Source organism: Streptomyces sp. NPDC047085, assembly GCF_040643735.1.
Taxonomy (GTDB): Bacteria; Actinomycetota; Actinomycetes; order Streptomycetales; family Streptomycetaceae; genus Streptomyces.
The window spans coordinates 228182-341473 of record NZ_JBEYUW010000004.1 but is presented as its reverse complement, the minus strand read 5'-3'; the positions used below and the strand labels follow the sequence as shown (position 1 = coordinate 341473).

The 113292-nt window shown below is 70.7% G+C and carries 102 protein-coding genes, 1 tRNA gene and 2 pseudogenes (2 of these 105 only partly in view); 54 read left to right on the top strand and 51 right to left on the bottom strand.

Features of this window, described 5'->3' with window-relative positions; translation table 11 throughout:
• On the top strand, positions 1-578 hold the end of the coding sequence (locus ABZ865_RS17070) for an AAA family ATPase (protein ID WP_361230573.1). 1546 nt of this gene lie to the left of the window's left edge; the window shows 578 of its 2124 coding nt (coding positions 1547-2124); its start codon lies beyond the left edge, outside the window; the stop codon is at positions 576-578.
• Positions 579-608: 30 nt separating this feature from the next.
• On the opposite strand, the pseudogene ABZ865_RS17065 reads toward ABZ865_RS17070, so the two are convergent.
• Positions 609-818 (bottom strand): annotated as a pseudogene (locus ABZ865_RS17065) (hypothetical protein); the annotation flags it as partial.
• Between the two features lie 54 nt (positions 819-872).
• The gene (locus tag ABZ865_RS17060; protein WP_361231197.1) at positions 873-2231 is read right to left on the bottom strand and encodes a hypothetical protein; all 1359 of its coding nucleotides are present in this window, start codon (positions 2229-2231) and stop codon (positions 873-875) included.
• Between the two features lie 152 nt (positions 2232-2383).
• On the opposite strand from ABZ865_RS17060, the gene ABZ865_RS17055 reads away from it, so the two are divergent.
• A complete protein-coding gene (locus ABZ865_RS17055) occupies positions 2384-3622 on the top strand; it encodes a molybdopterin-dependent oxidoreductase (protein WP_361230570.1) in 1239 nt (412 codons plus the stop codon).
• A gap of 391 nt (positions 3623-4013) precedes the next feature.
• Here the strand turns inward: ABZ865_RS17055 and ABZ865_RS17050 are convergent, their stop codons facing one another.
• The 3 genes from ABZ865_RS17050 to ABZ865_RS17040 are packed head-to-tail and all read right to left on the bottom strand — an operon-like array spanning position 4014 to position 6134.
• The gene (locus ABZ865_RS17050; protein ID WP_361230567.1) at positions 4014-4754 is read right to left on the bottom strand and encodes a methyltransferase domain-containing protein; all 741 of its coding nucleotides are present in this window, start codon (positions 4752-4754) and stop codon (positions 4014-4016) included.
• A complete protein-coding gene (locus ABZ865_RS17045) occupies positions 4751-5362 on the bottom strand; it encodes a TIGR04282 family arsenosugar biosynthesis glycosyltransferase (RefSeq protein WP_361230564.1) in 612 nt (203 codons plus the stop codon). Before ABZ865_RS17045 ends, ABZ865_RS17050 begins: the two co-directional genes overlap by 4 nt.
• 58 nt (positions 5363-5420) lie before the next feature.
• Positions 5421-6134: a glycosyltransferase family 2 protein gene (locus ABZ865_RS17040; protein ID WP_361230562.1), complete on the bottom strand. Its 714-nt coding sequence runs from the start codon at positions 6132-6134 to the stop codon at positions 5421-5423.
• Positions 6135-6248: 114 nt separating this feature from the next.
• Here ABZ865_RS17040 and ABZ865_RS17035 point away from each other — a divergent pair, with 114 nt between their 5' ends.
• On the top strand, positions 6249-7076 hold the full coding sequence (locus tag ABZ865_RS17035; protein WP_361230559.1) for a response regulator transcription factor: 828 nt from the start codon (positions 6249-6251) through the stop codon (positions 7074-7076).
• Between the two features lies 1 nt (position 7077).
• Positions 7078-8190: a HAMP domain-containing sensor histidine kinase gene (locus tag ABZ865_RS17030; RefSeq protein ID WP_361230557.1), complete on the top strand. Its 1113-nt coding sequence runs from the start codon at positions 7078-7080 to the stop codon at positions 8188-8190.
• A gap of 23 nt (positions 8191-8213) precedes the next feature.
• On the opposite strand, the gene ABZ865_RS17025 is transcribed toward ABZ865_RS17030, so the two are convergent.
• Positions 8214-9701 carry an FG-GAP-like repeat-containing protein gene (locus ABZ865_RS17025; protein ID WP_361230554.1) on the bottom strand — a complete coding sequence of 496 codons (1488 nt, stop codon included), beginning with the start codon at positions 9699-9701 and terminating at the stop codon, positions 8214-8216.
• A 216-nt stretch (positions 9702-9917) separates the two neighbouring features.
• Complete coding sequence (locus ABZ865_RS17020) at positions 9918-10907, bottom strand: NAD-dependent epimerase/dehydratase family protein (protein ID WP_361230551.1); 990 nt, start codon at positions 10905-10907, stop codon at positions 9918-9920.
• Between the two features lie 194 nt (positions 10908-11101).
• Here ABZ865_RS17020 and ABZ865_RS17015 point away from each other — a divergent pair, with 194 nt between their 5' ends.
• Positions 11102-11989, top strand: a complete 888-nt coding sequence (locus ABZ865_RS17015) for an NmrA/HSCARG family protein (RefSeq protein ID WP_361230548.1) — start codon at positions 11102-11104, stop codon at positions 11987-11989.
• Here the strand turns inward: ABZ865_RS17015 and ABZ865_RS17010 are convergent.
• Positions 11964-12476 carry a hypothetical protein gene (locus ABZ865_RS17010; RefSeq protein ID WP_361230546.1) on the bottom strand — a complete coding sequence of 171 codons (513 nt, stop codon included), beginning with the start codon at positions 12474-12476 and terminating at the stop codon, positions 11964-11966. The two genes, ABZ865_RS17015 and ABZ865_RS17010, sit on opposite strands and share 26 nt — an antisense overlap.
• A gap of 466 nt (positions 12477-12942) precedes the next feature.
• Between ABZ865_RS17010 and ABZ865_RS17005 the strand changes: the two genes are divergently transcribed.
• From ABZ865_RS17005 to ABZ865_RS16985, 5 genes are all read left to right on the top strand, one after another.
• Complete coding sequence (locus tag ABZ865_RS17005; RefSeq protein ID WP_361231195.1) at positions 12943-14088, top strand: MFS transporter; 1146 nt, start codon at positions 12943-12945, stop codon at positions 14086-14088.
• A 128-nt stretch (positions 14089-14216) separates the two neighbouring features.
• Positions 14217-14957, top strand: coding sequence for a DedA family protein (locus tag ABZ865_RS17000; protein ID WP_361230543.1), 741 nt, complete (start codon positions 14217-14219; stop codon positions 14955-14957).
• 325 nt (positions 14958-15282) lie between these two features.
• Positions 15283-16344 (top strand): sphingomyelin phosphodiesterase, encoded by a 1062-nt coding sequence (locus tag ABZ865_RS16995; protein ID WP_361230540.1) that lies wholly within the window; start codon positions 15283-15285, stop codon positions 16342-16344.
• A gap of 123 nt (positions 16345-16467) precedes the next feature.
• Positions 16468-17412 (top strand): RNA polymerase sigma factor SigJ, encoded by a 945-nt coding sequence (sigJ, locus tag ABZ865_RS16990; RefSeq protein WP_361230537.1) that lies wholly within the window; start codon positions 16468-16470, stop codon positions 17410-17412.
• A gap of 136 nt (positions 17413-17548) precedes the next feature.
• Positions 17549-18742, top strand: a complete 1194-nt coding sequence (locus ABZ865_RS16985; RefSeq protein WP_361230534.1) for an FAD-dependent oxidoreductase — start codon at positions 17549-17551, stop codon at positions 18740-18742.
• Between the two features lie 104 nt (positions 18743-18846).
• Here ABZ865_RS16985 and ABZ865_RS16980 read toward each other — a convergent pair.
• The 3 genes and pseudogenes from ABZ865_RS16980 to ABZ865_RS16970 form a co-directional block, all read right to left on the bottom strand.
• A pseudogene (locus ABZ865_RS16980) lies at positions 18847-18951 on the bottom strand (Ohr subfamily peroxiredoxin); the annotation flags it as partial.
• Positions 18952-19012: 61 nt separating this feature from the next.
• Entirely contained in the window at positions 19013-19855 is an 843-nt protein-coding gene (locus ABZ865_RS16975) for a hypothetical protein (protein WP_361230531.1), read from the bottom strand.
• 87 nt (positions 19856-19942) lie between these two features.
• Positions 19943-20575: an RNA polymerase sigma factor gene (locus ABZ865_RS16970; RefSeq protein ID WP_361230528.1), complete on the bottom strand. Its 633-nt coding sequence runs from the start codon at positions 20573-20575 to the stop codon at positions 19943-19945.
• 404 nt (positions 20576-20979) lie between these two features.
• On the opposite strand from ABZ865_RS16970, the gene ABZ865_RS16965 reads away from it, so the two are divergent.
• The 4 genes from ABZ865_RS16965 (at position 20980) to ABZ865_RS16950 (ending at position 25591) form a co-directional block, all read left to right on the top strand.
• Positions 20980-21474: a DUF1877 family protein gene (locus ABZ865_RS16965; RefSeq protein WP_361230526.1), complete on the top strand. Its 495-nt coding sequence runs from the start codon at positions 20980-20982 to the stop codon at positions 21472-21474.
• 126 nt (positions 21475-21600) lie between these two features.
• The gene (locus ABZ865_RS16960; protein ID WP_361230523.1) at positions 21601-22365 is read left to right on the top strand and encodes a hypothetical protein; all 765 of its coding nucleotides are present in this window, start codon (positions 21601-21603) and stop codon (positions 22363-22365) included.
• 20 nt (positions 22366-22385) lie between these two features.
• Positions 22386-24572 carry a bifunctional polysaccharide deacetylase/glycosyltransferase family 2 protein gene (locus ABZ865_RS16955; RefSeq protein WP_361230520.1) on the top strand — a complete coding sequence of 729 codons (2187 nt, stop codon included), beginning with the start codon at positions 22386-22388 and terminating at the stop codon, positions 24570-24572.
• Positions 24573-24751: 179 nt separating this feature from the next.
• Positions 24752-25591, top strand: coding sequence for an SDR family oxidoreductase (locus ABZ865_RS16950; protein ID WP_361230517.1), 840 nt, complete (start codon positions 24752-24754; stop codon positions 25589-25591).
• A 37-nt stretch (positions 25592-25628) separates the two neighbouring features.
• Here ABZ865_RS16950 and ABZ865_RS16945 read toward each other — a convergent pair whose 3' ends face one another.
• Positions 25629-27449, bottom strand: a complete 1821-nt coding sequence (locus ABZ865_RS16945) for a glycoside hydrolase family 15 protein (RefSeq protein ID WP_361231193.1) — start codon at positions 27447-27449, stop codon at positions 25629-25631.
• A 226-nt stretch (positions 27450-27675) separates the two neighbouring features.
• Between ABZ865_RS16945 and ABZ865_RS16940 the strand changes: the two genes are divergently transcribed.
• Both ABZ865_RS16940 and ABZ865_RS16935 read left to right on the top strand, forming a co-directional pair.
• The gene (locus ABZ865_RS16940; protein ID WP_361230515.1) at positions 27676-28350 is read left to right on the top strand and encodes an SGNH/GDSL hydrolase family protein; all 675 of its coding nucleotides are present in this window, start codon (positions 27676-27678) and stop codon (positions 28348-28350) included.
• Positions 28351-28450: 100 nt separating this feature from the next.
• The gene (locus ABZ865_RS16935; protein WP_361230512.1) at positions 28451-29092 is read left to right on the top strand and encodes a TetR/AcrR family transcriptional regulator; all 642 of its coding nucleotides are present in this window, start codon (positions 28451-28453) and stop codon (positions 29090-29092) included.
• A 108-nt stretch (positions 29093-29200) separates the two neighbouring features.
• Here the strand turns inward: ABZ865_RS16935 and ABZ865_RS16930 are convergent, their stop codons facing one another.
• Complete coding sequence (locus ABZ865_RS16930; protein WP_361230509.1) at positions 29201-30673, bottom strand: MFS transporter; 1473 nt, start codon at positions 30671-30673, stop codon at positions 29201-29203.
• 272 nt (positions 30674-30945) lie between these two features.
• Between ABZ865_RS16930 and ABZ865_RS16925 the strand changes: the two genes are divergently transcribed.
• Both ABZ865_RS16925 and ABZ865_RS16920 read left to right on the top strand, forming a co-directional pair.
• On the top strand, positions 30946-31530 hold the full coding sequence (locus ABZ865_RS16925) for a TerD family protein (protein ID WP_361230506.1): 585 nt from the start codon (positions 30946-30948) through the stop codon (positions 31528-31530).
• Between the two features lie 56 nt (positions 31531-31586).
• Positions 31587-32645, top strand: coding sequence for a hypothetical protein (locus ABZ865_RS16920; protein WP_361230504.1), 1059 nt, complete (start codon positions 31587-31589; stop codon positions 32643-32645).
• A gap of 115 nt (positions 32646-32760) precedes the next feature.
• Here ABZ865_RS16920 and ABZ865_RS16915 read toward each other — a convergent pair whose 3' ends face one another.
• The 6 genes from ABZ865_RS16915 to ABZ865_RS16890 all read right to left on the bottom strand — a co-directional run bounded on the left by ABZ865_RS16915 (position 32761) and on the right by ABZ865_RS16890 (position 36562).
• Entirely contained in the window at positions 32761-32988 is a 228-nt protein-coding gene (locus tag ABZ865_RS16915; protein ID WP_361230501.1) for a DUF4177 domain-containing protein, read from the bottom strand.
• Positions 32989-33119: 131 nt separating this feature from the next.
• Positions 33120-33407: an SCO5918 family protein gene (locus tag ABZ865_RS16910; RefSeq protein ID WP_361230499.1), complete on the bottom strand. Its 288-nt coding sequence runs from the start codon at positions 33405-33407 to the stop codon at positions 33120-33122.
• A 57-nt stretch (positions 33408-33464) separates the two neighbouring features.
• Positions 33465-33800: a CBS domain-containing protein gene (locus ABZ865_RS16905; protein WP_361231191.1), complete on the bottom strand. Its 336-nt coding sequence runs from the start codon at positions 33798-33800 to the stop codon at positions 33465-33467.
• Between the two features lie 171 nt (positions 33801-33971).
• Entirely contained in the window at positions 33972-35537 is a 1566-nt protein-coding gene (locus tag ABZ865_RS16900) for a DEAD/DEAH box helicase (protein WP_361230496.1), read from the bottom strand.
• A gap of 249 nt (positions 35538-35786) precedes the next feature.
• The gene (locus tag ABZ865_RS16895) at positions 35787-35993 is read right to left on the bottom strand and encodes a cold-shock protein (RefSeq protein ID WP_067116135.1); all 207 of its coding nucleotides are present in this window, start codon (positions 35991-35993) and stop codon (positions 35787-35789) included.
• Positions 35994-36223: 230 nt separating this feature from the next.
• A complete protein-coding gene (locus ABZ865_RS16890) occupies positions 36224-36562 on the bottom strand; it encodes a MerR family transcriptional regulator (RefSeq protein WP_361230492.1) in 339 nt (112 codons plus the stop codon).
• A gap of 601 nt (positions 36563-37163) precedes the next feature.
• On the opposite strand from ABZ865_RS16890, the gene ABZ865_RS16885 reads away from it, so the two are divergent.
• The 6 genes from ABZ865_RS16885 (at position 37164) to ABZ865_RS16860 (ending at position 43028) form a co-directional block, all read left to right on the top strand.
• On the top strand, positions 37164-37616 hold the full coding sequence (locus tag ABZ865_RS16885) for a hypothetical protein (protein WP_361230489.1): 453 nt from the start codon (positions 37164-37166) through the stop codon (positions 37614-37616).
• A complete protein-coding gene (locus tag ABZ865_RS16880; protein ID WP_361230486.1) occupies positions 37616-39682 on the top strand; it encodes a hypothetical protein in 2067 nt (688 codons plus the stop codon). Before ABZ865_RS16885 ends, ABZ865_RS16880 begins: the two co-directional genes overlap by 1 nt.
• A complete protein-coding gene (locus ABZ865_RS16875; RefSeq protein ID WP_361230483.1) occupies positions 39679-40257 on the top strand; it encodes a hypothetical protein in 579 nt (192 codons plus the stop codon). Before ABZ865_RS16880 ends, ABZ865_RS16875 begins: the two co-directional genes overlap by 4 nt.
• A 351-nt stretch (positions 40258-40608) precedes the next feature.
• Positions 40609-41577, top strand: coding sequence for an expansin EXLX1 family cellulose-binding protein (locus ABZ865_RS16870; protein ID WP_361230480.1), 969 nt, complete (start codon positions 40609-40611; stop codon positions 41575-41577).
• Between the two features lie 138 nt (positions 41578-41715).
• Positions 41716-42246: a SigE family RNA polymerase sigma factor gene (locus ABZ865_RS16865; RefSeq protein WP_361230477.1), complete on the top strand. Its 531-nt coding sequence runs from the start codon at positions 41716-41718 to the stop codon at positions 42244-42246.
• Entirely contained in the window at positions 42243-43028 is a 786-nt protein-coding gene (locus tag ABZ865_RS16860) for a hypothetical protein (RefSeq protein ID WP_361230474.1), read from the top strand. The genes ABZ865_RS16865 and ABZ865_RS16860 overlap by 4 nt, the downstream gene beginning before the upstream one ends.
• Here the strand turns inward: ABZ865_RS16860 and ABZ865_RS16855 are convergent.
• The gene (locus tag ABZ865_RS16855; RefSeq protein WP_361230471.1) at positions 42919-43158 is read right to left on the bottom strand and encodes a hypothetical protein; all 240 of its coding nucleotides are present in this window, start codon (positions 43156-43158) and stop codon (positions 42919-42921) included. The genes ABZ865_RS16860 and ABZ865_RS16855 overlap by 110 nt on opposite strands.
• Before the next feature lie 143 nt (positions 43159-43301).
• Here ABZ865_RS16855 and ABZ865_RS16850 point away from each other — a divergent pair, with 143 nt between their 5' ends.
• Positions 43302-45737, top strand: a complete 2436-nt coding sequence (locus ABZ865_RS16850; RefSeq protein WP_361230469.1) for a non-reducing end alpha-L-arabinofuranosidase family hydrolase — start codon at positions 43302-43304, stop codon at positions 45735-45737.
• A gap of 148 nt (positions 45738-45885) precedes the next feature.
• On the opposite strand, the gene ABZ865_RS16845 is transcribed toward ABZ865_RS16850, so the two are convergent.
• On the bottom strand, positions 45886-47511 hold the full coding sequence (locus ABZ865_RS16845) for an RICIN domain-containing protein (protein WP_361230466.1): 1626 nt from the start codon (positions 47509-47511) through the stop codon (positions 45886-45888).
• Between the two features lie 819 nt (positions 47512-48330).
• On the opposite strand from ABZ865_RS16845, the gene ABZ865_RS16840 reads away from it, so the two are divergent.
• From ABZ865_RS16840 to ABZ865_RS16820, 5 genes are all read left to right on the top strand, one after another.
• Positions 48331-50823 (top strand): phospholipase D-like domain-containing protein, encoded by a 2493-nt coding sequence (locus ABZ865_RS16840; RefSeq protein WP_361230463.1) that lies wholly within the window; start codon positions 48331-48333, stop codon positions 50821-50823.
• Between the two features lie 570 nt (positions 50824-51393).
• Positions 51394-51531: a hypothetical protein gene (locus ABZ865_RS16835; protein ID WP_361230460.1), complete on the top strand. Its 138-nt coding sequence runs from the start codon at positions 51394-51396 to the stop codon at positions 51529-51531.
• A complete protein-coding gene (locus tag ABZ865_RS16830) occupies positions 51528-51971 on the top strand; it encodes a PIN domain-containing protein (protein ID WP_361230456.1) in 444 nt (147 codons plus the stop codon). Before ABZ865_RS16835 ends, ABZ865_RS16830 begins: the two co-directional genes overlap by 4 nt.
• 560 nt (positions 51972-52531) lie before the next feature.
• Positions 52532-52813, top strand: a complete 282-nt coding sequence (locus ABZ865_RS16825; RefSeq protein ID WP_358733054.1) for a hypothetical protein — start codon at positions 52532-52534, stop codon at positions 52811-52813.
• Positions 52810-53208, top strand: a complete 399-nt coding sequence (locus ABZ865_RS16820) for a PIN domain-containing protein (RefSeq protein WP_361230452.1) — start codon at positions 52810-52812, stop codon at positions 53206-53208. Before ABZ865_RS16825 ends, ABZ865_RS16820 begins: the two co-directional genes overlap by 4 nt.
• A 601-nt stretch (positions 53209-53809) precedes the next feature.
• On the opposite strand, the gene ABZ865_RS16815 is transcribed toward ABZ865_RS16820, so the two are convergent.
• Both ABZ865_RS16815 and ABZ865_RS16810 read right to left on the bottom strand, forming a co-directional pair.
• The gene (locus tag ABZ865_RS16815; RefSeq protein WP_361230449.1) at positions 53810-55075 is read right to left on the bottom strand and encodes a DUF4365 domain-containing protein; all 1266 of its coding nucleotides are present in this window, start codon (positions 55073-55075) and stop codon (positions 53810-53812) included.
• A 225-nt stretch (positions 55076-55300) separates the two neighbouring features.
• Positions 55301-55374: transfer RNA gene (locus ABZ865_RS16810), tRNA-Gly, on the bottom strand.
• A gap of 283 nt (positions 55375-55657) precedes the next feature.
• Between ABZ865_RS16810 and ABZ865_RS16805 the strand changes: the two genes are divergently transcribed.
• The 3 genes from ABZ865_RS16805 (at position 55658) to ABZ865_RS16795 (ending at position 57031) form a co-directional block, all read left to right on the top strand.
• On the top strand, positions 55658-55816 hold the full coding sequence (locus ABZ865_RS16805) for a hypothetical protein (RefSeq protein ID WP_361230446.1): 159 nt from the start codon (positions 55658-55660) through the stop codon (positions 55814-55816).
• A gap of 116 nt (positions 55817-55932) precedes the next feature.
• Entirely contained in the window at positions 55933-56508 is a 576-nt protein-coding gene (gene dcd / locus ABZ865_RS16800; RefSeq protein ID WP_361230443.1) for a dCTP deaminase, read from the top strand.
• A gap of 25 nt (positions 56509-56533) precedes the next feature.
• Positions 56534-57031: a phosphoribosyltransferase gene (locus ABZ865_RS16795; RefSeq protein ID WP_361230441.1), complete on the top strand. Its 498-nt coding sequence runs from the start codon at positions 56534-56536 to the stop codon at positions 57029-57031.
• A gap of 92 nt (positions 57032-57123) precedes the next feature.
• Here ABZ865_RS16795 and ABZ865_RS16790 read toward each other — a convergent pair whose 3' ends face one another.
• The 4 genes from ABZ865_RS16790 to ABZ865_RS16775 all read right to left on the bottom strand — a co-directional run bounded on the left by ABZ865_RS16790 (position 57124) and on the right by ABZ865_RS16775 (position 62642).
• The gene (locus ABZ865_RS16790) at positions 57124-58137 is read right to left on the bottom strand and encodes a Yip1 family protein (RefSeq protein ID WP_361230438.1); all 1014 of its coding nucleotides are present in this window, start codon (positions 58135-58137) and stop codon (positions 57124-57126) included.
• Between the two features lie 71 nt (positions 58138-58208).
• Positions 58209-59636, bottom strand: coding sequence for a hypothetical protein (locus ABZ865_RS16785; protein WP_361230435.1), 1428 nt, complete (start codon positions 59634-59636; stop codon positions 58209-58211).
• A 35-nt stretch (positions 59637-59671) separates the two neighbouring features.
• Positions 59672-61084, bottom strand: a complete 1413-nt coding sequence (locus ABZ865_RS16780) for an FG-GAP-like repeat-containing protein (protein ID WP_361230432.1) — start codon at positions 61082-61084, stop codon at positions 59672-59674.
• A gap of 76 nt (positions 61085-61160) precedes the next feature.
• Positions 61161-62642: an FG-GAP and VCBS repeat-containing protein gene (locus ABZ865_RS16775; protein WP_361230429.1), complete on the bottom strand. Its 1482-nt coding sequence runs from the start codon at positions 62640-62642 to the stop codon at positions 61161-61163.
• Between the two features lie 263 nt (positions 62643-62905).
• Here ABZ865_RS16775 and ABZ865_RS16770 point away from each other — a divergent pair, with 263 nt between their 5' ends.
• Positions 62906-63235 carry an antibiotic biosynthesis monooxygenase gene (locus tag ABZ865_RS16770; RefSeq protein ID WP_361230427.1) on the top strand — a complete coding sequence of 110 codons (330 nt, stop codon included), beginning with the start codon at positions 62906-62908 and terminating at the stop codon, positions 63233-63235.
• Between the two features lie 157 nt (positions 63236-63392).
• On the opposite strand, the gene ABZ865_RS16765 is transcribed toward ABZ865_RS16770, so the two are convergent.
• Positions 63393-64850 carry a beta-propeller fold lactonase family protein gene (locus tag ABZ865_RS16765; protein WP_361230424.1) on the bottom strand — a complete coding sequence of 486 codons (1458 nt, stop codon included), beginning with the start codon at positions 64848-64850 and terminating at the stop codon, positions 63393-63395.
• A gap of 351 nt (positions 64851-65201) precedes the next feature.
• The gene (locus ABZ865_RS16760; RefSeq protein WP_361230421.1) at positions 65202-67484 is read right to left on the bottom strand and encodes a (Fe-S)-binding protein; all 2283 of its coding nucleotides are present in this window, start codon (positions 67482-67484) and stop codon (positions 65202-65204) included.
• A 203-nt stretch (positions 67485-67687) separates the two neighbouring features.
• On the opposite strand from ABZ865_RS16760, the gene ABZ865_RS16755 reads away from it, so the two are divergent.
• From ABZ865_RS16755 to ABZ865_RS16735, 5 genes are all read left to right on the top strand, one after another.
• Entirely contained in the window at positions 67688-68707 is a 1020-nt protein-coding gene (locus tag ABZ865_RS16755; protein ID WP_361230418.1) for an MraY family glycosyltransferase, read from the top strand.
• A 94-nt stretch (positions 68708-68801) separates the two neighbouring features.
• A complete protein-coding gene (gene dnaK, locus ABZ865_RS16750) occupies positions 68802-70646 on the top strand; it encodes a molecular chaperone DnaK (protein ID WP_361230415.1) in 1845 nt (614 codons plus the stop codon).
• Positions 70643-71302: a nucleotide exchange factor GrpE gene (gene grpE, locus ABZ865_RS16745; RefSeq protein ID WP_361230412.1), complete on the top strand. Its 660-nt coding sequence runs from the start codon at positions 70643-70645 to the stop codon at positions 71300-71302. The genes dnaK and grpE overlap by 4 nt, the downstream gene beginning before the upstream one ends.
• A gap of 42 nt (positions 71303-71344) precedes the next feature.
• Complete coding sequence (dnaJ, locus tag ABZ865_RS16740) at positions 71345-72523, top strand: molecular chaperone DnaJ (RefSeq protein WP_361230409.1); 1179 nt, start codon at positions 71345-71347, stop codon at positions 72521-72523.
• A gap of 7 nt (positions 72524-72530) precedes the next feature.
• Positions 72531-72986: a helix-turn-helix domain-containing protein gene (locus ABZ865_RS16735; RefSeq protein WP_361230406.1), complete on the top strand. Its 456-nt coding sequence runs from the start codon at positions 72531-72533 to the stop codon at positions 72984-72986.
• 80 nt (positions 72987-73066) lie between these two features.
• Here the strand turns inward: ABZ865_RS16735 and ABZ865_RS16730 are convergent, their stop codons facing one another.
• The 3 genes from ABZ865_RS16730 to ABZ865_RS16720 form a co-directional block, all read right to left on the bottom strand.
• The gene (locus ABZ865_RS16730) at positions 73067-74770 is read right to left on the bottom strand and encodes a PA14 domain-containing protein (RefSeq protein WP_361230402.1); all 1704 of its coding nucleotides are present in this window, start codon (positions 74768-74770) and stop codon (positions 73067-73069) included.
• Between the two features lie 164 nt (positions 74771-74934).
• Positions 74935-76293: a hypothetical protein gene (locus ABZ865_RS16725; protein ID WP_361230399.1), complete on the bottom strand. Its 1359-nt coding sequence runs from the start codon at positions 76291-76293 to the stop codon at positions 74935-74937.
• Positions 76242-76964 (bottom strand): hypothetical protein, encoded by a 723-nt coding sequence (locus ABZ865_RS16720; RefSeq protein WP_361230396.1) that lies wholly within the window; start codon positions 76962-76964, stop codon positions 76242-76244. The genes ABZ865_RS16725 and ABZ865_RS16720 overlap by 52 nt, the downstream gene beginning before the upstream one ends.
• A 100-nt stretch (positions 76965-77064) precedes the next feature.
• Between ABZ865_RS16720 and ABZ865_RS16715 the strand changes: the two genes are divergently transcribed.
• Positions 77065-77586 carry a hypothetical protein gene (locus ABZ865_RS16715; RefSeq protein WP_361230393.1) on the top strand — a complete coding sequence of 174 codons (522 nt, stop codon included), beginning with the start codon at positions 77065-77067 and terminating at the stop codon, positions 77584-77586.
• Between the two features lie 3 nt (positions 77587-77589).
• Here ABZ865_RS16715 and ABZ865_RS16710 read toward each other — a convergent pair whose 3' ends face one another.
• The 13 genes from ABZ865_RS16710 to ABZ865_RS16650 form a co-directional block, all read right to left on the bottom strand.
• Positions 77590-77844 carry a hypothetical protein gene (locus ABZ865_RS16710; RefSeq protein ID WP_361230390.1) on the bottom strand — a complete coding sequence of 85 codons (255 nt, stop codon included), beginning with the start codon at positions 77842-77844 and terminating at the stop codon, positions 77590-77592.
• 29 nt (positions 77845-77873) lie between these two features.
• On the bottom strand, positions 77874-79361 hold the full coding sequence (locus ABZ865_RS16705; RefSeq protein ID WP_361230387.1) for a WhiB family transcriptional regulator: 1488 nt from the start codon (positions 79359-79361) through the stop codon (positions 77874-77876).
• A gap of 127 nt (positions 79362-79488) precedes the next feature.
• Positions 79489-80094 (bottom strand): hypothetical protein, encoded by a 606-nt coding sequence (locus tag ABZ865_RS16700; protein WP_361230384.1) that lies wholly within the window; start codon positions 80092-80094, stop codon positions 79489-79491.
• A 7-nt stretch (positions 80095-80101) separates the two neighbouring features.
• Positions 80102-81286, bottom strand: coding sequence for a hypothetical protein (locus ABZ865_RS16695; protein WP_361230381.1), 1185 nt, complete (start codon positions 81284-81286; stop codon positions 80102-80104).
• Positions 81283-81894, bottom strand: coding sequence for a hypothetical protein (locus ABZ865_RS16690; protein WP_361230378.1), 612 nt, complete (start codon positions 81892-81894; stop codon positions 81283-81285). The genes ABZ865_RS16695 and ABZ865_RS16690 overlap by 4 nt, the downstream gene beginning before the upstream one ends.
• Before the next feature lie 28 nt (positions 81895-81922).
• Complete coding sequence (locus tag ABZ865_RS16685; protein ID WP_361230375.1) at positions 81923-82552, bottom strand: hypothetical protein; 630 nt, start codon at positions 82550-82552, stop codon at positions 81923-81925.
• Between the two features lie 45 nt (positions 82553-82597).
• Positions 82598-84904: a hypothetical protein gene (locus ABZ865_RS16680; protein ID WP_361230372.1), complete on the bottom strand. Its 2307-nt coding sequence runs from the start codon at positions 84902-84904 to the stop codon at positions 82598-82600.
• 52 nt (positions 84905-84956) lie between these two features.
• Positions 84957-85490: a hypothetical protein gene (locus tag ABZ865_RS16675; protein ID WP_361230369.1), complete on the bottom strand. Its 534-nt coding sequence runs from the start codon at positions 85488-85490 to the stop codon at positions 84957-84959.
• 45 nt (positions 85491-85535) lie between these two features.
• On the bottom strand, positions 85536-86162 hold the full coding sequence (locus ABZ865_RS16670; RefSeq protein ID WP_361230367.1) for a hypothetical protein: 627 nt from the start codon (positions 86160-86162) through the stop codon (positions 85536-85538).
• 29 nt (positions 86163-86191) lie between these two features.
• The gene (locus tag ABZ865_RS16665; RefSeq protein ID WP_361230363.1) at positions 86192-89161 is read right to left on the bottom strand and encodes an ATP-binding protein; all 2970 of its coding nucleotides are present in this window, start codon (positions 89159-89161) and stop codon (positions 86192-86194) included.
• A gap of 36 nt (positions 89162-89197) precedes the next feature.
• Positions 89198-89680 carry a hypothetical protein gene (locus ABZ865_RS16660; protein ID WP_361230360.1) on the bottom strand — a complete coding sequence of 161 codons (483 nt, stop codon included), beginning with the start codon at positions 89678-89680 and terminating at the stop codon, positions 89198-89200.
• A 92-nt stretch (positions 89681-89772) separates the two neighbouring features.
• Complete coding sequence (locus ABZ865_RS16655; RefSeq protein ID WP_361230357.1) at positions 89773-90048, bottom strand: hypothetical protein; 276 nt, start codon at positions 90046-90048, stop codon at positions 89773-89775.
• A gap of 56 nt (positions 90049-90104) precedes the next feature.
• The gene (locus ABZ865_RS16650) at positions 90105-91718 is read right to left on the bottom strand and encodes a conjugal transfer protein (protein ID WP_361230354.1); all 1614 of its coding nucleotides are present in this window, start codon (positions 91716-91718) and stop codon (positions 90105-90107) included.
• A gap of 455 nt (positions 91719-92173) precedes the next feature.
• Between ABZ865_RS16650 and ABZ865_RS16645 the strand changes: the two genes are divergently transcribed.
• From ABZ865_RS16645 to ABZ865_RS16595, 11 genes are all read left to right on the top strand, one after another.
• A complete protein-coding gene (locus tag ABZ865_RS16645; protein WP_361230351.1) occupies positions 92174-92689 on the top strand; it encodes a hypothetical protein in 516 nt (171 codons plus the stop codon).
• 40 nt (positions 92690-92729) lie between these two features.
• Positions 92730-93356 carry a hypothetical protein gene (locus ABZ865_RS16640; RefSeq protein ID WP_361230348.1) on the top strand — a complete coding sequence of 209 codons (627 nt, stop codon included), beginning with the start codon at positions 92730-92732 and terminating at the stop codon, positions 93354-93356.
• A complete protein-coding gene (locus tag ABZ865_RS16635) occupies positions 93353-94378 on the top strand; it encodes a hypothetical protein (RefSeq protein WP_361230345.1) in 1026 nt (341 codons plus the stop codon). Before ABZ865_RS16640 ends, ABZ865_RS16635 begins: the two co-directional genes overlap by 4 nt.
• Positions 94375-94737 carry a DUF4913 domain-containing protein gene (locus tag ABZ865_RS16630; protein ID WP_361230342.1) on the top strand — a complete coding sequence of 121 codons (363 nt, stop codon included), beginning with the start codon at positions 94375-94377 and terminating at the stop codon, positions 94735-94737. Before ABZ865_RS16635 ends, ABZ865_RS16630 begins: the two co-directional genes overlap by 4 nt.
• 63 nt (positions 94738-94800) lie before the next feature.
• The gene (locus tag ABZ865_RS16625; RefSeq protein WP_361230339.1) at positions 94801-95460 is read left to right on the top strand and encodes a hypothetical protein; all 660 of its coding nucleotides are present in this window, start codon (positions 94801-94803) and stop codon (positions 95458-95460) included.
• Positions 95461-95625: 165 nt separating this feature from the next.
• Positions 95626-96291, top strand: coding sequence for a hypothetical protein (locus ABZ865_RS16620; protein ID WP_361230336.1), 666 nt, complete (start codon positions 95626-95628; stop codon positions 96289-96291).
• Between the two features lie 7 nt (positions 96292-96298).
• Positions 96299-98389 (top strand): peptidoglycan DD-metalloendopeptidase family protein, encoded by a 2091-nt coding sequence (locus ABZ865_RS16615; protein ID WP_361230333.1) that lies wholly within the window; start codon positions 96299-96301, stop codon positions 98387-98389.
• Positions 98390-98397: 8 nt separating this feature from the next.
• Positions 98398-99816, top strand: a complete 1419-nt coding sequence (locus tag ABZ865_RS16610; protein WP_361230331.1) for a PQQ-binding-like beta-propeller repeat protein — start codon at positions 98398-98400, stop codon at positions 99814-99816.
• Positions 99813-101543 carry a TraM recognition domain-containing protein gene (locus tag ABZ865_RS16605; protein WP_361230328.1) on the top strand — a complete coding sequence of 577 codons (1731 nt, stop codon included), beginning with the start codon at positions 99813-99815 and terminating at the stop codon, positions 101541-101543. The genes ABZ865_RS16610 and ABZ865_RS16605 overlap by 4 nt, the downstream gene beginning before the upstream one ends.
• Before the next feature lie 213 nt (positions 101544-101756).
• A complete protein-coding gene (locus ABZ865_RS16600; RefSeq protein WP_361230325.1) occupies positions 101757-102863 on the top strand; it encodes a substrate-binding domain-containing protein in 1107 nt (368 codons plus the stop codon).
• A gap of 433 nt (positions 102864-103296) precedes the next feature.
• Entirely contained in the window at positions 103297-104343 is a 1047-nt protein-coding gene (locus ABZ865_RS16595) for a LuxR C-terminal-related transcriptional regulator (protein WP_361230322.1), read from the top strand.
• A 9-nt stretch (positions 104344-104352) separates the two neighbouring features.
• Here the strand turns inward: ABZ865_RS16595 and ABZ865_RS16590 are convergent, their stop codons facing one another.
• Positions 104353-105348, bottom strand: coding sequence for a helix-turn-helix transcriptional regulator (locus tag ABZ865_RS16590; RefSeq protein ID WP_361230319.1), 996 nt, complete (start codon positions 105346-105348; stop codon positions 104353-104355).
• A 21-nt stretch (positions 105349-105369) separates the two neighbouring features.
• Complete coding sequence (locus ABZ865_RS16585) at positions 105370-106305, bottom strand: helix-turn-helix transcriptional regulator (RefSeq protein WP_361230316.1); 936 nt, start codon at positions 106303-106305, stop codon at positions 105370-105372.
• 366 nt (positions 106306-106671) lie between these two features.
• Between ABZ865_RS16585 and ABZ865_RS16580 the strand changes: the two genes are divergently transcribed.
• The gene (locus ABZ865_RS16580) at positions 106672-107007 is read left to right on the top strand and encodes a hypothetical protein (protein ID WP_361230313.1); all 336 of its coding nucleotides are present in this window, start codon (positions 106672-106674) and stop codon (positions 107005-107007) included.
• 155 nt (positions 107008-107162) lie between these two features.
• Here the strand turns inward: ABZ865_RS16580 and ABZ865_RS16575 are convergent, their stop codons facing one another.
• A complete protein-coding gene (locus ABZ865_RS16575) occupies positions 107163-107576 on the bottom strand; it encodes a PPOX class F420-dependent oxidoreductase (protein WP_361230311.1) in 414 nt (137 codons plus the stop codon).
• A gap of 159 nt (positions 107577-107735) precedes the next feature.
• On the opposite strand from ABZ865_RS16575, the gene clpB reads away from it, so the two are divergent.
• The gene (clpB, locus tag ABZ865_RS16570) at positions 107736-110333 is read left to right on the top strand and encodes an ATP-dependent chaperone ClpB (RefSeq protein WP_361231189.1); all 2598 of its coding nucleotides are present in this window, start codon (positions 107736-107738) and stop codon (positions 110331-110333) included.
• Between the two features lie 232 nt (positions 110334-110565).
• Here the strand turns inward: clpB and ABZ865_RS16565 are convergent, their stop codons facing one another.
• Positions 110566-111060: a hypothetical protein gene (locus ABZ865_RS16565; protein WP_361230308.1), complete on the bottom strand. Its 495-nt coding sequence runs from the start codon at positions 111058-111060 to the stop codon at positions 110566-110568.
• 346 nt (positions 111061-111406) lie between these two features.
• Here ABZ865_RS16565 and ABZ865_RS16560 point away from each other — a divergent pair, with 346 nt between their 5' ends.
• On the top strand, positions 111407-111946 hold the full coding sequence (locus ABZ865_RS16560; protein WP_361230306.1) for a YbjN domain-containing protein: 540 nt from the start codon (positions 111407-111409) through the stop codon (positions 111944-111946).
• Between the two features lie 75 nt (positions 111947-112021).
• On the opposite strand, the gene ABZ865_RS16555 is transcribed toward ABZ865_RS16560, so the two are convergent.
• Together ABZ865_RS16555 and ABZ865_RS16550 are read right to left on the bottom strand one after the other, a co-directional pair.
• Positions 112022-113215 carry a pyridoxal phosphate-dependent aminotransferase gene (locus tag ABZ865_RS16555; protein WP_361230303.1) on the bottom strand — a complete coding sequence of 398 codons (1194 nt, stop codon included), beginning with the start codon at positions 113213-113215 and terminating at the stop codon, positions 112022-112024.
• Between the two features lie 46 nt (positions 113216-113261).
• A protein-coding gene (locus ABZ865_RS16550) for a cupin domain-containing protein (protein ID WP_361230300.1) crosses the window boundary here: on the bottom strand, positions 113262-113292 show its 3' end. It continues 416 nt past the right edge of the window; only the last 31 of its 447 coding nucleotides appear in the window; the start codon falls outside the window, past its right edge — the gene reads right to left on this strand; the stop codon is at positions 113262-113264.

Sequence of the window (113292 nt, the reverse complement as noted above, 5' to 3'; positions counted from 1 at the left end):
GCCAGGCCTGGCCGGCCGCGGTGATGGCCGGCGACGACGCGCTGATCGGCCGCGTCGCCCATGTGCAGGGCATGCTGGCCTGGGAGCAGGGCGACATCCGTACCGCCGCCGACTGCTTCCGGCAGGCCGCCGACACCGTCCCGGCGCACGCCCCCGGCGGCCCCGCCCCCGCCGTGAGCCTCGCCGCGCTGGCCGTCGTCCAGGCCCCGCTCACCCCGGGCGCCGCCCTGCGCAGCGCCCGCCGCGCGCTGGCCCACCCCGGTGTGCGCGAGGACGCCTGGGCCACGGCCGTCGCCCGCTACGCCCGCGCCTGCGCCGACCATCACCAGGGCCACAGCGGCCGCGCCTGGCACCGGGCCCGCCGGGCGCTGGCGGCCCTGGACACCGGGACCGTTCTGCCGGGCGTCCTGGGAGCACCCGAGGCACCGGACATGCCCCAGGTGCGCGCGGCCCTGCGCCGCCTGCTCGCCGAGATCGAGTCCGGCACGTCCGCCGGCCACCCGGTGCGGGCCACCGTTCCGTCGCCCCGCACCGGCACGGTCGTACCCGTGTGCGCGGCGAGCCCGGTCCTGGGGTGACGGGAGAGGCCCGGCAGGGGCCTTGCGGGGTCACCAGCCGGTGAGCAGCAGGTGGTTGAGGAGCAGGGCCAGGACGGCCTGGGCGGTGAGCCAGGGCCGGGGGCGGGGGAGGAGGGCGCACGCGGGCAGCAGCCACATGGCGAAGGGGAGCCAGATCCGCTCGGTCTCGGCCTTGCTCATCCCGGACAGGTCCGCGACCAGCAGGGCCAGCAGGGCGGCGGCGACCAGCAGGGCGAGCCGGGTGCGCGCGGGGTCGGTCCTGGTGACGGGAGGATCGGCAGGGGCCTTGCGGGGTCACCAGCCGGTGAGCAGCAGGTGGTTGAGGAGCAGGGCCAGGACGGCCTGGGCGGTGAGCCAGGGCCGGGGGCGGGGGAGGAGGGCGCACGCGGGCAGCAGCCACATGGCGAAGGGGAGCCAGATCCGCTCGGTCTCGGCCTTGCTCATCCCGGACAGGTCCGCGACCAGCAGGGCCAGCAGGGCGGCGGCGACCAGCAGGGCGAGCCGGGTGCGCGCGGGGTCGGTCCGGTGGGCGAGGGCGGAACCGGTGCGGCGCAGGCCCGCCGCCGTCGCCACGCCGGTGATCAGGACCGTGCAGGCCAGGTTGGCCCAGATCCAGTAGCCGTAGGGGCGGGTGCCGCCGACACCCTGGTAGTAGCGGGTCACCAACAGGTGGTACGCCGTCCACCAGTTGAAGCCGGCGAGGGTGAACGCCAGCGGGACGACGGCCAGTCCGGCGAGCAGCGCGAGCAGGAGCGCGGGACGGACGCCCGTGCGGCCCAGCAGCAGGACGGCCGCGCCGATCAGGGCGATGAGCGTGAGGCCGTACGACAGATAGCAGGTCAGGCCGAAGAGCAGGCCGGAGCCGGCCGCCCAGGCGGGGGAGCGCCGGGTGACCGCGAGGGCGAGCAGGGCGAGGGCCCAGGCGGCGACCGCCGCGAAGTAGGCGTCGGCGGACGCGCCGAGCCAGACGGCCGCCGGGGCGAGGATCAGGAAGGGGGCCGCGCGGCGCGCCAGGGTCTCGTCCGTGAGCGCGCGGAGCGCGACCAGTACGGCCGCGCACGCGGAGGCGCCCAGCACGATGCACCACATCCCGGCCCAGCCGCCGCCGCCCAGCCCGATCCGGTCCAGGAGCACGAAGGTGAGTGTGGCCCCCGGCGGGTGCCCGGCGACATGGGCCGGCCAGGGGTGGGGGCTGCCGGCCACGATGTGGTGGGTGAAGTCGCGCAGCGCGGCCGGGACGTCGTGGAAGCGGTCGATGACCCGGAGGTACTCGTTGCGGTTGGTGAGGCGGCTCGCGACGCCCTGGTCCCAGCCGTCGACCAGGGCGAGGGAGAGGATCCAGGCCGTCGACGCCGCCCAGGCCGCCGCGAGCAGGCCGCGCCACGGCAGACGGGCGGCCAGCGGCGGTCCGTAGGCCACGCCGGCCACCGCCAGGAGCAGGGCGGCCGGGGTGCCCGGGCCCACGTGCGGGTCCCACTCGGCCAGCACGGGCGGCCAGTGCACGAACAGGGTGTGGCGGGTGTCCTGGATGTGGCGGCCGACCAGCACGGCCACCGTCACGAGGAGGGCGGCGGCACCGGCCGCGTACAGGTCGCGGCGGGTGCCGGAGCGGGCCTCGGCCCGGGAGGCGCCGTCGGCGGCGGGGCGGGGCAGGGCCGGCCCGGGGGCGTCGGAACGGGGGCTGCGGATCACACCGGCACGTTAGGCCGCACGGCACCGCGCGAGCCGTCGTACGGGCCGGACGTCAGCGTTTCGTCATGGGTCGCGCACCCGATTCGGGGCCGGCCCGGGCCTACGGTCGGAACATGCGCGACCATCCACGGCTTCCCACCTCTCCCGGTTTCTGGCGCAGCCCCCTGCGCGGCACGTGGTTCACCTCGGTGTTCGGCCTCGTGCTGCTCGTCGGGGTCACCGTGCTGTTCGTGACCGGTCTGGTGTCGTACGCGGCCTACAACCCGGGCCTGTCCCCGGTGAACGACACGACCCCGGACAAGGGGATCCTCGGCTTCTACCTCTTCGCGTGGCCGGCCGGTCCGGTGTGGCTGTACCGGTTTACCCAGGGCCTGCACGTCACCCTGGGCATCACCCTGATCCCGGTGCTGCTGGCCAAGCTGTGGTCGGTGGTGCCGAAGCTGTTCACGCTGCCCCCGGCCCGCTCGCTCGCGCACGCGCTGGAGCGGATCTCGCTCCTGCTGCTGGTCGGCGGCGGCCTGTTCGAGTTCACCACCGGGGTGCTCAACGTCCAGCTGGACTACGTCTTCCCCGGCTCCTTCTACCCCCTGCACTTCTACGGCGCCTGGGTGTTCTTCGCCGTGTTCGTCGCCCACGCCGTGCTGAAGACACCGAAGGCGGTACGCGCGGTCCGGCACCGGCTGCGCCACGAGGACGACGATCTCGTCTCCCCGGATCCCGCCCCGCCCACCGTCTCCCGGCGCGGTGCGCTGTGGCTGGTCGGTGGCGGCTCGCTGCTGCTGTTCCTGACCACGGTGGGGCAGAGCCTGGGCGGCCCCTTCCGCCGTACGGCCCTGCTCGCGCCGCACGGCGGGCCGGACCCGGGCGGCGGGCCGAACGGCTTCCAGATCAACAAGACGGCCGCGTACGCCGGGATCGACACGCGGGAGACCGGCGCGGAGGCGTGGCGGCTGGTCGTCACCGGCCGCACCGGAACCGTCCGCCTCAGCCGCGCGCAACTGCTGGCGATGCCCCTGCACAGCTCGTCGCTGCCGATCGCCTGCGTCGAGGGCTGGTCGACGGCCGACCAGTGGTGGCGTGGGGTACGGCTGCGCGACCTCGCCGCGCTCGTCGGCTACGACGCCGGCGACCCGCAGGACGTGTTCGTGGAGTCCCTGCAACGGCACGGCGCCTTCCGCCGCGCGGCCCTGCGCGCCAACCAGGTGGCCGACGGGCGCTCCCTGCTCGCCCTGACCGTCAACGGCGAGGACCTCTCCCCCGACCACGGCTACCCGGCGCGCGTCATCGTGCCCGCCGCGCCCGGTGTGCTCAACACCAAGTGGGTGGCCCGGCTGACCTTTGGAGATCTGTGATGCGGCCCCGTATTCCGGCTCGTCCGGCTCGTCCGGCACTTCGGGTTCCTCCGGCCGGAAGTCCGTTCCAACTGCTGCTGCTCGCCTGCTCGTTCGCGCTCGCCGCGTACGCCGGGGTGCGGCTGTTGTCCGGGGACTGGCTGGGGGTGGCGCTGTGGATCGTGGGGGCCGCCCTGCTGCACGACCTGGTGCTGCTGCCGCTGTACTCCGCGCTGGACCGGGCGCTGGTGGGCCGGCCGGGCGCGGCCGGGCGGCGGGCGTGGGTGCCGTACGTGTCGTACGTGCGGGTGCCGGCCGTGCTGTCGGGGCTGCTGCTGCTCGTGTGGTTCCCGCTGATCCTCGGCCTGGTCGACCAGCGCTACCGCCTGGCGACCGGCCAGTCCGCGGACGTCTACCTCGGCCGCTGGCTGCTGATCACCGCCGTCCTCTTCGGCGGCTCCGCGCTGCTGCTGGTGTTGCGGGTGCTGGGGGTGCGCAGGGCGGCGAAGCGGCGCTCACCGGCCGCCCACTGAGCGACCGCCCGCCACCCGGCCCGCCCGGCGAGCCGGAGCAGGGCGGGCGTACCGATGCGCGCCCAGGGGAACGGCTCGCCCATGGGGGCCTGTCCGTGGGCGACGTCGACGACTTGGACGTGGGCGCGCTCGTCGATGTCCAGCGGGGCCGTCTCGGCGATCAACAGACCGCCCGGGGCGAGGAGTTGGCCCATCCGGCACAGCAGGGCCGCCGGATCGCCCCCGATCCCGATGTTCCCGTCCATCAGCAGCACGGTGCCCCAGCGGCCCTCGCCGGGCAGCGGCTCGAACACCGAGCGGCGCAGCGCCTGGCCGCCGAGGGTGTTGGTACGGGTGACGGCTGCCTCGCTGACGTCGACACCGAGGACGGTACGACCCCGGGCGGCCAGCTCCGCGACCAACCGCCCCGGACCGCAGCCGACGTCCAGGACGGCGCCTTCGCACCGGTCCAGGACGTCCCGGTCCACGTCGTCAGCGCCGGCACACCAGCGCTCCACCTCCAGGGGCAGCAGCCAGCCGTCGCCGCGGCGCAGGTAGAGCGGGCCGCGGCCGGTGCGCAGGGCGGTGGCGTAGGGGTCGGAGGCGGCCCAGGCGGGCGGGGCGTCGGTCGTGGCGCTCATCGGACGGAGGCGCAGTCGGCCAGCCGGGCGGCGAAGGCGCCGTGCGGGGCGAGGGCGGCGACGGCGTGGGCGTCGGCGGCGGTGTCGACGTCCCGCAGCCGGGGCAGGTCGCACACCCGCAGCCCGGCGGCGACCAGCCGCTCCCGCTGCACGGCACCGGTGTCCGGCGAGGACATGGGCACGCCCCGCAGCAGCGCGGGCTCCGGGCGGGCCAGGCCCAGCGCCCAGAAGCCGCCGTCCTCGGCCGGGCCGAAGTACGCGTCGCAGTCACCGAAGTCCACGGTGAGCAGCGCCGGTGTGACCTGCGGGGTGTCCATGCCGATCAGCAGGGCGGGACCGGTGCAGTGCGCGAAGGCGTCGGCGAGCCGGGCGTCCAGCCCGCCCCCGCACTGCGGTACGACCTCGAAGCCGGGCGGCAGCCAGGGGCCCGGCCGGCCGTCCAGCACGAGCACCCTCCGCGCGGCCGGGGCCTCCGCCACCGCCCGCAGCGTGTCGACGAGCGAGGCCTCGGCGAGAGCGGCGGCCTGCTCGGGCGTGAACGGCGGACACAACCGCGTCTTGACCCGCCCGGGTCTGGGCTCCTTGGCGATGACGAGCAGGGTGGTCATGTGGCCCTTCCTTGACGGGTGACCGGGGCTGGGGCGGGGTGGGGGGACCGGCGCGCCGCTAGGTGCGGACAACGGGCGGCTCGTTCAGGACGCGGCTCATGTCCCGTACCGCCTGCCACGTGCCGCGCCAGGTGCCGGTGACCTTGGAGGTGCCGGTGCGAGGGAGGTAGGGGACGTCGTGTTCGGTGATGTGCCAGCCGGCGTCGGCCGCGCGGACCACCATCTGCAGGGGGTAGCCGCTGCGGCGGTCCGTGAGGCCGAGGCCGAGGAGCGGCTCGCGGCGGGCCGCGCGCAGCGGGCCGAGGTCGTGCAGGCGGAGCCCGGTGCGGCGGCGGAGCAGCAGGGAGAGCGCGAGGTTGCCCGCGCGGGCGTGGGCCGGCCAGGCGCCCCGGGAGCGGGGGCGGCGCCGGCCCAGGACCAGGTCGGCCCCGCCGGAGCGGACCTCGTCGACGAACGGCACCAGCTGCCCGGGGTCGAGGGAGGCGTCGCAGTCGCAGAAGCAGACCACGTCGGCGGTGGCCGCGAGCAGCCCGGCGTGGCAGGCCGCGCCGAACCCGCGCCGCTCCTCGCGTACGACGTGCGCGCCCAGCGCGCGGGCGACGTCGGCGGAGCCGTCCGTGGAGCCGTTGTCGACGACGACGGCACGCCAGCCCGCCGGGATCCGCGCGAGCACCCAGGGCAGGGCGTCGGCCTCGTTCAGGCAGGGCAGCACGACGTCCACGTCGGGCGGCGGCGGGGAATCTCCGCCGGGCGGGGGTGGTGAGGTGGTCACGGCGTTCAATCTACGAACCTGAACCGTGACAAACAGGGCATCGGCTCCTTACGAAACGCGGACGTCGGCGCCATGGCCGAGCCCCGCCCCCGGCGCGGTGACAGGCTGGTAGGCATGCAGCAGCCGTACGCAGCCCCGCACGCCGGACCCGGCGCCGAACAGCCCCCGGACACCCGGGGCCGGATCCTCGTCGTGGACGACGACCCGACCGTCGCCGAGGTCGTCGCGGGCTACCTGGACCGCGCCGGATACGCCGTGGACCGCGCCGCCGACGGTCCGTCCGCCCTCGCGCGCGCCGCCGCGCGCCGGCCGGACCTGGTGGTGCTCGACCTGATGCTGCCCGGCATGGACGGTCTGGAGGTGTGCCGGCGGCTGCGCGAGCACGGTCCGGTGCCGGTCGTGATGCTCACCGCGCGCGGCGACGAGGACGACCGCATCCTCGGCCTGGAGGTCGGCGCCGACGACTACGTCACCAAGCCGTTCAGCCCCCGGGAGCTGGTCCTGCGGGTGGAGTCGGTGCTGCGCCGCGCCCGCCCCGCCGTACCGCGCGGCCCCCTCGGCGCCGCCGGTCTCACCGTCGACCCGGCCGCCCGCCGCGCCACCAAGAACGGCGCCGAACTCGCCCTCACCCTGCGGGAGTTCGACCTGCTCGCCTTCCTCCTCCGGCACCCCGGCCGCGCCTTCGGCCGGGAGGAGCTGATGCGGGAGGTGTGGGGCTGGGACTTCGGCGACCTGTCGACCGTCACCGTCCACGTCCGCCGCCTGCGCGGCAAGGTCGAGGACGACCCCGCCCGGCCCCGGCTCATCCAGACGGTGTGGGGCGTCGGCTACCGCTTCGACCCCACCGGCACCGGAACGGGCACGGGCACCGACACCGGAACGGGCACGGGCACGGGCACGGGCACAGGAACCGGAACGGGCATCGGAACGGAGGGCGACTGACATGCGCGACACCCTGCTCATCGCCCTCTACGCCTTCCTCGGCGCCGCCGCCACCGGCCTCGCCGGAGCGGGCGTGCTGCGCCTGATCCGCCGCCGCTCGCTGACCAGCTCCCTGGCCGTGGTGGCCGCCGTCGGCGTGGTCGCCATGCTCGCCGGGACCATGGCGGTGGCCCAGGCGATGTTCCTGTCCTCCCACGACCTGCGGGTCGTCACCACGGTCGTCGCCATGGCGGCCGTGGTCTCGCTGCTCACCGCGCTGCTCCTCGGCCGCTGGGTCGTCGCCCGCAGCCGCGAACTCGCCGACGCGGCCCGTCACTTCGGCGACGGCGGCGCCTTCGCCGCGCCCGCCGCCCCGGCCACCGCCGAACTCGACGCCCTCAGCAGGGAGTTGGCGGCCACCAGTGCCAAGCTGGCCGCCTCCCGAGAACGGGAGCGCGCCCTGGAGACGTCCCGGCGCGAACTCGTCGCCTGGATCTCCCACGACCTGCGCACCCCGCTCGCCGGGCTGCGCGCGATGTCGGAGGCGCTGGAGGACGGGGTGGCCGCCGACCCCGACCGCTATCTCAAGCAGATCCGCACCGAGGTGGAACGCCTCAACGACATGGTCGGCGACCTCTTCGAGCTCTCCCGCATCCACGCCGGAACCCTGCCGCTGAGCCCCGCCCGCATCTCCCTCTACGACCTGGTCGGGGACGCCCTCGCCGGGGTCGGCCCGCTCGCCCGCGAGCACGGCGTACGGCTGATCGGGGACGGGGTGCAGCCGCTGCCGGTCGAGGTCGACGGCAAGGAGATGAGCCGGGTCCTGGCCAACCTGCTGGTCAACGCCATCCGCCGCACCCCCGCCGACGGCACGGTCGCCGTCGCCGCCGAGCGGGCGGCCGACGGCGTGGTCCTCTCCGTCACCGACGGCTGCGGCGGCATCCCCGAGGAGGACCTGCCCCGCGTCTTCGACACCGGCTGGCGCGGCACGGACGCCCGGACCCCGCCGGCCGGGGCGGGGCTCGGGCTGGCGATCGTACGAGGGATCGTGGAGGCCCATCAGGGCCGGACGACCGTACGCAACATCCCGGGCGGCTGCCGCTTCGAGGTCACCCTGCCCCCGGCGAAGGCGTAGGCGCCCGGGGGTGCCCGTCGGCGCTAGCCGGCCAGGTCGGCGCCGAACGCGGTGTACTTGCCGGCCGGCAGGCCCACCTTCGTCGGGCCGAAGGTCGTCGACGCCGTCGTCGAGTAGAGCGTGGACGAGGCACCCGGCAGGAACCAGGCCGCGCCCTCGGGGTCGTTCTCCTGGTCGGCGATCGCCGTGAGATCGGCGTGTCCGTCGTGGTTCACGTCGGACGCGAGGAGCGTCTTGCCGAAGCTGTCGCCCGCCTCCGTGCCGCCCGGCACGCCGGGGCTGTCCTGCGTGAGGAACACGGCGCCGGTCGTGGTGAGGCCCGAGGCCGAGCCCCGGAACAGGGTGATCGCTCCCGCCGAGGCGCGGTAGTCGCTGTCGTCCCCGAAGGTCTCGCCCGGCGCGCCGACCGCGAGGTCCCCGTAGCCGTTCTTGTCGAAGTCGCCGATCGCCAGCGCCTCGCCGAAGCGGTCGCCGTACTCCGAGGAGTCCGGGACGCCCGCGCTGCTCTGCGTGTACGAGACCCTGCGGGTGGCGCTCGGGCCGGACGAGGTGCCGTAGATGATGTGGATCTTGCCGCCGGTGGAGGCGGACGGGTCGTCGGCCGGGTCCTCGGGGTTGCCGAGGACGATGTCGCCGAAGCCGTCCTTGTTCAGGTCGCCGATCGCGGCCGTCCCGGCGGTGCGCAGGCTCGCCGCCTTGCTGATGCCGTCGGGGGTGCCCTTGTAGTAGACGGCCGTGGCGAGGTGGTCGCCGTTCGGCTTCTGACCGGTGACGACCAGGTCGGCCTTGGTGTCGCCGCTGACCCGGCCGGCGGTGAGCACGGGCCTGTCGATGCCCGGGGAGTACGACGACACGCGGCCCGTCGAGCCCGACTTCGCGAACGGGCCCCGGATCAGCCGGATCCGCCAGCTGCTGGGGTTCTCGGTGTCGCTCTGCGCGGAGATCGCCAGGTCCGGCTTGCCGTCGCCGGTGAAGTCCGCCGCCGCGATGCTCAGCCCGAAGTAACTGCCGTACAGGGTCTGCGGGTTCTTCACGGTCGTACCGCCGGACAGGCCGGACTTCGAACCCCAGACGATGACGACCGTGCCCGCGTCCGCGGCGCTGCCCGCCTTCTCGCGCTGGGCGCCGACGACGAGGTCGCTGTAGCCGTCGCGGTTGAGGTCGGCGGTGGCGATCCGGTCGCCGAACTGGTCGTTCTTCTCGGCGGTGTCCGGGATGCCGGCGGTGTTCTGGTTGATCAACTGGTGCTTGGCGGGGTTCAGCCCGGTCGCCGTGCCGTAGACGACGGCGACCTGGCCGGCCCAGGACTGGCCGCTCACGGTGGCGGCGGGGGCCGCGATGGCCACGTCCCGGTAGCCGTCGCCGTTGAAGTCGCCCTGGAGGCCGGAAGGTGCGGCCGAGGCGGGCGTGGACAGGGCCACCGGGGTCAGGCCCGCGACGAGCAGGGCGGCGAGCGCGGTGCCGCCGCGCAGGGGGTGCTTCAGGGTCAGCGGAAAGGTGCGCTTGCGCAAGGTGTCTCCCACGGTCGGGGCGGATCCCGGGCGCCCGGTGGCGCGATGAGGAGACCGTCGGAGGAAGGCAAGGGTTGCACGGGAGTTGGGTGAACTCTTGGGGTTGCGGGGGCCGTTGATGAGGGGCCGCTGATTCATCTGCTGCCGACCGGCCGGCGACCCGGACCGCCCGTCCACAGGTTGTGGACGTCGACGTGACGCACCCCGGCCGGCCGCTCACCGGGCCCGCGCGAACTCCCGCATGCCTTCGGCGAAGCCGATCTCCGGTTTCCAGCCCAGTTCCGCGCGCAGGCGGGAGGAGTCCGCGGTGATGTGGCGGACGTCGCCCAGCCGGTACTCGCCGGTGATCACCGGCTCGGGGCCGCCGTGCGCGGCGGCGAGGGCGTGGGCCAGGTCGGCGACGGTGTGCGGGTCGCCGCTGCCGGTGTTGTAGGCGGTGAGGGTGCCCGGGCGCGGCTCGGCCTCCAGCGCGGTGACGTTGGCGGCGGCCACGTCCCGGACGTGCACGAAGTCCCGGCGCTGGCGGCCGTCCTCGAAGACACGCGGGGGCTCGCCGCGTTCGAGGGCCGAGCGGAAGAAGGAGGCGACACCCGCGTACGGGGTGTTCCGGGGCATCCGGGGGCCGTACACGTTGTGGTAGCGCAGGGAGACCGCCGTGCCGTTCGCGGCGCGGGCCCAGGCGGCGGAGAGGTGTTCCTGGGCGAGCTTGGTGGCGGCGTACACGTTGCGCGGATCGGTCGGGGCGTCCTCGGTGACCAGGCCGGGGGCCAGCTCCGCGCCGCAGCGCGGGCACGTCGGGTCGAAGCGGCCCGCCGCCAGGTCGGCCTCGGCGCGCGGGCCGGGGCGTACGACGCCGTGCGCGGGGCACTCGTAGCGCCCCTCGCCGTACACCACCATCGACCCGGCCAGCACCAGCCGCGGTACGCCCGCCTCGGCCATCGCGGAGAGCAGGACGGCGGTGCCGAGGTCGTTGCGGGAGACGTACTCGGCCGCGTCCGCGACGCCGTCGCCCAGGCCCACCAGGGCCGCCTGGTGGCATACGGCGTCCATGCCGGACAGGGCGCGGGCGACGGCCTCCGGGTCGCGGACGTCGGCCCGGGGGTCGTCCCGGACGTCGTACACCACCGCTTCGTGGCCGCGCGCCCGCAGCGCGTCGACGACATGGGACCCGATGAAGCCGGCACCGCCGGTGACCAGTACACGCATACCGCCACGCTAGGTCCGGGACGGGCCCGGGGCAGGGCGCGACGGGCGGTGCGTCACCGGTCCGTAAGGAGCGGGGGCGGATTCCTCCCCGGTGGGAATTCGCTGCGCGACGCAGCTTTCCCCGCTAAGCTGCTGTGCAACGCATCAACTGCGTCACGCAGCTATATGAGACTTTCGCTTTCCTGGAGGAATCCATGCTCACCATCGCCGTCACCGGAGCCACCGGAGCGCAGGGCGGGGCCACCGCCCGTGCCCTGCTCGCCGCCGGTCACCGGGTACGTGCCCTCACGCGGCGCCCCGGCTCACCGGCCGCCCACGCCCTGCGCGGCCTCGGGGCGGAGGTGTGCCGAGCCGATCTCGACGACCGCGCGTCCCTCGAAGCCGCCCTGGCCGGCGCGGACTCCCTGTTCGCGGTGACCACGCCGTTCGGCACCAGCACCGAGGCAGAGACCCGGCAGGGCATGACCCTGGTCGACTCGGCGGTGGCCGCCCGGATCGGGCACGTCGTGTTCACCTCCGCCGCGCACGCGGACCGCGACACCGGCATCCCGCACTACGAGAGCAAGCGCCTCGTCGAACGGCACCTGCGCGCGGCCGGCCTGCCCTGGACGGTGATCGCCCCGGCCGCGTTCATGGACAACTACGCGACCGGCTGGACGCTGGACGGGCTGCGCGAGGGCACGTTCGGCTGGCCGATGCCCGCCGCCCTGCCGCTCACGCTCATCCCCGCCGTCGACATCGGCGCCTTCGCCGCGCTGGCGCTCCAGCGCCGCGAGGCGTTCGCCGGGCAGCGCATCGACATCGCCTCCGACGAGCGCACCCCCGGGGAGATGGCGGAGATCCTCACGACGGCCCTCGGCCGCCCGGTCGCCCACCAGGAGGTGCCGCTCGCCCAGGTGCGGGCCTGGTCCACCGACCTGGCCGCCATGTTCGCCTACTTCACCACCCACGGCCTCGCCGTCGACGTCGCCGGCCTGCGCCGCGACCACCCCGAGGTCGGCTGGCACACCTTCGCCGACTGGGCCGCGGGCCAGGACTGGGACACGCTCCTGGGTGTCAGCAGCCGGTGCCCTGCGGGGTGAACTCCAGGCGGGCGTGGTCGTCGGCGCCGAGGGCCTCGGTGTAGGCCGGCTGGGCGACCCGGTACCAGACGTCGTCCTGGGAGGCGTGCCCGCCGACGTCGTCCAGCCGTACGCACCAGCGTTCCCGGCGGAGCACCTTCGTGTACGTCTCGGTCCCCTGGCGCACCTTCTTGCAGGTCCGGTACTGCTCGGTGGTGTACCAGACACGGGTGGTGCGCCGCTTGCCCGATCCGGTGCGCGAGGTGTGCCTGACCCGGCGGGACGCGGTCGTGCACTTCGACACCAGGTGGGGCCGGGTGGCCTTGGTGGTCCGGGCGGAGACGTGGCGGACGGTGTCCCGCAGCCCGAAGACGGTGTCCGGGGCCGGCGAGTTCTGCGCGGCATCCCCGCCGGCCGACCCCGCACCGGTCGCGGACCACTCGCCGCCGACGTCGTCGCCGCCCCCGCCGGAGCAGGCGCCGAGTCCGGCTATCAGTACCGCAGTCACCGCGGCCACTATCGCTCGCTTGCCGAACATCGCTTCCCTCCGGTCACCGGACGCGCAGCGTAATCGATGCCGATCACGTCCCCGCACGCGGTCGGGCGTAACGCGGCAGCACCCTCACCGCGTATAAGAGGTGACGTCCGACCATGAAGGGACACAAGGTGAGGGAAGCACCCGCGGACTACCTGGAGTTCGCAGTCGCCCGCAGCGGGCCGCTGTTCCGGACCGCTGCTTAACATCGCGCTCGACAAGCGGTTCCTCACGGGGAAGAACGCCTGACGGACTGTCGACCGTCGCCTGTCCTGCCTCGGCGTCCATCGGGACGTTCTCGAACAGATGTGACGGCTGCTACATTCCGCGCCGTGACGAGCGGTGAGCACCCCGGAGGGCGAGCAGTGAGCATCCCGGAGGGTGGGCAGTGAGCACGGGGGCGACCGCCCAGGGCGCTCCGGCCGCTCCCGCCCGGCAGATGTGGCCGTTGTACGCGGCCGGGTTCACCACCGCCTTCGGCGCGCACGGCATCGCCGCCAACCTCGGCGGGCATGCCACGGGCGCGGTCACCTCGCTGCTGGTGCTGGGCGGGCTGCTCGCCCTGTACGACGGCGCGGAGGTGCTCCTCAAGCCGCTCTTCGGCGCCCTCGCGGACCGTGTCGGCGCCCGCCCGGTGCTCCTCGGCGGGCTCGTCGCCTTCGCCGTGGCCTCGGGGCTGTACGTCGTAGCGGACAGCCCCGGCTGGCTGTGGGCCGCCCGCTTCGGTCAGGGCGCGGCCGCCTCCGCCTTCTCCCCGTCGGCGTCCGCGCTGGTGGCCCGGCTCAACCCGGCCGCCAAACACGGACGCGCGTACGGCAATTACGGCTTCTACAAGTCCATCGGCTACACCCTCGGCCCGCTGCTGGGCGGGGTGCTGGTGTGGGCCGGCGGCCTGCGGCTGCTGTTCGTCGTGCTCGCGGTGCTCGGCGCGGCGGTCGCCGTCTGGGCCGCGCTCGCCGTGCCCGTCGTACCGCCGCTGTCCAGGTCCCGGCAGACGGTGCTGGATCTGGCCCGCCGCCTGGCGGACCCGGCCTTCCTCGCCCCGACCGCCGCGCTGGCGGCGGCTACGGCGGCCCTGTCGGTCGGGGTGGGCTTCCTGCCGGTCTCGGGCCGGGCCGCAGGGCTGAGCCCGGTCGCCACCGGTGCCGCGGTGTCGGTGCTCGCCGCCTGCGCGGCCGTCGTACAGCCGAGGGCGGGGCGCGCCCTGGACGACGGGCGCCTCACCACCCGCGGCGGCATCGCGGCCGGTCTGCTGCTCGCCGCCGCGGGCCTGGGCTGCGCCATGCTGCCGGGGCTGACCGGTGTGCTCACAGGAGCCGCCCTGATCGGCGCCGGCACCGGACTGATCACCCCGCTGGGCTTCGCCGCCCTGGCCGCGAGCACTCCGGCCGAACGCCTGGGGCAGACCATGGGCGCCGCCGAACTCGGCCGCGAACTCGGCGACGCGGGCGGCCCGCTGCTGGTCGCCGTGGTCGCCTCCCTGACCACCCTCACGCACGGCTACGCCGTCCTCGCCCTCCTCCTCGCCCTGCCCCCGGCCCTCACCTTCGCCCGCCGCCGGTTCACGACGGGCGGCCGACCCTGACCTGACCGCTGTTCCCGAGGGGCGCGTGCCTCCTCGCATGCCTCCCGGAGGCGCATCGCACTCACGGGTCCGCCGCCGCGCCGCCCGCCCCGTGGTCCCGTAACCTCGGCTTCAGAGGCGATGCCGCGATGACCGCAACTCCCCCCTTGCCCGGCGTGTTCGCCGACCTCGCCCCGCTCCTCGACCACTGGGGCTACGCGGCGGTCGGCGGACTGCTCTTCCTGGAGGACTTCGGCGTGCCGGTCCCCGGGGAGACGGTGCTGATCGCGGCCTCCGTGTACGCGGGAGCGGGGCAGCTGAACGTCGTCGCGGTCGCCGTGATCGCCTTCGTGGCCGCCGTCTGCGGCGACAACCTCGGCTACGCCATCGGCCGTTACGGCGGCCGCCGCCTCGTGACGCGGTGCGGCCGTTACGTACTGCTCACCCCGGCGCGGGTCGCCAAGGCCGAGGCGTTCTTCACCCGCCAGGGCGGCAAGGTCGTCACCGTCGCCCGCTTCGTCGAGGGGCTGCGCCAGGCCAACGGCATCATCGCCGGGCTGAGCAGGATGCCCTGGCCGCGGTTCCTCGCCTTCAACGTGCTGGGCGCCGCGCTGTGGGTGGGCACCTGGGTCACCCTCGGCGACCTCGCCGGAGACCACATCGGCACCCTGTACCCGGTCGTGCAGCGGTACGAGCTGTACGTGCTCGCCGCGCTGGGCGTGGCCGTCGCCGCCCTGGTCGTACGCCACCTGCTCCACCGCCGCACCGAACGGGCAGCCCTGCCCGAGTCCCCGCCCGAGTCCTCGTCCGCGCCCCTGCCTGGGTCCCCGTCCCCGCCCTCTCCTGCAGCCTCTCCCGCCGCCGACGACCGGGACACCCGGGCCCCCTGATCCACGTCCCCAGCGACCTCGCCGCCGGCACCCTGCTCGGTGACCTCATCGGGGACTACGAACTGGCGATCAGCGCCCACTGACGGGCGAGGAGACCGCGCCCCAACGCTCTGGCGCTCTGTGCACAGGCGGCGGTCGGTCAAGTGCGTCGGCCCGGCTGGATTCGCTCCGGCCGGGCCGAACTTGTCCATACACCTTTTCTCCACAGACCGATCGTTCGGCGTTCTTGCGGCCGTACGGAAGCGCGCCTAGTGTCCGCCTGTCATGAACGCGCCCAGCCCGTCAGGCACGGGCCGGGAGGGCCCCACTTCCACCAGGAGAGCGCATGGTCTCGCGTCGTACCGCCGCCACCCTCACCTCCGCCACGGCGGCACTGCTCCTCGGCGTCGCCACCCACCCGGCACCCGCCGCGACCGCGGCCCCCGCGGTCCCCGCCGCGAGCGCGGCCTCCGCCGCCGACCTCTCGGTGTTCGCCTGGAACGTCGATCTCGGCACCCCGATCGTCGACAGCACCCAGAACGAGAGGGCCGCCCAGCGCACCCCGGTCATCGAGTCGATCGTCCGCAAGCACAGCGCGGACGTGGTGGTGCTGGACGAGGACTTCAACAACACCTCGACCGCCGACATCGTCAGCAAGCTCGCCGACCTCTACCCGTACCACACGCCCGTGGTCGGCCAGAGCTGCTCCGGCGGCGGCTGGACGGGCATCAGCGGTGACTGTTCCAACTCCTGGTTCGTCATCAACGGCGGCACGATGATCCTGTCCAAGTACCCGATCACCGCCCAGTACGCCCACATCTTCAGCAACTCCACCTACGGCACCTGGGACTACCACGCCAACAAGGGCGCGGCGCTGGCGCAGATCGACAAGGGCGGGGTGAAGACCTGGGTCGTCGGCACCCACCTGCAGGCCGACGAGTCCGGCACCTCCACCGACACCACGCAGTCCACCCGGCTCGCCCAGCTCCGGGAGATCCGTGGCTGGGTGGACGGCATCGCCGGTTCGAGCGGGCCGGTGCTGATCGGCGGCGACATGAACGTGGAGTACTACGGCGGCCAGTCGCGCGGCGACTACGCCAACGCCCAGGCCGCGGCGGGCGGCGTCCTCGGCACCCCCGCCACCGAACCCGGCCAGACCCTGCGGACCATGGACTGCGCGGTCGCCGCCTGGTGCCAGTACATGTCCGGCGTCGAGTCCTTCCCGAAGGACTACCGCGACGACCTCGACTACATCGGCTACCTGAACGCCCCGGGCCGTCCGGCCCCGGCCGCGGTCTCCCCGGTCAAGGTCGACTTCGACCCCCAGCCCGGCTGGACCCCCGGCCAGACCGACACCAACGCCCCCAGCGACCACTACCCGGTCGAGGCGACCTTCCAACTCGGCTGACCCGGGCCGACCCCGGCGGGGCACGGCCCCGGCATACGGTCGCTGAGACGGCCGCTGAGACGGACTCAGAGGCACCGGGACGCGCCGGCCCGCGTGCGCCGCGAGGCCACTAGGATCCCGCTCATGGCCCTGACCATGAACGACGTGGACCGGTTCGAGGCCTCCAGGCCCCGCCTGGAGGCCATCGCCTACCGCCTGCTCGGCTCCGCGACCGAGGCCGAGGACGCCGTGCAGGAGACGTTCCTGCGCTGGCAGGCCGCCGACGTCGACCGCGTCGAGGTCCCCGAGGCCTGGCTGACGAAGGTGCTCACCAACCTGTGCCTCAACCAGCTCACCTCGGCCCGCGCCCGCCGCGAGACGTACGTGGGCCAGTGGCTCCCCGAGCCGCTGCTCGCCGGGGACCCGATGCTGGGCCCCGCCGACACCGCCGAACAGCGCGAATCGGTGTCGTACGCGGTCCTCGTCCTGCTGGAGCGCCTCTCCCCGAACGAGCGGGCGGTGTACGTGCTGCGGGAGGCCTTCGCCTACGCGCACCGGGAGATCGCCGAGATCCTCGACATCACCGAGGCCGCCAGCCAGCAGATCTTCCACCGCGCCAAGAAGCACGTCGCGGACGGCACGGCCCGCACCGAGATCGACGAGGCCGCCGCCCGGCGGATCGTCGACGAGTTCCTCGCGGCCGCCACCAGCGGCCGGACCGAGCCGCTCGTCCGGCTGCTCACCCAGGACGCGATCGCCATCGGCGACGGCGGCGGGAAGATCCCGGCCCGCGCCAAGGCGTTCGAAGGCGCCCTCGCGGTCGCGAAGTTCATGCGGGGCCTGTTCAAGCCCAGCAAGGCCAAGCAGGCCTACGTCGGCGGCTCGCCCGAGATCTACGCCACGACCGCCAACGGCGGCCCCGCCGTGATTGCGGTCGTGGACGGCCGGGTCGTCGGCGTCATCTGCCTGGAGGTCACCGCCGACGGCATCGCCGCGTTCCGCAACCAGGTCAACCCCGACAAGCTCGAACGAGCGACCAGGCATTGGGCGGCCACCGATCACGGCGACCCCCTGCTCCAGGTCTTCTGACCGCCTGCCTTCCGCCCCCTCCTTCCCACTCCTCCCGACCGGTGACGAACTGTGACGTGCTTCACACCGCGCTGCTGTCAGGAATCGGTGGGCCGCCCGGTTCAAGGTGCGACCCGCTCGAGACAGGAGCATGGAAATGCAGCACCGGATCATCGTCCTCGGAGCCGGATACACCGGAGCCATCGCGGCCGGCCGCCTCGCCAGGCGGCTGCACCGTGACGACGTCGCCATCACCCTCGTCAACGCCGAGCCCGACTTCGTCGAGCGCGTCCGCATGCACCAGCTCGCGGTCGGCCAGGACCTCAAGCCCCGGCCCTTCAGCGAGATGTTCGCGGGCACCGGCGTCGAACTGAGGCTCGCGGAGGTCACCGGCGTGGACGCCGACCGCAAGACCGTCACCGTCACCGACGCGGACGGCACCGAGGAGCTGGCGTACGACACCCTCGTCTACGCCCTCGGCAGCGGCTGGAACGACCAGGGCGTCCCCGGCACCGCCGAACACGCCCACGAGATCGCCAGTCGTCCCGGAGCGCTCCGGCTGCGCGAGCGACTCGCCGGCCTGGCGGCCGGACAGCCCGTGGTCGTGGTCGGCGGCGGCCTCACCGGCGTGGAGGCCGCGACCGAGATCGCCGAGGCCCGCCCGGACCTCGACGTCGCCCTCGCCGCCCGCGGCGGCCTCGGCGACTGGCTCTCGCCCAAGGGCCGCCGGCATCTGCGCAAGGTCTTCGACAAGCTCGGCATCACCGTCCACGAACACGCGGCCGTGACGGGCGTGGACGCCGAACGCGTCACCACCGCCGAAGGCGGGACGATTCCCGCCGCGGTCACCGTGTGGACCACCGGCTTCGCCGTCCACCCGATCGCGAAGGCCACCACCCTGGAGGCCACCGACACCGGCCGGATCGTGGTCGACCGGACCATGCGCTCGGTCTCGCACCCGGACGTGTACGCCATCGGCGACGCGGCCATGGTGACGGGCCCGAACGACAAGCCGCTGCGCATGTCCTGCGCCTCGGGCGTGCCCACCGCCTGGCAGGCCGCCGACGCCGTCGCCGCCCGCCTGACCGGCGGCAAGCTCCCCAGCGTCCCGCTCCGCTACTTCAACCAGTGCGTCTCGCTCGGCCGCAAGGAAGGCCTGATCCAGTACGTCACCGCCGACGACCGCGCCGTCCGGGCGGCCCTGACCGGACGTCTCGCCGCCGTCTACAAGGAACTGGTCTGCAAGGGCGCGGCCTGGGGCGTCGCCAACCCCATCCTCCTGCCGACCCGCCCCCGCCGCGTCGTGAGCAGGTCGGTTCACGCGGGCTCGGCGGCCAGGGCGTCGGCCTGACTCCCGCGGGCGGAACGGGCGCTCTCAAGGCGAGGGCGCCCGCCGTCGGCAGGGATCAGTGAGACCGACGAGTCGATCTCCGCGTCGTCCGCCGTGAGCGCGCCCTGCCGGCCGACCAGGGCGAGCGTCGTACCGAAGCAGGCGGCGTACCCGATCGCGAAGTGCTGCTCGGGGTTCGCGCCCTCGCCGTCCCCGCCCAGCTCCTTGGGCTGCCGCTGAGGGGCCTGTTCGCACCCCCGTTCGTCGACGGTTCGGGTCACGGGGCGGGGGCTACGGGTGCTTCCCGCCGTCCTGCCCGCCCTGCCCGCCGCTGGTCCGGTCGTTCCCGGCTGTGCTGCCCGTGCCGCCGTGGTTGTCGCCGGACGCGCCGGTGCGGGACGTGCCGGTGCCGGAGCCGCCGGTGTTCCCCGCTGTGCCGTTTCCGGCGTCCGCGGCGCCCTGGCCGGGTTTGCCCGTGCCGTTCGGCCCGGTCGGCGTGGCCGTCGCCCGCGCCAGCTGCTCGGAGCAGTACGCGGCGACCTTGTCCGTTCCGCCGGCGGCCGCGACGAGCCGCTGCCAGGCCGTCGCGTCGAGTGCCTTGCCGTGCTTCTCGACCTGCTCGTAGGCGCGGCAGTGGGCCTCGGTGTCCTGGGCGGAGGAGGGTCGGTCCGTCGGTGCGGGGCCGCCGGAGGACGCCGACGAGGCCGTGGCGCCCGGCTGCTCCGGGGCGACCGCCGAGGGGTGTCCGGCGCCCCGGCCGGTGCCGGCATCTTCACTGGACGAACCCCCGGAACCGATGGCCGCGACCGCGACACCACCCAGGGTGAGGCTGGCGAACACCACGCCGAACGTCAGCCGCGCCCGGTGTCGGACCCGCCGTTCCTCGGGCAGCCGCCAGTCGTCCCGGCGCCGGGTACGCGGCCGGCGCGCGCCCACGCCGTGGCCCGCGGACCGGAAGGCGGCCAGAGCCCGCTGTTCGGCCTCGGGGTCGAGATGGTCCGCGCACAGGACGGCGGCCAGCGCCGTCTCCAGCACGGCGGAGTCCTGTGCGTCCCACGGGTCGGACCCGGTGTCGCCAGGGTGCGCATGCCGGTGACGGACTGGCACCCCGTCGCCGCTCAGCCGTTCACCCATGTCCGTTTCCGTTCCTGTCCGACCGTCTTGTTCTGTTCGAGGTGCCGTGCCTGGCGCCTTCCTGCCGTCCACTGGTGCCCTCGTCGTTCAATTCGACTGCCCCAGCGTTCGGGAAGCCTCATCCGTCACACCCCCGTCCGCCTGACCGCCGACGCCCAGCTGGCGGGCGAGGCGTTTCAGGCCCCGGTGGGCGGCCGTGCGGACCGCTCCCGGGCGCTTGCCGAGGACGCGTGCGGCGGCGGGACCGTCCAGGCCCACGACGACCCGCAGGAGCACGGCCTCGGCCTGGTCCCGGGGCAGCTCGCGGACCAGTGCCAGCGCCTGCTCGGTGGAGAGGGACTCCAGGGCCTGGTCATGGGTGTCGTGCGGTCCGGGCAGGTGCAGCAGGTCCTGTTCGGTCCCGCCGGCCTGGGGCCGTACGCGCCGGCGGCGCAGATGGTCCAGAGCCCGGTGCCGGGCGATGGTCGCGGTCCAGCCGCGGAACCCGGCGCCGTCCCCCCGGAAACGACCGAGGTCGCGGGCTATCTCCAGCCAGGCGTCTGACGCCACGTCCTCCGCGTCGTCGCCGACCAGGCCGTGCAGATAGCCGAGCAGACCCGGCTGCACGATCCGGTAGGCCACCGCGAAGGCGGCCTCGTCGCCCTCCTGGGCCCGCGCGACCGCAGCGCCCAGTTCCCCGTCGTACGCCTGTGCACGCCGGGGTTGCCGTACCTGGCCCAAGACTGTCCTCGTTCGCACCGGGGTTCACAGTGAGTTCGTGTCGTCCGCCGCGCTCCGGTCGCGTCGACGGCCCCATGGGGGACAGCGTCCGCGCGCACGGAAGTGTCACAACGCCTCAGTGGCGTCCTCGTCGCCGAAGGCGCGCCACCCGGGCGGGGTGACGTCTCGCGCCGGTCGTGCGCTGGCCGAGTGTCGGATCGGTACCGCGTGGGCGCGAGCGAGCGCCCACCGGACACCGGTACCGCCGGAACCCCCTCCGTGCCGCCGCCCACTCCCCCCGTGAGCGGCACGGAGCGGGGACGGGGCGGGGACGGGGCGGGACGGTGCGCCAGGAGCCCACCCCTGCGAGCAGCAGCCCGTTACCGCCGCGTGATGCTTCGGTGCCGCCGTGCGCTCCTCCTGGCATGAGTGCGTACCTCCGTATGCGCGCGGTGCCTGCCCCGGCGCTGCGCAACAGCGCGACCTGGCTGGAACGACAGTTCGAGGACGGTATGGAGGCTGCCCCGCGCCGGGGCCGCCGGCGCCGTGAGGAGGTGCTGGACGAGCGCTGTCTGGACCAGGAGCGCATCTACCTCGGCGCCCTCCCGGACGGTGCCGAGGACCGGCCCCAGGCCCAGGTCGTGCTCGGTGGCCGGCCGGTGTTCCGCCCCGACCGGCACAGGCCGCGTCTCCTGGTGCTGACGGCCGCCCAGGCCCGCCGGGTGGCCGGGTTCCTGGCCAAGGCCGACTTCGACGCGTTGTGGTTCTTCGCCCGCGACGAAGTGCTGCCGCGCTACGGCGGCGTGACCGCGGAGCCCGAGGCGTGGGGTGCGTTCGCCGCGGTGCACCAGGAGCTGAGGGCGTTCTACGCGCGGACGGCCGCGTGCGGCGACGCGGTGGTGAAGCGGCTGCCGGCCTGAGCCCATTTCATCCCATGCCTCCCATTTCGTCCGTCCCGTGAGGCCCAGGTGTAACACTTCCGGCCGAGTTCGCTCTTTCCATGCGGGTGACCGTGTCGGTCGGCCGGGACAAAGGGGACACGACTCGTGCAGTGGACGGACGAAACACGTCACGGAGCCGCGTACGGCGAGGATCCGTACGGCGGTGTCGGGTACACGTACGCCTACGGCCACGAGTACGGCCACGCGCACGGCTACGCCTACGGCCACGAGTACGGCCATGCCGCCAGCCATGGGTACGGCGGCGGCGCCGGCCATGGGTACGGCGAAGGCGTCGGCAGTGGGTACGGCGGAGGCACCATCACCGACACGGCCCCGCCGCCCTGGGGCTCCGCACACGGTGACGTCCTCACCGCGCAACTCCCGGTGATCGACACACCCGGTGGCTTCGTGCCGGACCCGGACGCACCCGAGGGCGAGTCCGTGCGGCCCGTCTTCGTCGATTCCTCGGGGCGACGCCAGCGTCACGTGCTCCGCGCCGCCCGGCTGCTGGTGATCCCCGCCGCGGGCTATGTCGGCGTGCTGATCAGCGCGCTGCTGGGCGGCCCCAGCATCAGCTCCCCGTTCGTCCCGCAGGCGGGCTCCACGCATCCGGCCACGCCCCGGGCGACCGCACCCGACTCCCCGTCCGGCACCGGGCACTCGGCAAGGAGCGCGACCTCCACCGCGCCGCACAAGAGCTCCGGAACCGCCGCAGGGAACACCTCCAGCAGTCCCACCGGCCGGTCGACGACCGACTCCACCGCTCCCGCCCCCACGGCCACGTCCCAGCCCACGGCCGCGCCCACCACGACCGCCGCCCCCGGCTCCAGGGGCCGTGCCGTCGGCTCGTCCCACAAGCCCGTGAAGTGATCTGATCCAAGGCCCCTGACGTGACCGATCGCCGACGCCGCAAAGCCGCTCCCGGCCGCCGCGGCCGTACCCGCCAGATCACCCCCCGCACCCACTGGCTTCTGCTGAGCGTGCTCACGGTGACCCTGGCGACCGCCCTCCTGCTGCAGGGCTACACCCACCACATGTTCGGCATCACCTCGGACGACGTGACCGGGGCCCGGGGCCGGAGCGACACGGTGCCCGGCCGGGTGGCGCACGGCGGCCCGGTGATCGCGAACGCGGCCACCTCCCCGCACACCGCCCACGTCAAGGCCCGCACCGTCGCCCTCACCTTCGACGACGGTCCCGACCCCGTCTGGACGCCGCGCGTCCTCGACGTGCTGCGCCGCAACCATGTGCACGCGACCTTCTTCGTCGTGGGGACCGAGGTCGTGGACCACCCCGAGCTGGTTCGCCGGATCGTGGCCGAGGGACACCAGATCGGCATCCACACCTTCACCCACCCCGACCTGGCCCGCCTCGCCCCCTGGCAGCGGTCCCTGGAGCTGCGCGAGACACAGCTGGCGGTGGCCGGTGCCACGGGCGTCACCACCGCGCTGCTGAGGCCGCCGTACTCCTCGGAGAACGACGCCCTGGACGACGCCGACTGGTCCGTCCTGAAGCAGGCGGACACGGCGGGCTATGTCACGGTGCTCTCCACCCAGGACGCCGAGGACTGGCAGCGGCCCGGGGCGGACCGCATCCTCGCGAACGCGACACCGCACGGTCACGCCGGGCAGATCGTGCTGATGCACGACGGCGGCGGTGACCGGTCCCAGACCGTGTCCGCGCTCGGCGCCCTGATCCCGCGGCTGAAGGCACGGGGCTTCCGGTTCGCGACGATCGGCGCCGCGGTCGGCATGGCCGGACCCGTCCAGCGCGCCGGTTTCGGCGACCACCTCCAGGGCCTGGCCCTCATCAATGTGCTGCGGGCCGGCGACTGGGTCGTGCGGCTGCTGGGCGTGCTGATGTACGCGGCCGGGGTGATCAGCGTGCTGCGCGCGGCGGTCGTGCTGGTCGCGGCCCGCCGGCACCGGCGGCTGCGGTCGAAGCGCCGGGGCGGGTCCTGGGGGCCGCCGGTGACCGAGCCGGTCAGTGTCATCGTCCCCGCGTACAACGAGAGCGCCGGGATCGAGGCGGCGGTGCGCTCCCTGCTCGCCTCGGACCACCCGGTGGAGATCATCGTGGTGGACGACGGTTCCACCGACGGCACCGCCGACCTCGTGGAGGCGCTGCGCCTGCCCTGGGTGCGGGTGATCCGGCAGCGGAACGCGGGCAAGCCCGCCGCGCTCAACACGGGACTCGCCGCGGCCACGTGTGAGCTGGTGGTCATGGTCGACGGCGACACCGTCTTCGAACCCGACACCGTCCGCACGATCGTGCAGCCCTTCGCGGACCCCCGCGTGGGCGCCGTCTCGGGCAACGCCAAGGTCGTCAACCGCGGTGGCCTGCTGGGCCGTTGGCAGCACATCGAGTACGTGGTCGGCTTCAACCTCGACCGCCGCCTGTTCGACCTCGCCGAATGCATGCCGACCGTGCCCGGAGCGGTCGGCGCGTTCCGCCGCGGGGCGCTGCTGGACCTCGGCGGCGTCAGCGACGTCACCCTCGCCGAGGACACCGACCTCACCATGGCGCTGTGCCGCGCCGGCTGGCGTGTCGTCTACGAGGAGGACGCGGTCGCCTGGACCGAGGCGCCCGCGTCGCTGGGCGCTCTGTGGCGGCAGCGGTACCGCTGGTGCTACGGCACCCTGCAGGCGATGTGGAAGCACCGCGGCGCACTGGCGCAGCGCGGTCCCGCCGGCAAACTGGGCCGCCGCGGCCTGGTCTACCTCCTCCTCTTCCAGGTGCTGCTGCCCCTGCTCGCCCCCGTCGTGGACGTCTTCGCCCTGTACGGGCTGCTCTTCCTCGACCCGGTCCGGATCGTCGGGCTGTGGCTGGCGTTCCTGCTGCTGCAATTCCTGATGGGTCTGTACGCGTTCCGTCTGGACGGGGAACGCCCGGGCCCGCTGTGGAGCCTGCCGCTGCAGCAGTTCGTCTACCGGCAGCTGATGTACCTGGTGGTGATCCAGTCCGTGTTCACCGCCGTGTCGGGCTCCCGGCTGCGCTGGCAGCGCATGGAGCGGTACGGCAGCCTCCGGGCCCCGTCCCCCGCCCCCACCCCACGCGAAACCACGCGGTCGTACTGAGCCGTCGGGTCACCCTGCCGTTCTGTCGTTCTGCCGATCGGCGCAATCTGCCCGCGCCCGGCGTGTGACCCGGGTCCCCGGATGGTTCGGTGTCGGCAGAGGCCGATGCCGACCGGACCCGCATGAGGCGGTCAGGGCATGAGGCGGTCAGCCGCAGTCACACGATGAGGAGAACCGGCGTGAGCGTGACTCAGGGAGCCCCTCAGGGCGTCATTCCCGCGCAACTCCTGAAGGGCCAGAAGGCGCTCGTCACCGGCGCGAACTCGGGCATCGGCAAGGCGACGGCCATCGGCCTGGGGCGCGCCGGAGCCGACGTGGTCGTGAACTATGTCGCCGGGCGCGAGGAGGCCGAGCAGGTGGTCGAGGAGATCGCCGGGTTCGGAGTGCGCGCGATGGCGTACGAGGCCGATGTGTCCCAGGAGGACCAGGTCACCGCGATGATCGAACAGATGGTGCGGGAGTTCGGGACCATCGACATCCTCGTGGCCAACGCCGGGCTGCAGCGCGACGCTTCCTGCACCGAGATGACGACGGCTCAGTGGCAGAAGGTGCTGGACGTCAACCTCACCGGCCAGTTCCTGTGCGCGCGGGAAGCGACGAAGGAGTTCTTGCGAAGGGGGATCGTCCCCGAGGTGTCGCGTTCCGCCGGGAAGATCATCTGCATGAGCTCGGTGCACCAGATCATCCCGTGGGCCGGTCACGTCAACTACGCGGCCTCCAAGGGCGGCGTGCAGATGATGATGGCGACGCTCGCCCAGGAACTCGCGCCCCACAGGATCAGGGTCAACGCGATCGCTCCGGGAGCCATCAGGACGCCCATCAACCGCGACGCCTGGGACACGGCCGAAGCCGAGAAGGACCTGCTGCAGTTGATTCCCTACGGCCGTGTCGGCGATCCGGAGGACATCGCCCACGCGGCCGTCGGGCTCGCCTCGGACCTCATGGACTACGTGGTGGGCACCACCCTCTACGTGGATGGCGGCATGACCCTCTTCCCCGGCTTCGCCACGGGCGGCTGAGCCGCTGCGTGACCTACGGCCAGCGGGACCGTGGCTCTCAGTCGCGCTGCCTGTCGAGGGCGTCGTCCAGGGTGGTGGCGGCCATGATCAGCGAGAGATGGGTGAAGGCCTGCGGGAAGTTGCCCAACTGCTCGCCGCTGGGGCCGATCTCCTCGGCGAACAGACCGACGTGGTTGGCGTAGGTCTGCATCTTCTCGAACGTGTAGCGCGCCGGACGAATCCGCCCGGCGCGGGCAAGGGCGTCCACATAGAGGAAGGTGCAGAGGCTGAAGGTGCCCTCGGAGCCCTGCAGGCCGTCCGGGGAGGCCGCGGGGTCGTAGCGGTAGACGAGGCTGTCCGACACCAGCGTGCGCTCCATCGCGTCCAAGGTCGACAGCCAGCTCTCCGTCCTGGGCGCCAGGAACCCGACGCGCGGAATGAGCAGCAGCGAAGCGTCGAGGACATCGCTTCCGTAGCGCTGGACGAGGGCTTGGTCCTTCTCGTTCCAGCCCCGCTCCATCACCTGTTCGAGGATCGCGTCGCGCGCCGCGGTCCACCGAGGAGCGTCGGCGGGACGGCTCTGCTCTCGCGCCAGGCGCAGCCCCCGGTCGAAGGCCACCCATGCCATCACCCGGCTGAAGGTGAAGTCCTGGCGCCCGCCACGGGTCTCCCAGACGCCCTCGTCGGGGCGGTCCCAGGAATCGGCCAGCCAGTCCAGCGTCCGCGCGACGTTCTTCCAGCCGTGATAGCTGCCTCCCATGGTGACCTCTTGCGCCTCGGACAAGCCGTAGAGCGCCTCCCCGTAGATGTCCAGCTGCAGCTGATCGGCCGCCGCGTTTCCCGCCCGCACCGGATAGGAACCCCGATAGCCCTCGAGGTGCGAGAGAACCTCTTCCGGCAGCTCGGGGTCCCCGTCGACGCGGTACATGATCTGCAGTGGCTCGCCGTCGACGCCCTCCCGGGCCTGGAGCCGTTCGCCCATCCAGCGCGTGAACTGCGCCGCCTCCTCGGCGAACCCGAGATCGAGCAGGGCGCGCACGGACAGGGAGCCGTCGCGGACCCAGGTGTAGCGGTAGTCCCAGTTGCGTTCACCCCCGATCTGCTCGGGCAGGCCCATGGTCGCGGCGGCGACGGGGGCACCCGTGGGCGCGTAGGTGAGCAGTTTCAGTGTGATGGCCGATCGATGCACCACCCCCGGCCACCGGCCGCGGTACCGGGAGTGGCGTATCCAGCGCTGCCAGAAGTCCACCACGTCCCAGAACTGCTCCATCGCCCAGTCCGCGGTGACCGGCGGCGGGGTGTCGCCATCGGGCCCGCTGACGGTGAACACCGCTGCGGCCACCTCACCCGGCCCCAGGGTCACCTCGGCCCGCATGTCCTTGCCGTCCTGCTGCAGCGGGAAGGTGCTCTGCAGGCAGGCGGTGGCGTCCGGTGCCCGGAACGTCGCGGTCGTACTGTCCCGCAGGTCGAGATGGTGGGCGGCCCGGCCGTAGTCGAAGCGCGGACGGCACTCCAGAGTGAACCGCACCGTGCCGCGCACCGCCCGCACGCCCCGTATCAGCACGTGCCTGTCCGTGGGGGTGCCGGTGCGGTCCGGTGGCATGCAGTCGAAGACCTCGCCGACCCCGTCCGGCGACATGAACCGCGTGACCAGGACCGCGGTGTCCGGGTAGTAGAGCTGCTTGCAGATGGTGTTCCGGGTTTCCGGCGCGAACAGGAAGTACCCGCCCCGGTCGTGGTCGAGCAGGGCGGCGAAGACACTGGGCGAGTCGAACCGGGGAGCCGCGAACCAGTCGACGACCCCCTGGGACGACACCAGAGCAGCGGTCTGCAGGTCTCCGACCAGGCCGTGGTCGGCGATGGGCGGATAACGATCCATGATCATCTCGCTTCCCTGATAGCCCTGAGAGTCGTGAGAGTCATGAGGGCCCTGGGTGCCCTGGGTGCCCTGAGCGCCCTGGTCCCACTGTCCGCCCTGGGCGACGGGGGCGCCATGGGATGCGGCGCGGCCGCGTGCTCAGAGATGGCCACGCGCCTGATGCCACGTCATCGCGGACCGGGCCGGTTGAGTTGACAGTACATACGGCCGACCGCATGCTTTAATCATGACCTCGACACCCTTCACCGAGGAGACCGACCCGTTCTGCCTGGCCACGGTCGACGCCGCGGCGATGCTGTTCGATGCCCCCTGGCAGCGCTACGCCGTGATCGGGGACAGCCTTTTCGCCGGGACGGGAGACAGGAGCGCCGGCTACGGGGACCAGGGCTGGTCCGACCGACTCGCGCACATCCTTCGGCAGGTGAGACCTGATCTGGCCTACCTGAACACGGCGGTGACGGGCGCCACGACGGTCGACACCCTCGACCACCAGATCCCCGAGATGCGGGACTTCGCCCCGGACCTGCTGCACATCCCGTGCGGCGCCAACGACCTCCTGCGCCGCTCACCGGACTTCGGGAAGATCGAGCAGGACATGCGCAGGATGTACGACCTGGCGGCTGAGACGCGCGCGCAGCTCACGGTGTTCACCCTGGGGCGTTCCTACGTCGTGCCGGTCTTCCCCGACTGGACGGAGCGCGTGCTCACCTTGAACGACCTCACGCGCGCCCTCGCCGACGAGTACGACGCCGTGGTCGTCGACATGTGGGATCACCCCGTCAACTCCCGGGAGAACCTGCTGAGTGCGGATCGCATCCACTTCTCCACGTCGGGGCAGGCCGTCATGGCGAGCGAGATGGTCAGAGCGCTGGCCGCCACCCTGGCCCGTCGCACCCCCTGAACGCCGGTACACCGCACCGCCCCACACCGCGTTCGTCGTCGGCGCCCAGCTCGGCGGAGCCCGCAGCCCGCGAAGTACCACAAGAGGTACGATCGACCGTATGGACACTGGGGCGCGAACCTTCGTCACGCGGGCGGACGCGGTGTCGATCACTGACAAGCGCCTGCTCAAAGGGGCGCGAGCGCGGGAGATCGTACTGCGGCGCGCCGTCGACATCGCCTCCCTCGACGGGCTGGACGACGTGAGCTTCGGCCGTCTCGCGACCGACACGGGCATGAGCAAGGCGGGCATCCAGACCCTCTTCAGGTCCAAGGAAGTGCTCCAGCTCGCGACCATCGACTACGCGCGCGACATGTTCATCGACGCGGTCGTCCGCCCGGCGCGGGAAGCGGCCCCCGGAGTCGACCGGCTGCGCTCCTTGATCGAGCACTGGTTCGACTACGCCAAGACCCCGCTGTTCGAAGGCGGTTGCTTCCGCGTCGCGAACATCGCCCGTTTCGACAGCAGGCCGGGACCTGTCCGCGACGCCCTGGTCCGCGACCAGCAGGAATGGCTCGACACCATCGGAAAGCAACTGCGGAACGCCGTCTCCTCCCACGAGATCGCGGAGCTCGACATCGACCTCGCGGTCTTTCAGATCGACTCCGTGCTCTGCGCGGCCAACACGGCTCTGCGCCTCGGAGACGAAGACGTCATCGCCAAGGTCCGCCGCACCGTGGAAGACCTCCTGAAGGCGGCCTGAACACTCCTTGCGCCGGGCCGTGCGGGGCGCACAAGGTGCCGGCGCCTCCCGGGGCTCGCTCCCCGGAGGCGCCGGCATCTGCCGTACATCGTCATCTGCCGTACGTCGTCACGCCTTTGTCGCAGGCGCCTTCGGCAGCAGGAACACCAGCAGGGCCGCGAGCGCCGCGATGGCGAAGGTCGTCAGGGACGTCAACGCGAAGGCGCGTCCCGCCGCGTGCACCTTGTCGCCCGAGGCGGCACCTGTCTGGAAGGAGTGGAAGAACACCGCTCCGACGACCGCCACGCCCAGTGCACCGCCGACCTGCTGGGCGGTGGACAGCGAGCCCGAGGCCATGCCCGCGGACCGCGGATCGATGCGCGCCAGGACCGTGTTGAGCAGCGGGGTGATCAGCAACCCGCCCCCCACGCTCTGCAGCATCAGGGTCGGGATGATGAGCAGGGGCGTCAGCCGCGGCCCGGACAGCAGCACCACGGCGGTCGTCAGATAGCCGGCCGCGAGGACGACCGCCCCGGCCTCCAGTACGCGGCGGCCGTACGTCGGGACGAGCCGTCCGGCGATCAGGCTGAAGACGAAGAAGGTCACCGCCGCCGGCGTATAGACCAGCCCCGATCCGAGGGCCGACATGCCCAGTCCGTCCTGCATCGAGACGGACAGCGCCAGGTAGTACGAGTACAGCAGCGCGTACACGGCGAGGACGAGCACGATGCCGAGCGAGAACGAACGCTGCGCGAAGAGCGACAGCTTGATCAGCGGCTCACCACCGCGCCGGTCGACCGTGCGCTCCAGTACGACGAACAGCGCGAACGCCACCGCGCTGCCCGCGAAGCACGCCCACGTCCACCAGGGCCATCCCGCGTCCCGCCCCTGGATGAGCGGGTAGGTGAGCAGCAATAGGGCCGCGCTGAGGACCAGAACGCCGGGCACGTCGAGCTTGCGGGTCCGCTCCGCCCGCGACTCCGGTACGTACCTGAGGGCCAGCAGGATCGTGACGATGCCGACGGGGACGTTCACCCAGAACACCGAACGCCAGTCGGAGCCGAAGAGGTTGGCGCCGATCAGGAGGCCACCGATCAGCTGGCCGCTGACCGATGCCATGCCGAGGACGACCCCGAGGACACCGAAGACACGGTGCCGGTTCGACGCCGAGACCGTCAGAGTGATGACGGCGAAGACCTGCGGAACCATCAAGGCCGCGCCAAGGCCCTGGACGATGCGGGCACCGATGAGCATGCCCGGACCGCCGGCCATGGCGCAGGCGACGGACGAGAGGGTGAAGACCGCCGTTCCGATGACGAAGACGCGCTTGCGCCCGTACAGATCCGCGAGCCGGCCGCCGGTGATCAGTAAGACGGCGTAGCTCAACTGGTAGCCGGCGAGGACCCATTGGAGCTGGCTCGCGGTCACCTTGAGGTCGGTCTGGATGGCCGGCCCGGCCACGACGACGATGAACGAGTCCAGGATCGCCATGAACATACCGATCATGACGGTCGACAGCGCGGCCCAAGGCACCGCATCCCCTGCGCCCGGACCCGGCTGCGCGCCGGCCTCCGCCCTCAGTGTGCGGCTGGCATTCGACATGTGAGGCATCCCTTTCGCGGCAGGACGGGCCGGCTCATCGGTCCCGAGCCGACCCAGTCAAAAATACGCACGACCGTATGCTTACTGCAATCGGTTATCCCCCTGAGACGGGCGGCGGCCCGTGGGCCTGCGTGACCGTCACATCGTGGACACCCGGCGGAACTTGGCTGTTTCCGCACCTGCAGCCGATTCGGTGCGGGCCTGTCACACGGAACGAACAAGGATCCGGGCACACTCGGCGTGTTGTAGTCCTCGCGAAGGGATGCCCACGCATGTTGACGCTCACCAAGGAAGACGGCCCGGCGGATCTGGACGGCGTGACCCATCTGTCCATCGGCGTGTCCTGGGACCCCACGTCCGGCAGCAGTGGCGGGGTGCTGGGCAAGCTGCGCCGCAAGACCGGCACCGATCTCGACCTGATCGCCATCGCCATGCAGGGCGGGGACCCGGTGCGCCTCGCGGGGCTCGACTCGCTCAACCCCATGGGCAACGGATCCCTGGTGCACAGCGGCGACAACCAGACCGGGCACGGGGACGGGGACGACGAGACGGTGACTGTCGAGTTCGCCCGGATCCCGCCCAACATCACGTCGATCGTTTTCATCGCCGCCGCGTACAAAAGAGGCAGCTCCTTCGACAAGGCGCGCAACATCAGCTTCAAGGTCTACGACGCGACCGGCGGCAGCTCGCAGCAGGTCGCCGACATCTGGCCGAGCCTGCTCACCCAGGACAACGGCTGCGCGGTGGCGAAGGCGATCCGGGTCGGCAACGGCTGGAAGCTCGAAGTGATCAATGTGACCGGGAAGATCAAGCAGGGCGACGAGCACGCCCTGATGCGCTTCGCCGTCAGCAAGTAGCACCTTCCCCGGCCTCACGCACGGCCGGTTCGGCCTTTACACGTACGGGGGTTGTGGTGAGCCAGGTGCTCTATGGCGAGCAGCGGTCGTGGAACCCGCTGGCACGGACCGTGGAGCTGACCGAGGAACAGCTCCGCAGGGGCGGCAGGATCACACCATTGAGCGAGCTGAACCTCGGTGCCGTGGCCGAGGCGTTCCAGCGGGGCTGCTGGCTCGGGGGCGGCGGCGCGGAACGCCCGCTGGAACGGCTGCCGGAGGGAGCCGGTGTCGTCCCGGTGACCCGTGCCACGGGGACCGCCGCCCCGTGGAAGGTGCGGCGGGCCGCCGAGTTCGCCCGCGCGCTGGGTGAGTTGGCAGTACGGCGGTGCGGAGGCCCCGACCAGGTGGCCCGCTTGGCGGAACGGGCCCGGGCCGAGGGCGTACCCCTGTGGATCGCGCGGCGGTACGCGCAGGGGCCGGCCGGGCCGATCACGGTCGCCGTGGACCGGCGTCTGGTGCGCGTCGACGTGTGGGGGCCGCACACTCCCGTCGTACGGATCCGGGCACCGCACGGTTTCGACCGCGAGTCGCCGCAACCGGCCAAAGGCCTGCTGCTGACCGTCGGCGACGGGCCGGCCCAGCTCGCCCTCACGAAGAAGCTGCGCAAGAACAAGAGTTCTGTGGAGGTACGACTGCCCGGACAGCGGCGCTGGACGCTGAAGCGCGAGAACGCCGTGAGTTCGTGGCTGCTCCGCGACGAACACCGGGTCGCCCTGCTCACCCGTCCACCGCGACGACCGGCGCTCGAACCGGGCACGGTCCTGCTGCCGCTGGCTCCCGTGCGGTATGAGAGCGCCGACCCGCTGGACGCCGTCATGGCGCAGGCGTTCTCCGTCGCTTTCGGGCTCGGGGACACCACGGGCCTGGCACGGTTCCGGTCGGCGCGGCGCCCGGCGAACGGCGGCGAGCCGCTCGCCACCGACGAGGAGTGGGACCGCCCCTGGTTCAGCAACCTCGGAAGCGGCGGTGACGACAACGAGCCCGGCGGCGGCGACGGCGACGGCTGGGGAGGGGACGGGGGCGACGGCGGGGACGGCGGTGACGGCGACGGCGGGGGCGACGGAGGCGGTGACTAGCCGGCTCCGCGCCCGCTGACGTCTTGCTTCGGCTGCTCGCCGAGGGCCGCACCGACGCGCTGTCCAGCAACGCCGGCTCCCGGCCCACTTTTGACCCAGGCCCGCCTCGGTCCGTTTACCGGCGCGGACGCTCGAAGGTCAGCAGCAGTCCCTCGACGGCGCCGGGACCTATGCGGCCCTTCACGTCGGCGGAGGTGATGGCCTTGAGACCCCAGCCGTCCTCGGCGTGCTTGTTCAGGACCTTCTCCAACTTGTCGCTGTCCAGCGCGTCGCCGATCAACGACTCCCGGAAGGTGACGACCTTGTATTCGTACCTGTATTCGTACGCGTCGGGGCTGCTCATCGCTGCGGAGTCCTCCTGCCGGCCAGGCCGGGTCGGGTGAGATTGCCGGAGCCAGACAATCACCCCCGGGCACTCCTGCACACCCACGGCCCCACTTTCCGGCGCGTCACCTGCCGCCGCCGTCGACGGCGTCACCAGCCGAGCGCGTCCTCGTCGGTTCGTGCGTCCAAGGTCGGCGTGACCGGGCGCGCGTCGTGGCAGGTGAAGCCGAGCCGGGTCAGTGCTCGGCGCATCTCGCCCGTCGTGAAGTCCCGGCGGCTCTGCCGGGTGATCACTTCCCCGACCTGCATCACGGGGTAGAGGCGACGGCCGATGGTCACGGACACGCCGGTGACGGGCTCGGGCGTGATGCCGCTCATGGACTGTTCGACCTCGCTCTTGATCAGGTCGAAGGGGAATCTGGCGATGACACAGCGCATGGATGCCTCCACAGGGGTGGGGAAGAACGCCGGATGGGCCGACCGCCGACACGGCGGTCAGGGTGTGAGAGCGAGGACGCCCAGGGCGTAGCCGTGTTCGTCGATCACTGGGGACACGTCCAGGGTCCGGACCCGCATGGCGGCTTTCGCCTCGCCGAGTGCGGCCATGGACGAGGTGAACGGTCCGCGGTCGAGCGGGATGTCCCGCAGCCGCGTCCGGTCGCTGAACCACGAGCCGCCGCGGTGCCCGGCGAGCTGGGCCCGGGTGACCAGTCCCGCGCACCGCCCGTCCTCGTCCCTGAGCAGCAGATGCGGGACACGCGCACCGATGAGCACGGACAACGCCACGTCGACCGTCATGTGGTCGTCGACCTGCGGTCCGGGCGCGTGCATGGCGTCGCGGGCGGTCAGACCGGTGCCGTGGGCGCTGCCGGCCTGATGTGTTCGGGGCGGAACCGGTGTCAAGGGCTTCTCCTTCTCGTGGGGGGGCTTTGTGTGCGTGGTGGGGGGCGGGTGACGGCTCGCCGCCCCGACCGCAGAGAGCGCATCCCCCCCGTGTTCGGGCTACGGGCTGTTCCTCCGTGCGGGCCGACGGCGCCGCGCGGCGCCCCTGCCGGTCCCGCCGCGCCCGTCGCCCTGACCACTTCCCCCACGTCCGGCGGCCCGGCCCCTGCCAGGCCGGCCGACGGAGCCCCCGCCCTCTCCTCGTTCGTCGACCGGTGCGGTGAGGGTGACGGGTACGCCGGAGGGCGTCCGGGCGCCGGTGATGCGTTGCAACTCGGCCTCGCCCGGGCGGACCCGCGCGGCACGCGGAGTGATACCGGCGTCGGCCATCAGCCGGTCAACGGCCCGGCGCTGGTGCGGAAGCACGAGGGTGACGACGGTGCCGGACTCGCCGGCGCGGGCGGTACGGCCGCCGCGGTGGAGGTAGTCCTTGTGGTCGCCGGGAGGGTCGACGTTCACGACGAGGTCGAGGCCCGCGACGTGGATGCCGCGGGCGGCGACGTTGGTGGCCACCAGGACCGTGGTGTGGCCGTTCTTGAACTGGGCGAGTGTCCGGTTGCGCTGCTGCTGGGACTTGCCGCCGTGCAGGGCCGAGGCACGCACTCCGACGGACAGCAGGTGCGCGGCCAGCCGGTCGACCGCGTGCTTGGTGTCCAGGAACATGAGCACGCGTCCCTCGCGTGCGGCGATCTCGGTCGCGGCGCTGTCCTTGTCGGCGTCGCGCACATGCAGCAGATGGTGCTCCATGGTGGTGACGGCTCCCGCGGACGGGTCGACCGAGTGCACCACGGGGTCGTGGAGGTAGCGGCGCACCAGCAGGTCGATGTTGCGGTCCAGGGTGGCCGAGAACAGCAACCGCTGCCCCCTGGCGGGGACTTGGTCGAGCAGCGCGGTCACCTGCGGCATGAAACCCATGTCGGCCATCTGGTCGGCCTCGTCCAGGACGGTGACGGCGACCTGGTCGAGCCGGCAGGCTCCCCGTTCGATGAGGTCCTTGAGGCGGCCGGGCGTGGCGACGACGACCTCGGCGCCCTCGCGCAGCGCGCTCGCCTGCCGGCCGATCGACATGCCGCCCACCACGGTGGCGAGCCGCAGCCGCAGGGCGCGGGCGTAGGGGGTGAGCGCGTCGGTGACCTGCTGGGCCAGTTCCCGGGTCGGGACGAGGACGAGGGCGAGCGGCTGCTTGGGCTGTGCCCGCTGCCCGTCCAGACGGGCGAGCATCGGCAGACCGAAGGCGAGCGTCTTGCCCGAGCCCGTGCGGCCGCGGCCCAGGACGTCCCGGCCGGCCAGGGCGTTCGGCAGCGTGGCGGCCTGGATCGGGAAGGGATCGGTCACGCCCCCGGTGCGGAGCGCGGCCAGAAGCCGGGCCGGCATGTCCAGTTCGGCGAACGTCTCGACCGGGGGCAGGGGTTCGGTGAGGGTGACCGGCAGGGCGAACTCCTGTCGGCGCGGGGTGGTGCGTGCACCCCGGTCGCTCTTTCGCCCGGCGCTTGGGCGGGGGCCCTTGCGGCCCGCCTCCTGCGTACGGAAGCGGGTGCCGCCAGCGGATCCTGCCGAGCGCGCGGACCTGCTGTCCTTGCGGAAGCCACCGGAAGTGCCGCCGGTGCGACGGGGGGTGCGGTTCATGGAGGAACCTTCCTCGATGCGGCGTATCGAGGAATTCCGTCCGGCGGTGATGACCACACGAGGAATCGCAAGAATGAGCCGGAGAAAAATGAAAATCCGGGAGTCATGGGGCGGCCGGCCGGGGGAATGTCGGTGGCCCGGCGAAATCCGGAAATCCGGGAAACCAATGAGCTGGGGCCCGCACCCCAAGAGCGCGGGCCCCAGCCACATGATGCGCGAACCACTGGCTCGCGGCGATTCGGGTCAGTGTCAGGCGGGAACGATGTTCTCGGCCTGCGGGCCCTTCTGGCCCTGCGTGACGTCGAAGCTGACCTTCTGGCCTTCCTGAAGCTCGCGGAAGCCGCCGTTGCTGATGATGTTCGAGTAGTGGGCGAACACGTCAGCGCCGCCGCCGTCCTGCTCGATGAAGCCGAAGCCCTTTTCCGCGTTGAACCACTTCACGGTGCCAGATGCCATATTGAATCTCCCTTGAGGGGCAGTGTCGGACTCCACATTTTGCGGAGCCGGGTCGCCGCGATGATCACCCCTCCGGAAAGATCCGGAAAGCTCTGCAAAGAAAAAATCTCTGGCAACCAAAACTGCAACTGCCACCACGCTAACACAGGCCGGACGCCAGCGGCCATGTGTTTTGAGAGGCGTCAGGTAATTCTCATCCCGCGCCGGAGTCTATTTCTGCAGCGGCGGGACTAGATATCCTCGCCGTGCGCATCCAGCTTCCGACGCATTTCCCGGTTCAGGCGGAGTGCGTGGTCGAGCTGGTCCTCGAGGGAGACGATGCGGCACGCGGCCTCGATGGGAGTGCCCTGGTCGACCAGCTCACGGGCGCGGGCGGCGACGCGCAACTGGCGGCGGGAGTAACGGCGGTGACCGCCTTCCGAACGCAGCGGAGTGATGAGCCCGGCTTCACCGACGGCCCGGAGGAAGGCGGGGGTGGTGCCGAGAACGTCAGCGGCCCGACCCATGGTGTAGGCGGGGTAGTCGTCGTCGTCGAGGTTGCCGGCGACCGGGGCGTTCTCAGCGGGCATTGCACCTTCGTTTCGGCGACGCGTCGGGGGACCCGGGCCTGCCTGGCACCGGTCTCCGAAGGTTCCGGCACCGTCCGCGTCGTGCCACAACCCTAACTCCGGCAGGCACGGAGATGTGGGCTCGCCATGACAGTTTTCCCCTCGGCCCTAGCGCCGCACTCAGCTCCCGGAGCCGCCCGGTGCCGTGGGCTCCCAAGGGGCCGCGTCCCTCATTCCGCTTCCTCCGCCCTGCCCCCGAGGCGACCGGTCTCGGCGAGCGTGAGCATCCGTGCGGCGGTCAACGGGTTTGTCGGGGTCGGCCGCGGCGCCCAGCAGCCGGGCCGCTGTCCCGGCGGGCTCCTCGGGCGGCACGACCAGGACTCGCCGGGAACGGCACCGCCGATCACGCTGCGCGAAAAGCTCTCGGTACGGCCAGGCTGCCTCTGGCCGAGGAGGAGAGTCCGCTCTTTCGGAGTGTGAAGCGCCGGTGTACTTACCGTGGCGGTCTGGTCGTAGTGTTGCCATTCGTTGGACTCATCTGATCCATTCGTTGCGTCCCAGTGGGAGAGAGCAGCACGTCTGAATCGGCGTCGGGCGGTCAGCGGGGAGGTGTCCAGGGGGTATGGCCTGGGAGGAATGGGAGCACCTGAAACGCGAGGCGGCGGACCGGCGATCCACCGGGATGCAGCTGAATCAGCTCCCGGCCGACGGGGGCGGCGGGGGCGCGCAGCCGGGCGGTGACCTGATGGTGAACCAGCAGGACCTTGCCGCCATCGGTGACAAGGCGTTCGACCTCTGGGACGCGCTGGGCAACCACGGGCGGGACGCCTGGTCCAGCAGCCAGTCTGCCGCCTCCGACCTGAAGGGGCAGGGCTTCAGCCTGGGCGGCGGCCTGGATCACGTGCAGGAGCGGTGGGAACGTCAGCTGACGACGCTTCTCGACGCCTGCGCACACATCTCCAACCATCTTGAGTTCACGAAGAGGATCCACCGGGGAGACGAGCACTACATCGCGGGTCAGCTGAGCAGCATCGCGACGCTGGACGAGGGCTTCAGCGAGGAGGCCGGTCGCTGATGGATCTGGACACGCTGCGGTTCGGCCGCTTCGAGAAGCTGGGAACCGCCATTGCGGACTGGGCAAAGGTCGTCAGCCACCTGGAGACGCTGGAGAAGGACGCGCGTGACGGCCTGAAGGGGGCAGCCGAAAAGGCCGACTGGAAGGGGGTGAACGCCACGGTGAGCCGTGAGTTCATCACCAAGACGGCCGGCGAGTTCGCCGACGCCCATGCCGAGGCGAGCAGCATCCACAACATCCTCAAGGACACCCATGACGAGCTCGTCGGCTACCGGAACCAGCTGAACCAGGCGATCTCCGAGGGCCTGAAAAAGAACCTGACCGTGATGGACACCGGCAACGGGTCCTTCACCGTCATGATGAACATCCACCCCGACCGAGCCGCCCACGGCACGTCGGTGCCCGAACACAGCCAACAGGACGTGGATTTCCTCCGGGACGAGGTCCAGCGGATCCTGAAGGCGGCCACCGAGAGCGACAACTCGGCCGACCAGGCGCTGCGGGTTCTGGTCGACCAGGCCGAGTACGGCTTTTCGGGCGCCTCCTACCAGGACCGGGATTCCGCCGCCAAAGCCATGGAGGAAGCCGAGAGGCTGGCCAACCTCCTCAAGAACAAGGGCGACTCGATGTCGCCCGAGGAGTTCGACGAGCTCAACCGATCCCTGGCGAAGTACCGCAACGACCCCCTCTTCCAGGAGGAGTTCGCCACCACGCTGGGCCCGCGGGGAACCCTCGACTTCTGGGCCGACCTGTCCGACCCGTCCGACGGCGGCGACCTGCAGCGGGCCCGCCTCGACCAGCTGGGCGAGCTGCAGAAGAACCTCGGCCTCGTCCTCGCCGGCGCCACCCGCTCCGGTTCCCCCGCGATGCGCCAGTGGCAGGACCAGATGGTCCAGCTGGGCGACGACCTGATCCAGACCCGCGGGACGCAGGTCTACGGCTTCCAACTGATGAGCAACCTCATGCGTGTCGGGGACTACGACGACCAGTTCCTGAACAAGTACGGCAACGCCCTGGTGGCCACCGAGAAGAAGATGCGCCTGCCGGACCACTACTGGAACGCCGGTGTGCCGCCGATGCCGAAGATGAACTTCATCGGGGACGACTTCGGCCGCGACCCGGTGACGGGGCTCATGACCGGGTTGTCCAACAGCCCCAAGGCCGCGACGGACTTCTTCAACACCACCCAGCCCCAGGACAACGCCGAATGGGTACTCAAGGACCGGCCGGTCTTCGACGACACGCCGCTCGACGACCACGACGGCAACCAGTCCCGTGAGGCCACCGGCAAAGCCCTGCTCGCCGCGGCGACCGGCGTGAACCCCAATGACCCGAACGCCGTTCCCGTCGAGCACACGGCGGACAACCGACACGTACTCGACCGGTCCCTGAAGTACCTCTCCGAAGCCGGCGACGACATGCCGTCCGAGTTCCGCGACGACATGGCCACCACGCTGGTCAACTGGAGCGACGAGGTCCACAACACCGCGAGCTCCCTCGCCGACGACCCGGGCGATCCCCGGCAGCTGGACCGCCACCAGCTGCTGGAAGTGGCCAAGCAGGTCTCGCGCGACCAGAACGCCTACGGCATCCTCAACGACGGTCTCAACCGTGAGATGGTGCGCGACATCTACAACGACCACCCCAGCGACCCGAAAGAGACCCTTCTGCGAGCCGGGCACACGGTGGGCTTCCTGGAGGAGGCCCGCTACCAGGCGCTGAAGACCGACAAGCACGACCCGTCCTGGGACGCCAAGTGGCTGTACCACGGCTTCGGCGGTGCCGTGAACTTCATCCCCGTCGTCGGCGACGCCGCACAGCGTGGCGTGGACGCGCTCGCCTACCAGTGGCAGCTGGACGAGCAGAACCGCATCAACGAGGAGGTCGCCCGGCAGAACGGGGAGGTCTTCACCGCCCGCGAGAACCAGCTGCAGAAGCTCGCCGACCTGTGGGCGGACGCCAACCCCGACCACCACGGCAACAACCGCTACACCCTCACGTCGGAGATCAACGGAGCCGCGTTCGACGGAAACTCGCGCGCTCAGGGACTGGCAGGAGATCAGTGACCCAGCAGATCCGGAAGGCACGACCGCGGCTGCGCCGGTCGAGCGGACGCCTGCTCGCCACCGGCACCGTCGCCTGCGCCGTCATACTCTCGTCGACCGCTTGCTCGGGGGGTGGCCGGGACTATGCCGTCCCCGGTGACCTGTGCGGGGTGACCGTGGACTCCAAGCTGATCTCCCCGTTGCTGCCCGACGGCAAGAAGCTCACCCAGCGCTCGTCCGACGCCGGCGCGACGAGCCCCCGGTGCCGTGTCTCCGTGGACGACAACCTCGTCCTCTACGTCTCCAGCGACCTGGTCCCGCCCGGCACCGACCCCCTGAAGGTGCAGGACCGCGGTCTGCAGCGGCTCGGCCACCCCTCACCGGCCGACGTGGGCGATGCGGCACGCGTCGCCGACCGGGGCGCCATGGCGGTCGCCGACTGCACCAGAAGAGGCGGCAAGGAGCGCATCGCCACGCTGATCCAACTCGAGAAGGAGCATCCCAAGGACGCCTCCCAGCGCAGGAAGGACCTGACACAACTCCTGCGCGCCTATCTCCCGAAGGCGATGGCGGACCTGGACTGCAGCAAGACCTGAAAAGCTGTACAGCGCCGAACCCGCCGCCAAATCGGACTAGACAAGCGCTCTCAGCTTGGGAAGCGACGGCGCTTGCAGGGGTAGATAGCTTATGACCTGGGTGCAGGGAGCCCCTCTTCGCGGCTGACGACTACTCGTGGCCTTGGAAGCGACGCTGACTGCGCCCGCGGTGGTTGGTGCACCCCTAGGTGGCCGCTCGGGACGGAAAGGTTGCCGCCGTATCCGATGTTCTTGAGATCCCTTTCGTGCGGTGCACCGGTCGCCGGGAAATCAGCGTCGGGGCGGCAACCTTCTCGTCTCTTGCGGCAACTGGGAGCCGGAAGGCCGAGTCGAACTACCGGATGGACGGGCATGAGGGCAACGAAGCACGCCGCGCCGCAACCGTGGCGCAGGCGCGGACTGGTCACGGTTATTCCCTTGGGGCTGCTAATCGTCGGTGTGCTGGCGTGCCTGGTCCTGACCGTCCTCCCCGGGAGCGGAACCGGTGCCGGGCGGGCAGCCGACGCGTCCGCCGCAGGCGCGCGGGCGGCCGCCCCGTCCGATGCCGGGTCGGCGGCGGGCGGCAGTGCGGGTGCGACGGTGCAGCCGACGGCCTCGGCCAGTCCCACGCTTCCGGCCTCGGCCACGCCGTCGCGTTCGGTTTCGGCCACTCCGACGGCCTCGGCCAGGAGCACCGCGCCCGCGAGCTCCAAGGCGGCGGACCTGGCCGGACGGATCAGACCGGCCGTCAGCTACCAGGGGGTCGCCACCGCCTACGCCGCTGGTGACGGCAGCGGCTCCTGCCTGTACGGGCCGTCCGACGACCTGATGATCGCAGCGATGAACGTCACCGACTACGAGTCGGCCAAGGCGTGCGGCGCCTACGTGCTGGTCCGCGCGGCCGGCGGAGCCACCATCACGGTACGGATCGTCAACGAATGCCCGTGGCCATGCGCGCCGGGGCAACTGGACCTCAGCCGACAGGCGTTCGCCAAGCTCGCCGACCCGTCGGTGGGCCGGCTCCCGATCACCTGGTCGCTGCTGAGCCCGGACCTGCCGGGCACGATCGCCATCCGGTACAAGACCGGGTCCACCAAGTGGTGGTGCGGGATCCAGGTGATCGGCCACCGGAACCCGGTGGCCGCGCTGGAGGTGCGGGCCGCCGGCGGCTGGCGGCGGCTGTCCCGCACCGACTACAACTACTTCCTGTCCGCCGATGGCACCGGCTGCGGCGGGGCGCTCAGGATCATCGACATCTACGGGGAGCAGCTGACCGTCGACGGCATCGCCGTGCGGCCGGACGTCGCGCAGCCGACCGGCGTCCAGTTCACCCGGCATTGACCAGCCTGCCGGTCAGCCTTCACCGGCCCGCAACCGAGCACGACCGCCGTTCGGATCCCGGGCCGGGCACTGTTAGGCTGCGCCCCCATTGTTAAACGCGCAACTAACGCGCACATCATTGCCAGGAGAGGGCGGGGGATGCTCCTCGATGACGCGTCCGCGGAGTTCCACGAATTCTTCGAACGCCACTATGCCGAACTCGCCCGTCTGGCACACCTCCTGACCGGCGAGACCGACGCGGCGGACGACCTCGCGGCGGATGCCCTGGTCGCCCTGTGGCAGCGCTGGGACCGGTTGCGGCAGGCCGACCACCCGCTCGCCTATGCCCGCGGTGTGGTGGCCAACCTGGCGCGGGGACGGATCCGCAGCGCGGTGCGCGAGCGACTCCGGATCACGCTGTTCTGGTCCCGCAGCCCCGAGAAGGTGGAGGGGCCGGACATGGCGGCCGTGCTGGACGTCCGCGCGGCGCTCGCCCGGCTGCCGTTCCGCAAGCGCGCCTGCGTGGTGCTGCGGCACGCCTTCGACCTGTCGGAGAAGGACACGGCGGCGGCGCTGGGCATATCGGTCGGTACGGTGAAGAGCCAGACCTCGAAGGGAATGGCCGAGCTGGAAAGGATACTGGGCGCACGAGCGGTCGGGGACCTGGTGGCAGGGAGGAGGATCCGGTGAACGAGGAGATCGCCCGTCGGCTGCGCGAGGCCGCCGAGACCCACCGGCCCGACCGTGCGAGGATGCTGGCCCGGGTGCAACGCGGCATGGCCGGCCCCGCCGTCCGTCACCGCGCGCGGCCGTTCGCGAGGTCCGGGACCAGGGTCGCGCTCGCCGCGCTCGCCGCCACCGGCATCCTGGCGACCGGCGGCCTCGCCGTCGCCGCCATCGTCGCGCACTCGTCGCCGTCGGCCACGGTGACCGCGCCTGCCACCCCGTCCCCGACCGCCGGCTCCCCGCACCCGACATCGGGCCGCCCCACCCCTGTCGCGCCGGCTCCGGCCACCACCCCGGGCAGCGCGCGCCCGACTCCGCCGGCCACCAGTTCATCACCGTCCGCCGGCGAGAGCCAGAACGGGGCGCTGTGGTCGGCCGGCTCGGTGGACCCGCACAGCACCGTCTACTGGACGCAGAGCAACCTCGCCCTCAAGACGACCCAGCCGCTCACCTCGCTCACGGTCGAGATGCGGATCGTGCAGACCGGCCGGGTGAAGATCACCGGCACCTGGCAGACCTTGCCGAGTGATGACTTCACCGTCACCGCCCAGGAGGCCGGCGGCACGCTGGTCTACCGCTGGGTTCTCAAGCCGGGCCTGACCGTGCCGGCCGGGAGCTATGAGTTTGCCGCCCAGTTCAACAACGGCACCGGCGCGCGCAGTGCCGCGGGCGACGGCTACCGCGTCGACGCGCAGGGTTCGGGCGGCTCCGCGTCGGTCCGGGGAGGGTTCGTCCCGACCCGGTGAACGCCGCTGTGCGGCAAGGGGACGAGCCCCCTTGCCGCACAGCTCGATGGGAGAACAAGTACCGGAACTGCTGGTAAGGGGTCCAGTCGGCCGGGCCGGCGTTGGTCCCGTCGGCGTAGGTGGCCTCCATGTGGCGAGCAGGTCGCCGTGGAACTGGGTGGGGACGGTGACGGCGGCCGTGAAAATTCCTCCCTCGATCGCGGCAACCTTTGTGTGCGTGGCGGCAACTGGCGGGTAACGAGGCCGGATCAAGGCCCGCTGTGCCAGAAGGACATGCCGTTGTCAGATCAGAACCGCTCTCATCGCCGCCGTCCGGCAACTCGCCGCGTGCTCGCCGCCGCCGTGGTCCTCGCCGCCGCGGGTGCCGCCGTACCACTGGTCGCCCAGGCCGCCCACACGCCGAAGGCCCGCACGCCGACCCTGGCCGGTGCAGCGGCCGGCAGCGGCCGCTACTTCGGTACGGCGGTGTCCTCGGGCAGGCTCGGCGACTCGACGTACTCCACGATTCTCGACCGGGAATTCAACATGATCACCCCGGAGAACGAGATGAAGTGGGACACCACCGAACCGTCCCGCGGCACCTTCAACTTCGGCCCGGCCGACTCGATCGTCGGCCACGCCTCCGCGCACGGGCAGCGGATGCGCGGGCACACCCTGGTGTGGCACTCGCAACTGCCCGGCTGGGTGAAGTCCATCACCGACGCCAACTCCCTGCGCAGTGTGATGGACAACCACATCACCACTGAGATGAGTCACTTCAAGGGCAAGATCTACGCCTGGGACGTGGTCAACGAGGCGTTCGCCGACGGCGGCAGCGGCCAGCACCGCAGCTCGGTGTTCCAGGACGTGCTGGGCAACGGCTTCGTCGAGGAGGCGTTCCGCACCGCCCGGAACGCCGATCCCTCCGCCAAGCTCTGCTACAACGACTACAACATCGAGAACTGGACCGACGCCAAGACGCAGGGCGTCTACGCGATGGTCAAGGACTTCAAGTCGCGCGGTGTACCGATCGACTGCGTCGGCTTCCAGAGCCACTTCGGCGCAGGCGGGCCGCCGGCCAGCTACCAGACCACTCTGTCCAAGTTCGCCGCGCTCGGCGTGGACGTCCAGATCACCGAGCTCGACATGGCCCAGGCGTCGCCGACGGCGTACGCCAACGCCGTCCAGGCGTGCGTGAACGTCGCCCGCTGCACGGGCATCACGGTGTGGGGGATCAGGGACAGCGACTCGTGGCGCACCGGTGAGAACCCGCTGCTGTTCGACGCGGGCGGCAACGAGAAGCCCGCCTACAACGCGGTGCTCACCGCCCTGGGCGGCAGCAGCGGCGGCACGCCGGGCGGGGGCATCACCTCCGGCACCGTCTACACGCTCTCCGACGTGGCCGCCGGACGCGTTCTCGACGAGCCCGCGGGATACAACGGAAACGGCACCCAGCTCCAGGTGTGGGACGCCAGCGGTGCCTCCAATCAGCAGTGGCGGGCCGGCCGGAACAGCGACGGCTCCTACACGCTGACCAACGTCGCCAGCGGCCGGGTCCTGGAGGAGCCGGGCAACCAGACGGGCAACGGGACGAGGATGCAGGTCTGGGACTCGGGCGGCGGCGCCAACCAGCACTGGCGGGCCGGCCGCAACAGTGACGGCTCCTACACGCTGACCAACGTCGCCAGCGGCCGGGCGCTGGAGATCCCCGGCGGTCGGACCGCCAACGGCACTCCCGTCCAGATCTGGGACTCCAACGGCGGCGCCCACCAGCACTGGAACCTGAGGACTTCGGCGCCTGCTCCGGCGGGCGGCGCGTGTGCTCTTCCGTCGACGTACCGGTGGTCGTCGACGGGTGCGCTGGCGCAGCCGGCGAACGGGTGGGACGCGGTGAAGGACTTCACCGACGTGGTGTACAACGGCAAGCACCTGGTGTACGCGTCGAGCGTGTCGGGCTCGTCGTACGGCTCGATGATGTTCAGGCCCTTCACGAACTGGTCGGACATGGCGTCGGCCGGCCAGGCCGGGATGCGCCAGTCCGCGGTGGCGCCCACGTTGTTCTACTTCGCGCCCAAGAAGATCTGGGTGCTGGCATCCCAGTGGGGCGCGTCGCCCTTCGTCTACCGTACGTCGAGCGACCCCACCGACCCCGACGGCTGGTCCGCGCCGCAGCCGCTGTTCACCGGCAGCATCCCCAAGACTGAATCCCCCACCGGCCCGATCGACCAGACACTGATCGCCGACGACCAGAACATCTACCTGTTCTTCGCCGGTGACAACGGCAAGATCTACCGGGCGAGCATGCCGATCGGGAACTTCCCGGGCAACTTCGGCTCGTCCTACACGACGGTCATGAGCGACACGGTGAAGAGCCTGTTCGAGGCGCCGCAGGTCTACAAGGTGCAGGGCCAGAACCAGTACCTCATGATCGTCGAGGCTCGGGGCGCGAACGAGCAGCGCTACTTCCGCTCGTTCACCGCCACCAGCCTGAGTGGTTCCTGGACCCCGCAGGCCGCCGGCGAGAGCAACCCCTTCGCCGGCAAGGCCAACAGCGGTGCCACCTGGACCAACGACATCAGCCACGGCGACCTGGTCCGCACCAACCCCGACCAGACCATGACCATCGACCCCTGCAACCTGCAGTTCCTCTACCAGGGCAAGTCCCCCACCGCGACCGGCCCCTACGACCGACTGCCGTGGCGGCCGGGTGTCCTCACCCTGCAGCGCTGACCCGCCTGATCAACGGTGATCGCGATCGGGTGCAGTGCACCGGCACGTAGACGAGCGGTCTACGGCGTGAGCACCTCCACCCGCTGAGCCCGACGAAGATGACGAATGCGCCCCCATCGGAGAGATGGGGGCGCATTCGTGCCTTCGCCTACTTGAGCGCTGTACCGCCCGAGTTGTGATAGCCGATCGTCTTACGGATCAGGTTTCCGCCGTCGGACTCGGCCGTTGTCTGTTCCTGCTGCCCTGGACCGAAGAGCAGGCCGGCGACATGGGCGTTCGCGACCTGGTCCATGTGCGCGAAGAACCAGTCCACCTTGTCGTCCTTGTAATGGTTGAGAGTGTTGTTCTGCGCCATGTTGCCCACGGGGATCTGCCACAGGACCACCGGCTTGCCCACGGACTCGGCCATCGTCTTGTAGAACTGCAGCGCGGCGGCGGCCTTCTGGTCGGTCCAGAAGTGGTCACTGCCGCCGTGGGCCGGCTGTGCGTACCAGCCTGCGTCGCGGTCCGACACATCGGTGGCCAGGAAGTCGGCGTTCTGTGCCCCGAGGTCCGCGTAGTCCTTGACGCAAGCCTGTGTGTTGGTCTGCCAGTCGAAGCAGGAAAGGTGCATCCCCACCGCGGTGTTCGGCGCGTACTTGTGCGCCATCGACATCAGGCAGCGGGAGAGTCCGGCGGCGCTGTTCTCCTGCGATCCGCAATCGGTAGGGTTTGCGGCCGAGACCTGTGCGGCAACCTGGTGCGGATCGCCGAGCGACCGGACGTAGCCCCAGAAGTCGGGCTCAAGGTCGATCGCGTCGTGCGACGTGCCGATCTTCTGGAGGAAGAAACGGTAGTCGTTCATGTACCGGGTGAGCAGGTCAAGCCGGTTGATGGCCTTGACCTCGCCCGGGCCGTCGCCCTCCCCTGCCGCATCCCCGAGGTCGCGCAACGAGTACCAGGTCCAGAGCATCTTCTGCGGACGCGGGCTGCCCTTGTACGTCGCCTGGGCCGCCACGGTGTCCCGCCAGGTCACGTAAGTGCCGGGCGCCGTGGTGCTGCCGTTCCAGCAGCCCCACCAGCCCGACCACCCGTCGTGGCAGCGCGCTGCAGAGTAGTAGTCCGACGAGGGCGCGGGCTGGCTGTGCACATAGGCGTAGCGCACGTCGAACGGCGCGGCGGTCGCCGAGGCGTCGGTCATCGAGCCGCCGATGAGCACCGTGCTGCTGCCCATGAAACGTGTCGTCGAGCTGCCGCCACCGGCCGCAGGAGACGGCGCCGACGACGGCTGCGTGCCGACACTCCCGGCCGGGACGAGTTGCCACTGCTGATTGGCACCGCCCCGGTCGCGGTTCTGGACGACGTCGCCCCCGTCGGCCTTGGCGGCGTTGTGGACATCGACAGCCATGCCACTGAAGCGATTGACCAAACGCACGTAGCCGGCCGCCGACTTGGCCAGTTTGAACTGCTGGTTGGTGCCGTTCAGGTCTTTCCACTGCACAAGGGCGGAGCCGGCGGTCTTCGACCAGCCGAGGTCGTCCAGCACCTTGCCGGAGTTCCGGTTCTGCAGCCGGTAGTACCCGTCACCCGCGTCGATGAACCGCCACTGCTGGTTGGCGCCGCCGTGACGGCTCCACTGCACCACCGCCGCGCCGTCGTTCTTGGCGGAGGCGCCGTCGTCCAGCACCTTGCCGCTGTTGCGGTTGACCAGCACGTACCACTTCTTCAGATCCAGGGTTTCTTGCTGCGCCGAGGCCTGGCTGACCACGACAGCCGAGCCGGCCACGACCACCATGGCAAGACCCGCCCAGAGACCCCGACGCGCGAGCAGCCGACGGCCACGATGCTTCGGGCGATCACCGCGCGCGCCGCCGTCGGCACGGTGGCCGCCGGCGCGGGACGCCACCGATGACGTGGGTGGGCCGGGGACATGTCTGTGCTCTCGTTCCAGGGACACGCCTGTGCTCTCTTTCAGCCGTCGCATCTGACCGGACCACTTGGCCGGACAACACTGAGTGGTCCCAGAGGCCGAAAAGGTTGCCGCGAAGAGCCACAGATCTTTTTCGCCTTGACCGCTTCCCGTTCGCTGCGGAGCACGGCACGCCTAACGCGGCGGTGGCGAACGCCTGATGGCTGGTCGGGGAAGGTGCGGGACAGCAGCGAGATCCCGACCCGGCAAGGCCGCTCCGAGCGCCTCCCTTGGGAAGCCACGGCGCTTGCGCGGCCGCAGGGTAGGTGACCTGCGGGCGTTCATCGTGTCGGTATCGTCGCGCGGGTCCGGTCACATTGCTGTTGACCGTGGTTGTCCGCTCTTATGGGCACGTCGTGGGCACGGCTTCGAAGTGCGGCGGACAGGGCACCCGAGAACGGCCTCTGTGCTTGGCTCGGCTCGTTCGCATGTCCGACGAGGGGAGGCGGGGAGTGCACGTCGCCAGTGCGCAGCCCTCCGGCGAAGTGCTCGCCAACTCGGCCGTGGCAGCGACCACGAGGCCGACGACCCCGGTGCGCGGTCGGCGACGGAGCGTGCGCTGACGCGTCAACCGCCGGTCAAGAACGTAATAAGTGGGCCGTAGGATGTTCTCTTTCCCAACTCGTGTTTAGATAAAGGAAACAGATGGGTAGACAGATACGGCGCTCGGCGGCAGTCGTGGCCCCTCTCGCGCTCGGTGCGGCACTGCTCGCTCCGGCCACCGCTCACGCGGAGACCGTCGTCTCCGGAAACTACACCGCGGTGTTCAACTACCCCACGCCCACGACCTACGACTCCTCGATCAACACCTCGGTCGGCGACCTGATCGATCTCGCGGCGCCCAACTCGACGCTGTACATGGGCATGTACTGGTTCAACAGCTCGGGTCTGCGGGCGAAGCTCACCGCCGCCCAGAGCCGTGGCGTCACGCTGCGCATCATCTCGGAGTCGGCGAACCGGGCCAGCAGCGACCTGGACAGTCTGACGCTGACGGGCAACTCCAGCCTCACCTGGTGCTCCCGCGGCTGCCTGGGCAACGGTTCGGGCGACACGAACGCGATCGACCACGACAAGTACATCGTGTTCGACGCGCTCACCGACGGACGCACGAACGTCGTCTGGCAGAGCTCGCAGAACCTCGCGGGCGGCCAGGACGGCGAGATCAACAACGCGGTCGTCGTGTCCAACAACGCGACCCTCGCCTCCCGGTACCGCGCGCACTTCAACGACCAGATCAGGCATGTCGGCGACAGCCTGCACACAACGTACGACTACACCACGGGCGACCCGAGCTCTCCCGTCGAGGCGTTCTTCTTCCCCCGTAACACCGCCTCGGACGCCACCCACTACGGCAACGCCGACATCCTCGCCTCGTTCATCGACAAGGTCGACTGCTCGATCGACGGAAAGATCAGGATCTCGGCGGCCGAGCTCGACCAGCGGACCACCCGCCCGGCTGTCTACGACGCCCTCCAGGCGAAGCGGTCCCAGGGGTGCAGCGTCGACGCGAACGTCCGCGATCTCAGCAACGGCGGCGGCAACGACGGCGTCAACGACCTGACCGCCCTCGACATCGCGGCCTACGGCAACCGCCCCGGCGGGTGCCGCTACAAGTCCTCGGCGACCGCCTCCTGCAACCACGGCACCACCCACTCCAAGTACCTGCTGACGGAGTGGACGAAAGCCGACGGCACCAAGGTCCAGCACGTGTACACGGGCTCGCACAACTGGACCTCGGGCTCGCTGAAGACGAACGACGAGACGCTGCTGCGCATCGACGACCCGGCCGTCTACCAGGCCTACGTCGCCAACTTCAACAAAGTGCACTCGGGTGCGGTCGACATCGACGCCTCGAAGTACGGCTCGACGTCCCAGCACTACTCGCGGGTCAACGTACAGGCCAACGGCGACCAGCACTACAGCGCCATCGCCTCCGGCGGCACCTCGTCCGTCTACACCGCGGTGGTGTACGAGCAGGGCGACCGGCACGACTCCTCGGACCCCGAGCTGGGCACCGACGTGTACATCCGCATGTACAAGGACGGCGTCGCGCTGTGGAACGAGAAGCTGCTGAGCAACAGCGGCACCGCCGGCAACACGACCTGGTCGCACCAGAAGCCCGACGTAGGCGTGGACGACCAGGGCAACGCGATCGTCGCGTGGGCCAAGGACGACGACGGCAACAAGTTCGCCGACATCGCCGTGGTCAAGGTGGCCCCGGACGGCACGGTGACCGCCCTGCCGCGCCCGCACGCCTCCGGTAGCGGGGACCAGCTGCGGCCGACGGTCGCGGTGGCCGGCGACGGCTCCTACACCGTCGCCTGGGAGAGCACGGCCGACGGCTCCACGCTCAACCAGATCTACGCGAGCAGCTGGTCCGGGACCGGTACGCTGCGCTACCAGGACGTCCAGGTCAGCACGATCAACTCGGGTGCGGCCGGGTCGAACCGCCGCCCCGACGCGGCGATCGACGACGCCGGGAACACCGCGATCGTCTGGGAGGAGGACGCGGACGGCAACGGCGGCATCAACATCGGTCTCGCGAAGCTGAACACCTCGGGCGGCTTTGCCGTGGCCCGTAAGGTGGCCAACTCCCTCACCGACGGGCAGCAGTCCGTTCCTGCGGTGGCGTCGACGGGCGACGGCCGGTTCGTCGTGGCGTGGACGGACGAGTACACCACTGGCACCGGCACGCTGGTGCGGCCGCAGCGGATCTACGACCGCATCTTCTCCGCGACCGGCAGCGCCGCGGCGGCCGAGCAGCGGACCACCGAGGACGGCACCAGCAGCGGCCCGTACGTCGACGGCCAGCGGCCGATCTCCGACCAGGACATCGCCGATGTCGCGGTCGCCGACGACGGCAGCTTCGTGGTCGCGTGGAAGGAGGCCTTCGACGTGAACATCGGCGGGAGCCTGTACGCGGGCAAGGACGACGTGTGGGCCCGCGGCTTCAACGCGGACGGCACGACGACCGGCAGGCTCCCCGCCTACCGGATGAACGTGGTGACCGGCGGCGGTCAGGGCGGCCCGGCCGTGACCCTGGCCTCGACCGGCCGGCTCGCGCTGACGTACTCGGACGACTACGACGGCAACGGCTTCAACGAGATGCGGCTGCGGGACGCGTTCAGCAACTCCTGAGTCTCGGGGAGTGCCATCACTCCTGAGTCCCGCGCAGTCTGAACGCCCAAGGGCGGCACCCCTTGAAGGGGCGCCGCCCTTGGTACTGCGCTCGCCCTCGTCCTGGCCCCCTGCAGCGATCGGCCTTACGACCTCGTCGACGTGGAGCAGGACGCACCAGGGGAAGTCCACGTCGCTTACGAGCGCCTCCTGCGCGCCAGGTCCTCGGACGGCGGCGCCGTCACGCTGAACGCCCAGCCGCTGGGCGGGACGGCGACCGCGGCGCAGCCTCGCACGGCCACACGGGATGGCCGCCGGATTGTCGGAGAAGGCGGTGTTCACCGCCTCGCAGACGGTCTCCTCGTCGGTGGCGGTCAGGACCTGCCACCACGGTCCGGCCTCGGCGGCCGACTGCTGTCGTATCCCGGAGTCGTGGCGTCTCGGCCGCCGGATAAGCGGACGCGTCCTGTTCCGCCTGCTGCTTGGCGGCGGCCCGTTGGGCGCGGGCCCAGTCGGCCGATCCCCTGGAGGCGGAACGCCTGAGCCTCGGCGAGTGCCCATGGCAGGCGGCAGGGGATCCACCTTGCGGCGATGGCGAACCGCGTCTGGGACGAGCCGCTGTTCTCGCGCACCTTCGAGGGGCCGGGACGTACGCCATCGAAGGCCGAGGTCCGTGACGTGGTTGGCGACGCGGTCCGCCGCAAGACGGACTCCGGGCCTGCTGCGTGATCATCGTCATCGCGGACACGTCCGGCCTCCTGGCCGCCCTCGACTCGACGCACCCGGAGCACAGGGCGGCGAACGAGGCGATCATGGCGGCTGGCCTGCTGGTCATGTCGCCGCTCCTGCTGGCGGAACTCGATCACGTCGCCACGCGAGAGATCGGGCGGGAGGCCGCCGTCAGCGCGGTTGACGACCTCCGCCGCTGGATGAGCCGGGGCCGGGTCGTCATGCCGGAGATCACAGGGGATCACCTGGGCGCAGCCCAGTCCGTTCGCGTCCGTTACCACGCACTGGATCTCGACCTCGCCGACGCGGTGAACGTGGCGCTGGCCGCAGACTACGACACCGACGCGATCCTCACCCTCGACCGGCGAGACTTTGGTGCCGTACGGCCTTTGGGTCGTCACAAGGCATTCCGGGTCCTGCCCGACGGTCTGCCGCTGTGACGAGCTTCCGGCATCGAAGTCCCAGCCGATGAAAGGGACTTCGGTCGGCATCGCATACGGCTGCCGCGCGGAACCCGTGCCCTCCGCGTGCCCGATCTTCGTGCGCCCAGCGGGCCGGAAACTGCCGGACAACCTTCGACAAAACACAAGCCCCAGGCCGTTGACCTGGGGCTTTAAGAAGAGCGGGTGACGAGAATCGAACTCGCGCTCTCAGCTTGGGAAGCGACGGCGCTTGCACTGGCTGCATGCCTCTGAACAGCACGGATACTGGGATCTCGGAGTGGTCGTGCGCGTCGGATTGCACCACTGCTCACCGTGGTTTTCCGCTCTTACGGGCACGCGGAGGGCACGGAATCCCAGAAGGGGGGAGACCGGCGCCACCGAGGGGACAACCGGGCGCGGTCCGCCCGATGCAGAGGCAACCGTTGAGCGAGCGTTGCGGCTGCACAGTACCCACGAACCTCCGGCCCAACCTCCGACACAGGGATCCTCCGGCTCCGATCAGAGTCTCGTGATGCACTTGCCGCCCACTATGCCATTTTCAATGGCATAATCGGGGTGTGGCTGATGACGACGTTGACTTCCTGCCCGGCGACGGCCCCACCAGTGGCATCTCCGTCACGCTGACCGCCGGAACCCTGCAGGCGATCCGTGAGCGGGTCGGCAAGCGGGGTGTCTCGGCGTACCTGGAGAAGGCGGCCCAGCGGCAGATCGAGCGGGACAACCTGGACGAGCTGATCGCGGACTTCGACAAGGTGCACGGCCCGGCCGACCCTGAGGCCGTGGCGGCGAAGCGGGCTCGGTTGACCGGCGGTGCTTCAAATGCCGGGGCGGCCGCGTGAGCGGTGCCCTGGTCCTGGACAGCGAGGGCCTGGCGAAGGCCGTACAGCGTGACCGGGAAATCCACGAGTGGCTGACGGCGGCTCGCGACGCGGACCTGCCCGTGATCACCTCGGCAGCGGTACTCGTCGAGGTGATCCACCCGAAGATCAACGAAGCCGCACTGAAGTGGACCCTGTCCCGCCTGAGTGTCGAGCCGGTGACCCAGGCCGTCGCGCAATCCGCTGCCGCTTTGCTGCGTACTGCGGGGCTGCACGGCCACAAGTACGCCATCGACGCCATGCTGTGCGCGACCGCCCTGCAGCGTCCCGGCCGGGTGACGATCCTGACGTCCGATGTAGAAGACATCGCTCTGCTCACTGCCGGGCATCCACGCGTGAGTTCGGAGAAGGTCTGAGCCGAGGCGCTTTGCAGAGATGGTGCTCGCTGTGCGGAGATCATATGGACGTCGACTGCGGCACATTCGCCGCCGGGGCATCGAGACAAGAGCCTAGCCCGCGCCGTGAAACTGCTCGGTTGATATCAACGGCCAGTTCGTCTGGGGCAGATCACCCAGTACCTCGCCGGTGGCTGCGCCCTCATCGACAGGTACAAAACCACCACAGCCCTGCAAAGTGCCCTGATCGAGTCGTCCATGGACGCCCGCCGCCTCGGGCATGACATGGTGGCGGACAGGGACATCGGGCACGCTCTCTTGAAGTTGAGCCCAGTTTCGCGCGGCACTCGGGGCCCCTGACACCTGTCTACGCTCGCGAACCCGGCAGAACTCGCCTCCCCACCAGCAGGGTCAGACTCGCGGACTGCCTGGACCAGCTCGGCAGGAAGGCACGGTGTACCAAAGCCCCACCGGCCGGGCTGTGGGATGCCCTGACGGACCATGCTGCGCGGGGAGCCCCTGTCTGCCCTGGCGGAATCGGAGGGAGACCGGGGACATCTGAGGATCGCTGTGCAGCTGCTCGTGGCCGCGGCCGAGGCGCGGGTGTCACTCAGCGGGTTGGTCACGTCCGGGCGGCCGGAGCCTGATCATTCTCGACGGCCTTCTCGGATGCCGTGGGCTCGGGTATGCGCCAGACGATGCGGACTTGCTCGCCGAGGGGGAGCGAGGGGCCGCCGATGTAGACGCGGTGTATGAGGTAGAGGACGGCCAGCTGGAAGGCCCCCGGCTCCATGTCGTCCACTGTCGACACTGTCGCCCGGCTCAGCATGTTCACCTGACGGACGACACGGGGCTCGGTTTCGAGAGGCCCGAGCTCGGCGACGATCTCCGGTCCGAGTTCGCCGTCCTCGCGCATGGCCAGGATCGAGCGCCGCATCAGGTCGGGCTCGGCGGCGATCCGGTCGAGGATACGGGCCAGGAGGTAGTCGTGGAGCAGGTCGGCCTCGATCCGGCCGTGTTCTACAGGCTCCTCGTCCGTGCAGTCAGGGCACCCCGCGCACTCGACGAGGCCGATGGCGTCGTCCCCCGGCCCCTCGTCGGCCTCTCGGGTGGACATGAAGCACGAGGTCGCCCACATGATCTCGGACGGGCTAAGTTCCAGGTCCTCGGCGGTCCACAGATCGGGGTCCGGGGATTCACCGCCTCTTATCTCCTCGGGTATGTCGATCCGGCCGCGCATCAGGGACTCCAGGGTGACGAGAACCGGTTCCCAGTCCTGGGCGCTGAGCAGCAGCGTCGCCACACGGTCCCCCGGGCGCTTCCAGAAGATGAGGTCCTCGTCGTAGCCGTTGACGAAGTGCAGAACGTGGTCCGCCTGGTCGAATTCGACGCCGGACATCTCGCCGAGGTGGGTGAGGACGGCCTGCCGATCTCGATAACGCCCCACGTAGCGGCGGGCTTGGGCGACGAAGGACTCCATGGTGGTGTCGTCCAGCACCGCGTTGGGGCTGACCCCGATGAAGCGCGGCGGACTCAGCGGACCGGACCGACGGAGCTGTTGGGTTCCGTTGGCCCAGTGCAGTTGTCTGGTGTCAGGGTCGTACACCACGCAGTAGACGGGGATGTTCCCGTTCGCCCAGGTGTCGCCGTGCTGGTCGACACGCACCGCGTAGCCGTTGCCTCGGCGCCGGCTGCTCCCACCCTTGACCTGAACCTTGATCGTGTCGCTCGTGAGATGTCCGTTGTGGGTGAAGGTGACGTAGAGGTCCTCGCCGAAATCGTTCTGCCCGGAAATTTCCTGAACGATGTGGTCGTGCTCTTCGAACAGGGAGCGCAGCGCGTTCACGGCGGCCTGCCCCACGCGCCGCCCTTTCGAGATCTTCGGCATATCGTCCTCCCCCGGAGCTCCCTCGCCGGGCACCGGCAGATCCGGGACGGCACCATCCTTCGACATCCTGCCGCACGCCTCTGACATCCGGCCTGGGGAACGGCCGGGGGTTCACATGCCCAGCCTGGGAAGCCTCTCGCCGGGACACGGCCTTCCGGTGAACCATCTGGCACGCAATGATCACCAGGGACAGCAAAAAGGCCCGGATCGATGATCTGGGCCTCATGGAGCGGGTGACGAGAATCGAACTCGCGCTCTCAGCTTGGGAAGCTGATGTTCTACCATTAAACTACACCCGCGTAATACGGACAGATCGCCCCTCGCGGAGTCGATGTCCGAACGCTCGCTCACTGTACCTCATCGCGGACCCCCGGTGCTCGGACCGTGTGGGCAGGGGTCGCGGGAGGGGTGGGATCCCCGTGCGGGGGAAGCGAGTTGGGGCGTACCGTGGAGGACTGGGAGAGGGTCCGGGTGGGGCCGGAGTGCCGCCTGGAGAGTCGTCTCTTTGATCCCGTAATGTGGCTTTTGTCGTCAGGGCAATGAGCCCGATACGGCTCTTGGGGAAGGGACTTAAGGGACTTGATGGAACGCACCGTCGTCCGCTGCGCGGACGGGCACGTCTTCAGCACCGCTTCGTTCCCGATGCAGCAGGCCGAGCGACTCGGCCCCGGACGGCTCGTGAGGTGTCCCCGGTGTGCCCGGCTCCGCAATGCGGTGCCGGTCACCCTGGAGAAGCGGTAGCGAGCGGGAGAAGCGGCGGCCGGCCGGGTAGGCACCGGCGGGCAGGCCGAAGATCGAAAGGCGCGCGGGGTCGTCACGATTGTCACGGCTCCGCGCGCCTTGCGTATCCTCGCTACGTGCTTCTCTCAGACAAGGACATCCGGGCCGAGATCGACGCCGGGCGGGTACGGATCGATCCCTACGACGAAACCATGGTGCAGCCGTCGAGCATCGACGTACGGCTGGACCGCTACTTCCGGGTGTTCGAGAACCACCGGTACCCGCACATCGACCCCTCCGTCGAGCAGGCCGATCTGACCCGACTGGTCGAGCCCGAGGGCGACGAGCCGTTCATCCTGCACCCCGGGGAGTTCGTGCTGGCGAGCACGTACGAGGTCATCACCCTCCCCGACGATCTCGCCTCCCGCCTCGAGGGCAAGAGCTCGCTCGGGCGGCTCGGGCTCGTCACGCACTCCACCGCCGGGTTCATCGACCCCGGGTTCAGCGGTCACGTCACCCTGGAGCTGTCGAACCTCGCCACCCTGCCGATCAAGCTCTGGCCGGGCATGAAGATCGGCCAGCTGTGCATGTTCCGGCTCAGCTCGCCCGCCGAGTTCCCCTACGGCAGTGAGCGCTACGGCTCCCGCTACCAGGGCCAGCGCGGGCCGACCCCCTCGCGGTCCTTCCAGAACTTCCATCGGACCCAGGTGTGAGGGCGGCGACGAGATGAGCGACGACATGAGTGACGTGCGGGAGAATCTGACCTACGAGCGGTTCGGCGTCGCCGTCCGCGAGCTCGCGCAGACCATCGCCGACGACGGGTACGAGCCCGACATCGTGCTGAGCATCGCGCGCGGCGGTGTGTTCGTCGCGGGCGGGCTCGCCTACGCCCTCGACTGCAAGAACATCCACCTGGTGAACGTCGAGTTCTACACCGGTGTGGGCACGACCCTCGAGATGCCCGTCATGCTCGCGCCGGTCCCCAACGCCATCGACTTCTCCGACAAGAAGGTGCTCATCACCGACGACGTCGCCGACACCGGGAAGACGCTGAAGCTCGTCCACGACTTCTGCCTCGACCACGTCGCCGAGGTGCGCTCCGCCGTGATCTACGAGAAGTCCCACTCCCTCGTGAAGTGCGAGTACGTCTGGAAGCGCACCGATGAGTGGATCAACTTCCCGTGGAGTGTCGAGCCGCCCGTGGTGAAGCGGGCCGGGCAGGTTCTCGACGCCTGAGGCGTCCGGGGCGGACGAGAGAGTGCATGGAAAGGGCCCCCGGCTGTGGTGCCGGGGGCCCTTTCGCGTGGGTGTCGTCTGGGTGCCGCCGCTCAGAACGTGCCGAGCTTCACGATCGACAGCAGGGCGATCAGTTGGATCGCGGACGCGCCCAGCGCCTTCGGCCAGGGCAGGTCGTGGGAGCGGGAGACCATCAGGGTGAGCAGGGCGCCCGCGCCGATCCAGGTGGCCCAGCCGAGCACCTGGACGAAGCCCGCGTCGCCGCCGAAGAACATGGCGAAGACCAGGCGGGGGGCGTCCGTGAGTGACGTGATCAGCATGGACAGGCCGACCGTGGGCTGCCAGGCGCCGTCGCCGCCGAGCTGGCGGGCCAGGGTGTGGGTGACCACGCCCAGGACGAAGGCGCTCAGAACCATGGTGACGGCGGTGATCAGGACGATCGGGACCGCGTTGGAGAGGGTCGCGTTGATCGCGTCCTGGCGGGCGCCGTCGAAGCCGAAGACGGCGAGCAGGCCGTAGAGGAACGTGACGATCAGGGCGGGGCCCCACATCGTGTAGTCCCGCATGCGCAGGAAGGTCTGGTCGGGGGAGAAGACGACCCCCTTCAGCAGTTCCTTCCAGTGCAGGGGCGGGCCGATCGGTCCGGGCGGGGCGGCCGAGCCGGCGTGGTAGGTCGCGCCCTGGGTGTAGCCGGAGGCCTCGTCGATCGAGAACGCCTGGGTGTGGCCCGGGTTGTTCGCCGCGTACGGGTCGTGGGCGCCGCCGGGTCCCTGCTGCGGGTAGCCGCCGTCGCCGAAGTACTCCGGCCCGTCGTCGCCGGGGCCCGGGTAGCCGTACGGCTGCCCCTGTCCGGGGTACGACGGCTGCGGCGCCGGCGGATAACCGTACGACGGTCCCCCGGGCCGGCCGTGGCCGCGCCCGTGTCCGTTCCCGTGTCCGTGCCCGTACGACGGTCCCTGCGGAGCCTGTTGTCCCTGGGGGGTGCGGTTGTCCCGGCCCCCGCGTCCGATCCTGAATCCAGCCACGTCTTCGAACGTACCTGGTCCCGGAGAGTGGCGTGCCGGACCCGGGCGTCCGGGCCCGGCTTTGCGGCCGACCTGTGACATCCCCTAAGGGATCGTCAGCGAATGATCCCGGGGAAGCCCAGGGAGAGCCCCGGGCTTTCCCCGGCTCGCCGTCAGCTGTTGAGGACCGAGCCGTAGCGCGGGGTGCCCGCGGTGGAGACCCCGGTGGCCGACGGGCCGAAGGAGACCGCGCCGGCCGTGGTGGCGCCGCCGGCCGCGCCGCGCAGCGACCAGACCGCGCCGTCGCCGGCGTTCTCGCCGGAGCCCCCCACCGTCAGCTCGGCGCGCCGGTCGCCGGAGTGGTCGGCGAGCAGCACCCGTGCGCCGAAGCGGTCGCCCTTCTCGGCGGTCCCGGGGACGCCCGCGGTGTTCTGGGTGAACGACATCGAGCCCTTGGTGGTCAGGCCGGAGGCGGTGCCGTACAGGAGGGTGACGGAACCGGCGCCGGAGTCCTCGCCGGGCGCGCCGACCGCCAGGTCCTTGTACCCGTCCCCGTTGACGTCGCCCAGGTGGACACTGCTGCCGAACGCGTCGCCGGTCTCGGCCGCGCCGGGCACGCCGGCCGTGTCCTGGCCGATCACCAGCGGGGCGTGGGAGGTGCCCTTGCCGCCCGGTCCGCCGTAGACCACGGTGACCTTCCCGCCCTTGGCTCCCGCCGGGTCGGCGGAGGTCTCGGCCGGGTTGCCGATCGCGATGTCGGCGTACCCGTCCTTGTCGATGTCGCCGATCGCCGAGACCGTCCCGGCGGGCAGGTCCTCCATCCAGTCGGTGTAGTTGCCGATGGACGGGTCGGTGACCAGGTGGGTGACGGCGGCGCCGGTGCGCGGCTGCCGGCCGTGCACCACCAGGCTGGTGGACCAGGCCGGGGAGACGCGGCCGGCGGACAGGGACGTGATGCCGTACGAGGGGGAGTAGGAGTCGGGGAAGCCGGAGCCGGAGCCGCCCTGCCAGCTGCCGGACCTGCTGATCGGGCCGTCGACGAAGGACAGGCCGATCGGCCCGGTGGCACCGATCGCGATGTCCGTGTCGCCGTCGCCGTCGAGGTCGCCGACGGCCAGCGCCTGCCCGTAGCGGTCCACCTCGTCGTGCCAGAAGTCGACGACCGTGCGGGCCCCGGACAGTCCGCTCCTGCCGCCCCAGACGACGACCACCGTGCCGTCGTTGGTGTCGCCGTCGACGTCCTCGCCGGGGGCGCCGATCACGAGGTCGGCGTACCCGTCCTTGTTCAGGTCCGCCGAGGCGACGGCGGCGCCGAACGCGTCGCCCGCCTCGGCGGTGCCGGGCACGCCGGACGTGTTCTGGGTGATCAGGGTGCGGGTGGCCGTCCTCAGCCCGGTGGAGCTGCCGTAGACGACGGAGACGGCGCCCGCCTTGGACTGGCCGGCGACGGTCGCGTCGGGGGCGCCGACGGCGAGGTCGGCGCGGCCGTCGCCGTTGAAGTCGTACGGGGCGGCGGCCGTGGCCGCGTGGGCGGCGGGCACGGTCAGGGCGAGCGGGGCCAGGGCCCCGGCGACGACGATGGCGAGGACGCGGGTACGCATGGAGCTCCCTTGGGGATGCCGGGGTCGGGGGCGCGTCACTGGGCGATGGCCGAGGCGAAGCCCCCGAGGCCCTTCACGGAGACGTCGCGGGCGCTGATGAACGTGGCGTAGTCGGTGGTCAGGCCGGAGGCGGTGCCGCGCAGGACGGTGACGGCGCCGTACCCGTTCTCCCCGCCCGCGCCGACGATCAGGTCGGCCTTGCCGTTCTTGTTGATGTCGGTCAGCCGGACCGACTGGCCGAACGCGTCGCCCGTCTCGGAGCCGCCGGGCACGCCCTCGGTGTCCTGCGTCCAGGTCTTGGCCCCCTTGGTGGTCAGGCCGGAGGCGGAGCCGAACAGGATGGTCACCGCGCCGGCCCCGCGAATGCTGCCCACGGCCTCGCCGGGCGCGCCGACCGCGACGTCGGCGTAGCCGTCGTGGTTGATGTCACCGGTGCCGATCGACGAGCCGAACATGTCGTCGGTCTCGGCGGTGCCGGGCGCGCCCGGGGTGTCCTGGTGGATCACGGTCGGGGTCTGGGCGGGGTCGGGGCCGTTCGGGCCGCCGTACCAGACGGTGATCTGGCCGCCCTTGTGGCCGGACTTCTTGTACGTGCTGGGGTCCGTGGGGTCGCCGAGTACGACGTCGCCGTAGCCGTCGCCGTTGACGTCGGCGACCGAGCCGCGCAGGCCGTCGGCGTTCGGCAGGTCCTTCATGGCGTGCCTGGAGCCGGTCCAGGTGTAGTAGATGATGTCGCCGCCCTCGTCGCCGTCGACGAGGAACGGGTAGAAGCGCTCGGCCGCGCCGTCGCGGTTCAGGTCGCCGGCGAACACCTCGGTCGTGGTGCCCAGCTCGCCGACGCGGACGTTGCTCACCGGGGTGCCCGTGCGGGTGAAGGGGCCCTTGTAGAGGCGGGTCTCGGTCCGGCCGGTGAGGGTGACGTCGGCCTTGCCGTCCCCGTCGAAGTCGGCGACCGCGATGCCGACGGCGAAGTCGGCCCACTCGGCCATGGTGGACGGCTGGGGCACGAGGGCGCCGCCGGACAGGCCGGACGGGCCGCCCCACAGGATGGTGGCGCTGCCCACGGCGTCCCGGTCCCCGATGCTCTCGTTCGGGGCGCCCACGACCAGGTCGGAGTAGCCGTCGCCGTCCAGGTCGCCGGCGGCCAGGCTCTCGCCGAAGAGGTCGCCCGGCTCGGCGGTGCCCGGGACGCCGGCGGAGTTCTGCGTGATCAGGGTGCGCCGGGCGGCCGAGACGCCCGAGGACGAGCCGTAGAGCACGACGACCGCACCGGCCTGCTGGGCCGAGCCGACGTCGTGGCTGACGGCGCTCAGGGCGAGGTCCAGGTAGCCGTCGCCGTTGAAGTCGCCGGACAGCCGGGAGGGCGCGGCGGCGGCCGGGGTGGCGGGAAGGGCGGTGAGCAGGCCGGTGGTCAGGCCGGCGGCCAGCAGGAGGACGCGCTTGCGCAAGACGGGGCTCCGGATGGGAGTGGGGCCGGGCCCGCACGGTGCGGGCCCGGCCGGGACGGGGAGGGGGGAGGGCAGGTCAGTCGGCGAAGAGGGAGCCGAACTGCGGGGTGCCGGAGGTGGAGACGCCGGCGCTGCCGGCCCCGATGAAGCGGCTGCCGGAGGTGGTGATCTTCGACCCGTTGGACGGCAGGTAGGTGAGGGCGCCGTCGCCGCTGTCCTCGTACGCGCCGATCACCAGGTCGGCCCTGCCGTCGCCGGTGACGTCGTCGAGCTTGACGTCGGCGCCGAAGAGGTCGTTCTTCTCGTTGCCGCCGGGGACACCGGTGGTGTTCTGGTTGAACGACTGGATGCCGGACGCGGTGTTCACTCCGGACGCTGAGCCGTAGAGCACGGTGACCGCGCCGGTGTCGGTGACGCCCTCGATGTCCTCCAGCGGGGCGCTGACCACGAGGTCCTGGTAGCCGTCGCCGTTGACGTCGCCCAGGTCGAGGTCCCAGCCGAAGGAGTCGCCCTTCTCGGAGCTGCCGGGGACGCTGCCGGTGTTCTGGTTGATGCCGGTGGTGGCGGCCGGGCCGGAGGCGGAGCCGTAGGTGATGTTGACCCGGCCGCCGTTGGAGGCGTCCGGGATGGGGGTGCCGTCGTCGAGGGTGGCGTCCCAGCCGGCTCCGCTGACGATGTCGCCGAAGTGGTCGCCGTTGATGTCGCCGATCGCGGTGATGATGCCGGGCTTGAGGGCCGTGGCGGAGGAGCCGCTCAGACCGCTCGCGGTGCCGGGCAGCCAGTAGTTGGTGTTCCAGCCGTCCGGCGTGGAGGTCTCGTAGCCGTCGACCACGAGGTCGGTGCGGCCGTCGCCGTTGATGTCACCGGCGGTGAGGCTCAGCGGGCCGTACGGGTAGTCGTTGCTGCCGGACTGGATGGGCGGCTTGATGGTGGTGCGGCTGCCGGCGGTGCCCGAGCTGCTGATGCCGCCCTTGTAGAGGTACAGGGTGGCGGAGGAGCTGCCGACGACCAGGTCGGTCTTGCCGTCGCCGTCGAAGTCGCCGGCGGCGAGGTCCTTGCCCCAGTAGTCGTGGGAGGAGACGGCCGGGTCGACCAGGTGGGCGGACTTGCCGGTCAGGCCGTTCTTGGAGCCGTAGAGGATGACGAGGTCGCCGCCGTTGGTGTCGGTGCCGACCTTCTCGTGCGGGGAGCTGACGGCGAGGTCGTCGTAGCTGTCGTTGTTGAAGTCACCGAAGGCCGTCTCCTGGCCGAAGCCGTCGCCGGCCTCGGCGGTGCCGGGGACGCCGGTGGTGTTCTGGCTGATGACGGTGCGCTTGGCGGCGGTGACGCCGGAGGCGGAGCCGTACAGGACGACGATCTGGCCTGCGCCCTTCTGGCCGCTGACGTAGGCGCCGGGCGCCGAGGTGGCGATGTCGCCGATGCCGTCGCCGTTGAAGTCGGCCTTGGCGACCTTGACGGAGTCGGCGGCCGTGGCGGGTGTGGCGGCGAAGGTGAGCAGACCGCCCGTCAGCGCGGCGGCGGTGGCCGTGGCGAGGGCGAGCCGGCGGTGCGTGTGCATGCGGGTTCTCCTGCGGCATGCGGGGGACGCCTGGCGGGGCATCCACGTCGACGGGGTGCGGACCGTCCGTGTTCGCCGTGGGTTGTCCCACGGTTCACCGAACGGCCGGCGATCAGGAGACCGGCGGCAAGGGGTAAGGGTTGTACAGGAGTTCGGTAATTTCCGGGGCCGGTGTGATCGCCGGGCCAGTGACGCCGGACGGGGGCGCCGGGCCGGTGACGCCGGTCGCGGAGCCGCGCCGGGATGTCGGGCAGGATGGGTCCATGAGCGTAGTCAAGATCAACGTGCTGACCGTTCCCGCCGAGCAGCGGGAGACCCTGGAGAAGCGGTTCGCGCACCGCGCCCACGCCGTGGAGAACTCCGACGGCTTCGAGTGGTTCGAGCTGCTGCGCCCGGTCGAGGGCACCGACCAGTACCTCGTCTACACGCGGTGGCGGGACGAGGAGTCGTTCCAAGCTTGGCTCGAGGGCCCCATGAAGGCCGCGCACCAGGGCGGTGGTGAGGAGAGCGGCGAGAAGCCGAAGCCTGCCGCCACGGGTTCGACCCTGTGGTCCTTCGAGGTGGTCCAGCAGGCTGAGCCCAAGAGCGCTTAGACCAGCCTGCTGAACGCCGGGCGTGGGACATACCTGTCAGGCATGCCCCACGCCCCTCGCTCCCCGGTACGGTCGGGTGATGTCCGGCGCAGGCCGAGGTCGTGATGTGGCTCTCTGTCTGATCCATGCGCCGTTGGGGGAACGAATTACCGCGGTCTCACTCCGCCAGGCCCGCCAAGGCCATAGCAGGCTGCACCATGTCCTGGACGTCGTCCTGGAGGTCGCTCGGGTCGAGCAGTCCCAGGGCGTCGGCCTTGTCGTAGTGGTACTTCTTGCAGACGGTGGCGGTGGAGGGCTCGTAGGTGTCGTCACCGGCGAACGTAGCGGTGTAGCAGACCTTCTTGTCCTGCTTGCCCGGGGCCTTGCAGGTGGCCTTGCCGTTGCTGTCGGTCGTCTCGGTGCACAGCAGGGTGGAGTCGGTGGTGAAGGTGATGGTCTTGCCTTCAAGGGGCCGGCCCTCGGCGGTCAGCTTGGCCTTCAGGGTGACACCGTCCTTGCCCCAGGCGTCCTTCCCCTTCTTCACCTTCAGGGTCAGGGTGGTCGGGGTGCGCTGGGTGGTGACGGTGCCGATCGCCACACCGAAGGGACCGTTGCCGCCGGGAATGGTGGTGGTGACGGTGTTGGTGGCGGTGTCGATCACCGACACGTCGTTCGACAAGGTGTTGGGGACGTAGGCGCGGGTGCCGTCCGGGGTGATCGCCACGTCATGGGGCAAGTCGCCCGCGGGGATGGTGGTGGTGACGGTGTTGGTGGCGGTGTCGATCACCGACACGTTGTCCGACCGGGTGTTGGCGACGTAGACGCGGGACCCGTCCGGAGTGATCGCCAGGCCCACAGGTCCGCTGCCGACGGTGACGGTGTCGATGACGGTGTTGGTGGCGGTGTCGATCACCGACACGGTGCCTCCGATGAGCTGAAGGTTGGTGACGTAGGCGCGGGTGCCGTCGGGAGTGATCGCCACGCCCACAGGCGCGTCGCCGACGGTGACGGTGGTGGTGACGGTGTTGGTGGCGGTGTCGATCACCGACACGTTGTCCGCAAGGGTGTCGACGACGTAGACACGGGTGCCGTCCGGGGTGACCGCCACGCCACGGGGGCCGTCGCCCACAGCGATGGTGGTGGTGACGGTGTTGGTGGCGGTGTCGATCACCGACACGGTGTCCGAGTCGTTATTGGTGACGTAGGCGCGGGTGCCGTCCGGGGTGACCGCAACGCCCTCGGGGTCGTCACCGACGGGGATGGTGGTGGTGACGGTGTTGGTGGCGGTGTCGATCACCGACACGTTGTCCGAGAGGCCGTTCGTGACGTAGGCGCGGGTGCCGTCCGGGGTGACCGCCACGTCGTTGGGGCCGTCGCCGACGGGGATGGTGGTGGTGACGGTGTTGGTGGCGGTGTCGATCACCGACACGTCGTCCGAGTTCAGGTTGGCGACGTAGGCGAAGGTTCCGGTCTGCGCGGCGGCAGGCGTGGCCACGGCGATCGGAAGGGCCAGGCCCGCCAGGACCGCCACTCCCGTCACCCAGGCCCGCAGCGCCACCCACCATGAAGCCCCGCCCCCGGGATTTCGCCCGGTACCTTCCTGTTCCGGCGCCCCCGAGATTGCGATACCCGACATCAAGACCTCCTGCAGTGCACGGCACCGAAGTGCGTTCCCGTGCTCCGGATGAAGGCGGCGACCGATGCCCTGCCATGGACGTCCGGGATCGCCGCGGCGCTGATCATCGCCGCGGGTGACGTTAAGTGACCTGATCAGCGCAAACCAGGAACCACCCTCTGAAATGAGGCCATACAGGCGAACCGATTACTGCATGTGGTCACCGCCGTCGCTGGTCGAACGGTGGTTCGCCGAACTGGATCGACATTGCCTGGAACGCGGCGTGTTCTGCTCACCGACGGCGCGCCGGGGCATGCGACGGCGCCCCCTGCCTGTGCGGGTCAGGGGGCGCCGTACGTCATGGAGCCGCTGTTACTTCACCGGCTCCGGCTCGGGCTCGCTCGCGGTCTCCGCGTCGTCCGCCGGGTCGGCCGGCGTCTTGACGGAGTCGAGCAGCAGCTGAGCCACGTCCACGACCTGGATGGACTCCTTGGCCTTGCCCTCGTTCTTCTTGCCGTTGACCGAGTCGGTCAGCATGACGAGGCAGAACGGGCAGGCGGTGGAGACGATGTCCGGGTTGAGGGAGAGGGCCTCGTCGACGCGCTCGTTGTTGATGCGCTTGCCGATCCGCTCCTCCATCCACATCCGGGCACCACCGGCGCCGCAGCAGAAGCCGCGCTCCTTGTGGCGGTGCATCTCCTCGTTCCTGAGGCCCGGGACCTTGCCGATGATCTCGCGCGGGGGCGTGTAGATCTTGTTGTGGCGGCCCAGGTAGCAGGGGTCGTGGTAGGTGATGATGCCCTCGACCGGGGTGACGGGGATCAGCTTGCCCTCGTCGACCAGGTGCTGGAGCAGCTGGGTGTGGTGGATGACCTCGTAGTCGCCGCCGAGCTGCGGGTACTCGTTGCCGAGCGTGTTGAGGCAGTGCGGGCAGGTCGCGACGATCTTCTTCGCGGACTTCGGCTTCTTCGACTCGGGCGTGACGTTGCCCTCGTCGTCGGTCTCCTCGCCGAACGCCATGTTCAGCGCGGCGACGTTCTCCATGCCGAGCTCCTGGAAGAGGGGCTCGTTGCCCAGGCGGCGGGCGGAGTCACCGGTGCACTTCTCGTCGCCGCCCATGATCGCGAACTTGACGCCCGCGATGTGCAGCAGCTCGGCGAAGGCCTTGGTGGTCTTCTTGGCGCGGTCCTCGAGGGCGCCGGCGCAGCCGACCCAGTACAGGTACTCGACCTCGGTGAGGTCCTCGATGTCCTTGCCGACGACCGGGACCTCGAAGTCGACCTCCTTGGTCCACTCCAGGCGCTGCTTCTTGGCTAGGCCCCAGGGGTTGCCCTTCTTCTCCAGGTTCTTGAGCATCGTGCCCGCCTCGGAGGGGAAGGCGCTCTCGATCATGACCTGGTAGCGGCGCATGTCGACGATGTGGTCGACGTGCTCGATGTCCACGGGGCACTGCTCGACGCAGGCGCCGCAGGTGGTGCAGGACCACAGGACGTCCGGGTCGATGACGCCGTTCTCCTCGGCGGTGCCGATCAGCGGACGCTCGGCCTCGGCCAGCGCGGCCGCGGGCACCGAGGCGAGCTGCTCCTCGGACGCCTTCTCCTCGCCCTCCATGGTCTTGCCGCCGCCCGCGAGCAGGTAGGGCGCCTTGGCGTGCGCGTGGTCGCGCAGCGACATGATCAGGAGCTTCGGGGAGAGCGGCTTGCCGGTGTTCCAGGCGGGGCACTGCGACTGGCAGCGGCCGCACTCGGTGCAGGTGGAGAAGTCCAGCAGGCCCTTCCAGGAGAACTGCTCGACCTGGGAGACGCCGAAGACGTCGTCGTCACCGGGGTCGGTGAAGTCGATCGGCTTGCCGCCGGACGTCATCGGCAGCAGGGCGCCGAGCGAGGTCTCGCCGTTGGCGTTCCGCTTGAACCAGATGTTCGGGAAGCCCAGGAAGCGGTGCCAGGCCACACCCATGTCGGTCTTCAGGGAGACCACGATCATCCAGGTGAAGGAGGCCGCGATCTTCACGCCGGCGAACAGGTAGGTGAGGTTCTGGAGGGTGGAGACGTCCATGTCCCGCAGCCACGCGACGACCGGGTACGAGATGAAGAACGAGGCCTCGTAGCCGTCGACGTGGTGCTGGGCGCCCTCGAGCGCGTGCAGCATGAAGATGCAGACGCCGACGATCAGGATGATCGTCTCGACGAAGTACGCCTGGCCGGTGTTGGAGCCGGCGAAGCGGGACTTGCGGCCCGCGCCGCCCGGCCGGGTCAGCTGGCGGATGGCGATCAGGACCAGGATGCCGACGACCGTCATGGTGCCGATGAACTCGACGTAGACGTTGTACGGCGCCCACTCGCCGATGACCGGCAGGATCCAGTCGGCCTTGAACAGCTGGCCGAAGGCGTTGACGATCGTCAGCAGCAGTGTGTAGAAGCCGATCGCCACGAACCAGTGCGCGACGCCGACGATGCCCCAGCGGTTCATCCGGGTGTGCCCGAGGAACTCCCGGACCAGGGTGACGGTGCGCTGATAGGGCTCGTTGGTGCGGGTGCCCGCGGGCACGCTCTGACCGAGCCGCATGAAGTTGAAGATCTGCAGGAGGGCGCGGAGGAAGAGGGCCACGCCGACCACGATCAGAACCAGCGACACGATGATCGCGGCGAGTTGCATATCCGGGCTCCTCGGGCCTGCGAGGGAGATTACTAAGCGGTAACTTATGCAGTTCGTCTGAGACTACCCTCATCTTTACTCGCACTGTAGCCAGGTGCGGAGTGATCTGGGTCGCTGAGGGTTGCCTGCATCCGGTGGGCGATCCGCACAATCCGATCGTGTTATTCATACCGAATTGCTACATTCGCGCCTAACTTAGAGCCGTGCTCTACGGGATCACCGCGGCTACCGCCGCCCTCCTCCTCACCGCCGTGCTCGCGGCGGTGCTGCGGGTGCCCGCGCTCAGGGCGGGCATCGTCGACCGGCGGTGGCAGCGGCCCCTGCCGGTGCCCGGGGGAATCGCCGTCGTGTCCGTCACCGGCCTGATCGCCTGGACGGGTGAGTGGACGGGGGTCGTCCCGCTCGGGGACGGGGTCGGCCGGCTGATCGTCGCGGCCGGCGCGGTCGCGCTCCTGGGACTGGTCGCCGACGTGTGGCGGCTGCGCGCGCGGGTGCTCGTCGCCGGTACGGCCGTGGCGGCGGCCTGCGTGGTGCCGTACGACGAGACGGGCGCCGGCGGCGGGATCCTGGCCGTGGGCTGGATCGTCTTCTCGTCGCTCGCCTTCAAGGGGCTCGACCACGCCGACGGGCTCGCCGGGACCGTGGGGGTGGTCACCGCCTTCGGCGCGGGGGCCTGCGCCGCGGCCGAGGTGATGGACGGGCTGGCGGTGCTGCTCAGCGTGTTCGCGGCCGCCCTCACCGGCTTCCTGATGCACAACTGGCGTCCCGCACGGGTCGGCCTCGGCGCCGGCGGCGCGCTGTTCACCGGGTTCCTGCTGTCCTCGGCGGCCGTCTTCACGCGCGCGGGGTACGCGCTCGCGCCCACCGTGGGCGTGCTGTTCTGCCTCGGTGCCGTCGCGGCCGCCGACTTCCTGCTGGTGGTCCTCGCCCGGCGGGCCGCGCGCCGGGGACCGCTCCGGCGCGGGCCCGGCCATCTCGCGCACCGGCTGCGGCGGCTCGGCCTGACCACCCAGGGCGCCGTCGTGGTGCTGGGCGCCGGGTGCTTCGCCGCGGTGCTCGTCGGGGTGCTCGTGCACACCGGCTGGGCGGGGGAGGGAGCCGTGCTCTGGGTGGCCGGTGGGGCCGCTGTCGCCGTCGTCGTACTCCTTCGCATCCCTGTCCAGCAGCCCCGCCGGACCGCGTCTACGCAGGTCAGCGCCCGGTTGCGTGTAAGGAACGGATAAGAGTTGAGTCCGGCTGACTCATGTCTGTTGACCCTGGCGGACGGCTCGTGCACACTTGAGCCTGTTCCACTCAAGTCAGCTGGAGGAATCAACCATGGCACGTGCGGTCGGCATCGACCTGGGCACGACTAACTCCGTCGTCAGCGTTCTGGAGGGCGGCGAGCCCACCGTCATCACCAACGCCGAGGGCGCCAGGACCACGCCGTCCGTCGTCGCCTTCGCCAAGAACGGCGAGGTGCTGGTCGGTGAGGTGGCGAAGCGTCAGGCGGTCACCAACGTCGACCGGACCATCCGGTCCGTCAAGCGCCACATGGGCACCGACTGGAAGATCGGGCTGGACGGGAAGGACTTCAACCCGCAGCAGATCTCCGCGTTCATCCTGCAGAAGCTGAAGCGGGACGCCGAGGCGTACCTGGGCGAGAAGGTGACCGACGCGGTCATCACCGTCCCGGCCTACTTCAACGACTCCGAGCGTCAGGCGACCAAGGAGGCCGGCGAGATCGCGGGCCTGAACGTCCTGCGCATCGTCAACGAGCCGACCGCCGCCGCGCTGGCCTACGGCCTCGACAAGGACGACCAGACGATCCTCGTCTTCGACCTCGGTGGCGGCACCTTCGACGTGTCCCTCCTGGAGATCGGCGACGGCGTCGTCGAGGTGAAGGCCACCAACGGTGACAACCACCTCGGTGGTGACGACTGGGACCAGCGCGTCGTCGACTACCTGGTCAAGCAGTTCCAGTCCGGCCACGGCGTGGACCTGTCCAAGGACAAGATGGCCCTCCAGCGCCTCCGTGAGGCCGCCGAGAAGGCCAAGATCGAGCTGTCCTCCTCCACCGAGACCTCGATCAACCTGCCCTACATCACCGCGTCCGCCGAGGGCCCGCTGCACCTGGACGAGAAGCTCACCCGGGCTCAGTTCCAGCAGCTGACGGCCGACCTGCTCGAGCGCTGCAAGACCCCGTTCTTCAACGTCATGAAGGACGCCGGCGTCTCCATCAACGAGATCGACCACGTCGTCCTCGTCGGTGGCTCCACCCGTATGCCCGCCGTCGCCGAGCTCGTCAAGGAGCTGACCGGCGGCAAGGAGGCCAACAAGGGCGTGAACCCGGACGAGGTCGTCGCCATCGGCGCCTCGCTCCAGGCCGGTGTCCTCAAGGGTGAGGTCAAGGACGTCCTGCTCCTCGACGTGACCCCGCTGTCCCTCGGCATCGAGACCAAGGGCGGCATCATGACCAAGCTGATCGAGCGCAACACCACGATCCCGACGAAGCGCTCCGAGATCTTCACGACGGCCGAGGACAACCAGCCGTCCGTGCAGATCCAGGTCTACCAGGGCGAGCGCGAGATCGCGGCGTACAACAAGAAGCTCGGCATGTTCGAGCTGACCGGTCTGCCGCCGGCCCCGCGTGGCGTCCCGCAGATCGAGGTCTCCTTCGACATCGACGCCAACGGCATCATGCACGTCACGGCCAAGGACCTTGGCACGGGCAAGGAGCAGAAGATGACCGTCACCGGCGGCTCCTCGCTGCCGAAGGACGAGGTCGACCGCATGCGCCAGGAGGCCGAGCAGTACGCGGAGGAGGACCACCGCCGCCGCGAGGCCGCCGAGACCCGCAACCAGGGCGAGCAGCTCGTCTACCAGACCGAGAAGTTCCTCAAGGACAACGAGGACAAGGTCCCGGGCGAGATCAAGACCGAGGTCGAGGCCGCCGTCGCCGAGCTGAAGGAGAAGCTCAAGGGCGAGGACACCGCCGAGATCCGCACGGCCACGGAGAAGGTCGCGGCCGTGTCCCAGAAGCTGGGCCAGGCGATGTACGCCGACGCCCAGGCCGCGCAGGCCGCCGGCGGTGCCGCCGGTGCCGGTGCCGGTGACGTGAAGGACGACGACGTCGTGGACGCCGAGATCGTGGACGACGAGCGCAAGGACGGTGCCGCGTGACGGAGGAGACCCCGGGCTTCGAGGAGAAGCCCGACGTCCCCTCCGGCGCGACCCCCGACGACGCCGAGCCGAAGGCCGCCCCCGAGGAGGGGGCGGCCCCGGCCGGGGACGCACGTGCAGACGCGGGCCTGGTGGCCCAGCTGGACCAGGTGCGCACCGCGCTGAGCGAGCGCACGATGGACCTCCAGCGCCTCCAGGCCGAGTACCAGAACTACCGCCGCCGGGTCGAGCGCGACCGGATCGCGGTCAAGGAGATCGCCATCGCGAACCTCCTGACCGAGCTCCTGCCCGTGCTCGACGACATCGGGCGCGCGCGGGAGCACGGGGAACTGGTCGGCGGCTTCAAGTCCGTCGCCGAGTCCCTGGAGACCGTCGCGGCCAAGATGGGTCTGCAGCAGTTCGGCAAGGAGGGCGAGCCCTTCGACCCGACGATCCACGAGGCCCTGATGCACTCCTACGCGCCGGACGTCACCGAGACGACCTGCGTGGCGATCCTGCAGCCCGGGTATCGCATCGGCGAGCGCACCATCCGCCCCGCGCGGGTGGCCGTGGCCGAACCGCAGCCCGGCGCGCAGACCGTCAAGGCCGAGGACGCCGAGGAGAACACGGCGACCGCCGCCGACGACAAGGAGAACGGTGGCCCGGACGAGGGCTGACGTGAACACCGAGGCGACTCACGGGAAGGAGGGACGTCGGGGATGAGCACCAAGGACTTCATCGAGAAGGACTTCTACAAGGTCCTCGGCGTCCCCAAGGACGCCACCGAGGCCGAGATCAAGAAGGCGTACCGGAAGCTCGCCCGCGAGTTCCACCCGGACGCCAACAAGGGCAACGCCAAGGCCGAGGAGCGCTTCAAGGAGATCTCCGAGGCGAACGACGTCCTCGGCGACCCGAAGAAGCGCAAGGAGTACGACGAGGCCCGCGCCCTGTTCGGCAACGGCGGCTTCCGCCCCGGTCCGGGCGCCGGCGGCGGCTCCTTCAACTTCGACCTGGGCGACCTCTTCGGAGGCGGCGCCCAGGGCGGCGGCGGAGCCGGCGGCTTCGGCGGCGGCATCGGTGACGTCTTCGGGGGCCTGTTCAACCGGGGCGGCACGGGCACGACCCGTACCCAGCCGCGCCGTGGCCAGGACATCGACACCGAGGTCACCCTCAGCTTCACCGAGGCGATCGAAGGTGCGACCGTCCCCCTGCGGATGACCTCGCAGGCGCCCTGCAAGGCCTGCTCCGGCACCGGCGACAAGAACGGCACGCCGCGCGTGTGCCCGACCTGCGTCGGCACCGGCCAGGTGGCCCGGGGCTCCGGCGGCGGCTTCTCCCTCACCGACCCCTGCCCCGACTGCAAGGGGCGCGGCCTGATCGCCGAGCACCCCTGCCTGGAGTGCAAGGGCAGCGGCCGCGCCAAGTCCTCGCGCACCATGCAGGTCCGCATCCCGGCGGGTGTCACCGACGGGCAGCGGATCCGGTTGCGCGGCAAGGGCGCACCCGGCGAGCGGGGCGGACCGGCGGGCGACCTCTACGTGGTCGTACACGTCGGCGACCACCCGGTCTTCGGACGCAAGGGCGACAACCTCACCGTCACCGTCCCGGTGACGTTCGCCGAGGCGGCCCTCGGCGGCGAGGTGCGGGTGCCGACCCTCGGCGGTCCGGCGGTCACCCTGAAGCTTCCGCCCGGCACCCCCAACGGCCGCACCATGCGGGCGCGGGGCAAGGGCGCGGTCCGCAAGGACGGCACCCGCGGTGATCTGCTGATCACCGTCGAGGTGAGCGTCCCCAAGGACCTGTCGGAGAAGGCTCGCGACGCGCTCCAGGCGTATCGCGAGACGACTGCGGGCGAGGACCCGCGGGCGGAGCTGTTCGAGGCCGCGAAGGGAGATTGAGAGCTCCATGGACACACCAGGCCGTCGGCGCAACCCGTACGAACTGACCGAGGAGACCCCGGTCTACGTCATCTCGGTGGCGGCCCAGCTCTCCGGTCTCCACCCGCAGACGCTGCGCCAGTACGACCGCCTGGGCCTGGTCTCCCCGGACCGCACCGCGGGCCGGGGCCGCCGCTACTCGGCCCGCGACATCGAACTGCTCCGCCAGGTGCAGCAGTTGTCGCAGGACGAGGGCATCAACCTGGCCGGCATCAAGCGGATCATCGAACTGGAGAACCAGGTCGCCGCCCTACAGTCCCGCGTCGCGGAACTGCAGTCGGCCCTGGACGGCGCGGCGGCCGCGATGCAACAGCGCGAAGCCGCCGTCCACGCCTCCTACCGCCGCGACCTGGTCCCGTACCAGGAGGTCCAGCAGACCAGCGCGCTGGTGGTGTGGCGGCCGAAGCGGCAGCAGAAGGACTGAGCAGCACACGAAAGCGACAAGGGGCCCGGAGGATCCTCCGGGCCCCTTTCACGCGCTCAGCGCTTTCAGGGTGCCGGCGCTCAGGGCGCGAGAACCGCCGAGGCCCCACCGGGCGCGGACTCGGTGCCGTCGGCCTGCAGGGCGGTCACCCAGTAGAAGTGAGTGGTGCCCTTCGCGGCACCGGCGTCCTCGTAGGAGGTCCCGGCGACGTCCGCCAGCTTCTCGTACACCTTGGTGTCCGGATTCCAGCGGTAGACCCGGTAGCCCGTGGCGTCGGCCACGCCGTTCCATGCCAGCGCGACGCCCGCCTCACCGGGGGTCGCGGTCAGCTGCACCGGCGAACCCTCGGGCGTCGCCACGCTCGGCGTCATGTCCAGCTCGGTCGCGACCACGGCCTCGGCCGGGCCGTTCCACTGGATGGCGGAGTTGTTCGCGTCGTCCACGGCGTCGACGAAGAAGCAGACCTCGTCACCGTCCGGAAGGGCGGTGCGCGTGAAGGAGGTCTCGTCCGGCGAGAGGTACTCGGATCCGGTGCTGTAGCAGGCCTGATCGCCCGGCTCGCCCACCACCTCGCCCCAGAGGACCCGGTAGTACTTAAGATCCGTGGCCGGGTTCTTGTCCCAGGCCAGCTCGAAGCCGTACTCGGTCGGGGTGACGTTCAGTCCGGTGACGAGCGCCGGCGGATCGTTGTCCCAGATCCTGCCGTCCTGGGCCGCGGACCGGGCGGACTCGTTGCCGGCCGCGTCGACGGCCGAGACGCGGTAGTAGTACACGGTGCTCTCGGCGGCCGTGGTGTCCAGGTAGGTGAGCTGGTCCGTGCTGCCGAGCGCCGTGTACGTGCCGTTCTCGCTCGCCGACCGGTAGACGCGGTACGACACCGCGTCCGCGACCTTGTCCCAGCCGACCTTCATCCCGCCCGTACCACCGGCCGGAGTCACCTCACCCGCCGCGGTCACGTTGCCCGGCACACCGGGCGGGGTCCTGTCGACGGTGGTGACTGCCTGGTCCGCTGTCCCCGTCGACTCGTTGCCGGCCTTGTCGTAGGCGCGGACCTCGTAGTAGTAGGTCGCGCCCGTCTTGGGGAGGGTGGAGTCGGTGTACGAGGTGGAGGCGGGGGTGGTCGAGGCGAGCGGCTTGCTGCCGAACGACGCGCCCTTCAGCCGCCGGTAGACCCGGTACCCGGCGAGGTCCATCTCCTTGTTCTTCGCCCAGGTCAGCTTGGCTTTGCCGGTGGCCTGGTCGTACGAGACCGAGGTCCCGGTCGGGACCAGGGGCTTGACCTTGTCGACGTCGGGGGAGGTGCGGGGCGTGTAGGCGAAGGAGACGTTGGCCGTGCCGGTCCAGTTGACGTAGTCGATGCGGAGGGTGTGCTTGCCGGAGGGGATGGTGACGTTGACGGTCTTCTTCACCGTCGTCGACACGTTCTTCCAGAGGTCGACCTTGCGTACGCCGTCCAGGTACACCCGTGTCCCGTCCTGGGTGGCCACCGGGAGGGCGAAGGGTCCGCCGGAGCCGAAGTCGCGGGTGACGGTCCAGCGGACGCCGAAGTTGTCCCGGGGCAGGCCGGTGGCGGGGGCGTTCGTGCCCCAGTTCTGGTCGATCGCGCTGTCGCAGTCGGTCTTCTTCGGGGTGCCGGAGAAGGTGGTGTTCGCGTAGAACTGCCGCTTGTAGACCGGAGAGGTGCAGGTGGTCGCGGCGGAGGCGGGGGCGGTGACCGCGGTCAGCAGGGTGCCGGCGGTGGAGAGCACGACGGCCGTGGCCGCCGCGCGTCTGACTGGATTCATTCGGTCCTCTGGTCGAGTCGGGGTGGCGGCACACGGCAGCCGTCGATCATGACTCGCGGGGAAGGGACTTGGTTGTACGGATCTTTGCCCGCCCTTGAACCTCCCGGGCACATCGCCGATGGTTCGGCATGAGGGTGACCCTTTTCGTACGTCTTGGTGCCGGGTCAGTCGCCCATGCCGATCCCCGGTCCCGGCCGCTCGTGGCCCGGCGGTGGCTGCTGGGGCTGCTGTGCCGGAGCGGAGGGCCGGCTCGCGGGACTCTGCGGGACACCGAGCTGCCACAGGTGCGAGCCGGGGACGTTCGGGGCCGGGGCGGGCTTGGGCGCGGTCGGCTGCTGGGGCGCCGGGGGTTTCGGGTCCCGTTCCGCGTCGACGGACCTCCCCGGGGATGGCGTGGGGCTTTCCGGGCTCGCGGCTGACGCGGTCGTCTCCGGGCCCCGCTCCGGGCGTCGCCAGCGTTCCGGGACGGTCGACCGGTGCTGTACGGCGGTGACGTCGCCCTCCTGTGCCGCCGCCACCGCACGGGCGCGCAACGCGCTCTGCCGGGCGATGGGGGCGAATCCCGGGGCGGCGTTGCCGGTCTCGGAGGGCAGGCCGCGGACGCCCATCGTGTTCAGCTGCCGCTGGATGCCCGACTCCGGCGGGAACACCTCCCGCGGCAGCTGCCAGGAGGCCGCGCCGTCCACGTCCACCCGGTGCTCGCGGCCGTCCACGGAGAAGGTGAGCCCGTAGCCGATGTACTGGTCGTCCCGGTCGAACATCAGGTCCCCGGAGATCTCCCCACCCCGGTCACGCACCTGGTTGGCGAGGTCCTGGAGGGCGGGAGGCAGGGGATTGGTACGGCCGAGGCTGGTGACGTAGCCGTCGGCCTCGACGGTCTTCCGGTTGCCCGCCTCGTCCGGTTCTCCGTGGGGCACGCGGAAGCAGGTCCGGCCGTGCTCGTCCTGGTAGGTCTCGATCGCGTCGACCCGGGTGCGGACGAAGGACAGACGGCCGTCACCTTCCTCGCCGTAGACCTCGAGCATGTTCGGGTACTGGACCTGGTGCCGCAACGCGGGCGGCGGCTCGGCCCCCACGAGCGTGACGCGCGCCTCGGGGTGCCTGCGGAGGATGATCTCCGCGTTGGCCACTCCGGTGCCGCCGGAACCGGCGATGATCCAGTGCTGGGCGGCGCGTGGGTCGAAGCGGTTCTCGGCGACCTCGTCCCCGAGGAGCGCCCGCCCCGGTGCCGCCTCGCGCGCAGCCTCCCACTTCTGGGTCGATTCGAGGGCGGTGAAGCAGTTGTCGATGCGGGTGGCGGCCCCCTCGGGATCCAGACCGTTCTTGAGCGCGGCCTTCCAGGTCGAGGGGTCCAGGGTCTTCAGCAGGGTCCGGGTGTCCGTGCCCCCGCGCTCCGCCTGGACCAGCCACTCGCGCATCTCCCGCGCGCCGGTGACCTGCTGGTCCTCCAGTTCCCTCAGCCGCTCGCCGATCAGCCGTACGGCCTCGCCGCGGCTCTCCACCGGGAACTTGCCCCGTGGCATGCCCGGTACGACCTGAGGAAATCCTTCGATACGACCCTCCGCGCTCGTGCCGCTCTGAGTTCCGTCGTATGCGTCTCTGTCTCGCTCAAGGCGGCCATTGGGCGAAGGCCGCACTGATCGAGAAGAGCCGAGAACTCGGCACGCGCCTCGGCCCGTTGCGGATCCGAGAGCTGTGCGTCCGTGGACCGGGCGGCAAGCCAGTTCAGTTCGCCGATGCGCCCGTGGTCCTGGCTCGACAGCTCGGACTGTTTGCTGACGTCGGACTCCGGTTGCAGAAGGCTCTCGCGCACCGGTGCCAGACCCTGACCGGATCGGTCGCGTACGGCGATCGCGTCACCCAGCTCGTAAGCGAGAACGCGGGTCAGCTGCTCGCTCGGCAGCCGGTCGGACACATGCACGATGTACTGGTCCGACGTCGTGTTCGTCACGGTGCGGGCGAGCACGCCCGTCTCCAAGGGGATGGCGTCCACCCACAGATTCGCCGTACCACCCTGGGCGTCCTCCACCACGAAATAGTCGCGCGGGCTGTCCTCATTCGTCTGAGCCCTGTGTATCGAGGCGAATCGCTCTCCGAGGACGACGGATACCACCGCGCCCAGTTCGCGTTCGGCCGTGGCGATCAGAGTTGCCTGATGGGCGCGCAATTGCGCGTCGATGGCCGCCCCGCTCACGTGATGTTCCTCCCCCGTGCGTTCACGTACAAAGACCTCGAACAGCCCTTAGGATCATGTCATGTTGACAGCGCGCTCCTCGTCCGAAGCACACCTGTACATGGACCTGCATCCCTGTACATGCGGTTCCGGCGACTTCGATCGCCGACACCGCCTGGAACAGCACGGTGACGACATCGTGGCGGTCTACGAGGGCATGTGCCGGGAGTGTGGTGAGAAGCGGTGCTTCGCCTTTCGTATGGCGGAGGAGATCCCGCCGCCTCTGCCCGCGTTCGGTGGCGCGGAGCCCTCACAGATCATCGATCCCGGCGAATTCGCCGAGATTGCCTTCCGGGTCTCCCGATCCGCCGGGCTTCAGCTCCTGAATACGCCGGAGTCCGAGCACTACAAGCTGCGTGACGCGGTCGCCTATAGCGTCGCGGCGTTCGAGGAGATCCTCAAGTTCATTCCGCCCGGCCAGGACGCCGTGCCTGCCGACGCCTTCACCTCCGACATGGGCCGAGCCCGCTACCGGCGTGAGCCGGGCAAATTCGACCGCGACATCCTCGAGATGAACGTCAGGGACGCCAAGGCCGTCCTCGCCGACATCGACGAGGTCAGCACCCCGCGCGACGCCCAGTGAGCCTCAGTCCAGTTGCTCAGTGGACCCGTCCGGATGCACCAGCAGCCGGATGGCGCCTCCGTAGCGGTTGTCGGTGATCGTCGCCGGGGTGGGGGCGCCGAGTTGCTGGGCGCGCTGCTGGAGGATCGAGAGGATGACGTCCTGGATGTCGCCGTAGGGCGGGGCGGTCACCGGGACGCCGTCGATCAGGCCGGCGTTGGGGGAGAAGACATGGACCTTGGCGTCGAGTTCGGCGCCGGGCAGGGGTGCTTCGGTCATCGGGGTCGGATTCCTTCCGGCTCGGCAACTCAGGCGCTCTTCGGCTCGCCCTGATCGGCGTGGCCGTTGTCGTCGGTGTCGTCGGTGTCGTGGGCGCGAGCGTACGTGCCGCGTGAAAGCCGTTGCAGGCGGCCCGACTTGACGAGGGACGACAGTACGTTGCTGATCGTCTTGGCTGGGTCGCCGTAGACGCCCGAGGGCAGGGATCGCAGGACGTCGCGGGCGGAGAACGGGCCGGGGAAGGCTTCCACCGCCTCTTCCACGGCGGCGCGGATGCTGGGGGCGGTGGGGGGACGGCGGTGCGGCCCCGGGACGGCGGCCGTGCCGGTGCCGTCCACGGCGGTTCCGGTCCCGGTGTCGGGCGGCGTCGGGTGCGGCAGCCGGGCGTGAATGTGCTGCAGCGCGGTACGGATCGTCGCCAGGGGAGCTTCATCGGCACCGCTCTCCGCGGCGGCCAGCATCGTCGCGACCTTCTCGATGTTGGCGAGGCCGGTGGCCAGCTCGCCCAGCAACGGGTCCACGAAATCGCGCAGCAGCGCGGCCACGGGATCGGTCGTGGCCAGGTCGAGGGAGACCGAGCCGGTCAGCGGGCGCGGGAGGGGAAGAGCGGCGGCGTCCGGCGCGGCCGGATCCTCGGCGTCCTCGGGGAGCAGCGCCTCGACGGCCTCCCGAACGGCACGGACCTCCTGCAGCATCTCCGGCCGGGCCTTGGTGCCGGGCAGGCTCATGAGCATCGTGACAAGCTGCTCGAGACTGGCCAGTGCGGGCCGGGCATTGCGGATCAGCGGGCCGAGCAGCGTCTGGCGCACGGCCTGGGCGGGATCCTCGTACGAGAAGGAGATCCGTTGCCCGGACTCGGCCCCTGCCATGTCCTGTTTCCCTCTTCTCGTCTGCCCGGGCACCCGGGGCTGTCCGTATGCCGGTTGTGCGTGCATGTGCTCGTGCAACCCCTCCGCCGCCTCCGTCTGGAGGTGCCGCAACGCCCTGGTCCTGGAGGCGAGCTGCTCGTCCTGGAGCAGGTCGAAGGCGTCGAGGATCTGCTCCAGGGAGGGGCCGCCGGGGTGCCGGTCGGCGGTGTCTGAGGCGCCTGAGCGCAGCCTGGTCAGTCGCCGGGACGTGTCGTCGGACCCGTCCGTGATGCGGGTCGGCAGGTCGCCGACGGCGTTGCCGATGCCGAGCGTGCGGCGGATCCAGCGGCGGTCGTCCTGCGTCGTGGCCGCCACATAGCCGTAGGGCTCGACGTGCGCCACGGCGTCCTGGAGGCACTCCGCCCACAACGGGCAGGAGGCGCACAGGTCGCGGGCGGTGCGCAGCAGGACGAGATACCGGTGGCGCTGCGTGGGGGAGGCGTCCGGAACCCCGCCCGCGCTTGCCGGATCCTCCAGCAGAGGGTGCTGGAAAACGTCGGGCCGACGCCGGCAGGGCAGCGCGGCGTCGGGTATGTGCGGCCCCCGTAGCGGCCCGCGCGTTGTCTGCGTGGGCTGCGCGGGCAGCGTCGTATGACCTGCCAAACGCATGTGTGAAGTCCCCCGTGGTGATGCCTGATCGCGAGGGACTCTAAAACACCCGGTCAGACCGCTGCAACGCATCTGCAAAGCACGTACCGACCTGGGACAGTGACGAGACGAAAGATTCACAACGGCATCAACTGTCGCTCGACTCACGCGCCTTGTCCGGCGTGCGACGTCCGGCGAACAGCCGTCGAGCCCGTGCGGCCAGGGACTTCGCGGTGCCGCCACGGGCAGCCAGCACCCCGAGGACGCCCAGGAAGCCGACCGGCACACCCACTTCGGGGAGGAACATCCCGGCCACGGAGGCGATGACGAGGATCACATCTGCGAGGAGTACGGTGACGCCCCGCCGTCCCGGGTGCTCCTTCACCATCCAGGCGCCGAGGAGGGCCATGCCGGCGAGGGCCCAGTAGCCGAAGACGGCCTGTCCAGTGAGTACGGTGCTGGCGGTGTCCCGGGCGGACTCGCCCGCGGCGGAGAAGAAGCCGGCCAGCGCGGCGGTGAGGATGCTCGAGCCGAGGGCCAGCAGCAGCTGCCCGCGCCGGCGCAGCAGCCAGACGACCGCGCCGAGCAGGACCAGCACGCACACCGTGACGAACGAGGAGCCGCTCTGGGAGGCCACGGCGAACAGGGTGTAGGCGGCGGCGATGGCGAAGACGGCACGGGGCAGGAGGTGCACCGCCCAGGAGTCGTCCTTGTCCTGGCGAATGAGACGGCGGAGGGGATGGTCAGGGCTCATGGTCGGGTCACTCTCCGATGCCCGCGCCGTGTGCCTTGGCAGGCGCGGGGGGTGTCTGGGCCGGCTCTGCGGGGCCGGCGTGCCCGGAGGGGACGACGACCTGGCGGGCCTCCATGGCGACGCCCGGCATCCAGCTGACGCCGTGGAAGCCGGTGATCGGGGGCTTGGCGGAGGGTCCCTTGGTTTCTTGGGTCGGCTGGACCTGCGGTGCCTGCTGCGTCTCTGAGGTCTGCTGTGCCTGCGGCGTCTGTTCTGGGAGCTCCACCGCCGCAGGCTGCTGCTCATCGATGCCGCGGGCGGTCGCCTCCTGCTGTGCCTGCAGGTTCAGCGCCTCCTCGGTGTACTGCTCGACGGCGGCGTCACGGCCGTCCAATCGGGCGACACGCCCACATGCTTCGAGGACGGCGGCGCGCTGGGCCTCGACCGTGGGGAGGGAGCGGAGGTGGTCCAGATCCAGGTAACCGGCGGCCCAGTACTTCTGGGCCGGCGGGTTGTCCGGGTCGGGAGCGAAGAAGTGCAGGTGGGAGCGGATCGCCCCGTCGGACAGCAACTGTTGGGTCTCCGGAGGAAGTCCCTTCAGCACATCCTCCGGGAGGTCGTACACGAAGTGGATGTTCTCGGGGCCCGTGACCTGGCGCAGCTGGGGCATCTCCGTCTCGTAGGCGACGCTCCACGGGGCCATGGTCGCGGTGAACGCGATGGCCTCGCCGTCCACGCTCTTGGCGTACTTCTCGGACAGCGCGGCCCAGGCCTTCCGGGCCAGAGCGTTCCCGCTGGCCTCGTCGAGCTGCAGGATCTCCCGCACCTCCGATCGCCAAAGGTGGAGCTTGTCCAGGAGCTGTCCGCCCGGCGTGCCCTCTAGGTAGCGCGCTGTGCCGGGCTCGACCGCATTCTCGTCCTCGGACCACACTTCGGCTATGTACTGGTTGCTCAGCACTTTGTCCGGGGGCAGGGCCGGGTGCGGAATGCCGTGGGACCAGAAGGCGGACCTCATGCCCGGGCGCGGTGGCCGGACGTCGAGTTCCCTGACGTAATCGAGGATGTACTTCTCGATGCTCCCGGCCTCGGCGGCCCCCGCGAGGATCATGTCGGTGACGCGTTCCACCTCCTCCTCGGACAGCGGAGCGCCGGCCTTCAGTTGCCGGTCCAGCGCGCGCTGCGTGGCTGTTCCCGCGGTGGTGCCGTCGCTCACTCCAACTCCTGGGGATAGCAGTTCAGACTGATCATCACGCCGCGTCGGCCCACACCCGTCGAAGTGACGCCGCCGCTGAACGCCTTCAGGACGACGACCGGACCTTCGGGGTCCGGGCTCCGCCAGATCGCCAGCCGGTACGGATTGCGGGTCCGCAGGCGCCGCTCGCGGGACGGGAGCCAGTGGGACGGGCCGCCGGGCTCGGGGAAGTCGGGTGCGTCCCACGCGCCGGAGAAGTCCGGCGTGCCGAGCACCTCCCGGGCCGCCGTCTCGTACGCGGGCCAGACGTCGGCAGCGATGTCCAGCACGCGCTCGTTCTCCTCGGGGCTGTCCGCCTGCACCTGCCAGTTGGTCCAGCCGAGGGACTGGACCGGGCTCCAACCGCCTCCGACGACCGGGGTGAGGGTCAGTCGGCCGTCAGTCGAGGTGCGTACGGACAGGACCCGGTCCTCGGGCAGGGGCTTCCAGCCGAACAGGGCGCACCAGTCGTCCAGGGCCTGGCCGGGGAGGGGCGGGCCCGCCCAGACCGCCGGCCAGTCCACGTGCTCCAGGCCGGTCAGCTCCGTGGCCAGCCGCTGCGGCGATTCATCGATCAGCAACGTGGGCATGTCTGCTCCCGATTTCTTCTCTCGTCCCTCAGATTCGCCGGGCCGGTCCGGGCGTGGGCTGCTCGAGAGGGCTGTGGCATATCAGTCCGATCCTCGCATCGGACGGGGCGGGAGCCGTCTGCGAACCCAGCCCGAGGTTCAACCTCAGCTCGAAGACCGGCGCCCCGGGCGTGCGGAAGCGCCACACCGCGACGCGGTGCGGGTCCCGCTGTCGCAGGCGCCACTCGGGGGTGTACCAGGGGCTGCGGCCGGGCAGCTCCGGGAAGTCCGGGTCGGCCCAGGTGCCGTTCCAGGTGGGCTCGCCCATGACACCGCGCAACGCGGCGAGGTGGGCCGCGAAGCGGTCCAGGGCCAGCTCGGCGACCCGTTCGTTCTCGTCGGTGTCGCGGGCCCGGGCCGCCCACGCCGTGTGCTCGACCCGGGCCACGGGGCGGCCGGGGGCGGTGGTGGCGAGGTAGAGGCGGGCGCCCCCCGCCGTACGCACCCACAGGCCCGCCTGGAACCACAGCGGCCGCCAGCCGAAGCCCGCGCACCAGAACGTGCGCTTGTCCGTTTCCTCCGGCACCCCCGCCCACACCGTGGACCAGTCCACCTCGATGAGCCGCTCCAGCTCCGCGACCAGCTGGTCGGGGGTGCGGTCGGCGGTCAGGGCGGGCATCGGACGGCTCCTCGGTGTGTGTGCGTGCGGAAGGCGCGGACGGGGTCAGACGCGGCCGTTGGGGTCGCGCGGGTCCCTCGGCGGGGCGGGTGCCTGGGGTCGCGGGGCGGTCGGGGGCTCCGGTGCCGAAACCCTGGGGGCCGGGGGCCGTGGCTGCGGGTGAGGTGCCGGCTGGGCCGGTGCGGGGCGCTGCTCGACCGGGGCCGTGGGCTGCGGCGCCGCGGGCTGTGGGGCCGGCGGCTTGGAGGTGCTGACGCGGCGTCCGCGGAGCGGGGCCGACGCGGGGCTGGGCGGAGTCTGCTGCTCCTGGGGCGACGGCTGGTTCGCCTTCTCCTCGTACGGCATGCGTGCGGTCTTCGCCTGGAGGTGAGCGGTCTGCTTCTGCTCCCGCTTGGACTGTCCCAGCCAGCCCCAGCTCTGGAGCTTCTCGCGGCCCTTGCCCTTGAGGATCAGCTTGTCGGCCGCCCAGGCGCCGCCGCGCGCCGCGCTGCCGCCCACGCGGACCGCCCCCTTGGCGGTGGTGCCCGCGACGCGGCCGCTGGTGCGGGCCGTGGAGACGGCGAGCCCCGGTGCCATGACGGCCGCCTTGTTGAAGGTGGCGTTCGCGCCGTCCCGGATGCCGAGGGTGTCCTCGCCGCCGGCGATCTGCGGGGTGAAGTTACCGCTGAGCAGCTTCTTCAGCATCATCACGACGGCGATGGTGACCAGAAGCAGCATGAGCAGCTGCGTGCCCAGGGCCACCTTGGCGGGCAGGATCATCTGGTACAGCAGCAGCAGCACGGTCAGGATGACTCCGAAGCCCGCGCGCAGCACGAAGCTGTGGATGAACGTCTCCAGCCAGCTCTTCAGATGCTTCTGCTGGGACGGGTGGATGCCGAGGGTGGCGACCAGCGGCAGCAGCATGATCAGGATCAGGGTGACCGCGTGCCACAGCAGGGTGAGCGCGCTCAGCACGATGACCATCACGCCGACGATGAACGCCGCCACGAGGGAGTAGAAGGCGAGACCGACGCGTTCGGAGGAGTCCTGGCCGGACCAGTCGTTGAAGGCGACAGGATAAATGCTCTTGTCCGGGGCGTTTTCGCCGACCGCGATGTCCTTGCGGATCTGCTGCCAATCATCGAACTTGGCAACGGCCATATCCTTGTTCACATTGATGAAGGGAGGGTATGCGCTTTTGCCGTCCCAGGGATTCTTGTCTTCCTTCCGATGGCCGTCGACGTTGGTCACCGACTGGGCGGCCGCCTGTTTCACGCGGAGATCCGCGCAGCGGGCTCCCTCGCCCCAATAGCAATCTTGCGCGTCTTTGCTCCTGTTGAAGACATCCTTGTTGTAGACGCAGGTGCCCTTCTTGTCGACCTCGCCAGTGTCGTTCCTGAAGATGCAGTTGGCGCCGACTTCACCAAACTGGCCCATGGCCCAGGGCCGGAAGGCGAGGGTGTCGTACATGGCGCAGCTCGACAGCCGCATGCCCACTGCACCTCGTTTGGCCTTGCCGTCGTCCGCAAGGTCGCACGGGCTCTGCATCTCATCGGAGGCGCCGGCTAGAACCGTGGACGCGAAGGCCGAATTGGCCTCGGCTATCCACTTGTCGGAACTGGACACGAACTTGTCGTAGTTCTGCCCGGTGAGGAACGCCGTGACGGCGATGACAGACAGAGCGGTCCAGGTGATGCCCGCCCACACCTCGCGCATGTCGCCCTTGCGCCACTTGGTGAACACCCAGAGGCCGACGAGCAGGATCATGACCGCAACGGCGGGCTTCAGTACATGGTCGTGCAGGTTCGTCACGACGTTGTTCCGGCTGGTGTACAGGCCGGAGAACGGGCTCGGGTTGGAGGCCATCTCCTTGATGGAGATGGCGAACCGGGTGAGCACCTTCGTGCCGTCGAAGACCGCGTTCGCGACGCCATTGTTGACGTACCCCATGACCTCGCAGTCGTCGGCGCCACTGCCCCAGGAGCCGTTCCATTGCGAGGCGTTTCCCTTGCCCTTGAACGTCATGGACCAGTTGAGGCCGCGCATGCCGTTCAGTTCGTAGAAGGTGTAGTCCTTGGCATCGTCCTGGTTCACCGGAAAGGCGCCCCTGACCATGCCGGTCTGATCACCGAGGTTCTTGGCGCGGTCTCCGGTCTGCCACTGCGCGACCGCGGGCATGATGCCCTCGCCGTTGCCGCCCGGCGAGTCCAGTTGGTAGGTCTCGTCGCCGGTGAAGTTGCACGCGAAGTCCGCGTACGCCGACGACGGCACGGCGAGGGTGAGCGCCGTCAGCGCCAGTGCCACGAAGAGGACGGCACGGACCACCACACCGGCCTTGCCTATGGCGCGGTGCAGCGCGGTGCGCGAGGGCATCTGAAATCCTTCGGGACGCGGGGACAGGGAGGGAAGCGGAACGGGTGTCGGATCAGCCGGGGAGGTAGTCGGTCAGGACGCAGCCGTCGACCAGAGCCGCCTTTTTCGTGTAGCCGCTCGGCACCGAGAAGTCCGGGTCGCAGGTCAGGAGCCTGAGATCCGACGTCGTCAGGCCACGGATCGCGTCGTTGCCGGTCGGAACGACCGCGAAGTCCTGGCCGACCAGGAGTTTTTCGTGGTTCTTCTTGACCGCGGACTGGAACTTCCGCATGTCCGGCGTGATGAGCAGAGTGATGGCATCGCCGGACGCGTCCTTGCAGACGGCGCGTTCCTTGATGCCCCAGGACGGGGCGTCGACCTCTCCGCCGGCTCCCCACGAGTAGTTCTCGCCGGTGCGGTTGGTGTCGTAGGCATCGCCGGACTGCACCGCTTCGCAGGTGGTGTACGCGCTTACGTACTTGGCGACGGAGGCGACGTCCTTGGCCTCGGGCAGGCCGGAGTCGGCCGTGTCCTTGCCTCCGCACCCGGCCGTCGCCGTCAAGGCGGCGACGCCGACGCCGATCGCGAGTGCTCGGGTGACGCGCATGCTGTCCGTCCTGTTCTCGATGCTGGGGCGAGGGGGCAGTCCCGGTCAGAACGGGACGTAGTTGGTCAGGACACAGCCGTCGACGAGGGCGGGCCGCACGGTGTAGCCGCTGGGGACCTTGAGGTCGGGGTAGCAGTTCAGGACGAGCAGGTCCGTCTGGAGGAGCGGGTTCTCCTCGGTGGGGGTGGTGGGGTTGACGGCGAAGTCGGCGCCGACGAAGAAGATGCCGCGGCGCTCCACGTCGTCCCACTCGCCGTCCCGCGTCGACTCGCGCACGTCATCCCGGTAGGCCTGCTGGAACGCCTTCATGTCCTTGGTCAGGTAGATGACCCAACCTCCGGCGTCGGAGGTGTCTCTCCCGCAGGCGGCTCCCTCCTTCACCGACCACTTTGCTGCTTCCTTCTTGTTCTCCTCGTCGTACGACGCGCCGTAGCGGCCGTGGTGGTAGGTCGGACTGATGAATCCTTCCGCCGGCGCTCCGGGCGCGCCCTCGGGGTCGTTGCTGAGGTCGGTGCAGGGCAGGCCTGCCTGGGTGATGAACTTCTGCACGTCCTGGACCGTCTGGGCGTGCGGCAGGACGTGGAGGCCGGAACCATCACCGCCGCAGCCGGTCAGCGCCGTCAGCATGGCCGCCGAAACGGCAGTGGTGAGCAGGGGTTTCAGAGAGCGCACGGTGTCTGTGGTCCTTCGTGTCATGGGGGTCATACGGTCACCGGTTCCGCGGTCGCCGCGGTCTGCTGCGTCGGGGCCTCCTCCGCCTCCTGGAGGAACGTCCACTCCCACACGCTCTGCGGCGGGTCGATCCCCTGGCGGGCCGGGCGGGTGGTGCCGTTGGTGTCCGTGGCGGCGAGGATCTCCTTGAAGACCAGGTCGACGGCGACCGTGCCGACCCGCTTGTCGGCGTCTCGCTGGAGGCAGACACCCGTGCGGAGTTCCTGGAGCGCGGCGATGACCTTCGGGTCGTCCTCGGGGCGGCCGAGGAGCGGGGCGACCAGGGAGGCCTCCTGGGCCGACTTCTGCTTGAACGCGAACACCGTGTGGATCTGGTTGGCGCCACCGCTGCGGGCCTCGGAGTCCTCGATCTGCACCAGGTCGATGGCCTGCTGGGTGATCAGGACGGTCACGGCCAGGTAGGAGCGGCCCTGCTTGAGGGCTCGGCGCATCAGGTCGCGGCCCGACTCCGTGGCCGTGACGACGTAGGCCTCGTCGACGAAGAGCGCCTTGGGGCGCAGGCCGACCTCGCCGGTCACCGGGTTCTTCTCGTAGCCGACGTCCAGCATCTGGCTGCCCAGCTCCACGACCGCCATCAGCGCGGTGGCGGCAAGACGCTCGGCCGGGTTCCAGTTGCGCGGGTCGGACGCCGCCGGGGACTGGAAGCCGCGCAGGGTGATGACCGTACGGCGCTTGCGCATGCTGCTCAGCGGCTGCGGCGTCTCCGCGAACGCCAGTCGGGCGTAGGGGAGGGTGCGCAGCTCGGTCAGCAGCATCTGGGCGAGCTTCAGGTCCTTGGCCGCCTCCCGGTCGCCGGTCGCGACGGCGTGGTCGTACGACTCCACGACCTCGTCGACGACCTGCCACAGGGTCGGCCGTGGCACGCGCACTTCGGCGTCGCGGGCGGACAGGCCCTGCTCGACGGCCTGGCGGATCGCGGAGTTGTAGCGGCCGACGACCGCCGCCATCGCCTCGATGACGGGGAGGCGGACGCGCTGGTAGTCCTCGTCGCCGAGGAACCCGCGCAGCATCGACTCGGCGAGCAGGCGTCCCGACGGCACGTCCCGGGCGATGACCCACGGGTCGAGGACGCCGGCCTGGCCCTTGAGGAGGTCGACGACCTCCGTCTCGGCCCAGAACTCCCGGTTGACGGGCTGGAAGCGGCTGGCCGGGGTGCCGAGGATGCCCGCCTCGGCGTCCGCGGCGAAGCCGGTGTCGTTCACCTGGGAGCCGAAGGCCAGGTAGTAGCACATCTGTGCGAAGTCGGTCTTCGGGTCGATGACCAGGCAGCGGACGCCCGACTCCGACTCCTCGTAGAACTTCTGGAGGGCCAGCGAGGACTTGCCACCACCCGACGCGCCGACGATGGCGAGACCTCCGCCGTCGTTGCGGGCCGGGCCGACGTGCAGCGAGTAGTGGACCGGCATCTTGCCGGCCCAGCCGACCAGGTTGCCGACCCAGCCCAGGCGCCTGCCGGAGCGGGTCTCCGGGTTGTCGCCCAGCTCGGTGCCCGCGGTGGGCAGCCCGGCGCCGAGCTGCTCGACCTCCTGCAGGCGCAGGTACGGGGAGATCGGCAGCTTGGGCGCGTCGCCGGGGAGCTGGGCCTGCAGCAGCCGCCACTGCATACGGGTGGGACGCAGCAGAGTGACCTTCAGATCCTGCTTGAACTGCATCTCCAGCACACGCCGGCGGCGCTCCAGCTCCTTCACGTCCGGCGCCGAGATCGTGAAGCGGATCTGCGCCTCCATGCCCGGCATCTTGTGCTCCTCGATGTCGTCGACGAGCTCCTGTGCACGGGTGACCTGGCTGGCCAGCTTGGTGTCGGGCGTGCGGCCGGAGTTGGCCATGTCGTTCATCTCGTCCACGAGGTTGCCGCGGATCTTGTCGGCGCGGTCCTTGAACTTCGAGTACGGGATGAGGGTGAAGCGCATGTCGATCTCGACGGGGAAGTCGACGTGCTGTGCGGCGTAACGGGCCCAGGCCGTGGACTGGCGGAAGCGGGTCTCGGCGGGCCAGTTGGCGGCGACCAGGGTCGTGGTGTAGCTGGTCTGGCGCTCGCCGGTGACCTCGTCGTACTGGTGCAGCACGATGTGCGTCTTGCGGTTCTCGCCAGAGAAGTCGACGACCAGGTCGAACTGGTCGGGTCCCCAGGCGCGCGAGCCGAGCACGGGCTCCGGGGGGACCGGCAGGTCGCCGTGGAGAGGCTTGCGGATCAGCCAGACCAGTTCCTCGCGGGTGAGCGGGGTGCCCTTGAGGTTCTCCAGGCTCTCGTGGACCTCGACGGCGACCTGGGTCCATTCGGCGATGACGGACGGCGACAGGTGCTCGTCGGCGACGCCCGTCGCGGTGGCCGCGGCACGGTCGGCGGTGCCGCGCACGCCCCGGAGCAGGCCGGGCTCGTCGTACGGCTCGTCGTCCTGGCGCAGGACGCCCGTGGAGCCGCCGCTGCGCTTGAGCGAGCCCAGCTTCACCAGCAGGATGTTGCGCTCCCGCTTGGCGCCGATGCGCTCCTGATAGTCGGCCTTGCGCAGGTTGTACGCCTTGTAGTTCTCCGTCGGGTCCCAGGCGACCGCGTTCAGTTCCTCCGCCCAGGTCAGCGCGGTGATCGGCTGGTACACCTTGCGGTAGTGGCAGTCGACGTTGCGGTCGCCGCGGGCCAGGTTGAGCAGACCGCGGGCCGGGCCCTCGGCCATCGCCTGGAGCTCGGTGGAGTTCAGGTACTCGTCGATCGCGTTGGGCAGGACCAGACCCGTCCACACCGAGTCGCCGTGCACGAAGATCATGTCGTCGGCGTAGCGGTAGGGCAGGCGGAGGTCTTCACGGCGGGCGGAGGCCGGCGCCTGCCTGGTGCGGGTCCCGGCGGTGCCGTTGCTCTGCTGCTTCTTGCTCGAAGAGGAAGCCATGATCATGGCGACCACGAAGAAGGCGACGGCACCGCCCAGGAGGATCAGCATGAACATGGGTCACCTGGGGGTTGGGAGGGAAGGGTCGGTCGGTCAGCGGGAGGCGGAGAACGGGGTGCCGCGGTCGGCGGCGGACCGGCGGGCGGCGTCGTAGCGGGCCTGCCAGCGCGGGGATCCGGGAGTCCACAGGATCACCTGCCAGCGCAGTTCCTCCGGCTCCCGGTCCGCGGCCAGGCCCTGCAGCCGCTTGGGCTGCCACCACCAGTCGGCCCACACCACCAGTTGCTGGCTCAGGGTGAGCGCCGAGGGCAGTGGCCTGCCCCAGACGAAGTAGACGACGATCGGCGGCCCGAAGTAGAGCAGTGACGTCCAGAGCGACATGCGCAGGAAGGGCAGGAACGCCGACAGCGAGAACAGCGTGACCAGCCAGAGCAGCCCGAAGGCGAAGGCGGCGCCCAGCGCGGGCAGCAGCAGGCCGGGGAGCGGGATGTTGCCCCAGTTCCAGATGCGCTTGGGCCGGTTGACCAGGTCGGTGTGGTCGTACGCGACCAGCGGCTCCGGCGCGTCCTGTGCCATCTGTGCGAACTCCCGTGTCTGTTCTTGGTCTGCCGAGCGTCAGCTCAGCCATGTCTGCCGAGCGTCCGCTGCCATGTCTGCCGGCGGACCGGTCAGCCGTTGGTGCTGCCCCCGATCTGGTCGCCGAGGCTGATGAGGAGTCCGGCCAGGCCGGTGGCGCCGCCGATGATCAGCGCGGCGAGGGCGATCAGGCCGAAGCCCTGGAACGCCTCGCGCATGCCGTCGCCACGCTTCATGGACATGAGCATGCGGATGCCGAGGATGAGGAGGGCGATGACGGCGACCATGGTGCCCGCGTCACGGAGGATCCCCTCGATCTCTCCGATCATGTTGTCCAGCTCGTTGTTGCCCTTGGCTGCCAGGTACACGATGTTTCCTCTCGGATGCTGACGAATTGGTTCTGGGATCGGGCGGGTGGACCGCGTCAGTGCGCGGCGCGCCGCTTGCCCTTCGACGATTGGACGGTGGTGCCTGAGGGCGACGGGGACGGTGAGCCGGAGGCCGACGGCGTGCTGCCGGCGGAGTCGGAGGAGTCCGCTGAGCCGGAGGAGTCCGAGGAGCCGCTCTGGTCGTCGTCGGCCCGGCCGCCCTGCGGGTCGAGCAGGCCGCCGCGGATGTCCTTGATGAACCAGCCCTGGGCGGTGTTCACCACGGTCATCCGGTAGGCCCGGCTCGCCGTCCGGCCCTCCGGGACGCCCCAGTCGACGGTCACCCGCAGCTGGACGGCCTGACCGGTCGGGTAGGTGTACGGGTCGGTGTTCTGCACCTTGCCCGGGACCAGCGCGACGACATCGGTAAGGTGCGGGTTCGACAGCCGGCCGGCCAGTCCTGACGTGGCTGCACGAGTCGCGTCGGGGGCGGTGAAGCGGGCCATGGCGGTGCTGTCCGACGCGCCCCAGGCCGTGAAATAGCCGGGCAGCACCTGCTCCTTGAGCTGGTCGGCCAGCTTCTCGTCCACGACCTCGTGGCTCTGATCGACCTCCGGCACGTCGGCGCGGGCGGGCAGCGGCATCTGGCCGACGTCCCCGGCGACGCGCATGCCCTCGCCGGACTTGAGGTCCTCGACGTAGACGGGAACGGTCAGTTCGGTCAACGTGCCGTCGGTGGTGCGCACCTGCACCCCCAGGTAGCGGCCGTGGTCGTCGTACTCGGGCAGGTCCTCCACCGTGCCGTCCCAGGTGGCGGACACGGCCGTGCTGGTGCCCTCGCCGTTCCATCCGCACTCGGCGTCGACGCCGGCGGAGGCGTAGTGGGCGAGGTTGGCGCGCCGCTCGGAGGCCTTCTCCGGGGAGTACGTCATGCACAGCAGCGCGTACTGCTCAGCAAAGTTCGCCGCCTGCTGGAGCGGGAAGTCGGTGAGCCGGTACCGGGCGGCGTCCGACGCGTCCAGCGACGCGCTGCTCGACCCGGACGACGCCCCGACCATCAGGCCCATCACCCCGCACGAGCCGAGAGCGAACACGCAGGTGGTGATGAGAAGGGTGGCGCGCAGGGCGACATGCGTACGGCGTCCGCCGGAACCGCCGGCCGGGATACGGCCGCCGGGCTTGGGGACGTCGAAGGTGCGGGAAGCCGCGGAGGCGGGGGCCGTCGCAGAGGCCGGGGCCGTCGTGGACGTGGCGGCCGAGACCTGTCGGGCGGCCACGCCGGCCGAGGGCGCGGCCGCGGTGGCCGGCCCGGCGGCAGCGGCGGCCGGGGACGCTACGGATGCGGCAGTAGGGGGTGCCGGTGGCGCAGCCGTCGCGCCGGCGGCTGCCGGAGCGGCTGCCGGTGTCGGTGTCGGGGTGATGGCGGGTGCCGGAGCCGTGGCGGAGGCCGGTGCCTGCGCCGTTCCCTTCCTGCGCTCCTGCTTCGCCGCCTTCTTCTGCTCGTACGCGGCCTTGCGTGCCGCCCGCTCCCGCTCCCGCTTCTCCTTCTTCGACTCGGTGCGCGGAGCGGTCTCCCGTGGCGGCAGGGCCGGTACAGCGGCCTGGGCGGCCCGGGGCTGGCTGCGTACCCAGGCGGCGGCGACCTGCGCACGGGCCGCGTCCGAGGACATGTGCGGAGGCTGCTGCTGGGACTGCTGCCCCTGCGCCGCCCATCCCTGCTGCTGGGCTTGCGGAGGACCGAAGGACCCGGGCTGCCCGGAAGGCTGGCCTGCGCCGACCGCGCCAGCAGGGCTGTTCTGGTCTGTCATCGAGTCGGATACTCCAGCGAGTCGGTTCCCCGTCTGCCTGGCGGGCGCGACCGCGCCGCACGACGGGCCCTGGCCCGGCCAGGTGCGCTGGCAGTGTGGCAAAGACGCATCGCTCGAGCCGGTGGCAATTCCCGGCGGGAGTTGAGGAATTCCCGGGAGGCAGGCGGTCGGGAAACGGGCGGGAGAGGCGCCGGGGAATCATCGGGAAGCCGGGTCGCCGTCGGGGCGTGCCCTCGGCCCACAATGCGCGGGGTGGACCCGGGCGGGCTGCCCCCGCGCAGCACACCAGGCCCCATGGCCCCGGCGAAGGACGAGAGTTGAGCGACCAGAACGGGCATCCGCAATCCCCCGACCCGCGCGCCTGGGCCGTACCGCCGCAGACGCAGACGCCGACGGCACCGCAGCAGCCGGCGGTGCCCCAGCTGCCCGTACCACCGCAGGCACTGCAGGCGTCCCGGGCGTGGATCGACGGCTACGAGCCCGGCAACCCATGGCAGACCCGCCTGTGCCTGGACACGCCCTACGGCACCGTCGCCTATCCCCTCACACCTCACACGATTCCCGACCTTCTCGAGCCGCTGGTTCTGGTGGCTCAGGAGCAGCAGGGGCTGCCGGTGGGCCTGGACGCGGCACCGGAACCGGCGGAGACACCGGACCAGGGAGCGGACGAGGACGGGGAGGGGCTGGGCGCCCGCTTCCAGAACGGTCGCGCGGCCCGGCTGACCGGATGGGCGGTCGTCCACGACCTGTGGGAACGGGAGGATCCGACGGCCCGGATCGTCATGGGCGCGATCGTGGTGGGGCTGTTGCTGCTCGGTATCGTCCTGACCTGATCGCCCCCTGCCGATTGTTCGTCCGACCGAGAGGAAGCCCATGCTGACGGAGACGACCGGACGCAGCCCCCAGGATCTGGCCGCCGAGCTGACCGTGCTGCGGGGTGTGGACTGGGCTTCCGTGTGGGCAGGGCCGCCGCAGGGCTCCGATGAGCTGCGGGAGTGGTGCGGGCGGTACGGCTGGGAGCCGCTGACGTTCGACCGGCAGCTGCGGGTCCGTACCGCGACCGGGGGCGAGGTGTCGTTCGGCAACACCACCGTCTATGGAAGTCCCATCGTGAGCGCGAGCCTGATGGCCTGCTGGCGGCTGACCGCGTCCGGCCCGGAGGACAACGACGCTGTACTGGCTGCGGCTTCCGAGGCCTGGCCGGCACATCTTCAGGCGGCGGTGTCGGCCATGGGGGCACCGGTGTGGCACGGACAGTGGGACGCTGCGGACTTTCCAGAGCCGCCGGAGCCGGCGTTCTGGGCGGGCCGGGAATCCCGGCTGCGGAACCGCAGCCCGTTCCGGATGGCGTACTGGGGGCCCCTGGGCGAGGCGCCGGGACAGGCGGTTTACGTACTCGACCAGTCGGTGTCCTTCCCGACCTGGACCCAGGATCTGCCTGGTGGGTCGATGATCAGCCTGGCCGTGTATCCGCCTGAAGGTTCCCGGAGGGGTCTGTGAGCCTCGGCGCAACGCCGACCCCGGAGGAGATAGCCGACGCGCTGGCCCTGGAGGAGGCGCACGCACGGACGCAGCCGCGCAACCAGGACGAAGCCCGCACCGTGGTCGCCCGGATGTACGCGGACTGGCGTGCCGCGCACGAGCAGGGGCGGGCGTTCCCGGACCTTCTGTCGTTCGTCCGGGACGTCGCGGAGAACGGTGCCGTCACGCACCCGGAGCGGGGTGAGACACGGGCGTTCTGGTCCTGGCGGTCGCAGCCGGAGGGGGCACCCCGGGAGATCGGCCATCGCTACCTCGCCCAGGCCTGCGGCAGATCACGAGGCATGCAGGTGCTGGAGGACAGCCCCGCCGGGGCTCAGCTCGACTCCTACCACCTGTTCAACGATGAGGTGAGGGGTGTCCTCACCAAGGACTACCATCTGGATCTCGCCCAGGTCGACGAGACCGCAAAGGCAGTGTGGAAGACCGTCTCCGGCCGCTATGCGGAGGCGGCGACCGGCCCGGTGGTGGCGTTCGCGGCCGATATCGGCAAGGAGTCGGTCCTCGGCGCCGATGAACTGCCTCGGCTGCTGGCTCACGAGAAGGTCGGCAAGGAGCACATCGAGTTCCCGGTCGACATGCCCCGGCACGAGCAACTCCCGCCGGAAATCGACAGCCTGATCGGTGACAAGACCCTGCGGTCGCAGTGGCGGATGGAGGACATCGACCCGGCGAAGACCTCGCCCAAGGAGTTCGCGCACAAGCTGGCCGCCATGGACGTACCCGAGCGGCTGAAGGAGAGCCACGAGGCTGCCCTGTGGCGGCTCGGATCGGCCGACAGCTACGAGGAGTTGAACGCGCGGCAACAGCGGCAGCGGGGACCGGCGGTGAACGAGTTCCTGCCCGGCGTGAAGATCCGTCCCGTCGCCATGCCCGCCGCCCCGCGAGGTCCGACCGCCGGTCACGGTGCCCTCAACCCCGCTGCGGCCCTCACCCTGCCGCCCCCGGCCCCCGAACGGCAGCCAGCAGGAGTGGAGCTATGATCGCCGGCGAACAGGCCGCAGAAGAGCCGCAGTTCTATTTCCCTGACGTCTACGCCTTCGTCTCCGACTACCTCGCCCAGATGATCCGCCGCCGTGTCAACGGCACTTCGGCCACCTGGTGCCCCACCTGGTGGGAACACCCCGAGGCCGGCGCGCGTCTCTCCGCGCTCTGGCTGGCCTGGGAGCATCTGCGCCAGGACCCGGCGCTCGGCATGTCGACCTGGTGGCTGCACCATGCCGATCCGCATCTGCGAGTCCTGATGGACCCGGACATGGGTCCCTTCGCGGCCTGTTCACCGAAGGACGGCCACACGGCCTACCCGTTCGATCCGCTGCCGGTCGATCCCCGGCCGGCGTGACGGCCTCGGTCTCCTGAGCACCCGTACATGCTCCTGCACTGCCAACGGAAGAAGAACACTCGCATGCGCAAGCTCCGTCCACTCACCACGGCCGCACTCGTCCTCGTCCTCGCCACCACGGCCGTCGCCTGTGGGGACGACGCCGGTACGGGACAGGGCGGCGGCAACGGGACGGCGAGCGGAGCGCCGTCCGGCGCGGTGGGGGATCCCGGTGCGGACGGGAACGGCAAAGCCGCGGTGGCCGGGCTGGCCAAGGTCGCGGACATGAACGGGGTGGCGAAGCTCGTCAGCTCCGCCACCGGGTGCGAGGGCCTCAGCCGGGACAAGGAGGACGTTCTCGCCAACATCGATGGCGAAGGCGACAGCAATGGCGCGGCCGCCAAGATCGCAGCCACCGACAAGGCCTTCTCCATCAAGGATCGAGCGACTTGCAGTGGCGATATCTCGAACGAGGAGTATCACAAACTGATGCTCGTCAACGACATGACCGCATTCCAGACCGCCTACAAGAACTACCAGCGATCGGAGGGCGACACGGACACCCGCTACTACGTCGGTCAGAACTTCGCGGTCGAACTCAACGCGCGCAGCAGTGACCGCGAGGCGCTCGTACGGGCGGGCACCCTCGGTATCAACTGCTCGCCGAACTTCGTCCCGCCGGCCGGTTTCCGCAGTGAGCCCGCTCTGGTCGACGGCTGCGTCCTGACCGATTACGTCCACTGAGCCGCACGGGGCCCGAGTCCCGCGCTTTCCCGAGCACTCCTGACTCTTTTCCCGGCCTGTTGCCCGGCGGGAAATGCCGAGTCTCTCCCGCACCGCCTTCCCCCTACCGTGTCCCGGTCATCCCCCGTAACGCCGGTCGGATCAGCACAAGGGAGACGCGGAGACGTGGAGTTGCCTGCCGAGAACAAGCGCGCGGCACTGCTGGCCCTGGCGGTGCTCGGGGTTCTGCTCGTCGGCGTGTTGACGGTGTTCACCGTCTTCGACGGGGACGACGAGCAGAGCGGCGACGGCGGGACGACGGCGCAGACTTCCGCTCCCGCGAACCCGGGACAGGACGCCGGGGACGCGGGCAGCGACCGGCCGGGTGCCGCCGCGGCCGCTCCGATCGTCTCGCTGCCGGAAGTGGCCAAGGCCCATGAGGCGATGACTCGGTACATGGCGGGCCTGAACACCTATGACCACAGCAGCAGCACCCGGTCGTGGCAGGCGCCGCTGCTTCAGCTGACCACCGGCGAACCGCAGATGAAGCAGGTGACCGTCCTGCCCAGCGGCAGGACGTGGGCGCAGTGCCAGGCCGAGCACTGCTCGTCCAAGGGCACCGCCGTCGTGGAGCGGGACGCGGTGATCTCGGACGACCTGGTGCGGGGGAGCGGTCGGACGATCTCCAGCCTGGTGAAGGTGACCACCACGCGCGTCGCCGCCGGCAAGTCCACCACCGAGTCCAACGAATGGCTGGTGTCCGTCAAGGAGGAGGGTCGGGAGTGGGTCGTCTCCGGCTTCGACGTCTTCGGCCTCGGTGACGCCGGCGCCTCCGCAGAGTCGGGGGAGTGAGCCCACCATGGTGGCGCCCGCGGTGCTCGTCGCCGCGCAGAAGGCGGCGAAGGCCGCCAGGAAGGCGAAGCAGGCGGCTCAGGGCTCGGCAGGGCCTGGTGGAGGCGCCGGCGGCGGCAAGAAGGACAACGGCTTCAAGCTCTGGATGATTCTCGGCGGTGGCGGCGGTCTCGCCGCCGTGTCCGCCGTCTTCCTTGTGCTGCTGCTCATCGGCAGCATGGTCGGCGGTGTCGGCAACGGCGCCTCGAACGCCGCCTGCGGCGACTATGGCGACAACGCCAACGCGGGCAACACAGGCGACGCCGCCGCCACCAACCCGATCATGCCGGCCGGCAAGATGTACATGCCGAGCGAGACGGCCCGGGCCGAGATACCGCCGCGGATGATCCTGGCGGCCATGCGCGCCGCCGCCCGCTACGACGGCCTCGACTGGACGCTCATCGCCGGCCAGATGTACCAGGAGACCAAGTACGGCCAGGACCCCTCCGCGGCACCCGGCGGCGCCAACTCGCTGGGCTACATGGGCATCCTGCAGTTCGGCCGCCCCGCCTGGCAGGACTACGGCGCCGACGGCAACGGCGACGGCAAGAAGGACCTGTACAACATCGACGACGCCGCCTGGGGAGCCGCCAACTACCTGCACGCCCTGCACGCGGAGTCCCAGCCGTGGAAGGCGCTGCTCGGCTACTCGGGTTCCACCGCCTCCAACACCATCTATCCGCGGGTCGTCCTCACCCAGGCCGCCCGCTACCGCGGTGTGCTCACCGGCGACCAGGACCTCATCAAGCGCTGGTACGCGCACCTGAAGGACACCATCGACAAGAACCCGTCCTTCCCGACCCTCGGCAAGCACTCGGACATCCCCGAGCCGGTCGGCAACGACGCCCAGCCGGACCACGCGCTCAACATCGCCGCCAGCTCGCCGCGTTCCTGGTCGACCCCGCCGCTGGACGGCGAAGGTGACAAGACGGTCACGGCCATGGCGCCGCTCGCCTACTCCACCGACGTCGTCCCGGCCGCCCTCCCCCAGGCCAAGCAGCCGCCCTCCATCGGAGGCAAGGACTGGCAGTGGCCCATGAAGGAGGGCACGTACACGCTCGGCACCCCGTACCACAAGAACGGCAACATGTGGAGCCTCGGCTACCACACCGGCCTCGACCTCGTGGCCACTGCGGGTACTCCGATCTACGCCCCGGCCGACGGCAAGGTCGTCCACGCGGGCCCCGGCGGCAGCTACGGCAATATGACCGAGCTGGAGCACGCGAGCGGTGTCATCACGCTGTACGCGCACCAGACGTCGATCAAGGTGTCCGTCGGCCAGCAGGTCAAGCGCGGTGACCAGATCGGCACGGTCGGTGCCACCGGCAACGTCACCGGTCCCCACCTGCACTGGGAGGTCCGCGTCCCCGGCGTCGACAACCCGTTCGTCGCCGGCCAGGACCAGGGTCCGGGCATGGTCGACCCGGCGGAGTGGATGAAGGGCCGGGTCACCGCCAACCCCGACTACGGCACCGTTCCCGGCTCCGACGACAACAACAAGGGACGGGACGGTCAGTACGCCGACTGCGCGGCGGGCGGCAGCGGCACCAATGTCCCGCCGGACGGCGCCGGCGCCTCCGGTGTCATCCCCGACGCCGACGACCCGGTGATCCGGGCGGTCCTCGGCTGGGCGCAGCGCGGTATCGGTGTGCCGTACGTGTACGGCGCCCCGCGCCTCCAGGGCGAGAACCCGACCAGCTTCGACTGCTCCAGCTTCACGCAGTGGGCGTACTACATGGCCAGCGGCGGGAAGATCAACATCGGCGGTACGACGTACGAACAGCAGCCGTACCTCAGCAAGTACAAGGTGTCGCTGTCCGAGGCCCAGCCCGGCGACGTGATCTTCTTCCGGCCGGAGGGCAACGGCCGCTCCGGGCACGTCGGCCTGGTCTGGGACCCCAAGGGCCACAAGATCATCCATGCGCCGCGGCCCGGAAAGACGGTGCAGTTCAGCACCTGGGACGTCCAGGACGAGATCACCGGCGTCTACCGCGTGCCGATCCCGAAGGGCACCGACCCGGTCGAGGGCAACGGCCACGGAGGGGAAAAGGGAGCGTGAAAGACGTGATGCAGCGTCAGATAGGCATCGGTACGGGGATGTTGCTGTCCCTCGGACTGCTCGCCGGATGCGGCGGGAGCGACGGCAAGGGCGCCGCGACCGGCCACGCCGAGTCCAAGCCCTCCGCCTCCGCCGCCCGGCACGGCGGACCCGCCTACCAGGGCCCGGCCCTGCCCGGCCTGGCCGAGGCGCCCGCCTGGAGCGTGCCGGTCGACGGCTCCACGGGCTGTGCCGGTGACCCGGCGCTGAAGGACGCGCTCGGCGTCGTGGGGGCCGACCCGCAGGTGTGCGTGCTCGGCGACGCCGTCGTCCTCACCCAGGACCGGTCGGGGAACTCCGGCACGAGCGGTGACTCCTCGGAGGACAGCCACTTCCGGGCCCGCCTCTACGACGCGGCCGACGGCAGGGTGCGCAGGACGATCGACTTCGACGTCCCCGAAGCCTGGGCCGGCGACCGACGGCTCACGCCCTCCTCGTTCGTCAAGGTCATCCAGGACAAGGACGGCAACCCCGCCCTTCTGGTCGTCGCCGGGGACGAGATCGCGGCCGACGGCCTCAAGAAGGCGTCGGTCAAGACCACGTACACCCTGTACGCGCCCTCCGGCGCGGTCCTCGGCCGTTCCTCCTTCACGGGCGACGCCTACACGCATCTGCCCGCCGAAGCGGGCCACCTGCTCCTGAAGGAGGGGTACGGGGCCGACACCTACACTCCGATCGGCGGAGGTCCCTCCATCGAGGTCCCCGACCGGGACCACGACCAGGACCGGATCGGCAGCGGCTTCGGCTACCGCGTCGGCAGCACCTACAACGTGATCGACGGCAGTGGCAGCCGACTGGTCGTCAGCGACCGCCGCAGCGGGAAGCAGCTGTGGACGCTCGAGGACGTCGACCGTCCCGCCGCCCTCGCCCACGCCGACGACCCCAAGGCCCGCCTCCACCCGCTCACCGCCGACAAGGGCCTGCTCGCCTGGGAACTGCCGGACGGCTCCGCGCACGACGTGCTGCTCACGGTGGTCGACCTGAGGACCGGCCGGCTGCTCGCCCAGGGGCCGCAGGCCGATGTCGGTTCCTCGAGCCGGCTGATGGCAGCCGTGTCCCCGGACGGCTCCACCGCGGTCACCGATCTCGACGGCGGCGGCGCGGTCGCCTGGAACCTGACGACCGGCAAGGAGCTGTGGCGGCAGGAGGACGGCGAGCAGGACATCACTCCCTTGGCGCTGCCGCGCGCCGACCTCCTTTACGCGGACGTCGGCGACCTGGGCCTCACGGCGCTGGACATGACCACCAAGAAGGTCCTGGCCAAGGGTCTCGGGTCCGGCTCCTTCCTCCAGGACGGCGACGCCCTCCAGTTCACGACCGACGGCCACGCCGTGCTGGCAGGCGACGGTCTCTTCGTCTTCGCCCCCCAGAGAGGATCCCGCGGGTGACCGTAGAACAGCAGAAGAAGCCCCGCGCCGAGGACGACTGGACGGTCGAGATCGTCATTCTGGTCGTGGTCGTGCTGCTGGGCGCCGGCGGCGCCTGGCTGGCCGCCAAGGTGGGCGCGTCCTTCGCGGACGCGCCCGCGCCGCCGTCCAACCCGCTGTCCTTCCTCGTCGCCATGGTCAAGGGCGACTACAGCTGGCCGGGTTCGGCCGCCAGTGCCGTCGCCGCCGGCGAGGCGCTCGCCCTCGGCGTCCTCGGGCTGGCCGCCTACCGGGTGCGGCAGCGCCGGCGGAACAAGCCCGATGTCGACAGCGCGGCCCAGCACCTCGCGAAGGGCGAGGAGTTGGGCAAACTGACGATGAAGGGCGCGGCCGCCACCGCCGAGCGGCTCGGGGTGCAGGCCAGCACCCCGGGCGTGTTCATCGGCCGGTCCGTCAAGGGGCGTCAGCCGCTGTTCGGCTCGTACGAGGACATGCACGTCGACATCTGGGGCCCGCGTACCGGCAAGACCACCCGACGGGCGATCCCGGCGATCCTGGACGGGCCGGGCGCCGTGCTCGTCACCTCCAACAAGCGGGACATCGTGGACGCCACCCGCGGCCCGCGGGCCGCCCGCGGCCCGGTGTGGGTGTTCGACCCGCAGCAGGTCGCCGCGGAGGCGCCGAGCTGGTGGTGGAACCCGCTGTCGTACGTCACCGACGTCGCCAAGGCCCGCAAGATGGCCGACCACTTCGCCTCCGGGTCCCGGGACGCGAACGCGTCCACCGACGCGTTCTTCGACCCGGCCGGCCAGGACCTGCTGGCCAACCTGCTGCTCGCCGCCGCCTGCGCCAAGGCGCCCGTCACCCAGATCTACGGCTGGCTGTCCAACCCCAAGGACGACACCCCGGAGCGGATCCTGCGCTCCGCCGGGCACACCATGGCCGCCGACGGGCTGAACGGTGTCATCACCGCGCCCGACAAGCAGCGCAGCGGTATCTACGGCGTCGCCCAGCAGATGGCGTCCTGCCTGATCAACCCCGAGGTCAACCGCTGGGTCACCCCGCCCGCCGACCCGCACGCGCCCGAGTTCGACCCGCACGCCTTCGTCCGCACCGGCGGCACGCTGTACTCCCTGAGCCGGGAGGGGCGCGACTCCGCCGGCCCGCTGGTCACCGCGCTCACCGTGGCGGTCGTCGAGGCGGCCGAGGAGTACGCCACCACCCAGCGCGGCGGACGCCTCCCGCTGCCGCTGATCGGCGTGCTCGACGAGGCCGCCAACGTCTGCCGCTGGCGCGCCCTGCCCGACCTGTACTCGCACTACGGCTCGCGCGGCATCGTCCTCATGACGATCCTGCAGTCCTGGGCGCAGGGCATCGAGGTCTGGGGCGAGCGGGGCATGGAGAAGCTGTGGTCCGCGGCGAACGTCCGCGTCTACGGCGGCGGTGTCTCGGACACCCGGTTCCTGGGCGATCTGAGCGAGCTGGCGGGCGAGTTCGAGCTGCGCGAGTACCAGACCAGCCGTGAGTCGGAGACGGGCGGCTGGTCCGGGGCCCGGTCGATCAGCGAGTCCGTGCGCCGCGAACGGGTGCTCCAGGTCTCCGACCTCGGCGCCATGCCGCCCGGCCGCGCCCTCGTCCTCGCCTCCGGCACCAAGCCGGTCCTGGTCGAGACGATCCCGTGGTGGGAGGGCCCCTACGCGTCCCAAGTCCAGCAGTCGCTGCGGAAGTACGACCCCGGGGCGAGGTGATCCGGCGCGCGGGGACCGGTGAAGGGTCCGTAAAGGGCGTTTGGAGGCGGTTCCGGTGGGGTTTCCAAGGTGTTCACATCCAAACGGAACGTGATGTTGCCATCTCGTTAAGTGGTTTCCCTTGACGGTGGTGTGGCGTACGCGTTGTCTTTTCAGACACCTGTGCCGCAAAGCGGCACCCACGTCCTGAAGCCACCTGAAGTGAGCCCTCGAATGCGTCGTATCGCCATATCCGTGGTCGCGTCCACGATGACCCTTTCGCTCGCCGGCTGCGGTGTGCTGGACGCGACGGGGGACGGGGCGAGCGCGAGCCCGACGAAGGGCGACGACGTCACGGTGGGGCTGCTGCTGCCGGAGAAGGCGAACACCCGTTACGACAAGTTCGACTTCCCCATCATCAAGAGCAAGGTGGCCGAACTGACCCACAAGAAGGGCCGGGTCGAGTACCTCAACGCCGACGCGGACGCCGCCCGGCAGGCCGGTCAGATGCAGCAGATGATCGACGACCACGTCGACGTCATCCTGCTGGACGCCGTCGACTCGCACGCCATCGCCGGCCAGGTGAAGAAGGCCAAGGCCGCGGGCATCCCGGTCATCGCGTACGACCGCCTCGCCGAGGGCCCGATCGACGCCTACATCTCCTTCGACAACGAGCTCGTCGGCGAGGTGCAGGCCCGCTCCCTGCTGGAGGCGATGGGGTCGGGCGACCACACCTCCGCCAAGATCGTCATGGTGAACGGCTCGCCCACCGACCCGAACGCCAAGCAGTTCAAGCAGGGCGCGCTCTCCGAGCTGAACGGCAAGGTGACGATCGCGAAGTCGTACGACACCAAGGACTGGAAGCCGGAGAACGCCACGGCCGAGATGACCGAGGCGATCGGCCAGATCGGCAAGGCGAACATCGCCGGCGTGTACGCCGCCAACGACGGCATGGCGGGCGGCGTCCTCAAGGCGCTGCAGGCCGCCGGCGTCACCAGCCTGCCCCCGATCACCGGCCAGGACGCCGAACTCGACGCGGTGCAGCGGATCCTCGCCGGTGAGCAGTACATGAGCGTGTACAAGTCCTACCCCGACGAGGCCCAGACCGCCGCCCAGCTGGCCGTCGCCAAGGTCCAGGGCAAGGACATCCAGTTCGACGCCCTCACCCAGGACCGGGTGAACAGCCCCACCAACAAGGACATCGCCGCCAAGCTGGTCCAGGTGAGCGCGCTGACCAAGAGCAAGATCAAGGGCACCGTCGTCGCGGACGGGATCTACCCGGTGGACGTGATCTGCACGCCCAAGTACAAGACCGCCTGCGCGGAGGCCGGTCTGAAGTAGAGCCACCGGGCAGCGGGCATCGGGCAGGCTCGGGTCGCCCGATCCGGCTGCCTGCTCGGGCCGTCGTGACTGCTGCGCGTGACGCGGCGGGCTCCCGCGTACCGCGGTGGTCCGCCGCGTCACGCGCGTGAGCGGCCCTCCCGCATCGCGCCACCCCCGTGAGCGCGATGCGGCAGCCCCGGCCGAACGGGGGGAGTCCGGCCGGGGCCGCCCCGGGTGCCGGGCACCCGGGGGAAGCGGGATCAACGATGCCCCGGCGACGACCGGGCCACCACCATCATCTTGTTGCAATGCGACGGGCGGAGGCCGGACGATACCGGCGCAAACCGGTGGATTACGGCGCCCGTGGCGCGGAGAGCCGTGTTGCGGACCCGGTCGGGGCCGCGCATAGTTGCGCTGCGGAAGTGGCAGGAACCGGGGGGTGGAATGGGCAATGACTGGGCATGGGGCTCAGGAGCATCCTCACGGTGCCGACCGACTGTGCGGGCCGGGGGACCGTGTGTACTCCCGGGCCGTACGCCGGGGCCGGGTGCCGCGTACGGACGCCGACCCGGTGCCCTGCCTGCTGGAGCTGGCCCTGCTGCACCCCGACCCCGATGACATGGACTGGCTGGTGCCCACCTCCCCGCAGGAGGTGATGACCCGGCTGCTGCGCGGGGTCTACGACGAGGTCACCGCGAGCCAGCGCCGGGTGGGTTCGGCGGTCGCCGCCTTCGAGTGGTACGCCGGACTGGGCCGGCAGTTGCAGACGCTGTCGGCGCCGGGGGAGGGCACCGCGATCCGGGTGCTGGACGGCCTGTCGCGCATCCAGGCCGCGATGGACGAGGCGACCGAGGCGTGCACCACGGAGGTGCTCACCGTGCAGCCCGGCGGCATCCGGCGGGAGGCCGAGCTGACCGAGGGGCTGCACCGGGCGCTGGCCCTGCGCGGCCGGGGCGTGCGCATGCGCGACCTGTACACGCACGTGGCCCGGCACGGGCAGGGACTGCTCAACTACCTGGAGCTGATGGGCGACGCGGTGGAGGCCCGCACGCTCGACGAGGTCATCGACCGGCTGATCCTCTTCGACCGCACGGTCGCCTTCATCCCCGCCAACACCGACCGCACGATGGCCCTGGAGCTGCGTCACCCGGCCCTCGTCGCATACCTGGTGACCGTCTTCGAACGGCTCTGGCGGCTCGCCATCCCGCTGACGGCCCCGCTGCCCGACACCGGCATCGAGGGCATCTCGCACCGCGAGCGGTCCATCGCCGCGCTGCTCGCCGAGGGCCACCAGGACGCGGTGATCGCCGAGCGCCTCGGCATCAGCGTCCGCACCTGCCGCGCCCACATCGCCCGGCTGTCGGACACCCTCGGGGCGGCGAGCCGTACCCAACTGGGCGTGCGCATCGCCCAGGTGGGGCTGGACGGTCCCCCGCGCACCGGCGGCGGTCCGGCCGTCGTCAGCCTGCCCGACCAGGAGTCGCCGAGCATGCGCTGAGCGGCCGGCTCACGCCTCTTCCTGCTCCTGCTCCTGCTCCTGCTTCAGGATCCCCGACTCCGCGATGAGGTAGCCGAGTTGGGCGCGGCTCTCGCTGCCGAGGGCGGCGGCGAGCTTGGCGATGTGGACGCGGGCGGTGCGCACGTTCATGCCGAGGCGGTCGGCGATGACGGCGTCGGTGTGGCCCTCGACGAGGAGGCGGGCGATGGCCCGCTGGCGCGGGGTGACGCCGTTCAGGGTGGGCGGGCGGACCGCGCGCGGGTGCATGGGGGTGGCCAGGCTCCAGAGGCGGTCGAAGGCGGTGGCCAGGAAGTCGACGAGGGTGGGGTGGCGCACTTCGAGGGCGAGGGTGCGGTCCTTGTTCGCGGGGATGAAGGCGACCTGGCGGTCGATGACGAGCAGCCGCTCGGTGACCTCGTCCAGCGTGCGGGCCTCGACGTCGCCGCGCAGCTGTTCGTAGCGGGCGGTGATCACGAGCCGGTGGCGCTGGGTGTGCTGGTAGAGGGCGCGGATGCGACCGCCGCGGTCGAGCAGGTCCTGGTCGCGTGCCAGCGCGGCGACCCCTGCGCCGGGGTCCCCGAGGTTGTGGGGCTGGATGGTGAGGACCTCCCCCGAGACGTTCGCCATGGCCTCGGAGATGGCGACGTTGATCCTGTCGAGTCCGCTCAGCATCCGGATGCCCGAGACGTCCGCCGGGTCCGTCTGCGGTGCCGAGAGAGCGAGGAGCGGTTCGAAGGTCTCGGCGAGACGGACGCCCTGCCGGCGTCGATGGGCAATGTCCTCGTCCACGAAGCGCAGCAGCCGGGGGAGGGCGACGGCGGGGGCCACCGGGCACAGGCGGTCGGTGGCCTCGAGGTCGGACTGCAGGAGTCCCGCATCGACGAGACAGGGCAGCGCGTCGGCGTCGCGGGCCGGGACGTGGCCCTCACGCAGCGCGCGGGTGTAGAGCTCCAGGCCCGCCTCGCACAGCTCCTCCGGTCCGTGGACGTGCGCTCTTGCGGTCATGCGTGGCTCTCCCCCGGCGGTTCAGGGCTCCTGCTTCAGGATTCCGGACTGGGCTATGAGGAAACCGAGCTGGGCCCGGCTGCCGCTGCCCAGGGCCTGGGCGAGCTTGGCGATGTGTGCGCGGCAGGTGCGGACGTTCATGCCGAGACGGCGTGCGATGGCCTCGTCGACGTGGCCCTCCACCAGGAGCTTGGCGATGGAGTGCTGGATGTCGGTGATGCCGTCGGGGGCGGTTTCGTAGGGGCTGCCGGCGCTCAGCGGAACCGCGCGGTTCCACATGAACTCGAAGACCTTGATGAGGTAGCGGACGAGGCCGGGGTGACGCAGTTCCAGGGCGACCTGACGGTCGTCCCGTACGGGGATGAAGGCGACCGTCTCGTCGCAGATGATGAGGCGCTCGACCAGTTCGTCGATGGTGCGGTACTCCGCTTTGCCGTTGGCGAACTGGTCCACGTAGGCGAGCCGCTCGGGGCTGTAGCGGGCGGTGTGCTGATAGAGGGTCCGGATCCGGACTCCTCGTTCGATCAGTGGTTTGTCGCGTTCGAGCGCTTCGACGAGCCGGCGTTCGGGGTGGCGGTGGCTCGGCTGGACCGTGAGCATCTCGTTCCGGCACTGTGCCGTCGCCAGGTCGAGCGCCGCGTTGATGCGGTCGAGGCCCTCCAGCACGGTGATCGAATGCGTGGACGCGGTCACCTGGGCGCTGAGGGTCATGAAAGGCTCGAAAGCCTCGGCCAGTTCTATGGACAGCCGCCGGCGTTCGGTGATCTCACGTTCCACGGGGTTGAGCCGCTGGGCCAGCGCGACCGTGGGAGGAACCGGGCGCAGCCAGTTCACGTCGTCGGGATCGGGGTGGAGCAGGGCGAACTCCATCAGACAGGGGGCGGCTTCCACGTCCGCGCGTGCGATGCGTCCCGTGCGCAGCGCGTTCGCGTAGAGACGTCCCCCTGCCTCGCACATCTCCGTCACCGCATGGGGATGTGTTGTTTTAGTCCGATTTGCCACCAAATCTACACCCCCCAGGGTCCTGAACATGCAGGAACATGATGCACTGATTGTGTGGCCATGACGTGCCCGAATGAGCCATCGTCTTGTTCGACGGGGGAAGAGGGGACTTTCAAGTGAGGACGAAGCCGACTATGCGAAAGAGAATGCTTCGCTCGATACTTGTCGCCGCCTTCTCCGCCGTTGTGGCCTTCGGATCTCTGAGTGGTCTCTCTGGCGCGAAGGGTGACAATCGGGCGGACAGTGCCTGGTCGTTGGCGGCCACCACGGTCGCGAGTGGTGACGGCACTGTTCACGCGGACGACAGCGCCTGGAGCTGACGTGACCACTCCACCGGACGACCGATCCTTCCGCCGCGAGATGGCCACCGCCTACCGCTCCGGCTGGCACTTCATCGACCTGGTCACCGCCATCCCCCATAGCGGCGACTCGCTGATGGTGACCGTGTTCGGCGAGCCGGTCGTGGTGACGCGGGACGACGACGAGGACGTACGTGCCTACCGGTGTCTGCGCAAGCCCCGCGGGGCGCCGCAGCCGGTGAGGTGTGCCGTCCGGTACGGAATGATCTTCGTCAACCTTGACCAGCGCGACCACCGGCTTGCCGAGCCGGAGGACGCGGACCTGAGGACCATCTCGGCCACCCCCCGCAGTGCCTGACGCGATTCCCCCGTCGTAAAAGATCGCTCAGGTGCTTCCCCCCGCAGCGGCGTCACCGTGACCTGAACACGGTGACGCCGCTGCAGTTTGTGGCGGTATTTCGGGGTATGGGAGCGCTTCCAGGTGGCTGAAACCAGCCGGTTGACCACCCTGCTTCACCCGTTCCCGAGCGCCCGCTCCACCTCGATCTCGATGACCACCCGGGCGGGGTTCTCCCTCGGCGTCCGCAGATACCGCTCGGCGTACCGCCGCACCGCCTCGCCGACCCGCTCCGGGTCGGTGTGCACCCGCGCGCGCCCCTCCAGCGTGGCCCAGCGCCGCCCGTCCACCTGGCACACCGCCACCCGGGCGCCCTCCGGGCCGGCCGCGCGCACATGGGACACCTTCGCGCTCGTCCCGTTCGTGATCACCCGCGCCAGCCCGGCCTCGGGGTCGTAGGTCACCCCGACCGGCACCACATGCGGGCTGCCGTCGGGGCGCAGGGTCGTCAGCGTGCACAGATGCCGCTCCCGCCAGAAGGCGAGGTACGGCTCGTCCGGGGCACCCGGGTCTACGGAGTACGTGGCCATGCCCCGCAACCTAACCGCAGGTCACCGCCGCGCCCCAGCCCGGGAGACCCGCACGGCATTAGTTGAGCGGAATGGACTCAACTTTGTGTATGTTGGTTAAGTCAGTCAACAGTGGGAGACGTGGCCGTCGGGGCCGATGCCGAGGAGGAGACAGGGACCGTGGACGCCGAGCTGACCAACAGGAGCCGGGACGCGATCAACGCGGCCAGCCAGCGGGCCGTGACCGACGGGCACCCGGATCTGGTGCCCGCCCATCTGCTGCTGGCGCTGCTCGCGGGGCAGGACAACGAGAACATCACCGACCTGCTCGCCGCCGTCGACGCCGACCAGGCCGCCGTACGCTCCGGGGCCGAGCGCGTGCTCGCCGGGCTGCCCAGCGTGACCGGCTCCACCGTCGCACCCCCGCAGCCGAACCGTGAACTCCTCGCCGTGCTCGCGGACGCCGCCGAGCGCGCGAAGGAACTCGGCGACGAGTACCTGTCCACCGAGCACCTGCTCATCGGCATCGCGGCCAAGGGCGGCGCGGCCGGCGAGGTGCTCCAGAATCAGGGTGCCGACGCGAAGAAGCTGCAGGAGGCCTTCCAGAAGGCCAGGGGAGGACGCCGCGTGACCACCGCCGATCCGGAGGGCCAGTACAAGGCCCTGGAGAAGTTCGGGACCGACTTCACCGCCGCCGCCCGCGAGGGCCGCCTCGACCCGGTCATCGGCCGGGACCAGGAGATCCGGCGGGTCGTGCAGGTGCTGAGCCGTCGTACGAAGAACAACCCCGTCCTCATCGGCGAGCCCGGCGTCGGCAAGACCGCCGTGGTCGAGGGGCTCGCCCAGCGGATCGTGAAGGGCGACGTGCCCGAGTCGCTGAAGAACAAGCGGCTGGTCTCCCTCGACCTCGGCGCGATGGTCGCCGGGGCCAAGTACCGCGGTGAGTTCGAGGAGCGGCTGAAGGCCGTGCTCGGCGAGATCAAGGACTCCGACGGGCAGATCATCACCTTCATCGACGAGCTGCACACCGTCGTGGGAGCCGGCGCCGGCGGCGACTCCGCCATGGATGCCGGCAACATGCTCAAGCCGATGCTGGCCCGCGGCGAGCTGCGCATGGTCGGCGCCACCACCCTGGACGAGTACCGGGAGCGGATCGAGAAGGACCCCGCCCTGGAGCGCCGCTTCCAGCAGGTGCTGGTCGCCGAGCCGACCGTCGAGGACACCGTCGCCATCCTGCGCGGCCTGAAGGGCCGGTACGAGGCCCACCACAAGGTGCAGATCGCGGACAGCGCGCTGGTGGCCGCCGCCACCCTGTCCGACCGGTACATCACCTCCCGCTTCCTGCCCGACAAGGCCATCGACCTCGTCGACGAGGCCGCCTCGCGCCTGCGCATGGAGATCGACTCCTCTCCCGTCGAGATCGACGAACTCCAGCGCTCCGTCGACCGGTTGAAGATGGAGGAGCTGGCGATCGCCAAGGAGACCGACCCGGCCTCCCGCGAACGCCTGGAGAAGCTGCGCCGCGACCTCGCCGACCGGGAGGAGGAGCTGCGGGGCCTGACCGCCCGCTGGGAGAAGGAGAAGCAGTCCCTCAACCGGGTCGGCGAGCTGAAGGAGCAGCTGGACGACCTGCGCGGCCAGGCCGAACGCGCCCAGCGCGACGGTGACTTCGACCGCGCCGCCAAGCTGCTGTACGGCGAGATCCCCACCCTGGAGAAGGAGTTGGAGGCCGCCTCCGCCGCGGAGGAGGAGGTCGCCAAGGACACCATGGTCAAGGAGGAGGTCGGCGCCGACGACATCGCCGACGTCGTCGCCGCCTGGACCGGCATCCCCGCCGGCCGCCTCCTGGAGGGCGAGACGCAGAAGCTGCTGCGCATGGAGGACGAGCTCGGCAAGCGGCTCATCGGCCAGACCGAGGCCGTCCGCGCCGTGAGCGACGCCGTACGGCGGGCCCGCGCGGGCATCGCCGACCCCGACCGCCCCACCGGCTCCTTCCTCTTCCTCGGCCCCACCGGCGTCGGCAAGACCGAACTCGCCAAAGCCCTCGCCGACTTCCTCTTCGACGACGAGCGGGCCATGGTCCGCATCGACATGTCCGAGTACAGCGAGAAGCACAGCGTCGCCCGCCTGGTCGGCGCGCCCCCCGGCTACGTCGGCTACGAGGAGGGCGGCCAGCTCACCGAGGCCGTCCGCCGCCGCCCCTACACCGTGATCCTGCTGGACGAGGTGGAGAAGGCCCACCCCGAGGTCTTCGACATCCTCCTCCAGGTCCTGGACGACGGCCGCCTGACCGACGGTCAGGGCCGCACGGTCGACTTCCGCAACACCATCCTGGTACTCACCTCCAACCTGGGCAGCCAGTACCTGGTCGACCCGCTGCTCGGCGAGGCGGAGAAGAAGGAGCAGGTGCTGGAGATCGTCCGCGCCTCCTTCAAGCCGGAGTTCCTCAACCGGCTCGACGACCTGGTCGTCTTCTCGGCCCTGAACAAGGACGAGCTGGCCCGGATCGCCCGGCTCCAGATCGACCGGCTCGCCAAGCGGCTGGCCGAGCGCCGGCTCACCCTGGACGTCACACCCGAGGCCCTGGCCTGGCTGGCGGACGAGGGCAACGACCCGGCCTACGGCGCCCGCCCGCTGCGCCGCCTCGTCCAGACCGCCATCGGCGACCGGCTCGCCAGGGAGATCCTCTCCGGCGAGATCAAGGACGGCGACACGGTCCGCGTGGACCGCTTCGGCGAGGGCCTGCTGGTGGGTCCGGCGACGGGCAAGACGCTGTAGGACGCATCGCGGCGTGCGGCCCCTCCCTCCACTCACCTTCGGTGGGCCGTCGGGAGGGGCCGTCGCGTCACGCCGTCCGGCTCAGACGCTGCTCATCGCGACGTACAGCGTCCAGAAGAACCAGACCGAGAACCCCAGACACCCCAGCCACAGGGCCCACAACACCCATCGGGCCGGTCTTGGTATGCGCATGACCGCATCATCGCTCACCCAGGTCACTCGTGAGCGCCGTTCACACCGTGAACGCCGTGAACTCCACCAGGGCCGTGTCCCCGTCCTCCCACGCCACGTCGACGTCCACGCCGTTCGCGCCGAAGCCGGGGCCGGACGCGCCCGGGACCTCTCCGGCGTAGTACGCGCCGCCCGCGGTCATGTCCAGGTGCAGACACAGGTCGACGGACTCCGGATAACAGGACTCCGTCTCCGGCTCCGGCGCCTCCGGATAGGCGGCTTCCAACCAGTCGTCCACCGCCTCACGGGGCATCCGGAACCGGGCCACGTACCTGGTGTCCAGCCACGTCTGGACCGTGCACCGCGCGCCGTACGCCTCCTTCGGCAACCGCGCCCCGCCGAAGGCCAGGGCCTCGGCGCACGGCACCTTCTCGGGCTCACCGCCGAGTGGATGGTCCGAGGTCGCGAACGTCACCACCGCCGCGCCCAGGAGCAGCACCGGAAGCCCCACGATCGCCGACACCACCCACCATCTGGTCCGCCCCCGTACCGCCATCCGACCCCCTCCGTCCTCCGGCCTGCCACCCGACCAGCCGGATCCTGCCAGCCAACGGCTGACAGAGCCCCGCCGGGGCTGGCCATCCCCTGTGAGAGCCGTGATCCGCGCTCCTCAAGGCCGGCGTCCGCTGTTTCTGCGAGGGAACGCACAAGTCAGGCACGTTGCACATGTATCTCCCGCCGGGCTGGACCAGGGATTCTGGTACTCGCACCGATGATCGGCCGGCTGATGGGGGCCGTCGGCTGAGTCGCTTGCCGGGGGCGGGGCAAGAGCGAGAGGGTGGGTTGTACGTCTGGCTTCAGCGATGGCCGGACGAGCCAGACGACCGCAGGAGTATCCAAATATGTCCATCGACCCGTCCTCGATTCCGAACTTCGGGGGCCAGCCCGAGCCGCAGCCCCAAGGACCGGCGGGCCCCGTCGTCCCGGATCAGGACCTCGTGAAGCAGCTCCTCGACCAGATGGAGCTGAAGTACGTCGTCGACGAGGAGGGTGACCTCGCGGCGCCCTGGGAGCAGTTCCGCACATACTTCATGTTCCGCGGGGAGGCCGAGCAGGCGGTCTTCTCGGTGCGGACCTTCTACGACCGCCCCCACAAGATCGACGAGAAGCCCCAGCTGCTGGAGTCCGTCGACGACTGGAACCGCCGCACCCTGTGGCCCAAGGTGTACACCCACACCCACGACGACGGCACCGTCCGCCTCATCGGCGAGGCCCAGATGCTGATCGGCACCGGCGTCGACCTCAACCACTTCGTCTCCTCCACGGTCAGCTGGGTGCGGGCCGCGATCGAGTTCGACAAGTGGCTGGTCGAGCAGCTGGGCCTGGAGCAGGCCGTCAACGAGGCCGACGACACGGAGAAGCCCGAGGACGACGGGGAGTAGCCGGCCCCGGGCAGGGTCCGGGGGCCGCCGCCCCCGGGCCAGGCCGAGTTGCGCCGCGCGCGGCCGCTGTGCCGCTCACATGCCGCGCAGTCGCTCCGCCGCCTCCCGGAGCACCTCCTCCCGCTTGCAGAACGCGAACCGTACGAACGGCGCGCCCGCCTCGCGGTCGTCGTAGAAGACGGCGTTGGGGATGGCCACCACGCCCGCCCGCTCCGGCAGGGCCCGGCAGAAGGCGAAGCCGTCCTTCTCGCCGAGGGGCCGGATGTCGGTGGTGATGAAGTAGGTGCCGGCAGGCTGGAACACCTCGAAACCGGCCTGGGTCAGCCCCTCGGCGAGGATGTCCCGGCGCGCCCGCATGCCCCGCCGGAAGTCGTCGTAGTACGCGTCGGGCAGCGCGAGGGCCTCCGCCACCGCGTACTGGAACGGCCCCGCCGACACGTACGTCAGGAACTGCTTCGCCGACCGGACCGCCGTGACCAGTTCCGGCGCCGCCGTCACCCAGCCGACCTTCCAGCCGGTGAACGAGTACGTCTTGCCTGCCGACCCGATCGTCACCGTCCGCTCGCGCATCCCCGGGAACGTGGCGAGCGGCACGTGCTCGGCGTCGTCGAAGACCAGGTGCTCGTAGACCTCGTCGGTCACCACCAGCAGGTCCCGCTCCACCGCCAGCTCGGCGATCGCGGCCAGCTCCGCGCGCGTGAGGACCGCACCGGTCGGGTTGTGCGGGGTGTTGATCAGCAGGAGGCGGGTGCGGTCGGTGACCGCGGCGCGGAGCTCGTCGAGGTCCAGGCGGAAGCGGGCGCCTTCGCCGAAGGAGGGCCGCAGGGTCACCGGGACGCGCCGGCCGCCCGCCATCGCGATGCTCGCCGCGTAGGAGTCGTAGTACGGCTCCAGCGCCACCACCTCGTCACCCGGCTCCAGCAGCGCCAGCAGGGACGCCGCGATGGCCTCCGTCGCGCCCGCCGTGACCAGCACCTCGGCGTCGGGGTCGTACGACAGCCCGTAGCGGCGCAACTGGTGCGCGGCGATCGCGGTGCGCAGCTCGGGGATGCCCGGACCCGGCGGGTACTGGTTGCCGCGCCCGTCGCGCAGTGCCCGTACGGCCGCCTCCCTGATCTCCTCGGGGCCGTCGGTGTCCGGGAAGCCCTGGCCCAGGTTGATCGACCCGGTCGCGGTGGCGAGGGCGGACATCTCGGCGAAGATCGTCGTCCCGAACTCGGCGAGCCGGCGATTGAGGTGGGGGCGCGCGGTGGAGGTCATGCCGGCCATCCTGCGCCCAGGGTCTGGAGTTCCTCAACTCACCTTGTCGAAGGCGTCAGCCTTCGGAGGGACGCGGGGCGCGCAGG

Coding starts and splice junctions, on each gene's coding strand:
- ABZ865_RS17000 (WP_361230543.1), top strand. CDS start 14,217: ATGACCGCAACTCCCCCCTTGCCCGGCGTGTTCGCCGACCTCGCCCCG.
- sigJ (WP_361230537.1), top strand. CDS start 16,468: ATGGCCCTGACCATGAACGACGTGGACCGGTTCGAGGCCTCCAGGCCC.
- dnaJ (WP_361230409.1), top strand. CDS start 71,345: ATGAGCACCAAGGACTTCATCGAGAAGGACTTCTACAAGGTCCTCGGC.
- ABZ865_RS17015 (WP_361230548.1), top strand. CDS start 11,102: ATGCTCACCATCGCCGTCACCGGAGCCACCGGAGCGCAGGGCGGGGCC.
- ABZ865_RS16565 (WP_361230308.1), bottom strand. CDS start 111,060: ATGGCGGTACGGGGGCGGACCAGATGGTGGGTGGTGTCGGCGATCGTG.
- ABZ865_RS16790 (WP_361230438.1), bottom strand. CDS start 58,137: ATGTCACAGGTCGGCCGCAAAGCCGGGCCCGGACGCCCGGGTCCGGCA.
- ABZ865_RS16795 (WP_361230441.1), top strand. CDS start 56,534: ATGAGTGACGTGCGGGAGAATCTGACCTACGAGCGGTTCGGCGTCGCC.
- ABZ865_RS16865 (WP_361230477.1), top strand. CDS start 41,716: ATGCTCCTCGATGACGCGTCCGCGGAGTTCCACGAATTCTTCGAACGC.
- ABZ865_RS16945 (WP_361231193.1), bottom strand. CDS start 27,449: ATGGATCGTTATCCGCCCATCGCCGACCACGGCCTGGTCGGAGACCTG.
- ABZ865_RS16690 (WP_361230378.1), bottom strand. CDS start 81,894: ATGCCCACGTTGCTGATCGATGAATCGCCGCAGCGGCTGGCCACGGAG.
- ABZ865_RS16935 (WP_361230512.1), top strand. CDS start 28,451: ATGGACACTGGGGCGCGAACCTTCGTCACGCGGGCGGACGCGGTGTCG.
- ABZ865_RS16815 (WP_361230449.1), bottom strand. CDS start 55,075: ATGCCGAAGATCTCGAAAGGGCGGCGCGTGGGGCAGGCCGCCGTGAAC.
- ABZ865_RS17045 (WP_361230564.1), bottom strand. CDS start 5,362: ATGACCACCCTGCTCGTCATCGCCAAGGAGCCCAGACCCGGGCGGGTC.
- ABZ865_RS16905 (WP_361231191.1), bottom strand. CDS start 33,800: ATGCACGCGCCCGGACCGCAGGTCGACGACCACATGACGGTCGACGTG.
- ABZ865_RS16840 (WP_361230463.1), top strand. CDS start 48,331: ATGGGTAGACAGATACGGCGCTCGGCGGCAGTCGTGGCCCCTCTCGCG.
- ABZ865_RS16625 (WP_361230339.1), top strand. CDS start 94,801: ATGCGCAAGCTCCGTCCACTCACCACGGCCGCACTCGTCCTCGTCCTC.
- ABZ865_RS16700 (WP_361230384.1), bottom strand. CDS start 80,094: ATGAGCCCTGACCATCCCCTCCGCCGTCTCATTCGCCAGGACAAGGAC.
- ABZ865_RS16925 (WP_361230506.1), top strand. CDS start 30,946: ATGTTGACGCTCACCAAGGAAGACGGCCCGGCGGATCTGGACGGCGTG.
- ABZ865_RS16705 (WP_361230387.1), bottom strand. CDS start 79,361: ATGCGTTTGGCAGGTCATACGACGCTGCCCGCGCAGCCCACGCAGACA.
- ABZ865_RS16765 (WP_361230424.1), bottom strand. CDS start 64,850: ATGTCGGGTATCGCAATCTCGGGGGCGCCGGAACAGGAAGGTACCGGG.
- ABZ865_RS16640 (WP_361230348.1), top strand. CDS start 92,730: ATGCTGACGGAGACGACCGGACGCAGCCCCCAGGATCTGGCCGCCGAG.
- ABZ865_RS16650 (WP_361230354.1), bottom strand. CDS start 91,718: ATGTCCTCGGACGCGGCCCGTGCGCAGGTCGCCGCCGCCTGGGTACGC.
- ABZ865_RS16665 (WP_361230363.1), bottom strand. CDS start 89,161: ATGTTCATGCTGATCCTCCTGGGCGGTGCCGTCGCCTTCTTCGTGGTC.
- ABZ865_RS16940 (WP_361230515.1), top strand. CDS start 27,676: ATGACCTCGACACCCTTCACCGAGGAGACCGACCCGTTCTGCCTGGCC.
- ABZ865_RS16785 (WP_361230435.1), bottom strand. CDS start 59,636: ATGCGTACCCGCGTCCTCGCCATCGTCGTCGCCGGGGCCCTGGCCCCG.
- ABZ865_RS16595 (WP_361230322.1), top strand. CDS start 103,297: ATGACTGGGCATGGGGCTCAGGAGCATCCTCACGGTGCCGACCGACTG.
- ABZ865_RS17005 (WP_361231195.1), top strand. CDS start 12,943: ATGTGGCCGTTGTACGCGGCCGGGTTCACCACCGCCTTCGGCGCGCAC.
- ABZ865_RS16890 (WP_361230492.1), bottom strand. CDS start 36,562: ATGCCCGCTGAGAACGCCCCGGTCGCCGGCAACCTCGACGACGACGAC.
- ABZ865_RS16985 (WP_361230534.1), top strand. CDS start 17,549: ATGCAGCACCGGATCATCGTCCTCGGAGCCGGATACACCGGAGCCATC.
- ABZ865_RS17050 (WP_361230567.1), bottom strand. CDS start 4,754: ATGAGCGCCACGACCGACGCCCCGCCCGCCTGGGCCGCCTCCGACCCC.
- ABZ865_RS17030 (WP_361230557.1), top strand. CDS start 7,078: ATGCGCGACACCCTGCTCATCGCCCTCTACGCCTTCCTCGGCGCCGCC.
- ABZ865_RS16590 (WP_361230319.1), bottom strand. CDS start 105,348: ATGACCGCAAGAGCGCACGTCCACGGACCGGAGGAGCTGTGCGAGGCG.
- ABZ865_RS16735 (WP_361230406.1), top strand. CDS start 72,531: ATGGACACACCAGGCCGTCGGCGCAACCCGTACGAACTGACCGAGGAG.
- ABZ865_RS16775 (WP_361230429.1), bottom strand. CDS start 62,642: ATGCACACGCACCGCCGGCTCGCCCTCGCCACGGCCACCGCCGCCGCG.
- ABZ865_RS16615 (WP_361230333.1), top strand. CDS start 96,299: ATGGTGGCGCCCGCGGTGCTCGTCGCCGCGCAGAAGGCGGCGAAGGCC.
- ABZ865_RS16560 (WP_361230306.1), top strand. CDS start 111,407: ATGTCCATCGACCCGTCCTCGATTCCGAACTTCGGGGGCCAGCCCGAG.
- ABZ865_RS16660 (WP_361230360.1), bottom strand. CDS start 89,680: ATGGCACAGGACGCGCCGGAGCCGCTGGTCGCGTACGACCACACCGAC.
- ABZ865_RS16895 (WP_067116135.1), bottom strand. CDS start 35,993: ATGGCATCTGGCACCGTGAAGTGGTTCAACGCGGAAAAGGGCTTCGGC.
- ABZ865_RS16575 (WP_361230311.1), bottom strand. CDS start 107,576: ATGGCCACGTACTCCGTAGACCCGGGTGCCCCGGACGAGCCGTACCTC.
- ABZ865_RS16630 (WP_361230342.1), top strand. CDS start 94,375: ATGATCGCCGGCGAACAGGCCGCAGAAGAGCCGCAGTTCTATTTCCCT.
- ABZ865_RS16555 (WP_361230303.1), bottom strand. CDS start 113,215: ATGGCCGGCATGACCTCCACCGCGCGCCCCCACCTCAATCGCCGGCTC.
- ABZ865_RS16600 (WP_361230325.1), top strand. CDS start 101,757: ATGCGTCGTATCGCCATATCCGTGGTCGCGTCCACGATGACCCTTTCG.
- ABZ865_RS16760 (WP_361230421.1), bottom strand. CDS start 67,484: ATGCAACTCGCCGCGATCATCGTGTCGCTGGTTCTGATCGTGGTCGGC.
- ABZ865_RS16680 (WP_361230372.1), bottom strand. CDS start 84,904: ATGCCCTCGCGCACCGCGCTGCACCGCGCCATAGGCAAGGCCGGTGTG.
- ABZ865_RS16585 (WP_361230316.1), bottom strand. CDS start 106,305: ATGTGCGAGGCAGGGGGACGTCTCTACGCGAACGCGCTGCGCACGGGA.
- ABZ865_RS16885 (WP_361230489.1), top strand. CDS start 37,164: ATGGCCTGGGAGGAATGGGAGCACCTGAAACGCGAGGCGGCGGACCGG.
- ABZ865_RS17035 (WP_361230559.1), top strand. CDS start 6,249: ATGCAGCAGCCGTACGCAGCCCCGCACGCCGGACCCGGCGCCGAACAG.
- ABZ865_RS16880 (WP_361230486.1), top strand. CDS start 37,616: ATGGATCTGGACACGCTGCGGTTCGGCCGCTTCGAGAAGCTGGGAACC.
- ABZ865_RS16770 (WP_361230427.1), top strand. CDS start 62,906: ATGAGCGTAGTCAAGATCAACGTGCTGACCGTTCCCGCCGAGCAGCGG.
- ABZ865_RS16725 (WP_361230399.1), bottom strand. CDS start 76,293: ATGCCACGGGGCAAGTTCCCGGTGGAGAGCCGCGGCGAGGCCGTACGG.
- ABZ865_RS16870 (WP_361230480.1), top strand. CDS start 40,609: ATGAGGGCAACGAAGCACGCCGCGCCGCAACCGTGGCGCAGGCGCGGA.
- ABZ865_RS16965 (WP_361230526.1), top strand. CDS start 20,980: ATGAGTGCGTACCTCCGTATGCGCGCGGTGCCTGCCCCGGCGCTGCGC.
- ABZ865_RS16900 (WP_361230496.1), bottom strand. CDS start 35,537: ATGAACCGCACCCCCCGTCGCACCGGCGGCACTTCCGGTGGCTTCCGC.
- ABZ865_RS16835 (WP_361230460.1), top strand. CDS start 51,394: ATGGCGAACCGCGTCTGGGACGAGCCGCTGTTCTCGCGCACCTTCGAG.
- ABZ865_RS16685 (WP_361230375.1), bottom strand. CDS start 82,552: ATGCCCGCCCTGACCGCCGACCGCACCCCCGACCAGCTGGTCGCGGAG.
- ABZ865_RS16610 (WP_361230331.1), top strand. CDS start 98,398: ATGCAGCGTCAGATAGGCATCGGTACGGGGATGTTGCTGTCCCTCGGA.
- ABZ865_RS16855 (WP_361230471.1), bottom strand. CDS start 43,158: ATGGAGGCCACCTACGCCGACGGGACCAACGCCGGCCCGGCCGACTGG.
- ABZ865_RS17020 (WP_361230551.1), bottom strand. CDS start 10,907: ATGCGTGTACTGGTCACCGGCGGTGCCGGCTTCATCGGGTCCCATGTC.
- ABZ865_RS16675 (WP_361230369.1), bottom strand. CDS start 85,490: ATGCGCGTCACCCGAGCACTCGCGATCGGCGTCGGCGTCGCCGCCTTG.
- ABZ865_RS16730 (WP_361230402.1), bottom strand. CDS start 74,770: ATGAATCCAGTCAGACGCGCGGCGGCCACGGCCGTCGTGCTCTCCACC.
- ABZ865_RS16805 (WP_361230446.1), top strand. CDS start 55,658: ATGGAACGCACCGTCGTCCGCTGCGCGGACGGGCACGTCTTCAGCACC.
- ABZ865_RS16930 (WP_361230509.1), bottom strand. CDS start 30,673: ATGTCGAATGCCAGCCGCACACTGAGGGCGGAGGCCGGCGCGCAGCCG.
- dnaK (WP_361230415.1), top strand. CDS start 68,802: ATGGCACGTGCGGTCGGCATCGACCTGGGCACGACTAACTCCGTCGTC.
- ABZ865_RS16975 (WP_361230531.1), bottom strand. CDS start 19,855: ATGGGTGAACGGCTGAGCGGCGACGGGGTGCCAGTCCGTCACCGGCAT.
- ABZ865_RS16850 (WP_361230469.1), top strand. CDS start 43,302: ATGCCGTTGTCAGATCAGAACCGCTCTCATCGCCGCCGTCCGGCAACT.
- ABZ865_RS16910 (WP_361230499.1), bottom strand. CDS start 33,407: ATGCGCTGTGTCATCGCCAGATTCCCCTTCGACCTGATCAAGAGCGAG.
- ABZ865_RS16715 (WP_361230393.1), top strand. CDS start 77,065: ATGGACCTGCATCCCTGTACATGCGGTTCCGGCGACTTCGATCGCCGA.
- ABZ865_RS16995 (WP_361230540.1), top strand. CDS start 15,283: ATGGTCTCGCGTCGTACCGCCGCCACCCTCACCTCCGCCACGGCGGCA.
- ABZ865_RS16710 (WP_361230390.1), bottom strand. CDS start 77,844: ATGACCGAAGCACCCCTGCCCGGCGCCGAACTCGACGCCAAGGTCCAT.
- ABZ865_RS16845 (WP_361230466.1), bottom strand. CDS start 47,511: ATGGTGGTCGTGGCCGGCTCGGCTGTCGTGGTCAGCCAGGCCTCGGCG.
- ABZ865_RS16915 (WP_361230501.1), bottom strand. CDS start 32,988: ATGAGCAGCCCCGACGCGTACGAATACAGGTACGAATACAAGGTCGTC.
- ABZ865_RS17055 (WP_361230570.1), top strand. CDS start 2,384: ATGCGCGACCATCCACGGCTTCCCACCTCTCCCGGTTTCTGGCGCAGC.